General features: G+C 65.6%; 112 protein-coding genes and 2 pseudogenes (2 of these 114 only partly in view). 66 read left to right on the forward strand and 48 right to left on the reverse strand.

What is annotated here, in order from left to right:
* The 3 genes from smc to AC0QDI_RS08205 all read left to right on the forward strand — a co-directional run.
* On the forward strand, positions 1-2,827 hold the 3' portion of the coding sequence (gene smc, locus AC0QDI_RS08195) for a chromosome segregation protein SMC (RefSeq protein ID WP_474667019.1). 764 nt of this gene lie to the left of the window's left edge; the window shows 2,827 of its 3,591 coding nt (coding positions 765-3,591); its start codon lies off the left edge, out of view; it ends in the stop codon at positions 2,825-2,827.
* Positions 2,820-3,851, forward strand: coding sequence for a segregation/condensation protein A (locus AC0QDI_RS08200; protein WP_474667021.1), 1,032 nt, complete (start codon positions 2,820-2,822; stop codon positions 3,849-3,851). The genes smc and AC0QDI_RS08200 overlap by 8 nt, the downstream gene beginning before the upstream one ends.
* A 96-nt stretch (positions 3,852-3,947) precedes the next feature.
* On the forward strand, positions 3,948-4,601 hold the full coding sequence (locus AC0QDI_RS08205) for a DUF8108 domain-containing protein (RefSeq protein WP_474667023.1): 654 nt from the start codon (positions 3,948-3,950) through the stop codon (positions 4,599-4,601).
* An 83-nt stretch (positions 4,602-4,684) separates the two neighbouring features.
* Here the strand turns inward: AC0QDI_RS08205 and mtnP are convergent, their stop codons facing one another.
* Positions 4,685-5,545, reverse strand: coding sequence for an S-methyl-5'-thioadenosine phosphorylase (gene mtnP / locus AC0QDI_RS08210; RefSeq protein ID WP_474667025.1), 861 nt, complete (start codon positions 5,543-5,545; stop codon positions 4,685-4,687).
* 147 nt (positions 5,546-5,692) lie between these two features.
* Here mtnP and AC0QDI_RS08215 point away from each other — a divergent pair, with 147 nt between their 5' ends.
* Positions 5,693-7,135 (forward strand): MATE family efflux transporter, encoded by a 1,443-nt coding sequence (locus AC0QDI_RS08215; RefSeq protein WP_474667027.1) that lies wholly within the window; start codon positions 5,693-5,695, stop codon positions 7,133-7,135.
* A 60-nt stretch (positions 7,136-7,195) separates the two neighbouring features.
* Here the strand turns inward: AC0QDI_RS08215 and AC0QDI_RS08220 are convergent, their stop codons facing one another.
* The gene (locus tag AC0QDI_RS08220; protein ID WP_474667029.1) at positions 7,196-7,405 is read right to left on the reverse strand and encodes a hypothetical protein; all 210 of its coding nucleotides are present in this window, start codon (positions 7,403-7,405) and stop codon (positions 7,196-7,198) included.
* Between the two features lie 144 nt (positions 7,406-7,549).
* On the opposite strand from AC0QDI_RS08220, the gene AC0QDI_RS08225 reads away from it, so the two are divergent.
* A complete protein-coding gene (locus AC0QDI_RS08225; RefSeq protein WP_474667031.1) occupies positions 7,550-8,221 on the forward strand; it encodes a class I SAM-dependent methyltransferase in 672 nt (223 codons plus the stop codon).
* 18 nt (positions 8,222-8,239) lie between these two features.
* On the opposite strand, the gene AC0QDI_RS08230 is transcribed toward AC0QDI_RS08225, so the two are convergent.
* Positions 8,240-8,938, reverse strand: a complete 699-nt coding sequence (locus AC0QDI_RS08230) for a phosphoribosyltransferase (RefSeq protein WP_474667033.1) — start codon at positions 8,936-8,938, stop codon at positions 8,240-8,242.
* Between the two features lie 165 nt (positions 8,939-9,103).
* Between AC0QDI_RS08230 and thiC the strand changes: the two genes are divergently transcribed.
* The 4 genes from thiC to ppsA all read left to right on the forward strand — a co-directional run bounded on the left by thiC (position 9,104) and on the right by ppsA (position 15,682).
* Positions 9,104-10,549, forward strand: a complete 1,446-nt coding sequence (thiC, locus tag AC0QDI_RS08235) for a phosphomethylpyrimidine synthase ThiC (RefSeq protein ID WP_474667035.1) — start codon at positions 9,104-9,106, stop codon at positions 10,547-10,549.
* A gap of 107 nt (positions 10,550-10,656) precedes the next feature.
* Positions 10,657-11,997, forward strand: coding sequence for an alpha/beta hydrolase family protein (locus AC0QDI_RS08240; RefSeq protein ID WP_474667037.1), 1,341 nt, complete (start codon positions 10,657-10,659; stop codon positions 11,995-11,997).
* Between the two features lie 73 nt (positions 11,998-12,070).
* Positions 12,071-12,970: a PhzF family phenazine biosynthesis protein gene (locus AC0QDI_RS08245; RefSeq protein ID WP_474667039.1), complete on the forward strand. Its 900-nt coding sequence runs from the start codon at positions 12,071-12,073 to the stop codon at positions 12,968-12,970.
* A gap of 372 nt (positions 12,971-13,342) precedes the next feature.
* On the forward strand, positions 13,343-15,682 hold the full coding sequence (ppsA, locus tag AC0QDI_RS08250; protein ID WP_474667041.1) for a phosphoenolpyruvate synthase: 2,340 nt from the start codon (positions 13,343-13,345) through the stop codon (positions 15,680-15,682).
* A gap of 86 nt (positions 15,683-15,768) precedes the next feature.
* Here the strand turns inward: ppsA and AC0QDI_RS08255 are convergent, their stop codons facing one another.
* Positions 15,769-15,978, reverse strand: coding sequence for a hypothetical protein (locus AC0QDI_RS08255; protein ID WP_474667043.1), 210 nt, complete (start codon positions 15,976-15,978; stop codon positions 15,769-15,771).
* An 82-nt stretch (positions 15,979-16,060) separates the two neighbouring features.
* Between AC0QDI_RS08255 and AC0QDI_RS08260 the strand changes: the two genes are divergently transcribed.
* Complete coding sequence (locus tag AC0QDI_RS08260; protein WP_474667045.1) at positions 16,061-16,696, forward strand: DUF456 domain-containing protein; 636 nt, start codon at positions 16,061-16,063, stop codon at positions 16,694-16,696.
* Between the two features lies 1 nt (position 16,697).
* Here AC0QDI_RS08260 and AC0QDI_RS08265 read toward each other — a convergent pair whose 3' ends face one another.
* On the reverse strand, positions 16,698-17,357 hold the full coding sequence (locus tag AC0QDI_RS08265) for an ArsR/SmtB family transcription factor (protein WP_474667047.1): 660 nt from the start codon (positions 17,355-17,357) through the stop codon (positions 16,698-16,700).
* Between the two features lie 139 nt (positions 17,358-17,496).
* Positions 17,497-18,294: a hypothetical protein gene (locus AC0QDI_RS08270; RefSeq protein WP_474667049.1), complete on the reverse strand. Its 798-nt coding sequence runs from the start codon at positions 18,292-18,294 to the stop codon at positions 17,497-17,499.
* Between the two features lie 468 nt (positions 18,295-18,762).
* On the opposite strand from AC0QDI_RS08270, the gene AC0QDI_RS08275 reads away from it, so the two are divergent.
* A complete protein-coding gene (locus AC0QDI_RS08275; RefSeq protein ID WP_474667051.1) occupies positions 18,763-19,155 on the forward strand; it encodes a DUF5802 family protein in 393 nt (130 codons plus the stop codon).
* Positions 19,156-19,184: 29 nt separating this feature from the next.
* Positions 19,185-20,114: a Vms1/Ankzf1 family peptidyl-tRNA hydrolase gene (locus tag AC0QDI_RS08280; protein WP_474667053.1), complete on the forward strand. Its 930-nt coding sequence runs from the start codon at positions 19,185-19,187 to the stop codon at positions 20,112-20,114.
* Positions 20,115-20,220: 106 nt separating this feature from the next.
* On the opposite strand, the gene AC0QDI_RS08285 is transcribed toward AC0QDI_RS08280, so the two are convergent.
* On the reverse strand, positions 20,221-20,415 hold the full coding sequence (locus AC0QDI_RS08285) for a hypothetical protein (RefSeq protein ID WP_474667055.1): 195 nt from the start codon (positions 20,413-20,415) through the stop codon (positions 20,221-20,223).
* A 319-nt stretch (positions 20,416-20,734) separates the two neighbouring features.
* On the reverse strand, positions 20,735-22,111 hold the full coding sequence (locus AC0QDI_RS08290) for an MFS transporter (RefSeq protein ID WP_474667057.1): 1,377 nt from the start codon (positions 22,109-22,111) through the stop codon (positions 20,735-20,737).
* 136 nt (positions 22,112-22,247) lie between these two features.
* Here AC0QDI_RS08290 and AC0QDI_RS08295 point away from each other — a divergent pair, with 136 nt between their 5' ends.
* From AC0QDI_RS08295 to AC0QDI_RS08305, 3 genes are all read left to right on the forward strand, one after another.
* Complete coding sequence (locus AC0QDI_RS08295; protein ID WP_474667059.1) at positions 22,248-23,267, forward strand: N-acetyltransferase DgcN family protein; 1,020 nt, start codon at positions 22,248-22,250, stop codon at positions 23,265-23,267.
* Between the two features lies 1 nt (position 23,268).
* Positions 23,269-24,324, forward strand: a complete 1,056-nt coding sequence (locus tag AC0QDI_RS08300; protein WP_474667061.1) for a dipeptide epimerase — start codon at positions 23,269-23,271, stop codon at positions 24,322-24,324.
* Between the two features lie 113 nt (positions 24,325-24,437).
* Complete coding sequence (locus AC0QDI_RS08305) at positions 24,438-25,319, forward strand: hypothetical protein (protein WP_474667063.1); 882 nt, start codon at positions 24,438-24,440, stop codon at positions 25,317-25,319.
* 80 nt (positions 25,320-25,399) lie between these two features.
* Here the strand turns inward: AC0QDI_RS08305 and AC0QDI_RS08310 are convergent, their stop codons facing one another.
* The 4 genes from AC0QDI_RS08310 to AC0QDI_RS08325 all read right to left on the reverse strand — a co-directional run bounded on the left by AC0QDI_RS08310 (position 25,400) and on the right by AC0QDI_RS08325 (position 28,289).
* Entirely contained in the window at positions 25,400-25,846 is a 447-nt protein-coding gene (locus tag AC0QDI_RS08310; RefSeq protein ID WP_474667065.1) for an ATP-binding protein, read from the reverse strand.
* Positions 25,847-25,912: 66 nt separating this feature from the next.
* Entirely contained in the window at positions 25,913-26,047 is a 135-nt protein-coding gene (locus AC0QDI_RS08315) for a DUF7577 domain-containing protein (protein WP_474667067.1), read from the reverse strand.
* A gap of 76 nt (positions 26,048-26,123) precedes the next feature.
* The gene (locus AC0QDI_RS08320; protein WP_474667069.1) at positions 26,124-27,167 is read right to left on the reverse strand and encodes a DUF7972 family membrane protein; all 1,044 of its coding nucleotides are present in this window, start codon (positions 27,165-27,167) and stop codon (positions 26,124-26,126) included.
* Positions 27,168-27,236: 69 nt separating this feature from the next.
* A complete protein-coding gene (locus tag AC0QDI_RS08325; RefSeq protein WP_474667071.1) occupies positions 27,237-28,289 on the reverse strand; it encodes a DUF7972 family membrane protein in 1,053 nt (350 codons plus the stop codon).
* A 231-nt stretch (positions 28,290-28,520) separates the two neighbouring features.
* On the opposite strand from AC0QDI_RS08325, the gene AC0QDI_RS08330 reads away from it, so the two are divergent.
* Positions 28,521-29,033 carry an FxLYD domain-containing protein gene (locus AC0QDI_RS08330; RefSeq protein ID WP_474667073.1) on the forward strand — a complete coding sequence of 171 codons (513 nt, stop codon included), beginning with the start codon at positions 28,521-28,523 and terminating at the stop codon, positions 29,031-29,033.
* Between the two features lie 78 nt (positions 29,034-29,111).
* On the opposite strand, the gene AC0QDI_RS08335 is transcribed toward AC0QDI_RS08330, so the two are convergent.
* Together AC0QDI_RS08335 and AC0QDI_RS08340 are read right to left on the reverse strand one after the other, a co-directional pair.
* The gene (locus AC0QDI_RS08335) at positions 29,112-29,459 is read right to left on the reverse strand and encodes a hypothetical protein (RefSeq protein ID WP_474667075.1); all 348 of its coding nucleotides are present in this window, start codon (positions 29,457-29,459) and stop codon (positions 29,112-29,114) included.
* Positions 29,460-29,611: 152 nt separating this feature from the next.
* The gene (locus AC0QDI_RS08340) at positions 29,612-30,472 is read right to left on the reverse strand and encodes a PspA/IM30 family protein (protein WP_474667077.1); all 861 of its coding nucleotides are present in this window, start codon (positions 30,470-30,472) and stop codon (positions 29,612-29,614) included.
* 113 nt (positions 30,473-30,585) lie between these two features.
* On the opposite strand from AC0QDI_RS08340, the gene AC0QDI_RS08345 reads away from it, so the two are divergent.
* On the forward strand, positions 30,586-31,200 hold the full coding sequence (locus AC0QDI_RS08345; RefSeq protein ID WP_474667079.1) for an alpha/beta hydrolase: 615 nt from the start codon (positions 30,586-30,588) through the stop codon (positions 31,198-31,200).
* A gap of 154 nt (positions 31,201-31,354) precedes the next feature.
* Entirely contained in the window at positions 31,355-32,275 is a 921-nt protein-coding gene (locus AC0QDI_RS08350) for an FRG domain-containing protein (RefSeq protein WP_474667081.1), read from the forward strand.
* A gap of 15 nt (positions 32,276-32,290) precedes the next feature.
* Here the strand turns inward: AC0QDI_RS08350 and AC0QDI_RS08355 are convergent, their stop codons facing one another.
* The 4 genes from AC0QDI_RS08355 to AC0QDI_RS08370 all read right to left on the reverse strand — a co-directional run bounded on the left by AC0QDI_RS08355 (position 32,291) and on the right by AC0QDI_RS08370 (position 36,448).
* A complete protein-coding gene (locus AC0QDI_RS08355; RefSeq protein ID WP_474667083.1) occupies positions 32,291-32,713 on the reverse strand; it encodes a DUF6069 family protein in 423 nt (140 codons plus the stop codon).
* Positions 32,714-32,931: 218 nt separating this feature from the next.
* The gene (locus AC0QDI_RS08360; RefSeq protein ID WP_474667085.1) at positions 32,932-34,833 is read right to left on the reverse strand and encodes an ATP-binding protein; all 1,902 of its coding nucleotides are present in this window, start codon (positions 34,831-34,833) and stop codon (positions 32,932-32,934) included.
* Positions 34,834-34,889: 56 nt separating this feature from the next.
* Positions 34,890-35,684: a cohesin domain-containing protein gene (locus AC0QDI_RS08365; protein WP_474667087.1), complete on the reverse strand. Its 795-nt coding sequence runs from the start codon at positions 35,682-35,684 to the stop codon at positions 34,890-34,892.
* 134 nt (positions 35,685-35,818) lie between these two features.
* Complete coding sequence (locus AC0QDI_RS08370) at positions 35,819-36,448, reverse strand: DUF7344 domain-containing protein (protein WP_474667089.1); 630 nt, start codon at positions 36,446-36,448, stop codon at positions 35,819-35,821.
* 254 nt (positions 36,449-36,702) lie between these two features.
* On the opposite strand from AC0QDI_RS08370, the gene AC0QDI_RS08375 reads away from it, so the two are divergent.
* The 4 genes from AC0QDI_RS08375 to AC0QDI_RS08390 all read left to right on the forward strand — a co-directional run bounded on the left by AC0QDI_RS08375 (position 36,703) and on the right by AC0QDI_RS08390 (position 38,863).
* Positions 36,703-37,035 carry a DUF7113 family protein gene (locus tag AC0QDI_RS08375; protein WP_474667091.1) on the forward strand — a complete coding sequence of 111 codons (333 nt, stop codon included), beginning with the start codon at positions 36,703-36,705 and terminating at the stop codon, positions 37,033-37,035.
* A 129-nt stretch (positions 37,036-37,164) separates the two neighbouring features.
* The gene (locus tag AC0QDI_RS08380) at positions 37,165-37,974 is read left to right on the forward strand and encodes a helix-turn-helix transcriptional regulator (RefSeq protein ID WP_474667093.1); all 810 of its coding nucleotides are present in this window, start codon (positions 37,165-37,167) and stop codon (positions 37,972-37,974) included.
* A 117-nt stretch (positions 37,975-38,091) separates the two neighbouring features.
* A complete protein-coding gene (locus AC0QDI_RS08385) occupies positions 38,092-38,349 on the forward strand; it encodes a DUF1059 domain-containing protein (RefSeq protein WP_474667095.1) in 258 nt (85 codons plus the stop codon).
* Positions 38,324-38,863, forward strand: coding sequence for a hypothetical protein (locus tag AC0QDI_RS08390; RefSeq protein ID WP_474667097.1), 540 nt, complete (start codon positions 38,324-38,326; stop codon positions 38,861-38,863). Before AC0QDI_RS08385 ends, AC0QDI_RS08390 begins: the two co-directional genes overlap by 26 nt.
* 70 nt (positions 38,864-38,933) lie before the next feature.
* Here the strand turns inward: AC0QDI_RS08390 and AC0QDI_RS08395 are convergent, their stop codons facing one another.
* A complete protein-coding gene (locus AC0QDI_RS08395) occupies positions 38,934-40,211 on the reverse strand; it encodes a DNA double-strand break repair nuclease NurA (protein WP_474667099.1) in 1,278 nt (425 codons plus the stop codon).
* A 126-nt stretch (positions 40,212-40,337) separates the two neighbouring features.
* Between AC0QDI_RS08395 and AC0QDI_RS08400 the strand changes: the two genes are divergently transcribed.
* From AC0QDI_RS08400 to AC0QDI_RS08440, 9 genes are all read left to right on the forward strand, one after another.
* Positions 40,338-40,616: a hypothetical protein gene (locus tag AC0QDI_RS08400; protein WP_474667101.1), complete on the forward strand. Its 279-nt coding sequence runs from the start codon at positions 40,338-40,340 to the stop codon at positions 40,614-40,616.
* A gap of 138 nt (positions 40,617-40,754) precedes the next feature.
* A complete protein-coding gene (locus AC0QDI_RS08405) occupies positions 40,755-42,314 on the forward strand; it encodes an HTTM domain-containing protein (RefSeq protein ID WP_474667103.1) in 1,560 nt (519 codons plus the stop codon).
* Between the two features lie 56 nt (positions 42,315-42,370).
* Positions 42,371-43,891, forward strand: a complete 1,521-nt coding sequence (gene gpmI / locus AC0QDI_RS08410) for a 2,3-bisphosphoglycerate-independent phosphoglycerate mutase (protein WP_474667105.1) — start codon at positions 42,371-42,373, stop codon at positions 43,889-43,891.
* 105 nt (positions 43,892-43,996) lie between these two features.
* A complete protein-coding gene (locus AC0QDI_RS08415) occupies positions 43,997-45,733 on the forward strand; it encodes a histidine kinase N-terminal 7TM domain-containing protein (protein WP_474667107.1) in 1,737 nt (578 codons plus the stop codon).
* A 167-nt stretch (positions 45,734-45,900) separates the two neighbouring features.
* Entirely contained in the window at positions 45,901-46,320 is a 420-nt protein-coding gene (locus AC0QDI_RS08420) for a hypothetical protein (protein ID WP_474667109.1), read from the forward strand.
* Between the two features lie 282 nt (positions 46,321-46,602).
* Entirely contained in the window at positions 46,603-49,230 is a 2,628-nt protein-coding gene (locus tag AC0QDI_RS08425; RefSeq protein WP_474667111.1) for an alkaline phosphatase PhoX, read from the forward strand.
* A gap of 5 nt (positions 49,231-49,235) precedes the next feature.
* Positions 49,236-50,036, forward strand: a complete 801-nt coding sequence (locus tag AC0QDI_RS08430; RefSeq protein WP_474667113.1) for a hypothetical protein — start codon at positions 49,236-49,238, stop codon at positions 50,034-50,036.
* Positions 50,037-50,159: 123 nt separating this feature from the next.
* Complete coding sequence (locus AC0QDI_RS08435; RefSeq protein ID WP_474667115.1) at positions 50,160-51,452, forward strand: O-acetylhomoserine aminocarboxypropyltransferase/cysteine synthase family protein; 1,293 nt, start codon at positions 50,160-50,162, stop codon at positions 51,450-51,452.
* A 91-nt stretch (positions 51,453-51,543) separates the two neighbouring features.
* The gene (locus AC0QDI_RS08440; RefSeq protein ID WP_474667117.1) at positions 51,544-51,933 is read left to right on the forward strand and encodes a DUF7522 family protein; all 390 of its coding nucleotides are present in this window, start codon (positions 51,544-51,546) and stop codon (positions 51,931-51,933) included.
* On the opposite strand, the gene AC0QDI_RS08445 is transcribed toward AC0QDI_RS08440, so the two are convergent.
* Positions 51,911-52,096, reverse strand: a complete 186-nt coding sequence (locus AC0QDI_RS08445; RefSeq protein WP_474667119.1) for a hypothetical protein — start codon at positions 52,094-52,096, stop codon at positions 51,911-51,913. The genes AC0QDI_RS08440 and AC0QDI_RS08445 overlap by 23 nt on opposite strands.
* 206 nt (positions 52,097-52,302) lie before the next feature.
* Here AC0QDI_RS08445 and AC0QDI_RS08450 point away from each other — a divergent pair, with 206 nt between their 5' ends.
* Positions 52,303-52,833, forward strand: coding sequence for a DUF5813 family protein (locus AC0QDI_RS08450; RefSeq protein ID WP_474667121.1), 531 nt, complete (start codon positions 52,303-52,305; stop codon positions 52,831-52,833).
* A gap of 61 nt (positions 52,834-52,894) precedes the next feature.
* On the opposite strand, the gene AC0QDI_RS08455 is transcribed toward AC0QDI_RS08450, so the two are convergent.
* The 5 genes from AC0QDI_RS08455 to tmk all read right to left on the reverse strand — a co-directional run bounded on the left by AC0QDI_RS08455 (position 52,895) and on the right by tmk (position 55,517).
* Positions 52,895-53,068: a hypothetical protein gene (locus AC0QDI_RS08455; protein WP_474667123.1), complete on the reverse strand. Its 174-nt coding sequence runs from the start codon at positions 53,066-53,068 to the stop codon at positions 52,895-52,897.
* Positions 53,069-53,374: 306 nt separating this feature from the next.
* Positions 53,375-53,605 carry an Lrp/AsnC family transcriptional regulator gene (locus AC0QDI_RS08460; RefSeq protein ID WP_474667124.1) on the reverse strand — a complete coding sequence of 77 codons (231 nt, stop codon included), beginning with the start codon at positions 53,603-53,605 and terminating at the stop codon, positions 53,375-53,377.
* Positions 53,605-54,357 (reverse strand): potassium channel family protein, encoded by a 753-nt coding sequence (locus AC0QDI_RS08465; RefSeq protein ID WP_474667126.1) that lies wholly within the window; start codon positions 54,355-54,357, stop codon positions 53,605-53,607. Before AC0QDI_RS08465 ends, AC0QDI_RS08460 begins: the two co-directional genes overlap by 1 nt.
* Before the next feature lie 222 nt (positions 54,358-54,579).
* Positions 54,580-54,810 (reverse strand): Lrp/AsnC ligand binding domain-containing protein, encoded by a 231-nt coding sequence (locus AC0QDI_RS08470; protein WP_474667128.1) that lies wholly within the window; start codon positions 54,808-54,810, stop codon positions 54,580-54,582.
* Between the two features lie 101 nt (positions 54,811-54,911).
* A complete protein-coding gene (tmk, locus tag AC0QDI_RS08475; RefSeq protein WP_474667130.1) occupies positions 54,912-55,517 on the reverse strand; it encodes a dTMP kinase in 606 nt (201 codons plus the stop codon).
* A 104-nt stretch (positions 55,518-55,621) separates the two neighbouring features.
* Between tmk and AC0QDI_RS08480 the strand changes: the two genes are divergently transcribed.
* The 4 genes from AC0QDI_RS08480 (at position 55,622) to cofG (ending at position 60,128) form a co-directional block, all read left to right on the forward strand.
* On the forward strand, positions 55,622-56,596 hold the full coding sequence (locus AC0QDI_RS08480; protein WP_474667132.1) for a complex I NDUFA9 subunit family protein: 975 nt from the start codon (positions 55,622-55,624) through the stop codon (positions 56,594-56,596).
* 247 nt (positions 56,597-56,843) lie between these two features.
* A complete protein-coding gene (locus AC0QDI_RS08485; RefSeq protein WP_474667133.1) occupies positions 56,844-58,022 on the forward strand; it encodes a tubulin/FtsZ family protein in 1,179 nt (392 codons plus the stop codon).
* Between the two features lie 177 nt (positions 58,023-58,199).
* A complete protein-coding gene (gene cofC, locus AC0QDI_RS08490; RefSeq protein ID WP_474667134.1) occupies positions 58,200-58,892 on the forward strand; it encodes a 2-phospho-L-lactate guanylyltransferase in 693 nt (230 codons plus the stop codon).
* Between the two features lie 72 nt (positions 58,893-58,964).
* The gene (gene cofG / locus AC0QDI_RS08495; RefSeq protein ID WP_474667135.1) at positions 58,965-60,128 is read left to right on the forward strand and encodes a 7,8-didemethyl-8-hydroxy-5-deazariboflavin synthase subunit CofG; all 1,164 of its coding nucleotides are present in this window, start codon (positions 58,965-58,967) and stop codon (positions 60,126-60,128) included.
* Positions 60,129-60,156: 28 nt separating this feature from the next.
* Here cofG and AC0QDI_RS08500 read toward each other — a convergent pair whose 3' ends face one another.
* Together AC0QDI_RS08500 and AC0QDI_RS08505 are read right to left on the reverse strand one after the other, a co-directional pair.
* Positions 60,157-60,615, reverse strand: a complete 459-nt coding sequence (locus AC0QDI_RS08500) for a nucleoside deaminase (RefSeq protein ID WP_474667137.1) — start codon at positions 60,613-60,615, stop codon at positions 60,157-60,159.
* A 142-nt stretch (positions 60,616-60,757) separates the two neighbouring features.
* Positions 60,758-61,516: an SDR family NAD(P)-dependent oxidoreductase gene (locus AC0QDI_RS08505; RefSeq protein WP_474667139.1), complete on the reverse strand. Its 759-nt coding sequence runs from the start codon at positions 61,514-61,516 to the stop codon at positions 60,758-60,760.
* 140 nt (positions 61,517-61,656) lie between these two features.
* Here AC0QDI_RS08505 and AC0QDI_RS08510 point away from each other — a divergent pair, with 140 nt between their 5' ends.
* Positions 61,657-62,301, forward strand: a complete 645-nt coding sequence (locus tag AC0QDI_RS08510; RefSeq protein ID WP_474667141.1) for a cyclase family protein — start codon at positions 61,657-61,659, stop codon at positions 62,299-62,301.
* A 46-nt stretch (positions 62,302-62,347) separates the two neighbouring features.
* Here AC0QDI_RS08510 and AC0QDI_RS08515 read toward each other — a convergent pair whose 3' ends face one another.
* Together AC0QDI_RS08515 and cofH are read right to left on the reverse strand one after the other, a co-directional pair.
* The gene (locus AC0QDI_RS08515) at positions 62,348-62,776 is read right to left on the reverse strand and encodes a hypothetical protein (RefSeq protein ID WP_474667143.1); all 429 of its coding nucleotides are present in this window, start codon (positions 62,774-62,776) and stop codon (positions 62,348-62,350) included.
* Between the two features lie 180 nt (positions 62,777-62,956).
* Positions 62,957-64,336, reverse strand: a complete 1,380-nt coding sequence (cofH, locus tag AC0QDI_RS08520; RefSeq protein WP_474667145.1) for a 7,8-didemethyl-8-hydroxy-5-deazariboflavin synthase subunit CofH — start codon at positions 64,334-64,336, stop codon at positions 62,957-62,959.
* A gap of 199 nt (positions 64,337-64,535) precedes the next feature.
* On the opposite strand from cofH, the gene AC0QDI_RS08525 reads away from it, so the two are divergent.
* From AC0QDI_RS08525 to AC0QDI_RS08535, 3 genes are all read left to right on the forward strand, one after another.
* Complete coding sequence (locus tag AC0QDI_RS08525) at positions 64,536-64,826, forward strand: hypothetical protein (protein ID WP_474667146.1); 291 nt, start codon at positions 64,536-64,538, stop codon at positions 64,824-64,826.
* 141 nt (positions 64,827-64,967) lie between these two features.
* Positions 64,968-65,987 carry a phosphoribosylaminoimidazolesuccinocarboxamide synthase gene (locus AC0QDI_RS08530; protein ID WP_474667148.1) on the forward strand — a complete coding sequence of 340 codons (1,020 nt, stop codon included), beginning with the start codon at positions 64,968-64,970 and terminating at the stop codon, positions 65,985-65,987.
* A 162-nt stretch (positions 65,988-66,149) separates the two neighbouring features.
* Positions 66,150-66,809: a hypothetical protein gene (locus tag AC0QDI_RS08535; RefSeq protein ID WP_474667149.1), complete on the forward strand. Its 660-nt coding sequence runs from the start codon at positions 66,150-66,152 to the stop codon at positions 66,807-66,809.
* A 124-nt stretch (positions 66,810-66,933) separates the two neighbouring features.
* Here the strand turns inward: AC0QDI_RS08535 and AC0QDI_RS08540 are convergent.
* Positions 66,934-67,032 (reverse strand): annotated as a pseudogene (locus AC0QDI_RS08540) (YkgJ family cysteine cluster protein); the annotation flags it as partial.
* A 179-nt stretch (positions 67,033-67,211) separates the two neighbouring features.
* On the opposite strand from AC0QDI_RS08540, the gene AC0QDI_RS08545 reads away from it, so the two are divergent.
* From AC0QDI_RS08545 to AC0QDI_RS08555, 3 genes are all read left to right on the forward strand, one after another.
* Positions 67,212-67,382: a DUF7576 family protein gene (locus AC0QDI_RS08545; RefSeq protein ID WP_474667151.1), complete on the forward strand. Its 171-nt coding sequence runs from the start codon at positions 67,212-67,214 to the stop codon at positions 67,380-67,382.
* A 134-nt stretch (positions 67,383-67,516) separates the two neighbouring features.
* Complete coding sequence (locus tag AC0QDI_RS08550; RefSeq protein WP_474667153.1) at positions 67,517-68,176, forward strand: helix-turn-helix domain-containing protein; 660 nt, start codon at positions 67,517-67,519, stop codon at positions 68,174-68,176.
* Positions 68,177-68,241: 65 nt separating this feature from the next.
* Positions 68,242-69,495 carry a sensor histidine kinase gene (locus AC0QDI_RS08555; protein WP_474667154.1) on the forward strand — a complete coding sequence of 418 codons (1,254 nt, stop codon included), beginning with the start codon at positions 68,242-68,244 and terminating at the stop codon, positions 69,493-69,495.
* A 186-nt stretch (positions 69,496-69,681) separates the two neighbouring features.
* Here the strand turns inward: AC0QDI_RS08555 and AC0QDI_RS08560 are convergent, their stop codons facing one another.
* Positions 69,682-70,641: a formyltetrahydrofolate deformylase gene (locus AC0QDI_RS08560; protein WP_474667156.1), complete on the reverse strand. Its 960-nt coding sequence runs from the start codon at positions 70,639-70,641 to the stop codon at positions 69,682-69,684.
* Positions 70,642-71,247: 606 nt separating this feature from the next.
* On the opposite strand from AC0QDI_RS08560, the gene AC0QDI_RS08565 reads away from it, so the two are divergent.
* The 4 genes from AC0QDI_RS08565 to AC0QDI_RS08580 all read left to right on the forward strand — a co-directional run bounded on the left by AC0QDI_RS08565 (position 71,248) and on the right by AC0QDI_RS08580 (position 75,575).
* Positions 71,248-71,562, forward strand: a complete 315-nt coding sequence (locus tag AC0QDI_RS08565; protein WP_474667158.1) for a HalOD1 output domain-containing protein — start codon at positions 71,248-71,250, stop codon at positions 71,560-71,562.
* A gap of 154 nt (positions 71,563-71,716) precedes the next feature.
* Entirely contained in the window at positions 71,717-71,968 is a 252-nt protein-coding gene (gene purS / locus AC0QDI_RS08570) for a phosphoribosylformylglycinamidine synthase subunit PurS (protein ID WP_474667160.1), read from the forward strand.
* On the forward strand, positions 71,969-72,649 hold the full coding sequence (gene purQ / locus AC0QDI_RS08575) for a phosphoribosylformylglycinamidine synthase I (protein WP_474667162.1): 681 nt from the start codon (positions 71,969-71,971) through the stop codon (positions 72,647-72,649).
* 130 nt (positions 72,650-72,779) lie between these two features.
* On the forward strand, positions 72,780-75,575 hold the full coding sequence (locus AC0QDI_RS08580; RefSeq protein WP_474667164.1) for a PAS domain S-box protein: 2,796 nt from the start codon (positions 72,780-72,782) through the stop codon (positions 75,573-75,575).
* Positions 75,576-75,578: 3 nt separating this feature from the next.
* Here the strand turns inward: AC0QDI_RS08580 and AC0QDI_RS08585 are convergent, their stop codons facing one another.
* A complete protein-coding gene (locus tag AC0QDI_RS08585; RefSeq protein WP_226040602.1) occupies positions 75,579-75,743 on the reverse strand; it encodes a hypothetical protein in 165 nt (54 codons plus the stop codon).
* Positions 75,744-75,830: 87 nt separating this feature from the next.
* Positions 75,831-76,931 (reverse strand): archaeosine biosynthesis radical SAM protein RaSEA, encoded by a 1,101-nt coding sequence (locus AC0QDI_RS08590; RefSeq protein ID WP_474667166.1) that lies wholly within the window; start codon positions 76,929-76,931, stop codon positions 75,831-75,833.
* A 102-nt stretch (positions 76,932-77,033) separates the two neighbouring features.
* Between AC0QDI_RS08590 and tgtA the strand changes: the two genes are divergently transcribed.
* Complete coding sequence (tgtA, locus tag AC0QDI_RS08595) at positions 77,034-78,518, forward strand: tRNA guanosine(15) transglycosylase TgtA (RefSeq protein WP_474667168.1); 1,485 nt, start codon at positions 77,034-77,036, stop codon at positions 78,516-78,518.
* Between the two features lie 79 nt (positions 78,519-78,597).
* On the opposite strand, the gene AC0QDI_RS08600 is transcribed toward tgtA, so the two are convergent.
* Positions 78,598-78,921, reverse strand: coding sequence for a HalOD1 output domain-containing protein (locus tag AC0QDI_RS08600; protein WP_474667170.1), 324 nt, complete (start codon positions 78,919-78,921; stop codon positions 78,598-78,600).
* 175 nt (positions 78,922-79,096) lie between these two features.
* Between AC0QDI_RS08600 and AC0QDI_RS08605 the strand changes: the two genes are divergently transcribed.
* The gene (locus tag AC0QDI_RS08605) at positions 79,097-79,453 is read left to right on the forward strand and encodes a TRAM domain-containing protein (RefSeq protein ID WP_474667172.1); all 357 of its coding nucleotides are present in this window, start codon (positions 79,097-79,099) and stop codon (positions 79,451-79,453) included.
* Positions 79,454-79,558: 105 nt separating this feature from the next.
* Here AC0QDI_RS08605 and AC0QDI_RS08610 read toward each other — a convergent pair whose 3' ends face one another.
* On the reverse strand, positions 79,559-81,571 hold the full coding sequence (locus tag AC0QDI_RS08610) for a hypothetical protein (protein WP_474667174.1): 2,013 nt from the start codon (positions 81,569-81,571) through the stop codon (positions 79,559-79,561).
* 257 nt (positions 81,572-81,828) lie between these two features.
* Here AC0QDI_RS08610 and arcS point away from each other — a divergent pair, with 257 nt between their 5' ends.
* The 4 genes from arcS to AC0QDI_RS08630 all read left to right on the forward strand — a co-directional run bounded on the left by arcS (position 81,829) and on the right by AC0QDI_RS08630 (position 86,739).
* Positions 81,829-83,580 carry an archaeosine synthase subunit alpha gene (arcS, locus tag AC0QDI_RS08615; protein WP_474667176.1) on the forward strand — a complete coding sequence of 584 codons (1,752 nt, stop codon included), beginning with the start codon at positions 81,829-81,831 and terminating at the stop codon, positions 83,578-83,580.
* 471 nt (positions 83,581-84,051) lie between these two features.
* A complete protein-coding gene (locus AC0QDI_RS08620) occupies positions 84,052-84,723 on the forward strand; it encodes an SdpI family protein (RefSeq protein WP_474667178.1) in 672 nt (223 codons plus the stop codon).
* 393 nt (positions 84,724-85,116) lie between these two features.
* Entirely contained in the window at positions 85,117-85,719 is a 603-nt protein-coding gene (locus tag AC0QDI_RS08625) for an HdeD family acid-resistance protein (RefSeq protein ID WP_474667180.1), read from the forward strand.
* A gap of 198 nt (positions 85,720-85,917) precedes the next feature.
* On the forward strand, positions 85,918-86,739 hold the full coding sequence (locus tag AC0QDI_RS08630; RefSeq protein WP_474667182.1) for a DUF7344 domain-containing protein: 822 nt from the start codon (positions 85,918-85,920) through the stop codon (positions 86,737-86,739).
* A 278-nt stretch (positions 86,740-87,017) separates the two neighbouring features.
* Here AC0QDI_RS08630 and AC0QDI_RS08635 read toward each other — a convergent pair whose 3' ends face one another.
* The 8 genes from AC0QDI_RS08635 to AC0QDI_RS08670 form a co-directional block, all read right to left on the reverse strand.
* A complete protein-coding gene (locus AC0QDI_RS08635) occupies positions 87,018-88,709 on the reverse strand; it encodes a bacterio-opsin activator domain-containing protein (RefSeq protein ID WP_474667183.1) in 1,692 nt (563 codons plus the stop codon).
* Entirely contained in the window at positions 88,709-89,170 is a 462-nt protein-coding gene (locus AC0QDI_RS08640; RefSeq protein WP_474667185.1) for a response regulator, read from the reverse strand. The genes AC0QDI_RS08635 and AC0QDI_RS08640 overlap by 1 nt, the downstream gene beginning before the upstream one ends.
* A gap of 3 nt (positions 89,171-89,173) precedes the next feature.
* A complete protein-coding gene (locus AC0QDI_RS08645; protein ID WP_474667187.1) occupies positions 89,174-92,074 on the reverse strand; it encodes a PAS domain-containing protein in 2,901 nt (966 codons plus the stop codon).
* Positions 92,075-92,240: 166 nt separating this feature from the next.
* Entirely contained in the window at positions 92,241-94,499 is a 2,259-nt protein-coding gene (locus tag AC0QDI_RS08650) for a DNA polymerase domain-containing protein (RefSeq protein ID WP_474667189.1), read from the reverse strand.
* Positions 94,496-94,810 carry a DUF8156 family protein gene (locus tag AC0QDI_RS08655; RefSeq protein WP_474667191.1) on the reverse strand — a complete coding sequence of 105 codons (315 nt, stop codon included), beginning with the start codon at positions 94,808-94,810 and terminating at the stop codon, positions 94,496-94,498. The genes AC0QDI_RS08650 and AC0QDI_RS08655 overlap by 4 nt, the downstream gene beginning before the upstream one ends.
* Complete coding sequence (locus AC0QDI_RS08660; protein WP_474667193.1) at positions 94,810-95,517, reverse strand: P-loop NTPase family protein; 708 nt, start codon at positions 95,515-95,517, stop codon at positions 94,810-94,812. Before AC0QDI_RS08660 ends, AC0QDI_RS08655 begins: the two co-directional genes overlap by 1 nt.
* Positions 95,518-95,778: 261 nt before the next feature.
* On the reverse strand, positions 95,779-96,810 hold the full coding sequence (locus AC0QDI_RS08665) for a Cdc6/Cdc18 family protein (RefSeq protein WP_474667195.1): 1,032 nt from the start codon (positions 96,808-96,810) through the stop codon (positions 95,779-95,781).
* A gap of 242 nt (positions 96,811-97,052) precedes the next feature.
* Positions 97,053-97,406, reverse strand: a complete 354-nt coding sequence (locus tag AC0QDI_RS08670) for a hypothetical protein (protein WP_474667197.1) — start codon at positions 97,404-97,406, stop codon at positions 97,053-97,055.
* Between the two features lie 625 nt (positions 97,407-98,031).
* Here AC0QDI_RS08670 and AC0QDI_RS08675 point away from each other — a divergent pair.
* A pseudogene (locus tag AC0QDI_RS08675) lies at positions 98,032-98,238 on the forward strand (transposase); the annotation flags it as partial.
* A 1,647-nt stretch (positions 98,239-99,885) separates the two neighbouring features.
* Here AC0QDI_RS08675 and AC0QDI_RS08680 read toward each other — a convergent pair.
* Positions 99,886-100,845 (reverse strand): shikimate kinase, encoded by a 960-nt coding sequence (locus AC0QDI_RS08680; RefSeq protein ID WP_474667199.1) that lies wholly within the window; start codon positions 100,843-100,845, stop codon positions 99,886-99,888.
* Positions 100,846-101,342: 497 nt separating this feature from the next.
* Here AC0QDI_RS08680 and AC0QDI_RS08685 point away from each other — a divergent pair, with 497 nt between their 5' ends.
* The 11 genes from AC0QDI_RS08685 (at position 101,343) to AC0QDI_RS08735 (ending at position 107,439) form a co-directional block, all read left to right on the forward strand.
* The gene (locus AC0QDI_RS08685; protein ID WP_474667201.1) at positions 101,343-102,257 is read left to right on the forward strand and encodes an N-acetyltransferase family protein; all 915 of its coding nucleotides are present in this window, start codon (positions 101,343-101,345) and stop codon (positions 102,255-102,257) included.
* 495 nt (positions 102,258-102,752) lie between these two features.
* On the forward strand, positions 102,753-103,139 hold the full coding sequence (locus AC0QDI_RS08690) for a DUF7971 family protein (RefSeq protein WP_474667203.1): 387 nt from the start codon (positions 102,753-102,755) through the stop codon (positions 103,137-103,139).
* A 178-nt stretch (positions 103,140-103,317) separates the two neighbouring features.
* Complete coding sequence (locus tag AC0QDI_RS08695) at positions 103,318-103,800, forward strand: hypothetical protein (RefSeq protein ID WP_474667205.1); 483 nt, start codon at positions 103,318-103,320, stop codon at positions 103,798-103,800.
* 159 nt (positions 103,801-103,959) lie between these two features.
* The gene (locus AC0QDI_RS08700; RefSeq protein ID WP_474667207.1) at positions 103,960-104,310 is read left to right on the forward strand and encodes a hypothetical protein; all 351 of its coding nucleotides are present in this window, start codon (positions 103,960-103,962) and stop codon (positions 104,308-104,310) included.
* Positions 104,311-104,357: 47 nt separating this feature from the next.
* Positions 104,358-104,636, forward strand: a complete 279-nt coding sequence (locus AC0QDI_RS08705) for a ubiquitin-like small modifier protein 1 (protein WP_474667209.1) — start codon at positions 104,358-104,360, stop codon at positions 104,634-104,636.
* A 72-nt stretch (positions 104,637-104,708) separates the two neighbouring features.
* Positions 104,709-104,918: a hypothetical protein gene (locus AC0QDI_RS08710; RefSeq protein ID WP_474667211.1), complete on the forward strand. Its 210-nt coding sequence runs from the start codon at positions 104,709-104,711 to the stop codon at positions 104,916-104,918.
* 93 nt (positions 104,919-105,011) lie between these two features.
* The gene (locus AC0QDI_RS08715; RefSeq protein ID WP_474667213.1) at positions 105,012-105,818 is read left to right on the forward strand and encodes an AzlC family ABC transporter permease; all 807 of its coding nucleotides are present in this window, start codon (positions 105,012-105,014) and stop codon (positions 105,816-105,818) included.
* Positions 105,808-106,128, forward strand: coding sequence for an AzlD family protein (locus AC0QDI_RS08720; RefSeq protein WP_474667214.1), 321 nt, complete (start codon positions 105,808-105,810; stop codon positions 106,126-106,128). The genes AC0QDI_RS08715 and AC0QDI_RS08720 overlap by 11 nt, the downstream gene beginning before the upstream one ends.
* A gap of 55 nt (positions 106,129-106,183) precedes the next feature.
* Positions 106,184-106,444 carry a MoaD-like domain-containing protein gene (locus AC0QDI_RS08725; protein WP_474667216.1) on the forward strand — a complete coding sequence of 87 codons (261 nt, stop codon included), beginning with the start codon at positions 106,184-106,186 and terminating at the stop codon, positions 106,442-106,444.
* A complete protein-coding gene (locus tag AC0QDI_RS08730; RefSeq protein WP_474667218.1) occupies positions 106,445-106,879 on the forward strand; it encodes a DUF8048 family protein in 435 nt (144 codons plus the stop codon). It begins immediately after the preceding gene.
* Positions 106,880-106,986: 107 nt separating this feature from the next.
* A complete protein-coding gene (locus AC0QDI_RS08735) occupies positions 106,987-107,439 on the forward strand; it encodes a pyridoxamine 5'-phosphate oxidase family protein (RefSeq protein ID WP_474667220.1) in 453 nt (150 codons plus the stop codon).
* A gap of 43 nt (positions 107,440-107,482) precedes the next feature.
* Here AC0QDI_RS08735 and AC0QDI_RS08740 read toward each other — a convergent pair whose 3' ends face one another.
* Together AC0QDI_RS08740 and AC0QDI_RS08745 are read right to left on the reverse strand one after the other, a co-directional pair.
* The gene (locus tag AC0QDI_RS08740) at positions 107,483-107,632 is read right to left on the reverse strand and encodes a DUF7560 family zinc ribbon protein (RefSeq protein ID WP_474667222.1); all 150 of its coding nucleotides are present in this window, start codon (positions 107,630-107,632) and stop codon (positions 107,483-107,485) included.
* Positions 107,633-107,811: 179 nt separating this feature from the next.
* Entirely contained in the window at positions 107,812-108,471 is a 660-nt protein-coding gene (locus AC0QDI_RS08745) for a helix-turn-helix domain-containing protein (protein WP_474667224.1), read from the reverse strand.
* Positions 108,472-108,713: 242 nt separating this feature from the next.
* Here AC0QDI_RS08745 and AC0QDI_RS08750 point away from each other — a divergent pair, with 242 nt between their 5' ends.
* Entirely contained in the window at positions 108,714-109,100 is a 387-nt protein-coding gene (locus AC0QDI_RS08750) for a helix-turn-helix domain-containing protein (RefSeq protein WP_474667226.1), read from the forward strand.
* 61 nt (positions 109,101-109,161) lie between these two features.
* On the opposite strand, the gene AC0QDI_RS08755 is transcribed toward AC0QDI_RS08750, so the two are convergent.
* Both AC0QDI_RS08755 and AC0QDI_RS08760 read right to left on the reverse strand, forming a co-directional pair.
* Positions 109,162-109,755 (reverse strand): YIP1 family protein, encoded by a 594-nt coding sequence (locus tag AC0QDI_RS08755; RefSeq protein WP_474667228.1) that lies wholly within the window; start codon positions 109,753-109,755, stop codon positions 109,162-109,164.
* Between the two features lie 146 nt (positions 109,756-109,901).
* Positions 109,902-111,646 carry the 3' portion of an aldehyde ferredoxin oxidoreductase family protein gene (locus AC0QDI_RS08760; RefSeq protein WP_474667230.1) on the reverse strand. It continues 178 nt past the right edge of the window, so the window shows 1,745 of its 1,923 coding nt (coding positions 179-1,923); the start codon falls outside the window, past its right edge; its stop codon occupies positions 109,902-109,904.

Consider the following 111,646-nt stretch of genomic DNA (forward strand, 5'->3'; position numbering starts at 1 on the left):
GGAGAAACGGGCCGAACTCGAGTCCGTCGAAACCGAAGTCGACGACCTCGCAGACGAACTCCGGGAGCTCGAGCGCGAACTCGACGAACGGGAGGGCAAAGTCGTCCGCCTGCAGGAAGACCTCGAGGACTTAAACGCCGAAATCGAGCGCAAAGGCGAGGACGAACAGCTCCGGATCAAAAGCGAGATCGAGGAGATCAAAGGCGACATCTCGCGGCTCGAGGACAAGATCGAGGCCAGCGAGGAAGCGATCGAGGAGGCCGAATCCAAGCGCCGCGAGGCGTTCGTCCAGATCGATCGCAAGCAGGAGACGATCGACGACCTCACGGACGAGATGCGCGAGCACAAACTCGAGAAGGCCTCTATCAAGAGCGAGATCCAGGAACGCGAGGCCGAACGCGACGAACTCGAGGCCGAAATAGAGGCCGTCGACACCGAGTTCGACGAACTCAAGACCGATCTGGCCGAGCGCAAAGAGCAGCTAGAAGAGGCGAAGACGGAGCGCAACGACCTCCAGCGCGAACAGGATCGCCTGCTCGACGAGGCTCGCCGGCGCTCGAACGCGATCAGCGAGAAAGAGCAGACGATCGAGGAGCGACGCGAGGAGCTCCCCGAACTCGAGAGCCAGCGCGGCGACCTCGAGCGGGAACTCGAGAAGGCGGAGCGGAACCGCGCGAACATCGCGGAGGTCGTCGACGATCTGAAAGGCGAGAAGCGTCGGCTCCAGTCCGATATCGACGATCTCGACGACGAGATTCAGACCAAACAACAGGAGTACGCCGAACTCGAGGCCAACGCGGGCGAGAGCGGCGACTCCTCGTTCGGTCGCGCGGTGACGACGATCCTCAACTCGGGGATCGACGGCGTTCACGGCGCGGTCGCCCAGCTGGGGACCGTCCCCGGCGAGTACGCGGTCGCCTGCGAGACCGCCGCCGGCGGTCGGCTGGCGAACGTGATCGTCGACGACGACGTCATCGGTCAGCAGTGTATCGAGCACCTCAAGTCCCGAAACGCGGGGAGAGCGACTTTCCTACCGCTGACGGACATGAGCCAGCGTCGGCTCCCCAACGCGCCGAGCGATCCGGGAATCGTCGACTTCGCGTACAACCTCGTCGACTTCGATAGCGAGTACGCCGGGGTCTTCTCCTACGTCCTCGGTGACACGCTGGTCGTCGAGGACATCGAGACCGCCCGCTCGTACATGGGCGACTATCGGATGGTCACGCTCGACGGCGACTTGGTCGAGAAGAGCGGCGCGATGACCGGCGGCTCCGGCGGCGGCTCGCGGTACTCCTTTACCGGCGGCGGCGAGGGCCAGCTCGAGCGCGTCGCGAAACAGATCACGGAGCTGCAGGAAGAACGGACGTCGCTCCGCGAGGACGCTCGCGGCGTCGAGGAGCGACTCGACGACGCCCGCGACCGCAAGAGCGACGCGGCCGACGAAGTTCGGTCGATCGAGTCCGAACTCGAGGGCCTCGACGAGAAACGGGAGGAGATCGAGGCCGAGATCGAATCCCTCGAGTCGGACCTCGCGGAGCTCCGCGAGGAGCGCGAGTCGGTCGACGAGCGGATGAACGAGATATCCGACGAGATCGACGCGAAGACGGCGACGGTCGAGGAGCTCGAGGCGGACATCGACGATCTCGAGCGCGAGCTCGCGGACTCGAAGATCCCCGAACTGACCGACCAGATCGAGGCGCTCGAGGCCGAGATCGACGAGCGCGAGGACCGCATTCAGGAACTCGATAACGAACTCAACGAGCTGAGCCTCGAGAAGGAGTACGCCGAGGACGCCATCGAGGACCTCCACGACGACATCGAGGCCGCGCAGAATCGGACGGCCGAGCACGAAGACCGGATCGACGACTACGAGGCGGAAATCGACGGGAAGCGCGAGACGCTCGAGGAGAAACACGAGGCCGTCGCGGAGCTCGAAGAAGAGCTCACGGAACTGAAAGCCGAGCGCAGCGACCTCAAGGAGGAGCTGTCCGAGGCTCGGACGGACCGCGACAAACAGCAGGATCGGGTCAACGCCGTCGAGAGCAAACTCGAGGACGCCGGCGAGCGCGCGAGCAGCCTCGAGTGGGAGATCGAGTCCCTCGAATCGGAGGTCGGCGACTACGACCCCGAGGACGTGCCGGATCACGACACCGTCCTCGAGATGATCGACCACCTGCAGGCGGATATGGAGGCGATGGAGCCGGTGAACATGCTCGCGATCGACGAGTACGACGAGGTCCGGAGCGATCTCGAGACGCTCGAGGAGGGCAGGGAAACGCTGGTCGAGGAGGCCGACGGCATCCGCGAGCGGATCGAGCAGTACGAGACCCAGAAGAAGCAGACGTTCATGGACGCCTACGACGCGATCGCCGCGCACTTCACCGAGATCTTCGAGAAGCTCTCGGAGGGGACGGGGACGCTGCACCTCGAGAACGAGGACGATCCGTTCGACGGCGGGCTGACGATGAAGGCACAGCCGGGCGACAAGCCGATCCAGCGCCTGGACGCGATGTCCGGCGGCGAGAAGTCGCTGACCGCGCTCGCCTTCATCTTCGCGATCCAGCGGCACAACCCGGCCCCGTTCTACGCGCTCGACGAGGTCGACGCCTTCCTCGACGCCGTCAACGCCGATCGGATCGGCGAGATGGTCGACGAACTCTCCGACAAGGCCCAGTTCGTCGTCGTCTCCCACCGGTCGGCGATGCTCGATCGCTCCGAGCGGGCGATCGGCGTGACGATGCAACGGGATAACGTGAGCGCGGTGACCGGGATCGATCTGAGCGACGGCGGCGACGGGAGCGGAGAAGAGGTGCCGGTCAGTGACTGATCACGACGAGTTTTATACCGATGGGGGAGACGAGATCCCCCTCGACATCGCGGGCCACGAGGACCGCGAGCGCCCGGGAGATGCGGACTCGAGCGCGGGCGACGATTCCGACGACGAAAGCCCGTCGGACGGATCCACCGAATCGGTCCTCGAGTTCGCGGACGTCGAAACGGCCGCGGAAACGTCCGGAGACGACGACGACGGAGACGAAGAGACGGTCGAGCCCGTCGAATTGCTCGTCCAACTCGCGAAGGACGGCGAAATCGATCCGTGGGACATCGACATCGTCGCGGTCACCGACAAGTTCCTCGAGGCGATCGACGAGGTCGACCTGCGAACCTCCGGGCGGGCGCTGTTCTACGCGAGCGTCCTCCTGCGGATGAAGAGCGACGAACTGTTCGCCACCGACGACCCCGACGAGGAGGAGCTCCCGCCGTGGGAAGCGCCCTTCGCCGACGAGGGAGCGATGGACCCGGCGGGCGACGACGGTCGGGAGTACCCGCCGGGGTTCGACCCCGTCGAGAACCTCGAGGAGGAGATGGAACGCCGCCTCGAGCGCAAGCACGCCCGCGGGAAGCCGGAGACGCTGGACGAACTGGTCCGCGAGCTTCGGACGGCCGAGCGAGATACCTGGTGGAAGGAGTCGCGAAGTTACGACACGAGCGATTCGCCGAAGGGGTACGACCGCGGCGTGCAGGAGCTGAACTACCACTCGGGCGACGACTTCCGGGTCGACGACGAACCGACCAGCGACGACGTGACCCACACGACCCACGAAGAGGACATCGAGGCGGTCATCGACGACGTCGAGACGGAACTCGAGGACCGCTACGAGCGAGGCCGCGACGAGGTGCTGTACGCCGAGATCGACGAGGTCGGCGGCACGCGCGTGATGACCTACCTCGCGCTGCTCTTTCTGGCCCATCGAGGAACGGTGACGCTCGAGCAGGACGAACTGTTCGGCGACCTCTGGGTGAAAGAGGCGGCAGTAGAGGCCGAGGCGACCGAAGCGATCGCCGACTGAATTCTCGTGTCGGCTCGGAAGTGACTCCCCAGACCGGCTCGAGAACGGATCGAGCGCCCACAAGCGTTTAGCCCACACCGGCGAAACCTCGAGTCGATGACGAGGCCGGACGATGCCCTCTTTCGCATTCGCGTCGAGACGTTCACTCTGGTTCGGAAGCTACTGCCGATCGTCCTCCTCGCCGGGGCCCTGGTCGGGCCGCTGTACCGGTTCGAGCCGACGGCCGCGATGTGGGTCTCGGCCGTCTGTTTCCTGTTGGTCCTCGTCGGCCTCCTCCTCGTGAGTCGCCTCCCGCTGTATCCGGCCCACACGTTCGGCCTCGAGTACCGGTTCGAGGAGGAGCCGTTCGAAACCGGTCGGCGACGGTGCGTCCGGTGTGGCGTGCTGGCCGAGTCCGGCACGCACCGCCGCTACGCCCGACAGATCGTCGTCCTCGGCGTGCCGATTCACACCCTCGAGTGGGGGAGCAACGACTTCTGTGGCGACTGCGTCGCGCTCGGAGACGCCGTCGACTCGCCTCCCACTGCCGAGCGAGTCGTGGACCCGGATCCGACGCCGACCCGGTCGCCGGCGCGAGAAACGGACGAAAGTCGGAAGGTGGAACAGGAATCGGGACGGGGACGTGCAACGGGATCGCCGTCAGACGACGGAATGCAGTCGGGTGGCGAACCGCCACGACTCGAGCGGGCCCGGCGCATCGACCGAAACGACGAGACGACCGCGCTGGAGCTCAGACGGGCCTTCGACTGACTCAGACGGTTTGCTGTACCGACGTACCGACGCGACCGCAGGCCGGTTGCGGTCGCGCCAGATATGACTGCCAGCGGACCGTCTCAATCGAGGTAATCGCCGGCGAGCAGATCGACGCGCTCGAGCGTCTCCTCCGGAATCGCCTCCTGTGGCGTATTGATCGTCCCCTCGAGGGCGCTCCAGGCCTCGCTCTCGAAGTCCTCCGGCATCGTTCGAATGGCGCGTTCGACGACCGCGTTGATCGCGTCCTGATTGGCCGCGGCGTTCTCGAGGACCTCCTCGAGGGTGACCTCGCTGTCTCGCTTCCAGACGTCGTAATCGGTGACGCCGGCGACGGTGGCGTAGCTCAGCTCGGCCTCGCGGGCGAGTTTCGCCTCCGGGATGGCGGTCATGCCGACGACGTCCCAGCCCTGATCGCGGTAGAACTCGCTCTCGGCTCGGGTGGAGTACTGCGGGCCTTCGATGCAGACGTACGTGCCGTCTTCCTGGGTTTTCGTTCCGTCGTCGGTCGCTTCCCGCGCCGATTCCGCGAGGTGGGAGACCAGTTCGGGACAGTACGGATCGGCGAAGCCCATGTGGACGACCATGCCGTCGCCGAAGAAGGTGGGCGTGCGGTGTTTGGTCCGGTCGAAGATCTGGTCGGGAACGACGAGCGTTCGCGGCGGCAGCTCCTCGCGAAGGCTGCCGACCGCGTTCGTGGCGATGACCCGGTCGACGCCGACCGATTTGAGCGCGTAGATGTTCGCCCGATAGGCTGCGTCAGTCGGCGGATGCTGATGGTTCTCGCCGTGACGCGGAAGGAACGCGACGTCTCGCCCGGCGAGTTCGCCGCGGGTGACTTTCTCGCTCGGCTCGCCGTACGGGGTCGAAATTTCCGCTTTGCGCGTGTTCTCGAGTGGCAGTGCGTCGTAGATACCGCTGCCGCCGATAACGCCGATCGTCATGGCGAGAGATGGGCCGAGCAGGACCGTAAACGGACTGGTTCCCGTCCCGGGCTCGTCGCGAAGCGGTGATCTGCGCCGACAGTCGAGACCGATGGCCGCTACCACGACTCACGAGAACCCAAGTAGCGCCGCCGTCACGTTTCGGCTATGGGTGCGGAATCGTCCGACGGAACGCTCACCGACGGTCCCCTCGTTCGACCGATGATCCGGCTCGCGTGGCCGCTCGTGGTCATCCAGCTGTTGCAGGTCGCCTACAACGTCGGCGACACCTTCTGGCTGGGGGCGCTCTCGCCCGACGCGGTCGGGGCCGTGAGCCTCGCGTTTCCGATCCTCTTCTTGCTGATCGCGATCGGCGGCGGCTTCACGACGGCCGGCGCGATCCTGATCGCCCAGCACACCGGCGCGAAGAGCGGCGACGCCGGACTGATCGCCGGGCAAACGCTGTCGTTCGTCTCGCTGGTCGCCGTCGCACTGAGTACGCTGGGCTTTTTCGCGACCGGGCCGCTGCTCGCCGCCCTGCCCGCCGACGCCGCGACGCAGGCCGAGATCATCCCGCTCGCTGCCGGCTATCTCCGGATCTTCTTCCTCGGGCTTCCCTTCCTCTTCGGCTTTTTCGTCTTCGTCGCGCTCATGCGCGGCTACGGCACCACTCGCGCCCCGATGCGCGTGATGCTCGTCAGCGTCGTCATCAATCTCGCGCTCGATCCGCTGTTCATCTTCGGCGTCGGTCCGTTCCCCCGCCTCGAGGTCGAGGGGGCCGCCGTCGCGACCCTCATCTCACGGGGGCTCGCGACGGCGATCGGCTTTTATCTGCTGTACTACACCGACGTGGGGCCGGACATCCAGCCGAGCCACCTCCGGCCACGCCGGGAGTACGTCGCGAAGATCACCCGGCTGGGGGTGCCGACGGCGCTCGAGCAGTCGATGACCGCCCTCGCCCTCGTCGCGATGACGGCGATCGTCGTGACCTTCCCGCCGGCGGTCGTCGCGGCCTACGGCCTGGGCAATCGGCTGATCTCGCTGGCCTTCCTCCCGGCGCTGGGGTTGGGGCAGGCGACGGACTCGATCGTCGGCCAGAACCTGGGCGCGGGCAATCCCGATCGGGCGGCGAGAGCGGTCAGAATCGCCGCGAGCGTGATCGGCGCGGTCATGTTGGCGGCCAGTATATTCGCGTTTCTCTTCCCGGAGCCGTTCGTCTCGGTGTTCGTCACCGCCGACGCGGCCGGGAAAGCGGCGACGATCGACTACGGCGTGACCTACCTCCGCTTCGCCGCGGTCGGCTTCGCCTTCATGGGCGTCTTGCAGGTTGTCCAGGGCGCGTTCCGCGGGGCCGGCAACACGAAGACGGCGCTCGCGTTCGCCGTGCTCGGGCTCTGGATCGTACGCGTCCCCGTCACCGCCTATCTGGTCTTCGTCGCCGACTGGGGACCGACCGGTATCTGGACGGGCGTCGTGATCGGCGATATCGTCGGTGCGATCGCCGCCGTCGCGTGGTTTTCGCGTGGTACGTGGAAGGGCGCGCTGGTCGATGGGGACGGCGCCGAAGCGGAACAGACGGGCTCGAGTGAAACCGAATCGGTCGCGGAGTGACGGCGATCGATGCCGAGGACGAGCTACACATTCGCGGGTGAAGAAGCGCTAGAAACGGTGTTATTCGTCCGCGAGCGCGTCGTAAACGTCACGGTGTTCGTCACGTCCCTTTTTCGCTAACGATCGAAGGATGTCCCGGCGAGCGTCGCGCATAAATTCCGCTGGCGGTTCTTTGCCGTGTTCCTCAACGTACCGTTCGCGGACGTCTTCCAGCAGCGTCTCGAGCAGGTTGCTCCGCGTACCGCCGGAAGCGGTCTCATCAGCTGCCATTCTCTGTGATTCTTTCGTCGCCGTCGTTGTAACGATTTCGTCGTATATTGTGGTTAAGCCCCATTCCTCGCGCATAGCAGTGGAACCACAGCTGACAGAAATCGGAACGAAGATTGAACAGCGAGGGCTCGGTATCGTTCAGCGATGGTCGACAAGGATGTCGTTCGTCGGGGATACGACGCCGTGGCAGAAACGTACGCTGCGGAACGATCCGAGGGCGGTATCGGGATGGACGCCCTCGAGGCGGTACTCGAGTCGCTTTCCGACTCGCCGACCGTTCTCGACGTCGGTTGCGGCCAAGGAGTGCCAGTTCTGCGGCGGGTGAGCAACGCTGGGAACGCGGTCGGCACGGATTTCTCGCGCGAACAGTTGGCGCTGGCGGCGGCGAACGCCCCGGCAGCGGCCCTCGTTCATGGGGATATGGTGACGCTGCCGTTCTCCGATGGGGTCTTCGACGCCGTGATCACCTTCCACTCGCTGATTCACGTCCCTCTCGATGACCACCGGGCAGTCCTCGACGAGTTCGCTCGGGTCCTGCGGCCCGGCGGCTGGGTGCTGCTCTCCGAGGCCCCGGTGGAGTGGACCGGTGAGAACCCGAACTGGCTCGAGACCGGCGTCGAAATGCAGTGGGACATGGCTGGCGCGGCGGCCACGCGAACCCAACTGCGCGAGGCCGGATTCGCCGTCGTCGACGAGCGTGAGAGTACCGAGACGCTTACCGAGGACGAACACTGGCTGTATCTCGCCGGTCGACTCGAGGCACCGGTGGAAACGGAGACCGAGTCGTCGTCTCGCAACGAATGCGAGCGTGAGTAGACGTGAGCGACCGTCCGCTTATTCAGCGGCGAGTCTCCACTGGTCCGAATCGGCCGACTCGAGCACCTCGCGGCGTTTCATCTCGCTCAGGACTTCCGACAGCCGGTCGGGCTGGGCGATTTCCATCTCGATGCGCTCGATGCCGTGGTGTTCGGTGAGGAAGTGACGGATCTCGTCGTTCGTGAAGCTCTCCTGGTCGGCCTTTTCCATCGCACTGGTGATCAGGTCCACCATGTCCTCGATGAAGTTCCACGGGTAGACGACCCAGGTCCACTCCTCGAGGCGTTCGCCGACGTAGTCGGGCTGGAACTCGCTGGTGCCGAGCAACTGCAGCGTCGCGGTTCGGACCTCGCCGGCGTCGCGGTCGTCGACGTACTCGTATGCGCGCTCGATCGAGCCGCCGGTGTCGGCGATGTCGTCGATGATGAGCACGTCCTTGCCCTCGACGCTTCCCTCGGGCATCGGGTAGCGGACGGTCGGCTCGCCGGACTTCTCGGCGGCGCCGACGTAGTGTTCCATCTTCAGGCTCGTCAGGTCGTTCAGTCCGAGGAAGTCACAGAGACACCGCCCCGCGAACCAGCCGCCCCGGGCCAGCGCGACGACGACGTCCGGCTCGAACGCGTCGTCACGCACGTCGTCGGCGACGTCCCGACACAGGCCGTAAATATACTCCCAGTTGGTTATCGTGCAGTCGAAATCGTCCGGTAGGTCGGACATCTGATGGCCACCTACCCGGTCTCTCGAGCGCGGCCCCCTTAAGTCGGCTGAAACGATCCGCTCGTCTCGAGCGAGGGCAGCGAGACCTCGGCCAGCGAACTCGCGATCACCGACGGGGGGCCGGCATCCGACAATTTATAATCGGGTAGTACAACCTAGTTATCGATGCCGCAGACACAGATTCAGGCCGCCCGCGAGGGGACGGTGACGCCCGAGATGGAACGCGTCGCCGAACGGGAGAACCGCGATCCGGCGTTCGTCCGCGAGCGGGTCGCCGAGGGACAGGCCGTGATTCCAGCGAACGTCAACCACGACGCGCTCGATCCGATGATCATCGGCCGCGAGTTCGCGACGAAAGTCAACGCCAACATCGGCAACAGCGAGACGACCAGCGACCTCGAGACGGAACTCGAGAAGCTCCACACCGCGGTCCACTACGGCGCGGACACGGTGATGGATCTGGGCACCGGGAGCGACCTCGACGAGATCCGAGAAGCCCACGTCGAGCACTCGCCGGTCCCGCTCGGGACGGTGCCGCTGTACGAGGCGGTCAAGCGGGCGGGCAGTCCCGAGGACGTTACGAAAGCGTCGCTGCTCGAGATCATCGAGAAACAGGCCGAGCAGGGCGTCGACTACATGACGATCCACGCGGGGATCCTCGCCGAACACCTGCCGCTGACCGACGGCCGGAAGACGGGAATCGTCTCGCGGGGCGGCTCGATCATGGCCAAGTGGATGGAGGAAAACGGCGAGCAGAACCCCCTCTATCAGGTATTCGACGAGATCTGTGAGATCTTCGCCGAACACGACGTTACGTTCAGCCTCGGGGACAGCCTGCGGCCGGGCTGTCTGGCCGACGCCTGCGACGAGGCCCAGTACGCCGAACTCGACACGTTAGGCGAACTCACTCGCATCGGCTGGGAGCACGGCGTGCAGGTGATGGTCGAAGGGCCGGGCCACGTTCCGATGCACAAAGTCGCGGAGAACGTCGAGCGCCAGCAGGAGGTCTGCGACGGCGCGCCCTTCTACGTCCTCGGCCCGCTGGTGACCGACATCGCGCCGGGCTACGACCACATTACGAGCGCGATCGGTGCCGCGATGGCCGCCCGGGCCGGTGCCGCGATGTTGTGTTACGTCACCCCGAAGGAACACCTCGGCCTCCCCGAGGAGAAAGACGTCCGAGACGGTCTCGCAGCCTATCGGATCGCCGCCCACGCCGGCGACGTGGGAAACGAACGACCCGGCGCACGCGACTGGGACGACGCGCTCTCGGAGGCCCGCTACGAGTTCGACTGGCGCGAGCAGTTCGACCTTGCGCTCGACCCCGACCGCGCCCGGTCGTTCCACGATCAGACCCTACCCGGCGACAACTACAAGGAAGCCCGATTCTGCTCGATGTGCGGGGCTGAGTTCTGCTCGATGCGGATCGACCAGGATGCGCGCGAGGACGGCGAGATGGAAGCGATCGAAGGCGAGGAACGGACCGACCTCGAGTCCTCGCCCGCCGCGGACGTAAATCGGCCGCCCGTGGGAACGCACGAGTCGGGGGATCTGCCGCCGATGGCGAACCACGAGCACGGCGATCCGCTCGAGGAAACGGGCGACGATTGATCCGCGACTCCCCGTGAGTCGCGGACACCTTCGAATATCAATGTCGAGTACAGTCACAGAGAATCGACCTCGTCTTTATCTGACAAACCGTGGTCGGTTCGGTATCGATGGCACCCCGACGACGGACCGTCATGGCGGCGGTATCGACGGCGACAGCGTCGGCAGTAGCCGGTTGTGCCGGCCTGCTCGGCGAGGAGACGGACGACGAAAACGGCCCGGAGAACGAGGAAGACGTCGCGACGGCGTTCGTCGACGACCTCGCGAACGAGCGATTCGAGCGGGCGAGCGAGCGATTCGTCGAGCGAGAACGGGACAAACGCGGCGATCCCGCCCGACTCGAGCGCCTCTGGATGGGGTACAGTGCGGTGAGCGGCGCGTACGCGGAGCTCGCCGACACGGCGGTATCGACGAAGAACGACCTCTCCGCGGTCGACCTAACGCTGTCGTTCGACCGCGGTGACCACGTCTGTCGAACTATCGTCGACGGAGAGTCGCGCCTCGTCGACTGCGGCGTCGTCGACGAGTACGAGCGACCGTCGTACGTCGATTCGAGCGCGGTCACCGAGCAGGACGTGACGCTCGCGGTCGAAGACTGTTCGCTCCCCGGAATCGTGACGACGCCCGCTGCCGAAGACGAGGCCGTCCCCGGCGTCGTTCTCGTTCACGGTGCCGGCGCGGGAACGAAGAACAACGACCGAGGCGGCTCTGCGCCGTTTCGGGATCTGGCCGAGGGCCTCGCCACGCGGGGCATCGCTACCCTTCGATACGACAAACGGCTTCCCATCTGCAAAGTCGAACCCAGTTCCCACACCCTCGATCGCGTCACCGTCGACGACGCGCTCGTCGCGATCGAGCGACTCCGGACCGTCGACGGCGTCGACGCTGACCGAATCGTCGCGGTCGGGCACGGTCTCGGCGGGACGGCAACACCGCGGATCGCCGCTCGAGACGGCGATCTCGCTGGCGTCGTCGGACTGGCCGCGCCGGCGCGTCCGTACCACGAACTGACGCTCGCGCAACTCGAGTACAAGGTGTCGGTCGGCGACCACGAGTGGGACGGGCTGGTGCGCATCTACGAGCGCTGGAGCGACGAGATCGAACGGGTACGGGCGGGGGAGTACGAGTCGGGCGACGAACTGCTCGGGAACCCCGGTGCCTTCTGGGACAGTCTCGCGGCGTACGATCACCTGGGGGCCGCGGCGGACGTCGACGTTCCGCTGTACCTGCTGCAGGGCGGACGTGACTTTCAGGTCACCGCGGCCGACGACCTCGAGCGGTGGCGGTCCGAACTCGACGGAGAGTCGACCGTGACGTTCGAGACCTACGACGGGCTCGACCACCTGTTCATGCCGGGCGACGGCCCGTCGGTGGAGTTCGCGTACGCCGTTCGGAACAACGTCGCCGAGGGCGTTATCACCGATCTCGCGGACTGGATCACCGACCTGTGATCGGTGCGTCGACACGCGCTTTCGCCCACCCGACGACCGAGGATTCATACGCCGGTCGCACCACGCACGTCGTATGGAGACGATTCGGATCGTGCAGGTCGATGCCTTCACCGACGAACCGCTCACCGGGAACCCGGCGGGCGTCGTTCCGGACGCGGACGGCCTCTCGGACGACCAGATGCGAGCGATCGCCGCCGAAATGGCCGTCAGCGAGACGGCGTTCCTCCGCTCGAGCGAGGACGCTGACCGCCGCGTTCGGTACTTTACGCCCACGCAAGAGGTCGACCTCTGCGGTCACGCGACGATCGGTAGCTTCGCCCACCTTCACGACGAGGGCCTCGAGCCCGGATCGACGACCCTCGAGACGAACGTCGGCGTCCTCGAGATCGAGATTGCCGAGGACGGCACGGTCTGGATGACGCAGGACGAGCCGTCGATCCGCGAAGTCGACGTGGGCTACGACCGCGTCGCGGACGCGCTGGGCGTCGATGCGGCCGCGCTCGAGGGCGCGAGCGCCGACATCCCGCTCGCGGTGTCCTCGACCGGTCTGCCGTTCCTGATCGCCCCGATCACGTACCTCTCGGACGTCGGGAACGCAGAACCGGATATGGCGGCGATCGAGGCGCTCACCGACGCAGTCGACGCTGCGGGTATCTACCTCTTTACCTTCGACGCGCTCGAGCCCGGGTCGACGCTCCACGGTCGCATGTTCGCGCCGGGGGCCGGCGTCCCGGAGGATCCGGTCACCGGCACCGCGAGCGGGGCCGTCTGCGCGTACCTCGATCGCTTCGGCGCGTTCGACGACGACCTGCCCGAGGAGCTCCGGCTCGAGCAGGGCCACTACGTCGACCGGCCGGGCCTGGTCCGCGTTCGGATCGACGACGCGGTACGGGTCGGCGGCCGGGGCGTCACCGTCCTCGACGGTTCGATCGTCGTCCCCGAAGACGACGAGGACGAGATTCTCGAGGCCTAATAGCGACCGCCTCGAGCGTACGGACAGAGATACGGAGAGACAGCTATCGGAGACTGTGTCCGAGATCGTGTACTCACCGCGAGAAACAGGTCGGTCGGCGGTGCCGAGGCGAAACGCCCGACTATCGAGTCGCGGCGCTGCTATCGTAGCCGTTGAACCGAATCGTACACTGATCGCAACGCCGTCGTCCGATGTGTGGACCGACTGTCAGCGGCTACTCTCTCACGAAACCCGACGGTGCTCGAACGGCTGATTCCGATCCGAACGAGCCGTCTTCGCCAGAAATTTGGAACGTTCATTCGATTTCGAGTTGGGATTGAGAGCGACCGTTCGCAACCTTCTTTATTCGTTCCAGTGACCACCTCACTAGAGATGGCTGTACTCTGGCTGGACGAGATCAGTGCCGGCGACCTCGAGACGGTCGGCGGTAAAGGTGCCTCCCTGGGCGAGCTCACGAGCGCTGGGCTGCCCGTTCCACCGGGATTCGTCGTCACCGCTGGGACCTATCGATCGTTTATCGAAGAAGCCGAAATCGACGAGGAGCTGTTCGCGGCCGTCGATGTCGACGTCGACGACTCGGCCGCGCTGGCCGACGCGGCCGACCGCGCACAGGAGCTCATCCTCGAGACGCCGTTCCCCGACGAGTTGCAGACGGAGATCCTCGAGAGCTACCACGAGGTCGGCAACGGCGAGGCGTTCGTCGCCGTTCGGTCGTCGGCGACGGCCGAGGACCTGCCGGACGCCTCCTTCGCGGGCCAACAGGAGACGTTCCTCAATGTGACCGAGGAAGCCCTGCTGGACCGCGTTCGGGAGTGTTGGGCCTCGCTATTCACCCAGCGAGCGATCTACTACCGGCAAGAGCAGGGGTTCGATCACTCCGCGGTGAACATCGCGGTCGTCGTCCAGCAGATGGTCGACGCCGAGAAGTCGGGCGTGATGTTCACGAGCCACCCCTCGACGGGCGACGCGACGATGATCATCGAGGCCGCATGGGGACTGGGCGAAGCCGTCGTCTCCGGTGCCGTCTCGCCGGATAACTACGTCATCGACCGCGAGGACCGGTCGATGGACGTCACCATCGCCGAGAAGAAGGTGATGCACGAAAAAGACGAGGCGACCGGCGAGACCGTCGAGCGCGAGGTGCCCGAGGATAAGCGCACTCAGCGAGTCGTCTCCGACGACGAGATCGACGCGCTCATGGACCTCGGCGAACGCGTCGAGGACCACTACGGCGAGCCCCAGGACGTCGAGTGGGCGATCGTCGACGGTGACGTGTACATGCTCCAGTCGCGCCCGATCACGACGATCGACGAGGACGGGAGCGACGCCGCGGATCCGACCGGGAGCGTCGACGCCGCGAAGGGACTGACCGACGGCAGCGGGAGCATGCAGGCCGCCGAGGGCGGCGGTACTGGCGGGACCGACTCGAGCGGCTCCGGCGAGATCCTCGTCGACGGCCTGGGCTCGAGTCCGGGGACGGTCAGCGGCCCGGCGCGGATCGTCCTCAAGCTCGACGACCTCGACAAGGTCAGCGAGGGCGACATCATCGTCACCGAGATGACGATGCCCGACATGGTGCCCGCGATGAAGCGGGCCTCAGGCATCATCACCGACGAGGGCGGCATGACCAGCCACGCCGCCATCGTCTCGCGCGAACTCGGCGTCCCCGCCATCGTCGGGACGACCAACGCCACGACCACTCTCGAGGACGGCCAGGTCGTCACGCTCGACGGCGAGAAGGGCGCGGTGCTCGAGGGATCCGAAGTCGAACCCGACGAGGAGACCGAGCCGGTCGAGGAGGTTCGCCCGCAGTCGCCGGTCAAACCGATGACCGCGACGGAGGTCAAGGTCAACGTCTCCATCCCGGAAGCCGCCGAACGAGCGGCCGCGACGGGTGCCGACGGCGTCGGCCTGCTCCGCATGGAGCACATGATCCTCTCGCTGAACCAGACGCCCGCGAAATTCATCGCGGAGAACGGCGAGGACGCCTACATCACGGAGCTCGTCGAGGGGATTCGCGGCGTCGCCGACGAGTTCTATCCGCGGCCCGTCCGCGTCCGCACGCTCGACGCGCCGACGGACGAGTTCCGCCAACTCGAGGGCGGCGAAGACGAGCCCGACGAGCACAATCCGATGCTCGGCTACCGGGGCATCAGGCGCTCGCTCGACCGTCCTGACGTCTTCGCGCACGAACTCGAGGCGTTCCGTCGCCTCTACGAGCTGGGATACGACAACGTCGAGATCATGCTTCCGCTGGTCAACGACGCCGAGGACATCTACCAGACCAAGGAGCTGATGAAGAAGGCGGGGATCGATCCCGAGAGACGCCGCTGGGGTGCCATGATCGAGACGCCCGCCGCCGCGCTCTCAGTCGAGGGGATGGCCGAAGCGGGCATCGACTTCGCCTCCTTCGGGACGAACGACCTGACCCAGTACACGCTCGCGGTCGACCGCAACAACGAGCACGTCGCCGACCGCTTCGACGAACTCCACCCTGCCATCCTGCGGCTCATCGGGGACGTCATCGAGACGTGTCGCGAACACGACGTCGACACGAGCATCTGCGGACAGGCCGGCTCCAAACCCGAGATGGCCCGGTTCCTCGTCAACGAGGGGATCAGCTCGATCTCGGCGAACATCGACGCCGTCCGCGACGTCCAACACGAGGTCAAGCGAGTCGAGCAGAAGCTCCTGCTCGACTCCGTTCGCTAACGGTCGCGTTCACTGATTTTTCGGACGAGGTGCGCTCGACGCCGTCGCCGCGTGTACGGAGACTGCCGATACATGTGACAAGACGGTCACCACGTGTATGCGTAGCCGGCGGCGACGAGAAAGACCAGACCGATCCCGAGTGCTGCGACCGCGATCGCGAGACCGAGAAATCGAAGCAGGTCCGTCATGAGCGCCGGATACTCGGGCTGGGGCTCGAGGTTCGCCACGAGCACGTAGATGAACGCGCCGGCCCCGATGGAACACAGGCCGAGCGTCGCCGTCGCAGCCCAGGTCATGGGTTCGATGGGGTGGCTGCCCTCGTATAGCCTGCGGCCGGGCGGGGAAAGGTCCAAGATGTCGGCCGGCCACCGTTCGAGTATGAGCGATCGTTCGGACGAGGTGACCGAGAGTCGGGAGCCGGACGCACCCGCGACCGACGACCTCCTCGAGGAGACGGATCGCCTGCTCTCGGGGTCGGGAGCCGCCGTCGACGACGGGCAGTCCGAAACCGCGGGGAGCACGGCGGGCGGGGACACCGGCGTGGATCCTCTCACCGGGCTCGATCCCGCGCGAGACGCCGACCTCGACGGCGACAGTACGGCCGACGCCGAATCCGACACCGGCTCGTCGCGATCGTGGCTCTCACCGATCACGTCGCGACTCTCGCTCGGGCGATACTTCTCCCCGAAGGAGTATCTCGCGCTCGTCGGCCTGCTCAGCGCCGGCGTCCTGGCCGGGGCGACCGTCCTGCCGTTCGCCGGCCGCATGATCGGCATGTTCGCCGTCGCCTTCGTAATCGGGCTCGTCGCGTCGAAGCGGCGCTATCTCGAGATGAGCGCCGCCGGCGTCTCGGTCGGCGGCGTCGCGGCGGTCATCAGCAACACCGTCCTCATCGCAGTCGGCTCCGGACGGCCGCTCATCGCCGTCGGCGCGACCGTCGGACTCCTCGCCGCCGTCGTGGGCTACTACTTCGGTCGCGACCTCCGCGACGGGCTTTCGACGGATATCGACTGAGTCAGCCGTTCGTCGTCAGTTCCCAGCCGCGTTCCGTCCGGCGAACGACCCCGTTGTCGGCCATCACCTCGAGCAAGTCGGCGACGACTTCGCGGGGGGCGTCGATGTCTTCGCTGAGTTCGCCGACCGATTTCGGTTCCGAACGGACGCTGGCGAGCAGATCGGCGTAGATCCGACTCTCCGGGCCGGCACCGACGGTCTCGGAGATGTTCTCGAGCACGTCGTAGAGCCGCCCCTGCACCCATCGCTGGGCCAGCGACAGCTCGTTTTCGAGCCGTTCCAGATCTTCCAGCACGGCGAGTAGCTCGTCGAGATCCCCGGTTTCGTCCCACGAGATATCGAGGGAGAGGTGTCGACAGGTCGTGATATCGAAGCTACTGTTGGCCGGATAGGCGCTCTTGCTCGCGAAACCGTACGGCGAGACGTTGACCTCGAGTCGGACGTTCCGGGCGATGTGGAAGTACTTCCGCCGCTGGTCGTCGACGCGGCTCTCGATTAGCCCCGCCTCCTCGAGTTTTCGCAGGTGCTCGATGACCGCCTTGGGACTCACGCCGAGGTATTCAGAAATTTCAGTGACGTAACACGGCTTCCGGGCGAGCAACTGGAGAATTCGCCTCCGGTTTTCGTTCCCGAGTAAATCCAACAGCGCGGCGGAATCCATCGAGACAGCGTTAGTGATCGGCGCTGAAAAGCGTGTCTGCTCGCAGTACGCGACGGATCGATGCGATTCGAGCCCGGGTGATGGCGGATCAGCCGTCGGCGTCGGCCCCGCTGGGCGTCTCTGATACGGTTTGCCGCAACTATTTTCCGTCCGGTTTGCCGGGATCGGCCGGCGTCTCGCCGGACGACTGCTCATCGGGGTCGTTTCCCGACGGTCGTTCGTCGGTTCCGCTCCCCGGCGTCTGTCCATTAGAGCCGTTTCCCGTCGCCGTCTCACCGGGTGTGGATCCCGGCGCGCCGGTATCGGGACCGGTTCCCGGCGACTCGTCGTCGGTGGGGCCGCCGCCATCGGCCGGCGGTCCTGCGTCACCGGCGGGGGGTCCGTCGCCGGCCACTCCCCGGGCGACCGCCGCGACGACCGGTCCGGCCTGCTCCGACGCGGCCTGACGGATCGCGGTCGCGTTCCCTCGTAAGTTCGCGAGCCGATCCCTGCCGATGCCGGCCTCGTCGGCGCGGGACTCCGTTCGTTCGATCGTTCGCTCGAGGCTGGCGATCTGAACCGTCAGCCGGGCCATCTGCGATCGGTAGGCCCCCGTTGAAAGCTCCTCGCGTCGAGACTCGAGGGTAGCGCGTTCGGTCTCGAGTGCAGTTACTTTCGCCTCGAGGTGGTCGGTCCGCTCGGTGACGACCGCCGCCCGGGTTTCGTTGTCGGCGCGCTCGTAGGCCGCATCGAACATTCCCGACTCGACACCGTTTTCCGTATCAGCTGCGCTCGCCTGCATGACCGTCCCGACGGACGCGTTCGTCGAGTCGGACTGGGCACCGCCGGCATCGGTGGCCGCGAACGTGTTCGCGACGGCACCGGTCGCGAGCAGCGCGACAGCCAGACCGACGACGGTGAGAATCACCAGGAGAGCGACCGGTCGCGTGCGTCTCATTGTCTTTCTTCTCCGCGTGAATGTAGTAAAAAGACGGAGCTTCGTTCGAATCGTTTAATCGCCCCGGTAGAGCGCTGAAATCCGTTCTGAGCGTTCAAGGCGGCTGGAGTAGCCGTCAACGAACTCGATCAGCCGACGGTTTTCGGGCCCGGTTCATCGGCGTTTAGCGGATGGTTCAAATCGTTCCACTCGGAGAGCGGGGCGTCAATCACTCGCTACTTCAGTCGAAGTTGCGTCACGATCGCTCGCTGCTGTGACCGGCGGAACGTCACGATCACCTCTCTCGCGGCCGGGGCTCGGTCGGGGAGGGACGGACCGGATACTGTCCGCGGTCTAATAAAACGGAGTTTCGACCGAGACGACCGGACATCGCACGAGCGGTCGTCGAACGGAGAACGCACCGATAGCGCGTCGGCTTAAACCTACCTGCCAACAGTTATATCACCTCGACCCATGTTATCTAGTACCATGTTCGAGGTGTTCTCGCGAAGCTATTATCTCGGACGTCTCTACGTGACCCCGACCGACGGGAATCACGCACTCATGCACAGCGACCAGCACGAACGCATCAACGAGGAAGTGTACGCCACCGGTGACGGCCTCGAGCGACTCGACGCGCCGCTGGTGATGAAATTCGAGACCAGTCACTTCCCGGTTCACGGAGCGGACGCCGTCCCGACGAACACGCTCGCCTTGCCGGAATCGATGCTCGAAGGGACCGACGTCCGGAACCCGCCGTCGCTCCGGGAGGTGTTTCTGGCCCGGCGCGAGCGCGCCCGTCAGCTGCTCTCGTTCGCCGGCGGCTTGCGAGCCGGCGAGGCGGGGCCGACCGGTGACGAGCCGCCGAACGCCGGAACCTAGAAGTAGCCTCGCTTCCCGATTTCGGCCGGATGCTCGATAGGTTGCTCGGCCGCGCCTCGCTCAACGCGCGCATCGACGAACTCGAGGAGGAAAACGAGCGGTTGCGAAAGCGCTACGAGGCCGAATCCGAGCGCCGAGCCGACGCCGCGACGGCACGACAGGACGCCGAAGAGCGGGTCAACCGGCTCGAGGATCGGATCGCCCAACTCGAGGGCGAACTCGAGCGAGTGAACGCGGATGAAAGCTCGCTGACGGTTCGCCGCCGCGACCAGCTTCGCGGCCGCCGGCTCGAGGCGGTTCTGGACCGGCTGGCGTCCCTCCGAACGGGAGCCGAGGGTGCGCTGACCGCCGGCGTGGACGACGCGGTGCCCGAATCGGTCCGTGCGGATCTGGACGACGTGCTCGGCGAGCGGCTCGCGCTCGTCGACGAGGCCGCGCCGTGTCTGTGTTGCGTCGACGACGCCGGATTGCTCGCTGTGACGCTCGAGCCGCCGATCACTCCCGACGTCGACGCGGCCTGGCGCGACCGGTTCGCCCTCGAGCGCGAGTGGTTCCTGCCGACCGGCCGACACGCGGTCGCGCTGGTCCGGACCGATCTGTTCGCCGTCGGGGTCTACGAGGACGACGAGCGCGTCGAGTACCGCGGCTTCGAGAGCGACGTCAAGGGGAGCCACTCGAAGGGCGGCTTCTCGCAGGCCCGCTTCGAACGGATTCGCGACGGACAGATCGACGACCACCTCGAGCGCTGTCGCGACGCGCTGACGGCGTACGAACCGGGGGGCGAGCGAGCCGACACGCCGCTCTTCCTCGTCGGCCAGCGCGGCACCGTCGACGCGCTCGTCGACGAATCGAGGCTCGAGCCGACCGCGACGGCCGCCGTCGACGCGACCGGCGAACCGAAGGCGGCGCTCGCGGACGCCGTCCGGTCGTTCTGGACGACGGAGCTCCGGGTGCTGTGATACGGTTTGCTGTACCGATTTACCGGTGGGACCGCAGGGCGGTCGCGGTCCCACCGGCAATGACTTACAGTAGACCGTATGAGTCAGCGCTTCAGACGATACGGGGTCAGTAGCTGCCGCCGTCGTCGAAACAGCGACCGCATCTGTTCGCGTCCGCGTCACTGACCGCCCGCTCGACGGGGACCAGTCGGAGGTTGTCGTGAGCGACGTGGGAGGTCGCCCCGCAACTCGTCTGGAAGTCCGAACGGCCGGATTCGTGTTGGTGGATCTTGTTCGTCGTCTCGTTCAGGACACCGTTCATGGTATGAGTTAACACGAGTCGGCCACATAAGCGCACCGACCGTTGATTGCCGCATACCGAGTCGATGGGCTCCCGGTAGTCGTTGCTGGCAGTGAAACAGTACCGCCAACAGATGGCGAGGGCGAAACGGTCGGTCGAGAGCGGCCCGCTGAACCGCAATTACGACGCGTTCGCGGCATACTCGACGCCGACCGGCCCAGCGTGGTTTCCGTCGTCCCGCCCGTTCCCTCAAGGCGAACTGACCGACGAACGCCAATCTTTTTCCGCCGGTCGTCGCGCGAGAACGGTACTCGGCGGTCGCAGCGCCGATATCGGCCCGCTACTCGTCGCGGTTTGCTGCCCGCGTCTGGATCTCCTGGCCGACCGTCTCGACCCCGCCTTCGGGTTCCGGCGACGCTGTCACGGCGCGACCGCCGCCCGAAAGCGCCTCGAGGGAGACGACCAAGGCCGCACCGAGGAGGACGAGTCCGCCGGCGACGCCGAAGGCCACGGCGTAGCCGAGGGTGGCGGTCCACCCGCCGAGGACGCCGCCGAGCGCACCGCCCAGCGCCCCCAGTGCGACGTAGGCCCCGAGTACCTCTCCCCGGAGGCCCGGCGGCGCGAGCCGAGTGACGATCGCCGTCCCGATGACGGCGATGCCCGCCCACGTCACCCCGAGGAGTGCGAGAACGAGCCCGGCAGCGCCGAAGGCGACGGTCGCAGCCAGCCCCGCCACGGCGACGGTCACCGGGAACAGCACCCCCCTCGCGGCGAGGACGCCCGTCTGCAGGAGCCGAACGTCGTATCGCCCCGAGAGCCGTCCGGCGGCCTCGTAACAGACCGCGGAGCCGAGGCTCGAGGCCAGATAGAGCGCGAACACCTGCCCCGAATCGAAGCCGGCGTCGGTCAGAAACAGCGGGAGCGGTGCCCAGAAGGCGGCCGAACCGGTGAAGAAGAACGCTCCGGCGACGAAGTACGTGGCCATCGCCGGCTCGAGGCGGGTCGCGAGCCGTCGGGGATCGATCCCGCGCGTCGACCAGTAGAGTCGGGTCGGCGAGAACGAAACCGTGGCCCCTCTGACGCCGCGGCTGGAGCTCGCGAGGAGCCGGCCGATCCGACGAGCGGCGCGCTCGTCCGTGACGTGAGCCGACGGCTCGGGCCGCGGGAGCGTTCGCGCCGCGAGGATCGCACTCGCGCCGGCACACCCCGCGAGCACCCAGCACAGCGTCCGCGTGACCTCGTCGGCCGCGAGCAGTCGACGTCCGACGGCCGGCCAGACCGTCCCGAGGACGAGGCCGCCGGCCCAGCCGTAGCCCTGATACTTGTTCACGAGCCCGATCCGCTCGCTCCACCGGGATTCCGGGGCGTCGTCGACGACGAGCATCGTCAGGACCGGACCGATCGACGAGGCGAACAGCCAGAGGACCGCGTTCGCGGCGATGACCGCCGAAATCGAGGTGAGAAACGGGATCGCGGCCAGCGAGACCGCGACGCAGATCAGGGTCACGAGCACCAGCAGTCGGCGGTGAGCGACCCGGTTCGCGAGCCGGCCGAACGCGATCGCGCCCGGTGCGGCGACGCCGGCGGCCGTCGCCGCCAGCACTCCCAGTTGAACCGGTGATGCACCGAGTTCCACGATGTAGAGCGGTACCAGGAGGGAGGCGCCGCCGAACGCGACCGAGCCGAGTCCCCACGCGCCGAGCCAGCGATCCGTCATCGTCCGTCCCTGGAACGCGAACGGGTAAGTAGTGGCGATCGTCGGGCCGTCGTGACGGGCGTTCGCCCGTCGAGACGACTCGTCGCCACCGACGGCCCGACCGGGAGTTCAAGTACACCCTCGTCAATTTCCGAGTATGCGCGTTGCGATCCTCGCTCACGAGAAGTTTCCCGACCGAGCCAAGACCGCCCTCGGCGTCCTCCGATACGCAGACCACGACGTCGTCGCCGTCCTCGACCGAGACAGTGCCGGTCACCGGGTCGGCGATTTCGTCCCCGACGTCCAGGACGCGCCGATCGTCGCCGACATGGCCGCCCTCGAGTCCGACGCCGTCGACGCCTTGTTGATCGGCATCGCCCCGATCGGCGGCGGCTTCGACGAGAGCTGGCGCGAGGACGTCCGGACGACCCTCGAGGAGGGCTGTGACGTCATTTCCGGGCTGCACGCCTTCCTCGCCGAGGACGAGGAGTTCGCCCGGTTGGCGGCCGACAACGACTGCGAGATCCGAGACGTTCGGAAGCCGCCGGCGGATCTCGCGGTCAGCCAGGGCGTCGCGAGCGAGGTCGACGCCGAGGTGATCCTCACCGTCGGCACCGACTGCTCGGTCGGCAAGATGACGACGACGATGGAACTGGCCCGCGACGCCCGCGCGGCCGGCCACGACGCAGCCGTGATCCCGACCGGCCAGACGGGGATCATGATCGAGGGGTGGGGCACCCCGATCGACCGGGTCGTCAGCGACTTCACCGCGGGCGCGGTCGAGGAGATGATCACGGCGGTGGGCAACGACCACGACTACCTCTTCGTCGAGGGGCAGGGCAGCATCGTCCATCCGGCGTACTCGCCGGTCACGCTGGGAATCCTCCACGGCTCGATGGCGGATTCGCTCGTGCTCTGTCACGAGGCCGGCCGGGAGGCGATCCACGGCTACGAATCGTTCTCGCTGCCGTCGATCCCCGCCTACGTCGATCTCTACGAGAGCGTCGCCGAACCGGTCGCGGCGAGTCGAGTCGTCGCCGGTGCGCTCAACACGTCCCGTCTCGAGGACGACGCGGACGCCCGCGAGGCGGTCGCAGCGTACGCCGACGCGCTCGACGCGCCCGCGGCCGACGTGATCCGCTTCGGGACCGACGAGCTACTCGAGGCGTTACTCTGAGATGGCCCTCGATACCTCGTTCGAACGGCGCTCGCTTCCCCTCGAGTACCCCTTCGGGATCGCCCGCGGGACGACGACCGAAACCGAGGTCGTCTTCGTTCGGATCAGCGACGCCGACGACGGACCGACCGGCATCGGCGCGGCCGCGCCGTCCGCTCACTACGGCGAGACCGCCGCGACGGTCGAAGCCGTCCTCCCCGACCTGCTGGCGGTCGTCGAGGATGTCGGCGATGCCCACCAGCTCGAGCGGATCGAACGGGAGCTGCGCGAGACCGTTCGGGGGAATCCGTCGGCCCGCGCCGCGGTGAGCGTCGCGCTTTACGACCTCGTCGCGAAACGGCTCGAGGAGCCGCTGTATCGATACTGGGGACTCGATCCGGCGGAGACGCTCGAGACGTCGTACACCATCGGCCTCGACGACCTCGAGGCGATGCGCGAGAAAACCGAGACGGCGCTCGAGCGCGGGTACGACACGTTGAAGATCAAACTCGGCACCGACCGCGATCTCGAGATCGTCCGGACGATTCGATCGGTCGCGCCGGACGTCAGGCTGTTCGTCGACGCGAACGAGGCCTGGACGCCCCGCGAGGCGGTCGCGAAGATCGACAGACTCGCCGAGTTCGACCTCGCGTTCGTCGAACAGCCGGTTCCCGCCGAGGACCCCGAGGGACTGCAGTTCGTCTACGACTGCTCGAGCTTGCCGATCGCCGCCGACGAGTCCTGCGTGACGCTCGCGGATATTCCTCGGATCGCAGACCGGTGCGACATCGCGAACCTGAAGCTGATGAAATGTGGCGGGCTGGGGGAAGCAAAGCGGATGATCCACGCCGCCCGCGCTCACGGCCTCGAGGTCATGTGCGGCTGTATGACCGAATCGAACGCCTCGATCGCGGCGGCCTGTCACCTCGCCCCGCTGCTGGACTACGCCGACCTCGACGGCTCGCTGTTGCTGGCCGACGACCCCGCCGACGGCGTCCCGATGCCCGACGGCCGGATCGATCTCGCCGGCCTCGAGCGGCCGGGGACGGGTGCCGTCCTCGAGTCCGAATTCGACTGAGTTCTGGAGTCCGAGAATCCACGTTCGAAACCGTTCGAGGAGTCACTGCCGACGACTGTCAGCGCGACCACCAACGGGGTTTCATAGCGGTCGTCGGTGTGGAACGTGCTGGTATGGACGACAGTAACGGCGATCGACCCGTGTCCCGTCGGGCGCTATTGCGAGCGTCGGCCGGGACGGTCGCGCTTTCGGTGGTCGACAGCGCCCGAGCCGATGGGAACGGTGGCGGCGGACCGGCGCTCGCGCCGCGGTTCGATCGCGGCTGTCCGGACGCGACCCTCGAGCCCGGAATGACCCACTGCGAGGGGACGAGTACGGAGGGGTGTGCGGACGACCATCCGGCGACGACCGAACTCCGATCGGGCGTCGCCGAGAGTCTCGAGACCCGGTTTCCCGACGTGAACGCGCTGATCGACGCGGGGTTCAAGCCGTACTTCGACACGCTCGAGACGGGGGACGACAGCTGGTCGCACTGGCTCAGTCCGGAGTTCATCGGCGACGACGACGTTCTGAACCCGGAGCGACCGGAATCGGTCCTCGTCGACAACGAATCGTGGCGGTCGATGGGCGTCATGTTCATCGCGACGCGCGGCGGGGAACCGGTCGAGCCGCCGGCAGTGTACGGCGAGGACGAGTCCACGGACCGGTGTTCGCCGTGGCACGCCCACACCGGCCTCCCGGGGCGATTCGGCTGGTGGTACTACCAGCAGGCCTACGAACGCGAGTTCGAGGACGGGAATCTCGACGTAGCCTGTCGAACGCCCTGTATGCTCCACGTCTGGACCGTCGACCACTCCGAGAGCGTCTACGCACACGACGCGCCCCCGCAGGAGGATCGCGAGCTGTCGCCGGCCGCCGATCCCGAATTCGAGACCGACGCCGTCCCCGGGGAGGACGAACTCGGCTGGGACGTGCTTCCGAACGGACTCGTCCCCGAGCGAACCCCCGACGAGTTCGCCCCGCCCGGCCCCTTCGGTATCGATCTCGGACTGTGACCTCGGTCGAGAACCGCAGCGACGCAGCGAACCGTCGAACGGGGATCCCGGACAGCGGCGCTCTCGGCTACGAGGAGCCGTCAGTGAAGCCACGACTCGAGCGCGGCCACGACCCGATCGGTCGCCTCGTCGGGCCCGCACCGATCGGTATCGATCTCGAGGTCGGCGTCCGGCGCTTCGAACTCCCGAAAAACGACGTGAACGCCCCGTTCGTCGATCGCATCCGCTCGCTCTCGATTGCGCTCGAGGCAGGTCTCGAGGCTCGCGGTCACGAGGACGAACCGAACGTCGCCGAGCGTCCGAAACCCCGTCTGCCACTCCCGGCGGTAAAACGTCCCGTCGACGAGCGTGATCGCGTCCGCGGGAGCCTCGTCGACCCGCTCGGCCAGTTGCTCGTAGGTCCGACTCGAGAAGTCGTCGGAGTGGAACAGCCGAACCGGGCGGTCCCGCTCCTCGAGTCGGCGGCGAACGCGGGTCGCGACGGTGGTCTTTCCGGCACCCGGCGGCCCGCAGATGACGACGATCACGCACGCCGATAGCGGCCGGTGCTATATCCGTCGTGGGATTCGCGGCGGAGAGCCAGCCCAGGACCCTCAGACGGTCGACGAAGCCGTGGTCTTGGCCTCGAGGTCCGCGAGACACTGTCGGCAGTACGAGTAGAAGGTATCGTTTTCGGTCCCACAGACCGAACACCGCTGTCGCTTCGCCCGTTCGGATGCGGTCGCCATACCCGTCGGTCGGGGCCGGAGAAAAATAGCCGCTGGGCCACCGTGTGCAAGCGGGTTCGACGACGGCCGTCTGGCCTCACCCGAGGTCGTCATCGCGCGCGGACTCCCGGAGGATGAACGGCCCCATCGCAAGCGTCCGCTTGGCGACGGTCGCGATCCGGAGGATGTAGACGATGAAGATGACGAAGGGTGCGATGCCGACGACGAAGCCCGCGCTGGTCAGCCAGACGAGGTTGTCGACCCCCAGCGTCGTCCCCGGGAGCGCGTTGGCGTCGACGTACATCAGCATGACCCCCATCACCGTCAGCGCCGGCACCGCCACGTACAGCAGCGCTCGCGAGAGGTTGATCAGCTCCCACTGGAAGTACAGCGTCTTGAAGTGCTCGCGCGCCGGGCCGAAGAGCTGGAGCACGGTGATCATCTCGTCGATCTCCTCGTCGGCTTCGTCCGAGAGCTCCTCCCCGTGATCGGACCGGATCTTGCGGGCGTCGTAAATCTTTCGGGAGTAGTTAAACGCGAGCGCGTTCCAGATCACTTCGAAGGTGCCGAACTGCGCATCCTCGAGGTTTTCCTTGACCGTCTGAGCGTTACCGGTTACGTCGTCGGCGTAGTCGCGGATCCGTTCCTGGAGGTCGTCGCCGAGGTCGGTGTCGCCCGCCACCGCCGACTCGAAGTCGGCCGCTTCGTCCTCGATTCCGTCGACGAGTTCGTAGAGGAACCCAGCGGGTTCCGGCGGCGTCACGTCTTCCTCGAGCTTGTCCTCGGTGTCCCGACGGAATTTCATCGCCTCCTGCATGCGCTCGCGCTGGTCACCGACCGCGCCGAGTTCCTGGGAGAGCACCAGCTGGTTGATCGTGACGACGATCGACGTGCCGGTGATGATCGCACCGATGAACGCCGAGAAGATCCAGAAGGTGCCGTTGCTGGACGCGGCGATCACGCGCAGCGGCGTGAGGCCGACCTGACTGAGTCCGACGAGGACGCCGTAGACGATCGCGAGTACGATCCCCGTGAACAGCCAGCGGTTCAGGCGCAACAGGAGATAGAGGCGCGGACCGTTCAACTGATCGTGTTCGCCCGATCCGCCGCTCTCACCGACGTTCGAATCCGAAGTATCCATCCGGCGATCGGAATCGACCACAACGGCGGACAAAAGCGTGTCGCACGAGCGACGACGGGCCGAAAGCGGCTACCGCTGGTCGCCGTGGCTCACGTCGAACGGACCCTCGTCGGGATCCTTCTGGGGGACCATCGGGCCGACCGACGCGGTCCGGCGCGTGATGGTCGCGGTCCGGAGGATGTAGGAGACGAGCAAGGCGAGCGGCGAGAGCACGATGAGAATCAGCGCGCTCACGACGTAGGGGAGCACGACGGCGCTGACGCTCGGCCCGGTTACATCGGCGTAGAGGAAGCCGACGAGGATCGCCGACAGGATCGACGGCACGCCGCAGTACACCGTGAGCTGCGAGAACCGGGTGAGCTCCTGTTGCAGGTAGGTCGTCTTGAACTGCTCTCGAGCCACGTGGAACAGCTCCAGGGACTCGATCAGGTCGTCGAGTTGCGCCATCGCGGCCGGCGACAGCGAGTCCGCGTACTCGCCGCGCAGGTGGGTGCCGACGTACAGATGCCAGGACTCGTCGTACGTGATCGCCGCCGAAACGGCCGAGAACGTGTCGAATTTGGATCTCTCTATTCGGTCCTCGATCCGATCCGTCCGCTCCTGAACGCCGTTCGTGTACCGAACGACCGTTTCGCGCAACTCATCGTCGTCGTGCGTCGCGACGGCGTCGGCGAGCCCGTCGGCGTCGTGATGGATCGATTCGACGATCAACTCGAGCACCCGCGTGGGCGACGCCGGGGTCGCGGGAACGGCCGCATCGTCCGCGACGGCCTGTCGGAACTCGATGACCGCGTCGAGTCGCTCGCGGGCCTTGCCCGCCGCGCTGAACTCCTGGGAGAGGATGAGCTGGTTGACCGAGACGACCAGCGTCACGAGCGAGAACGTGCCCGCGATCATCCCGCTGGCGACGCGCGTCACGGAGTTCGGGTTGACGAAGGTGATAACGCCGAGTTCGTACAGCCCGACGAGGAGAACGAAGATACCGATCAGCACCGTCGCCGCGACAGCTAACCGGTTGCCTTTGACCAGGAACCACTCGCGAAACCGCGTCAACAACCCCGCTTGCCCCCCGATGTCGGCACCGTAGGACTCGAGCGTTTCGTCGGTCTCGGAAGACCCCATAGCGACACGTTCAACCGACCCGACAATAAGGGCCGTCGTTGCAGACACCGCCAGCGGTATGCGCTTCGTCGGCTCGACGCGAGAATCGCAGTGCCGTGAACGGCCGGCCCGGTATCGACGGATGGAGACGCAAGGACCGGCGCTTCAAGGCCTACACTGAAATGCGTCCGCGGTGTCGAACCGATATATGCACGGTGACGGAACGAACTCGCGGACGAGCGCCCGGCGGCGATGACCGGGGCGGAACCGACGAGCAGGCGGCGAGTACTCGCGACGCTGGGATCAGGTATCGCGGCCGCTGCCGCCGGCTGTCTCGGCGGTGACGGCGGTCTCGGCGGCCAACCGACCTACGAGGACGGGACCGTTAGCGGGATCAACGAGAGCAACGTCTCCAACCGGTCGGCGAGCGAGATGTCCACGGCAGCGTCGCTCGCCCAACAGCAGCCCAGCAGCGCGGTGACGCCGCTCGACCCGATCTCGCTGCGCGGACACGAGTTCGTCGTCGAGAGCGGCTATCTCGGCTCGACGATTCAGGGAACCGTCGAAAACACGGGAACCGATCGGATCCAGACCGTCGAAGTTCGAACGCGCGTCTACGACGACGGCGGAGCCATGCTCGGCCGCTATCTCGCCAGCACCGGCGACCTCAACGGCGGCTCGACGTGGGAGTTTCAGGTGATCGTCCTCGAGGCGCCGTCGGACGTCGCCAGCTACGATATCACCGTTCTGGGAACGCCCTCCTGACGGCCCCGAACCGGGCCTCGAGTCGCCCACAGCGGGACGGCCTCGAGCGAGCCCGAATACGGTGGTACCGAATCGGAATCAGTCGGACGACCCGTTCAGTAGTTCGTCGGCGACCTCCTCGTAGACCGCTTCGGCGCTGACGGCGAGCGTGTACGCCGGCCGCCCCTTCCCCGTCGGCGACGTTTCCGCCGCGTTGACTTCGTCGACGAGCCCCTCGTCCTCGAGTCGGTACAGCGATCGGATCACGTCCGCTTCGGTAATCGTCCCGACGACCTTCGTGTCGACCTCGGGGAGGTGCCGCTGGCAGTGTTGTCGCAGTTCGTGCGTCTGGACCGGCGTCTCGTCCTCGCTGGCGAGTTCGGTGACCGCGAGCAGGATCACTTGGTTGGTCAGCGAGATGGATTCGAACGGCGACTCGTTGCTCATAGGACACACTTGATCATGAACGATGGTAACCGTTTCTCTCCCTCCCGGAGAGACAGAATCGCAATTTGACATCGGGAACGCAAGAAACGCTCGGCTGTCCGGCGGATCGACATCCCGGCCCTTCTACGCCCGACATCGTCAACGGGACCCGTTCAGGCGTTCTCTTCGTCCTGTAACTCCGCGAGTTCGGCCTCGACTTCTTCCTGATCCTCGCCCTCGAGTTCCGTGAGTTCAGCCTCGTCGGCCTCGCTTTCGGCATCGGACTCGGCCTCGGATTCGACCGCCGCGTCGGTCTCGCCGGCGGCGTCGGATTCGCCCGACCCGACCTCGGATTTGAGCGTCTCGAGTTCGGCCTCGACGCCGCTGTCGGTCTCCAGTTGCTCGAGTTCGCGGTCGATAGTGTCCTTGTCGGAGAGGACGTCCTCGAACGCGCCGGACTCGTGGAGTTCGTCCATCGCGGCGGCGCGAGCTTCCATGTCCTCGGTCTGCTCCTCGGCGCGCTCGATGGCGCGGCCGACGTCCTCGAACTCCTCGCCGGTGGCCGTCATCGCCTCCGAGACCTGGGAACTCGCCTTGGCGGCTTCGTGGCGGGCCTTCATGGTCTCCTTTTTGGTCCGGAACTCCTCGATGCGGCTCTGGAGTTCGTCTTTCTGATCGATCAGCCGATCCTGCTGGTTCTGCAGGTCCGAAATCTGGCGCTCCAGATCCTCGATCTGGTTCATCTTCGTCTTCTTCTTCTCGAGGGCCTGTCGCGCCAGGTCCTCTCGGCCCTGCTGGACCGCCGTTCGGGCCTGCCCGTTGTGTTTCTCGACGTTTTCCTCGAGGCGGCGTTTTTGCATCTCGAGGCGCTTTTTCTGCGTGGTCAGATCGGCGATGCCCCGTTTGACCTGCTGGAGCTGGTCGCGCATCTGCTCGTAGGAGTAGTCGAGCGTTTCGGTCGGATCCTCCGCCCGGTTGAGCACCGAGTTGAGTTTCGACCGGATGACGTAGGAAGTCCGAGAGAGGATGCCCATATTCGCTACGTATTGCTCCCTGGCCTTAAAAATGTCACTTCAGAAATACCCACTATCGAATCCGGCCGTCGCGACGCGGGGGTTTGAATACCGAGCGCTCCGAGCCGTGACGTATGACCGCTGTCTTGCTCCCCGGCGGCCGGGACGCTCGGGGGACCCTCTCGGAACCGACCGACGAGCCGCGGGCGATCGTCGTCGCCTGTCCGCCACATCCACAGCAGGGCGGTTCGCGCAGCGATCCGCGGCTGGTCGCGGTCAGCGACGCGCTGGCCGATGCCGGAATCGCCTGCCTGCGTTTCGATTACGGCGCGTGGGACGAGGGGCGCGGCGAGCGAGCGGACGTTCGCAACGCCGTCCGCTGGGCCCGCGAGTGGGCCGACGACGAGACGCTCCCGATCGGCGTCTTCGGCTACAGCTTCGGCGCAACGCTCGCCCTGCTCGCGTCGGCCGACGCCGATCCCGACGCCGTCGCCGTCCTCGCACCGACGGTGCAACTGGGTGCGGACCTCGACGCGCTCGCGGCGCTTTCCGCCCTCGAGGTGCCCGTTCACGTGCTCTACGGCGAGCGGGACGCGACCGTCGACTGGGAACCGATCGTCGAGCGGGCTCGGGATCGCGGTGACGAGACTACTGCGCTGGGGTCCGATCACTTCTTTCTCGGCAAGGCTGACGAGATCGCGAGCAGCGTCAGCGAGTTCTTCGAGCGGGTGCTGCTCGAGTCGGCGTGATGGCGCGACGGCGCGACGACCGGGTTGAAATGGAGAAATTCTCGACGGTCAGTCAGTCACCGTCGAACCCGAGTAATCGTTTTCCCCGCGCCGCGAGTAGGCCGCTCACTGTGGAATCGATGCTCGACCGCGGCCGACACAGCCGCGTGCAGTGATGACCGCAGACCGTTCCGACCCGGTCCAGCGGGCCGATACGTGGACTGAGCTCCAGGAACTGATCACCCGGGAGATGTGGACGGCCGACATCGGTCGGCACCGTTCTCCCTACGTCTTTCGGGGCGTCCCGGACGAGTCGTTCAGCCTCGAGACCTCGATCACCCGGTTCGTCGGGGACTCCGGGAAGTGGCCCCTCGAGCCGTTGTTGCTCCGCAACTTCGCCCAGTACGCGGCGAGCGAGATGGAAGAGCCCCGATCCGTCTGGCACCTGCTGGCGATCGCCCAGCACTACGGACTGCCGACCCGGCTGCTCGACTGGTCGTTCTCGCCGCTCGTCGCGGCGTACTTCGCGACCCGCACCGGCGACACCGACCACGACGGCGCGATCTGGGCCGTCGACTACCGGAAGCTCCACGCAGACCTGCCCGACTACTACCAGTCCGTCCTCGAGATGACGGAGACGAACATGCTCGACACGCACCTCCTCTCGAACGCGATCCGCGAGTACGAGACGCGCGAGGACCGTGCCGATGGCGACGGACCCGCGCCGGCACGCGATCTCGACGACGTCTCTCGGATACACGAACTGTGGCAGGAGCTGTGGGCACCCGACGCCGGCGAACCCGACGGGGAGTACGTCGTGTTCTTCCGACCGCCCGCGATCGACGACCGCATCGTCGACCAGTCGGCCGTCTTCTCCTTCCAGTCGGATCCGCGGCTCGTCCTCGATCGGTGGCTCGAGGATCGCCCCGACTGCTATCGGAAGATCGTCATCCCGGGCGATCGGAAACTCGAGTTCCGGGACAAGCTCGATCAGTTGAACGTCAACCACCGGACGCTGTTCCCCGGTCTCGAGGGGCTGGCGACCTGGCTCAAGCAATACTATCAGCCGCAGTCGGGGAGTGACTCGAGCGAGTGACCGGCGAGCGTCGCGTCAGCTCCGGAGGTCGGTCAACGCTCCCACGCAAACGACTGCCGTCGCGACGTGCATCGCGCCGAGGATCGCACCGGCGACGAGGCTGCCGCCGGGCTCGTTGGGGATGACAGTAAAATCAGGAATCAACGAGAGGAGGAGGACGATCGCCGCGACGGCTGCGAACAGTCGATCGGGGTCGGCGGCGATTCGCGTGAGGACACCGTAGGTCACGGTCGCACCGACGACGCCGAGGGTAGTGAACAGCGAGACGGGGCCGTAATTCAGCGCCATCAGCTCCGGGGCAACGTCGCCGGTGTTCGCCCCGAACACGATGAGCCAGTTGATGAGCAGCGACAGGACGAGCGCTATCACCCCAGATAGCGCGATATCCCTGTAGGAGGTCGTTCTGGACGCTGACGAGACGTTCGTTTCCGTATCCATACCCGCGTATACAATTCAGCTGACGAAAAGCATTCTGACAGTGTTCATATATTGACCGACCAGTGAAACGGAAGGGGCCACGAGAGACACACGATATACTCGCGACTCCGAGGACACGTCTCGTATCGGGCAGAAACCGGGTTGTCAACGAATAGTCGTTGTGAACAGCTGTTTGGAAAGCGTTCGTCCGGAAAACCACCTCGACAGCCTCGAGAATATCAGTCTCGGCCGTGCCGGGTCAGACACTTCGGCAGCCCGATCAGTTCGACCGGTTCCGAATTATCGGGCGAGTAGACGACCATCTGGCCCTTCTCCATGTAGGGGACTTTGGACTCGAGGTTGCTGGGAATGTTCACGCTCTTGATCGCCTCCTTGTCGCCGAGATTCAACACGACGGTGGTGTTGATCTGTTTGAACACGGCGTCGTGGATGTCCTGCGGGTCCTGCGTGATGAGAAAGAGGCCGAGGCGCTCTTTCCGGCCCTGTTTGGCGGCCTCGGTGAACTTGTTGATGACCTTCCCCGCCTGCACGGAGTCGGCGTCGGTCAGGAAGTTGTGGGCCTCGTCCATCCCGAGGACGAGCGGCGTCTCCTTGATCCGGTCGTAGTCCGGGTCGTTCGAGAGCTTCTGGTCGATGATGAGCGAGGAGACCGCGAGGACGATGGCCTCCGTCGCTCGAGTGTCGTTGATGTGGTAGGTCGGGACCACGGTGAGTCCGCCGGGGCGGACGAACTCGTGGACGAGGTCGGTGATCGGCCGGGCGTCCTGATCGAAGACGTGGCCGAAGCCGAGCACGCGCCGCCGGACCGCGTCGAAGGTCGCTTCGTGGACCCGGCCGGACTCGTCGAGCTCCTCGCGTAGCGCGGGGTCGTCGAGGAACGTCGTAAACTCCTCGTACGTGCCACCGTTGCCGTACTGTTTCCGGAATCGCGGCAGGAGCACGCTGACCAGCGCGCCGTACTGGTTGTCGTTCAGTCCGCTGCCCGCGACCAGCCACGGGTTGTCGTGGACCATCGCGAACGGAATCGTGAACTCGACCTGCTGGGCGCGGTGGTGGCCCGCGGCGTACGACGCCGAGCCGACCTTCGGAACGAAGGCGGTCGTGTCGTCGTGGCCGCCGTAGGCGATGTCCTCGCGCTCGAGGCGGCGCGCGAACTCGTCGTCCAGTTCCGGGTTGTCGTCGTGCATCTGGGCGTACTCGTCTTGCGGATCGAACTGGACGACGGCGGGGCTGACCTCGCGGCCGTCGTCCATCGGATAGGTCCGGTCGTCGTCGAGGTACTGGCGGAGAATGTTCTTCGCGCCGTGGGTCTTCCCCGATCCCGTCCCGCCGGCGATCAGCGAGTGCCGGAAGACGAGCGGATCGCCCGCGTCGTAGTCGTCTTTCAGCCGATAATCGATGGTCGGCGGGGTGGCCGCGGTCCGCACCTTCTCGCCGCCGACCGAGAGGTGGCCCAGGAAGACGCCGTCGTCGGGCATCTTCAGCCCGGTCTTGATCTCCTCGGTGTCGTCGGCCTGCCGGATCACCGTCTGGGGTTTCGGGACGCGGTCGGTCATCCGACGTTTGAGCTCCCCGTCATCGTCGTAGAGGATGGCGACGGGCTCGAGGCTCGCGACGAACTTGTAATCCGATTCGTCGATTTCGTCGGTCCGCATCGCCCGTCGGGCGTGGATCTCCGTCGCGTCGTCGGCGTGGTACTGCTGGGCGTACTCCAGCCCCGTAACGCGACAGAACAGCGTCTCGCCGTTCGCGTGCCCGCTGGCACGCTCCTGACCGGCGGCGGCAGCCGCCCCGCCCGGGTACGGTGCGAGGAGGTAGCTTCCGATCCGAATCGACGAGCGGTTGCCGCGGGTAACGTAGGCCCGTAACGTCGTCTCCTCGCCGTCCTCGTCGATACGTAGTCCCTGGGAGACGCAGATCGCCCCGATGCCGACGTCGTCGCCGCTCGGTTCGACGGTCGTCGGTTCGAACTCGGCGCTCGTTCCGTCAGCCGTCGGCCCCGAGGGTGCCGGTTCCTCCTCACCCGAGGACGACGGCGACGAGCCGCCCGCGTCGGCCGAGACGCCGTCTTCGGTATCGGCGTCGGAAGTAAAATCGCCGAAATCTCCCAGATCGCTCATACCAACCCCATCCGGCCCATCCCTAAAACGCGTTTCCCTCCAGCTGGACGGAGTGTTTATCTGGGCGGACCGTCACGAGCGGCAGTCAACCGGAACGCCGCGAGCACAACTGCCACCACCGTGATTCCGATCGTAAAGCCGGGAACCGGCAGGTCGCCCCCGCTATCGGCCGCCCCTCCGTTAGCGTCGCTCGAGTCGTTCCCGCTCCGCTCCCCCTCGGATTCGAGATTCAGTTCGTCGGGATCGGGGTGGTCGAACGTCCCGAGCGGTTCGTCGCCGCCGTCGATCGCGACGGTCACAGATTCGTCGACGACGGCGAGCGGCCAGTCGCCGGTGACAGTCACGTCGGTCCCGTCGAAGGATATCGGCGTCTCGCCGGCGGGTGCGTCGTCGGCGACCCGGATGGTCAGGGTCGCGATCGTCCCCGCTCCGGTCGTCCCGCCCGCGGCCGGTTCGCGGCGCTGCTCGAGGACCGCCGTCCCCCGCTCGGGAGCGATCCGTTCCGTCGTCCGGATTTCGGTCCCGTCGCCCTCGAGCCACGGGCCCCGTTCGACGTCGGTGAGCTCGACGTAGTCGGGATGGTACTGAGCGACCAGCGCCACTCCCGAAACGCCCTCGCCACCGTGGCCGCCCTGACTCCGGAGGATGACGTCGATCTCGGTCGTCTCGCCGGGTGCGGCCTCGACCGTCCGGTGCTCGGGCGAGAGGATCGCAACCTGATCGATCGCGGCGACCGTTCCCGCGGCGCCCGTCATCGAGAGACCGAGCAGGACGGCGAGACCGATACTGACGGCGATTCGAGCGACGCTCGTCGGGCGATCGCGGTCACCGTCTTCGCGTTCGGGAGGCATTTCGCATCGGTCTTACGCGGGGGAACGGGAACACTGTACCGTTCTGGCGACCGAACCCCGAGCGGCGTACAGACTGGCGGTTCGAGGCAAAGAGGGAGAAGATCGGACGGTCGAGATTCCCGAACGGTCGACGGCTACTGAACGATCGAGACGACGTCGTCGGACCGCGTGACCAGCTTCGACTCGTACTCGTAGGTGACGACGCCGACGTCCGACAGCGCGGGGAGGTGAGAGTGGTGCAACGCGACCGCCGCCCGATCGGAATCGGAAAACGGCCCCCCGTCGTGCGCGCTGAGACGAGCCGCGAGCTGCTCGAGCGAGAGCGGGCGGTCGTCGTCTTCGAGGACGGCCAGCAGACGCATTCGGACCGGGTGGACGATCGTTTCGAGCAGTCTCTCGGCGCGGTCCGCCTCGCACAGCTCGAGGAGGACGGAGAGGTCCGCGGGGTGAACCGGCGAGTCGTCCACGAGCGCGACGCCGTCGTCGTCCCAGTCGACGATCCCGTAGTCCGCGAGTCGCGGCAGGTGATTGTGGACGAGGCTGATGCGAACGTCGTGTCGCGCCCGTCCGTTCGAACGAGGGGGTTCCGTTCGGTCGATCAGTTCCGTCGTCAGTTCCGGCAGGGAAAGCCGCGCTCTCCGGGTCCCGAGGGCCTCGAGGATGCGGAGTCGGCGGGGGTGACGAAGAATCTCGTAACATTCCGTCGGAACGTCGGAGAGTGGACCGGGCATATCGTCGCCGCCGAGGTGTACGTCCGAACTCATTATCCATACATCCTCTGCAACGGGGATAAGGACATTTCCAAAACGATTTGGGCCGTGAAATCGGTTGTTACTCGCTTAACAACTGGGTAACCCGGTGAACTGGCCGTCAACGGCAGATAGAGCAATTTCCGTTGGTTACGGAAACGTGATTCCATGATGGGCGTTTCGTTCAGGAATGAAGATACGGTCCGAATAATTCTCATCGTGCGGTGGATAGCACGGTGTTTTTGCATCCGCGAGGCGTACGATATCGTATGCTTCTGGTACGCGGTCGTGCCGGCGGGACGGGGCTCACTGGCACGCTGTACGAACGAGGCGAACGAGCTCCCTCGTTCCGCGGCGCACCCGACGAAGACGCCGCTTACGTCTGGGTCTGTGACGAGTTCTACGAGGTCGACAGCGGAGGGTCGACCCAGCTGGTCGACGGCCGAGAGGTGAATCTCGCCTTCGAGTCACCCATGCCCCGCGGCTTCGACACCCGCGAACGCGCCGTCGAAGGTGCCAAGGAACACGTCCGAACGCAGTTCGCCCGGATCGGAATCGACCCCGACGACGTCACCCTCGAGGTCGAGAAAAACGACGGCTAATACGGCCCGTGGAGTCCGGTTTTCGTCTTCTGGAGCGGTGACATCGAGCGATTCCTGGCGTTTCAGCGCGATGTCATCCGTCGCCGTATCGAGGCCCATAGCTATGCCACTCGCGTGCGTACGAATACCATGATTAGCAGAGGCGAACCCTCGCCGCTCGACGATATCGAGTTCCTCGCGCGCTCGGACCACCGCGTCGCCGCACTCGACGCACTGGCCACGCGTCCGCAGAGCCGGACCGACCTCCGGGAGCTGACCGGGGTCTCGCGGTCCACGATCGGGCGAACGCTACGCGAGTTCGAAGACCGACGCTGGATCAAGAGAGAGGAACACCAGTACGAGGCGACGCAGCTCGGCGAGTTCGTCGCGTCGGGAATGCGGGAACTGATCGACCGGCTCGAGACCGAGCGGAAGCTCCGCGACGTCTGGCAGTGGCTGCCGGTCGAGGCGAGCGGGTTCTCGATCGAGATGGGATCCGATGCGGTCGTGACGGCCGCCCGGACCGACGATCCGTACCGCCCGGTGAATCGATTCGTGTCGCTGCTCCGGGAGACGGACCGGTTTCGGTTCGTCGGGTTCGACCTGGGTTTGCTCGAGCCGTGTAAGGACGAACTCGCTCGGCGAATCGTCGACGGGATGGAAACGGAGATCATCGATCCGCCGCGCGCCGCCAGGCACATCCTCTCGACCTACCCGGAGCACTGCTCCGGGCCCCGCGAGAGCGGGAATCTCTCGGTCCGACTCCACGACGACGTGCCGCCGTACGGAATCGCTCTCTTCGATCACCGAATCGGGATCAGCGGCCACAGTCCCGACAGCGGGACGGTTCGAGCGTTGATCGATACCGACGCACCGGAAACCCGCGAATGGGCGGAATCGACGTACGAGTCCTACCGGCGCGACTCTCGGCCGCTCGTTCCCGAACCGACCGCGGAGTGACCGGTCGGTGACCGCCGGGCAGCGTCCGCGCGGCAGTCACCGGCTGCGCAAAACCCATCGGATGCCTACACGACCCTCCGCGTCGTAGTCTCTCTCGCCGGGAGGCGAAACGAGACTATGGCAAACGATCTGCAAACGGAAGACGAGACGACAGCACTAGAAGTAGCGTGTGACACGGCGGTTTCGGGCTGTGTCTTCCGCATGCGTACCGAGGCGGACGACAGGGAACGCTTGCTCGAAATCACGCGAGAGCACGTGAAAGAACAGCACGGGAAAACGTACTCGCTCGAGGAGATCGACGACCGACACGTGAACGAGGTCGCGATCGGACTCGAGACGGGGGACACGAATGAGTCTGAAACGAACAACGACTGAGCGACACGGGACCGACTACGTGCCCGGACGAGGGCTACGGATCGGGTCCCTCATGATGGCGCTCGCGGGCGTCGCGTTCGTCGGGTACGGGGTCGTCTTCCTCGCCAGGACGTTCTTCGGCACCGGGTTCGAACTCGGCGTCGCGACGTTAAACGGCGTTACGCCGGCGGAGCTCGACGCGATCGATCCCGCGATCATGCACTACATCAACCACCTTCACGTCGCGACCGCGGCGTTTATCATCGCCACCGGGATCGCCATCGCGGCGCTCGCGTGGTACGGCGTCCGAAGCGGGCAACTGTGGGCGTGGGCGACGGCGATCGTCGCCGCCGTGATCGGGCTGGCCCTCGCGCTCCCGATGCACTACGCCGATCTCTTCGCTCACGACTGGGTGACGCACCTCGGGCCGATCTACCTCGCGACGATCGTGTTCGTGGCGGGAGCCGCACTCGCCTTCCGGGGAGTCCGATCCGGGCCCCGGACGGCGGAAACCGACGGGAATGCCGAGGTCTAGTGGCCCGTCCGCTTTTTCGGTACTCGATCGGTCGAGTCGAACTGAACGCCGATAGCAGAACCCGCGTCGTTCAGTAGGGCTGTTCGTCCCACCGATGGTCGTCGTAGGTCCGGTCCTGCGCCGCGTCGAAGCGCTCCTCGAGCGTCTCGCGGAGCGACGCCTTCTCCGCGTTGCTGATTCGGGCGAGTTCGTCGGCTTTCGCGACGATCGTCGGCGGCCCGTGGGCGACGGCGACGTTCTGTAACAGCTGCATCGTCAGCCGCTCGCGCGTCTCCGGATCCCTCGTGAACGCGTAGGGTGCCTCGATCCGATAGCAGAGATCGTCGCGCGGATCGTAGACGACGAAGAAGGTGACCTCGTAGGCCTCGCGCTCGAGGCGCCGCTCGACGCCGAGCGCGTCGCCCTCGGCCGAGAGGGGGAAATCGACGCCGCCGCGCGACCGGAACCAGTTCGTGTAGGTGAGCGCCGAGGTGTCCCGCTCCCAGCGATCCCCCTCGACGTCGTCGACGTACTCGCCGCGCTCGAGCAGGCGAGTGAACAGCGCCGAGTCGTCGCTCCACGGGACGCTGAGATCGACGTCGCGTTTTGACTTCAGGGTCCGCGTGAGAACGCGCGTCGCGGGGTTCTTGACGAAGCCGACGAGCGGAACACCCCTGTCGACGAACGTCTCGACCAGCCGGACGTAGTTCTCGAGGACCGTCGTCGGTCGCGGATCGTCGAGCAGAAAATCGGCGAGGTCGGGGTGCTGATCGGCCCAGCGCAGCAGGCCCCGCGGGTACAGCGGGCCGTCGAGGACGAGCAGGTCCGTGACCGTTTCGGCGTGATCGAGAGCGTGGGTGCTCTCGGCGAGGTACAGCGCCAGCGCGTGGACGACTCCTTCGGCGAACCGGGGGAGTGGCGGGATCTTCACCGCGCGACTCCGGCTGTAACCCTCGTCGAATTTCCCCCACGCCTCGTCGACTCTCATCGTCTCGTCGTTCGAGTGGACCGTCATCACGGTCGTTCGCGACCGGTGGAGGTCGAGGTCGCTCGGGGTCGTACTCATCGCCGCCTGCGCGATGTCGATGACGAGCCCGTTCTTGAACGTCGTCGGGTTGATCGTTCCGGCGTCGAGGCCGTGTTCGGTCGGGAACTCGCGGTCGCGCAGTGCGACCGCCTCGCAGTCGACGACCCGTCGCGCCCGCTCGTCGACCGGCTCGAGGACCGTCCGTCCGTCGTACACGAGCGGGTCGAGGAACTCCGCCCAGACGGTCTCGGCGAAGGCGCGGCGGTCGCGCTCGTCGGTCCCGTGATCGATCCGCCCTGCGAGCCGCGCGATGCCGTCGAAGTGGACCGGATCGAGCGTCATGACAGGGGGCTCCCACCCGACCCGCAAAAAGCCAGTGGTCGCAACTCGAGCGAACGGGAACTCGAGACCGAGTAAATTACTATCAGAAAGCGTATGTATGGGCGCGTCGAGTCCGGTACTATCTCGATGTCCGAGCGAGAACCGGCAGCCCTCACCTGCGACGATCGCGCGACCAACTGGCGACAGGACAGTTCCGGCGTCACCCTCTACGAGGAGGGAAATCGCGACGCCTGGATCCGCGCCGACTTCGAAGCCGGCGTCGCGCCGGAACACCGCCTGTTCATGATCTGTGACGAGTGCGGCGGCGTGTTCGCACAGCGAGTAAAGCCCGGAAACGGAACGACCTGTGGCGACTGCGGTGCGACGTTCGAACACGACGAGGACGCGACCCGGTCGTCGCACTGACGGAACACGACGGCCGGACTGTTTTCGGTCTCCGATCGACGGCGGCGAGCGTAACGGCCGCGAGAATAGAACTTTCAGTTTACAACAAACTTATGCCGGTCGATACGAGACCCGAGAGCGAACGGTTCGAAGTCGACGATGTCTCAGGCTCCCTCCACGAACGCGCGGAATCGGGCGACGAATGCGCTGGATCGAGTCGCGGGAGCGATCGAACGGCGGTTCGAGGTCGATCTCCGAGCGCTGGCAGCGTTCCGTATCGCCGTCGGCGCGCTGCTGATCGCCGATCTGTTGTTGCGCTCGCGGAGCCTCACGGCGTTTTATACCGACGACGGCGTCCTTCCTCGAGAGGCGCTGTTCTCCGATTACTCGTCGGTCTACTCGCTTCACGCGATCTCCGGCGAGGCGTGGGCACAGATCCTCCTGTTTTTGATCGCGGGCGCGTTCGCGCTCGCCGTGCTCGTCGGCTATCGGACCAGGCTCGCGACGATTGTCTCGTGGCTCCTGTTGATCTCGCTGCACGTCCGGAATCCGATGATCCTCAACGGCGGCGACATCATGCTGCGAATGCTTCTCCTCTGGGGGATTTTCCTGCCGCTCGGAGAACGGTGGTCGATCGACGCCCGCCGGATCGAACGGGACCGAGTGACGGTGTCGTCCGTCGGAACGATGGCCGTCCTCACGCAGGTGTTGCTCATGTACGTGACCAACGCCATCCACAAGAGCAGAAGCGACGCGTGGACGTCGGGAAACGCGGTCGTCGAAATCTTTCAGGCCGATCAGTTCACGATCTTGCTCGGCAACGCCATCGCGGATCAGGCGCCGCTGTTGCGGGCGTTCACCCACCTCTGGATGGTGCTCATCGTGCTCTCGCCCTTGCTCATCGTCCTGCTCGGCTACCGGCGGGCGGTGTTCGCCACGCTCTTCGTCGGGATGCACCTCGGCATGTTCGTCACGATCCAGGTCGGTCTCTTCCCCCTGATCTCCGTCGCCGGACTCCTCCTGTTCTATCCGTCCGCCGTCTGGGACGACCTGACCGCGCTCGCGACTCGAATCGGGATCGCGCCGCGACTCCACGGCGGCCTGATCCGGCTCCAGCGGGATGTTCCGCAGTTCTCGCTCCCGCTGCTCCCGTCGGTTCGAAAGGCCGTACCCTCCCCCTCACCCGGGGCGATCACGTCTCGCGGTCGGGTCCTGTTCTCGACGGTCGTGCCGTGGTTCTTCCTCGTCCTCGTCGTCCTCGCCAACGCGCAGGCGGTCGACTATACCGAGGTCCCTGACCCCGCCGAACAGGTCCTCGAGACGACCCACGCCGAGCAGAGCTGGCGGATGTTCGCCCCGAACCCGATCTCCAACGCCCGGTGGCTCGTCGTGCCGGGCGAACTCGAGGACGGGACGGAAACCGACGTCCTCCACGGATCGGCCGTCGACTGGGACAGACCGCCGTCGGTCGACGAGACCTACGAGACCTCGCGGTGGCGCAAGTATATCGCGACGATGCGCTACACCAGCAACGAGAACCACCGCTCGTACTTCGCCAACCACCTGTGCGGGCGCTGGAACGCCACCCACGAGACCGGCGTCGAACGGCTGACCGTCTACGGCATGACCGACCGAGCCGGCCCGTCCGAAGAGCCGGACATCGCGAAGTACGAACTGCTCGAGTACGACTGTTCGGGCGAGTTTATCCAGCGCGACTAACCCCCATTTCGGCCGACAACGACAGCTAGTTAGGCCGCGCCGGAATCCGAACAGCCATGGAAGCTGCGCTGATCGTCCTCGACGGCTGGGGGCTCGGTACCGGCGGCAGAGACGCGGTCGCCGCGGCCGAGACGCCGGTCTTCGATCGACTGTCGGAATCGGGCGCGTCCGGCCGGCTCGAGGTCGCGGGCCGACGCGTCGGCCTGCCCGAGGGCCAGATGGGCAACAGCGAAGTCGGCCACCTCAACATCGGTGCCGGACGCGTCGTCTATCAGGAGTACACTCGCATTTCGGATTCGATCGCCGACGGCTCCTTCCGGGAGAACGACGCGATCAACGGGGCGTTCGATCGGGCCCGCGAGAACGACGGGCGCGTCCACTTCGTCGGACTCGTCAGCGACGGCGGCGTCCACTCCGATCAGGAACACCTCCACGCGCTGATCGAACTGGCGGCCGACCGCGACGTCGAGGCCGTTACCCACGCAATCACCGACGGCCGGGACACCTCGCCGACCGGCGGTCGCGAGCACCTCGAGACGCTCGAGAACGTCGTTGCGGAACACGGCACCGGTGACGTCGCGACGGTCTCGGGCCGGTACTACGCGATGGATCGCGACCAGAACTGGGAGCGGACGAAGCGAGCCTGCGACGCCATCGTGTCTCGCGAGGCCGAGTGGACCGCCGAGTCGGCCGTCGACGCCGTCGAGGAATCGTACGATCGCGGCCAGACCGACGAGTTCGTCGAGCCGACGGTAGTGGACGGACAGCCCGCGCTCGAGGACGGCGATTCGGTCGTCTGGTTCAACTTTCGCTCCGATCGGGCACGACAGTTGACGCGGATGCTGGCCGACATTCGACCCGGAGACTGGACCGACGAACTCGAGACGAATCCGCCGGACGCGGAAGTCGTCATGCTAACCCAGTACGACGAGACCTTCGACCTCCCCGTGGCCTACCCGCCGAACCGGCCCGAACAGGTGCTGGGCGAAGTGCTGGCCGACGCGGGCCGAACCCAGCTTCGGATCGCCGAATCCGAGAAGTACGCCCACGTCACCTACTTCCTCAACGGCGGCCGCGAGGTCGAGTTCGACGGCGAAATCCGGAAGATCGTCGAGAGTCCCGACGTGCCGACCTACGACCTGCAGCCGGAGATGAGCGCGCCCGAGGTGACGGACACCGCCGTTGAGACTATCGAGTCGGACGACCCCGACGTGCTCGTCCTCAACTACGCCAATCCGGACATGGTCGGCCACACCGGCGACTACGAGGCCGCGATCGAGGCCGTCGAAGCCGTCGACGCGCAACTGGGTCGCCTGGTGGAGGCGCTCGAGGAGAGCGGCGCACACGTCCTCATCACCGCCGATCACGGCAACGCCGACGATATGGGGACCGAGGAGGATCCCCACACCGCACACACGTACAACCTCGTTCCGTTCGTTTACGTCGCACCTGACGGCACTGCAGGGGGACGGACGGTCCGCGAGGGTGGCACCCTCGCCGACGTCGCGCCGACGATGCTCGAGGTGATCGACCTCGACCAGCCCCCCGAGATGACCGGCGAGTCGCTACTCGAGTGAGGGGAGCGGTCGCATCGATCGCTTTCGGTTCGACGCGAACCGACCAGGGCTCGCGGAACCGACTGGCCGAAACACCGAAGGCGCTGTACCCGTATTCTCGAGTAGATGTGGACGGTTCCGTGGCCGGCAGCCGGCTCTCTCCTGTCGGGAATCGGAACCCTACTGTTGCTCTGGTATCTCCGCGAACACCGCGGGAAACCCGGGGCGAACTGGTTTCTGCTGGCGCTCGTCGCGCAGGCGCTGTGGTGTTTCGCCTACGGGATCGGACTGTTCGTCTTCGACCCAACGCTCCGCTGGGTCTTCGAGGTCCTGACGTGGATCGGGATCGTCTGGACCGGCGTGCCGTTTCTGGCCTTCGGCCTCGAGTACACCGGTCGCGGGAGCCTCGTCAGAAGCCGGTGGTTCGGCCTGCTGGTGCTCGTCCCGGCGCTGACGACGGGGCTGGTCGTCACGAACCCGCTGCACGAACTCGTCTGGAGCGGGTTTCGGATCGATCCGGTCTTCGGTGCGGCGACGGTCACGTACGAACCCAACGCGTGGGCGTTCTTCGCGATTATGGTCGGGACGGTCTTCGCGGCGTCGGGGACCATGCTCCTGTTCGATACGGTCGTCAGCTACGGCCCGCTCTACCGACGCGAGGCCCTCGCCGTCGGTCTCAGCACGCTGCCGCCGGGCGTTGCCTTGCTCATCTGGCTCTTCGAACTCGGCCCCGTTCCCCAGCTCAACCTTTCCGCCGTCTTGTTCCTCCCGCACGTGCTCCTCGACGCCTACGCGTTCGTCGGCGGCAGCATGTTTACGTACAGCCCGTCGGTCCGGCGCACGGCGGACCAGTCGGCCGTCGAAGACCTCGAGAACCCGTTTCTCGTCGTCGATCCGGACGAGCGGATCGTCGACTGTAACCCGGCGGCCGAGGCCCTGTTCGACGTGGCGGAACCCGCCGTCCTCGGCGAGGCGCTCGAGTCCGCGACCGGCTTGACGGTCGACGAGGAGACGACCGTCCGCACGCACGCCGATCGCGGCGACCGACGGGAGCTCGCGGTCTCGACGTCCCCGCTCCGAGACGAGTCGGAACGGGTCGTGGGCCACTCCGTCATCCTGCAGGATATCACCGACCAGCGGCGGCGCGAACAGCGTCTCGAGATTCTGACCCGCGTGTTGCGTCACAACCTCCGAAACGACCTGACGGCCGTCCGGGGCTACGTCGGCATCGTCGCCGACCGGACCGACGACGACGAACTCGCGGCCATGCTCGAAACGGCTCGAACCACCGTCGACGGCGTGATCGAAACGAGCGAGAAGGCCCGCAGCTTCGAACGGGCGATCGAGACGACGGGCCACTCGCCACCGTCGCTGTCAGTCCGCGACCTACTCGAATCGATCGCGACCGACCTCGAGGGTGAGCGAGAGGGACGCGTCGAGATCGACGTCCCCGATGACCTCGCGATACGGGCGAACGAGGACCTGTTCGTCCTCGCGTTCGCGAACCTCATCGAGAACGGACTCGATCACAGCGACGCGACGGACCCCCGCGTTCGGGTCGCGTTCGACGAGGTCGGGCCGGATCGAACGGCCGTTTTCACCGTTAGCGACAATGGACCTGGAATCCCCGACCACGAACTCGCCGTCCTCGAGCGGGGCGAAGAGACGTCGCTGGAACACGGTAGCGGGCTCGGACTGTGGATCGTCTCCTGGACCACCACTGCCCTTGGCGGGGAGCTCACCTTCGAGACGGACGAAGACGGGACGACCGTCGTCGTCGGCCTCCCGGGGGCCACGGAAAGAAAGTCGGCGGAAGCGGCCGATCGATCCGAGGCGGTAGTGTCGGACGACCCATCCATCTGATCCGGCGGTGCGGCGTCGGGTTCGTACTCGATCCGCCTGACCCGCCCACGGTCGTCGCTGGCCGAGCGTGGAGATCGGTACCGGACCGGACGGGTCTCGAGAGATATATACTACACATACGAAAGTTCACTATTCGGAGCGGAGTTGTTCCCTCCGAACCGCTTCAGATGTCCCGGAGTACTTCCACCACCGACGCGGACGAGTCAGTCGTCGACGCGTACGTTCTCGGCGTTCGAATCGTCGAGTCCGAGACGGCCGACGGCGGGCCGCGGTACCGATTCGAGGCGCCCGAACACACCGAAGTCGCGTTCGACGACCTCGAGACGGCCCGCCTCTACGCCGACGTCTACTTCGACGTCAACGGCTTCGTCGAGGAGAACACGGGTACCCGCGGCGTCCCGCCGGAAGTCGTCCAGGCCGGTAAAGACACGCTCGCCGCGTATCTCGTCACGTGCCCCTGGTCGGACGTCAACTGGGTCGCCTCGTTTTACGGTGCCACGCCGACCGAGATCGAGCGCTACCTCTCGTGGGTCCGCGAGCGCGCAGCCGAGATTCGGTCCGAGGCTGCCGAACGAGGCCTCGAGTAGACCCGCGACGGTCCGTCGTCACGAACGACTCCTTTTTCGTTCCACTATCGCACTCGAGCCGATCGAGTCACCGATCGATCGGTCGTTGGAGCGAGCCACCACCGGTGCGGACGCTCTCGGAAGCGCCGTCCGAACGACGGCTTCCCCGTTACTATATATCGAACGGTAGTCATTAGAGCGATCGGACGGCTATAGTCTCAGCAGTATACCGGCATATTCTATACCGTCCTACGTGCTTATATTATAAAATCTCATTACTTACTCAGGGGTTGCTCCGCTTGCATGGTCGAATTTACCAGGCGGAACCTGATGGCATCGTCAGTCGCGGCGGCCATCAGCACCGGAGCGGTCGGCGTCGCCGGCGCACAGGACGGACCCACCGAGCACGAGACGCTGGACGCACCGTACGTCGAGGGGACGATCGAGCGGTTCTCGACGACGGCTCGAGGCGCGGAGGTCACGGGCCCGTTCGTCTTCGAGACGGGCGAACTCCTCTACAGCGTTCAGCATCCGAGTCGTGACAACCCGGAACCGTTCGATCGGGCCGGAGTCGGCGTCTTCGAGGGGTTCCAGTTCACCTTCAACGGGAGTAACGACGACTTCGCAGAACTCGAGCCGCCGCGCACCGAGAGCGAACAGGGGCAGGTGCTCTCGGCGGGCGGCGAGTACGCGTACCTCGTCCAGGAGGGAGACCCGATCAACGGCGGCACCGAGAAGTGGGGTCATCCCGAGACGCCCGACGGAACGGATATCGCCGACGTCGTCGGCGAGAGCTACGAGGGGGTCGGTCACAACCCCGACATGAACTTCTTCGTCTCGACGACCGAGGACGGCACCGAGGGCTACCTCTACACGAACAACGAAACCACGCCCGGTGCCATCACGCGAACGCCGATCAGCCGGACGGACGGCAGCTGGGACGCCGACCTCGAGAACGCGGCCGAGATCGAGAACCAGGCGGCGTTCCGCGACATCGGCGGCACGAAGATCAACTGCTACGGCGATCTGAGTCCGTGGGAGACGCCACTCTCCGCGGAAGAGGACTACGGCCATCCGCGCGTCAACGGGCTCGCGACGGTCAGCGACATCGTCGAGCAGGGCAACGGCGTCGGCCTGCGCGGGGGCAGCGAGTTCTACAACCGTCCCAACATCTCCGAGGTCGGGGACGCCCTCGAGGACATCTTCGGCGGCGACGCCTGGTCGCCAATGGGCCTCTGGGCGAACAGCGGCGTCGAGAAGCTCGCCTACTATCTCGGCGCCGAGCCCGTCGACCGGACGGAAGGGGAAAACACGCGAACGCCCATCGACGACGAGTTCCCCAACCGCTATCGCTACGGCAAGATCGTCGAGATCGCCGACCCGACCGCCGAGGAGCCGACGCCGGTCAAACACCACGTCTTCGGTCGGGCAGCCTGGGAGTGTCCCGAGGTCTTAGCCGACGAGCGGACCGTCTACCTCGCCTCCGACGGCGGCGCGAAGGGAATCTACAAGTTCGTCGCGGACGAGCCGATCCCCGAGTACGACAGCCGGATGGACGTCCGCGGCACGCTGTACGCCATGAAGGCGAGCGAGATCGGCGAGGGACCGGTCGCCGAGACGGATCTCGAGGTCGAGTGGCTCGAACTCGGCACCGCGAGCAACGCCGAGGTCGAGTCCTGGATCGCCGACTACGACGATATCACGCAGGCCGATTACCTCGAGACCCACGCCGAAACCGACTGGGAAGACGATCTCGAGACCGCACTCGCGGAAGCCGACGAAGCAGTCGCGATCAACGGCAACCGGGACTACATCACCGACGAGGAGATCGTCGAGTGGGCCGCCCAGTACGAGGAACGCGGTCCCGACGGCGTCGACGACGACCTTCGCCGCGTCCCCTTCCTCGAGACCCGCGCGGCCGCCAAGGAGATCGGCGCGAGCATCGAGTTCAACAAGGCCGAAGGGATCGACTCCCACGACGAGGCCGAGCCCGGCGACTTCATCTACTTCGGGATTTCCTCGCTCGGCGGCTACATGACCGACGAGCAGGGTGAACTCCGGTTCGACGAGGTCGAGAGCGGCGTCCTCTATCGCGCCGAGCTCGAGGCGGGATACGACGTCTCCCGGCTCGAGCCCGTCGTCGTCGGTCCGAACGGTAGCGACCCCGAATCCCTGAAAGACGTCTCGCTCATCAACGTCGACAACGTCATGGTGATGGACGACGGCCGCGTCCTCCTCTGTGAGGACAAGGGGAGCTTCGGCCGCTCGTACCCCAACGACGCGCTGTGGGTCTACGAGCCGCCGACGTCGCTGCACGTCGACTCCGTCGCCGTCGGTCAGGGGGAGACGGGAACCGTCGATCTGACGCTCTCGTCGGTTCCGGACGGCCTCGCCGGCGGTCGCGTCACCGTCTCCCTCGAGCACATCGACGTCGCCGAAATCACGGGTGCAACGTACCACGACGCGCTCGAACTCACCGCCGGCCCGACGATCGGCGACGACGGGTCGACGGTCGCGTTCAAGTTCGCCGATCTCGACGGCGAGATCGAGCCCGGCGCGATGGACGTGACGCTGGCGAGCGTCGAACTCGAGGGCGTCGGGACCGGGACGACGGATATCTCGGTCGACGTGCAAGCGCTGGACGACGACGACGGCACCGCTATCGAGCCCCAGCGCCGCCCGGGCGTGGTAGTTACCGGGCCGCCACCGATCGGCGGCCCGGGTGGCTCCGGCAGGGCACCGAGCGATCCGGACGGCGACGGCCGATTCGAGGACGTCAACGGCAACGGTCGACTCGACTACAACGACGTCGTCTCGCTGTTCGGTCACATCGAGGACGACTCGGTGACGCTCAACGCCGACGCCTACGACTTCAACGAGAACGGCCGCATCGACTACGACGACATCGACGAACTGTACGACGAGCTGTGAGGCGGATGGAACGACCGGACGACGATTCGGCCACGATCGCACGGCGGGACCGAACTGACGAGTCGGCTTCGGTCGAGTGGTCGAAATGGCGGCAACGGACAGTAGCGCCCCTCTTCATCGGGGTCGTTGTCTGTCTGACGATCCTTCCGGCTCCGATCGCGGCCGCGAGCGAGGGTTCGCCGTCCGTCTCGAATGTGGATACCACAGCGACGGCGGCGGCCGAGAGCACGCTCGTCGTCACCGATTCAGCCGTCGAGCCCGGGACCACCGCGACGCACCGGATCGCGCTTACCGACGCGCCCGACGGCCTCGCCGGCTTCGAGGTCACGCTCGAGCTGTCCGGCGACGCCGCGACGGTCTCGAACGCCAGCTATCCCGACGCGTACGGGCTGACGACGGAGCCGATCACGAGCGCCGACGGCCGATCGGTGACCGTCGAGGCCGCGGACCTCACCGACGACGTGACGCCGGGCGCGACCGACGTCACCCTCGCGACCGTCGAGGTGAACGCCACCGAGACTGCGACCGGTTCGACGACGCTGCGAGTGACCGAGTCTCAGGTCGACGCCGACGACGGCGATCGCATCGAGCCGGCGCTCGAGTCGGGGGCGCTCACCGTCGGCGAGGACGGACCGACCGCCGCGTCGTCGCAGGAGGAGGGGAACGAATCGGCGAACGAGACTGCATCCGATGGCTCCGGCTCCGATAGCTCGGATTCGTCGGAACCCGTTCCCGGCTTCGCCGCCGGATCGGCGATCGGTGCGATGGCCGTCCTCGCGGCCGCCCTGATCGCGCGGTCTCGCTGACGCCCCTGCCCCGCTCGCGCGGTCTCGTTGCTCTCCCTCGTTCGGTTCGCTCGCTGGACGACGTTCGGGACGCCGAACGAGTTCGTCCAGTAACTTTACCGTATACCGGTTTCAATACCCGGTATGAGCGACGATTCCGACTCGGACACGCACCGCTTCGCAACGAACAGCGTCCACGCCGGCCAGGAACCGGACTCGGCCACGGGTGCCCGCGCACCGCCGATCTACCAGACCACGTCCTACGTCTTCGACGACACGGACCACGCCGCCGCGCTGTTCGGCCTCGAGGAGATGGGCAACATCTACTCGCGGATCATGAACCCGACGAACGCGATGCTCGAAGAGCGCATCGCGACGCTCGAGGGCGGCGTCGGCGCGCTCGCCACCTCGTCGGGGATGGCCGCGTTCGACCTCGCGACCTTCATCCTCGCGGAGGTCGGCGACAACATCGTCTCCTCGTCGGCGCTGTACGGCGGGACCTACACCTACCTCACCCACACCGTCGCGAAGCGCGGGATCGAGACGAAGTTCGTCGACACGCTCGACTACGACGCCTACGCGGAGGCCATCGACGACGACACCGCGTTCGTCCACCTCGAGACGATCGGCAACCCCGCGCTCGTCACGCCGGATATCGAGCGCATCGCCGATATCGCCCACGAGCACGACGTGCCGCTGTTCGTCGACAACACGTTCGCGACGCCGTATCTCTGCCGGCCGCTCGAGCACGGCGCGGACCTGGTCTGGAACTCGACGACCAAGTGGATCCACGGCGCGGGTTCGACCGTCGGCGGGATCCTCGTCGACGGCGGCTCGTTCCCCTGGGAGGACGGAGATTATCCGGAAATTACCGAGCCGAACCCGGCCTACCACGGCGTCAACTTCCGCGAGACGTTCGGCGACATGGCCTTCTCGGTCGTCGCCCGCACCCGCGGACTGCGCGATCTGGGGAACCAGCAGTCGCCCTTCGACGCCTGGACGACCCTACAGAAACTCGAGTCGCTGCCCCTGCGGATGGAAAAGCACTGCGACAACGCGATGGCCGTCGCGGAGTACCTCGAGGAACACTCGGCGGTCGACTGGGTCAACTACCCCGGCCTCGAGAGCCACGAGACCCACGAGGAAGCCAGCGAGTACCTCGAGGGCGGCTACGGCGGCATGATCACGTTCGGACTCGAGGGCGGCTACGACGCCGCGGAAACGGTCTGCAACGAGGTCGAACTCACGAGCATGCTGGCGAACGTGGGCGACGCGAAATCGCTGATCATCCACCCCGCGAGCACGACCCATCAGCAACTCACCGAGGAGGAGAAGCTCGCCGGCGGCGTCACCGACGACCTCGTGCGCCTCTCGGTCGGGATCGAGGACGTCGACGACGTGATCGCGGACCTCGATCGGGCGATCGAACAGGTGTAGAACGGAGCCGGCTCCGGCCGTCGCCGCCGGCGGTTTCACCTCGTCGTGACTATCCCTCGTCGTTAAGGTCGCGGGGATAGACTGGTCAGCTATGCCGACCGGAATACTCACGTCAGAGGCGTCGGAGCAGATCGTCGCGACCTGTCGAACGGCCATCGGCGACAGCCTCCGTTCGGTCACCTACTTCACGCGCGACGACTACGAGCAGGTTTACCTCCGCGAGGACCTCGAGCGCGACGCCGACCTCTCGACGTTCATCGGCCACGAGTGGCGCGGCTTCAAGACCGCCCAGACCGCCTACGAAAACTCGGAACTCGGTGCGTACGACTACACGATCCGCGTGTTCGAGAACGGCTTTCTGATCCGCGTGACGAACGACAGCGAGGGCGTCTTCGTCACCACCGACGGACTGACGGTCAAGGACTTCGAAGAGGTCGCGACGGCGCTCGATTCCTTCCTCAACGAGCGCGAGATTTCGTAACTGCGTCGTCGCTCGAGCGTTCGAGATCGCGGTCGTCATCGTCGTCCGCCTCGGGTTCGTCGGGGTCTGGACCGCCGATCGGTAGGCCGGAGCCGTAGTCGTCGTTCGTTCCGAGGAGGTGAGCGAAGCGACGACGTTCTGCCGCGTATTCGTCCAAACTCATACCCCGGATAGTATCTGGTTTCCCCTGTAGTAATGCAGTTCATTTTCGATAACAACGGATTACTTCCCCGTGAAACGGTTTCGGGGACTCCCCCCGGAGCCGCCGACGCCGGGCGCTACCACGGTGACTTCTCGTTCGGCCGGCGTCCCGCCCAGGGCGGTCACCACAACGTAACATCCTTTTCCGTCACGCCCGTGTGATGGACAATGACTGCTCTTCCGACCCCCGTCGAACGGGAACTCGAGTCCCACGACGCCTTCGCCCGAACCGACGACGGCTACGACCTCACGACGACCGTCTTCGAAACGACTGTTACCGCCGACGACGCCGAAGGAGAGCGCGACGGCCGCTTTCTGGTTACCGTCGTCCTCCCCACGCTCGACGCCGCCGTCGCCGACGAGGTCGTCGCGAATCCCGTCGAAAACGGCTGGTTTGAGACCCTCGAGCGCCGCCTCGAGGACGTCTTCACGGTCGCCCGCACGAGCACGCACGAGGAACCCGTCGTCGAACGCGACGCCGACGAGGTTCGGGTTCACCTCGAGTACACCGCGTGGGACGCCGGCGAGGGCGCCGACGACGCCAAGGCCCTGATCGAGTTCGTCGAAGGCACTTTCGCCCAGGGGATCATCCCCGGCTACGACTATCGCGGCGAGGCGGCGACGCTGCTCGAGAACGCCCAGAGCAGGGGCCAGCAGGCCGCGGACGGAGACGGGAACAGTGGCGGCATGCCACTGTAATTGCGGTACCGTCCGCTTCACTGGAGATGGGATCGTATCCGCCCGATCGGCCGTTCTGCAATCACTGATCTGGGGTATAGACCTCGGCCCAGAGATACCCGATTCCGAGACAGGAGTAGAGAAGTCCGAAGATCGCGAATACCAAGTCGCTTTGCACGGCGTAGGAGCTCGCCTGAACGAGTCCCAGGAGGACCATCGCGATCCCGATGATCGCCTTGTATTTCTTCGCTACCATATTGATTCGATACCCTGCTTGGGTGATAAGCCCCTTTGCTGTGCTGCCGCCACACACGGGAATGGACAAGCGATTGCGGTGGCCGGGAGCGCGGCTCGAGCAAATGCGAGAGCCGCGCGACCCGGGGGAGGGCAGGCTGTTACACGAACGACCGCGAGCGAGTGAAACGAGCGGGCCGACGACTGACCCGTAACGAAGTGAAGGGGAAGGAGGAGTGCTTTTGGTCCAGCTTTTACCGAGGGACGCCGCACTGTACGGCAGCTATGCTGCCGTCAGTGCGGCAGACCGCAGCGTAAAAGCTGGGCTCTAGTCCATCGCGATGTACGTCTGCGTGTCTTCGACTCCCGCGATGGCCTGAATGCGGGTCGCCGCGATCTCCTTGACCGCGGCCGGCGATTCGACCTCCGCTTTCGCGATGAGGTCGACGTCGCCGGCGACGATGTGGACCGATCGAACGCCGTCGATCGATTCGATGCTGTCTTTGAGCCGATCCGCCTCGCCCGTGTTCGCTTTGATCATGACGAACGCTGTAACCATCAGTTGACACCTCCCGAATCCGGATCCGTGCCGCGCTGCAGTTTCGTCGCCGCCGAACTCGAGCCCCCGCCGGCGTTGGCGGCCGCCCGGTTCGGCGTCTCGCCGACCAGAAGCTGGCGGACCTCGCTCAGGACGTCGAAGTCCGCGAGGACGACGAGTCGGTCGCCGTCCTCGAGCGAGAGATCCTCGTCGGGGATCCCGAGAGCCCGGTCGCGCTTGCCGAAGGCGAGGACGGTCGCGTCCGCGGGCAGTTGCAGTTCGCTGATCGTGTAGCCGTTGACGGGGGCCGCGTCGGTGATCGTGAGTTCGACGACCTGCAGGTGGGGCGCGATGTCGGCGATGGCGCGGATCGTCCCGCCGAGCAGGGCGTTTTTCGCGCCGATCGCGCCCAGCCCTTCGGGGTAGATGACCTCGTCGACCTGATCGGCGTACTTGCGGTAGATCCCCTCGCGGTAGGCCTCGTCGATCCGCATGACGGTTCGACAGTCGTAGTGGTTCGCGATCATGCAGGCGGTGAAGTTGACGTTGAGGTCGCCGGTCAGCGCGCCGACGGCGTCGGCCGCCGCGATACCGGCCTCCTCGAGGACGTCCTCGCGAGAGCCGTCGCCCTCGACGGTGGGAAACCCTTGATCGCGGGCGCGCCTGAGCGTCGGCTCGTCGCGTTCGACCACCGTTACCTCGTGGTCCTCGTCGCGCAGGACGCGCGCCGTCCGCAGCCCGACTCGTCCGGCCCCGATAATGACGAACCGCATGGACGGGGGTACGCTCGCCCCGGTGAATAAGTTTGCCCCCGACTAGCACGGTGTTCGTTCGACCGGGAGCGACCGACGCGCGAGATCGGCGATGACTCGAGGGTGAAGGCAGAGAGAAACGTTCCCACGACGGTCGGCCGGCGGCCCCACCGGCCCGCGAGGACGCGCGAAACGACGGCGGCCACGGAGGTCGCGGGAGAACGCGCGACTGATCCGGTAGCGCTAGCCCATCGCGATGTACGTCTTCGTCTCGGTGACGCCGTCCAGTCCCTGCATGTTCGAGGAGACGGCCTGAAGCACGTCGTAGACTTCGGACGCGTCGACCTCCGCGATGATGTCGTAGTTGCCCGCGACGATGTGGGCGTCGGTGACCGACTCCAGATCGCCGATCTCCGCGAGCAGGCCCTCGGATTTTCCGGCGGCGGTCTTCACCATGATGTACGCGTGGACCATCGGCGGTGTGGTACACTCTGGCACGACTAAAGCCTTTGCCCGAAGCCGCCGTCTCCGACGGGAATGCCGCAGTGAAACGGTGAACGGATCGATGATCGAGGTCAGCGCGATTCGTCGACCGCTTCCGCCAGCGCGTCCGCCGCCGCCTCGAGCACCGCCTCGGGCGATTGCGTCGCGTCGACGCGGACGAACCGATCGGGGTCGCGCTCGAGCAGTCGCTCGTAGTTGTCCCGAACCGACGCGAGGTACTCGGCGCGTTCGAACTTGTTCGTCGTCCCCGCGCGAGCCGCGGCGGTTTCGGGGTCGAGATCGAGATAGATCGTCAGATCCGGTTCGATCGAGAACGGCCGGTGAACGTCGACGACGTACTCGAGCGGATCCGCGAGGTCGTAGCCCTCGGCCGCCGCGAGCGTCGCGCCCTGATAGGCGAAGCGCGAGTCGGAGTAGCGATCGGAGACCACGAGGCCGCCGCGCTCGAGGGCGGGTTCGATCACCCGCGAGAGGTGATCGGCGTGATCGGCGGTGTAGAGGAACAGTTCCGCCAGCGGATCGGCGTCGTCGTCCTCGATCGAGCGGTAGACGGCCTCGCCGTACCAGGAATCGTCCGTGGGTTCGCGCGTGAACGTGGCCTCGGGGTGGCGCTCGCGCAAGGCCTCCCAGACCGTCGTCTTGCCGCTGCCGTCCAGTCCCTCGAGCGTGACGAGCATGGTCGACCCTCCTCGTGACGGATACTACAATCTGTCGAGAGCGTCGAACGGGCCACGCAGTGTCGCCGCCCATCTATTTATCGCTACGAACTCACGTGTCGGCCATGAAGATCCTCGTCGCCGGCGGCACCGGCTTCATCGGCACGAACCTGTGTTCGGAACTGGCCGAACGCGGCCACGAGGTGACGGCGCTCTCCCGGTCACCGGTCGACGACGACCGGCTCCCCGACGGCGTCGAGTCGGCGCTGGGCGACGTCGGGGCCTACGACTCGATCGTCGACACCGTCGCGGGTCACGACGCGGTCGTCAACCTCGTCTCGCTCTCGCCGCTGTTCGAACCGCCCCGGGGGACGAGCCACAGGGAGGTCCATCTCGGGGGAACGAAGAACCTCGTTCGCGCCGCCGAGGCCGGCGGCGTCGACCGATTCCTACAGATGAGCGGGCTCGGCGCCGACCCGAACGGCGCGACCGCGTTCATTCGCGCCAAAGGCGAGGCGGAGGCGGTGGTCCGCGACGCCGCGCTCGAGTGGACGATCGTTCGTCCGTCGGTCGTCTTCGGCGACGGCGACGAGTTCGTCGACTTTACGAAAACGCTGACGACGCCGTACCTGACGGCGTTGCCGGGCGGCGGAAAGACGCGGTTTCAACCCATCTGGGTCGGTGATCTCGTTCCCATGCTGGCCGACGCGCTCGAGGGTAGCGAGGCGCAAAGCGCGTCGGAGGCGAGCGGGCGTGGCCCGCGAGCAGACGACGCCCACGTCGGCGAAACCTACGAACTCGCCGGCCCGCAGGTCGTCACGCTCGCGGACGTGACGGAGCTCGCGTACGGCGCCGAGGGAAAGGACGTCAGGATCGTTCCGATCCCGATAGGACTAGCCAAACTCGGGCTCTCGGTGATCGGTCCGCTGCCGTTCGTTCCGTTCGGCCCGGACCAGGCCCGGTCGCTCGAGTTCGATAACACCGTCGACGACAACGACGTGACCGTCTTCGGCCGGGATCCGGCGTCGATGACGACGCTCAGCGCATATCTCGGCCAGAACGGGACGGACCGTCAGGAACGATCGGCGAAACCGATCTGATCTCCCGATCGGTGGAGTCGTCACTCACGGCAACCGCTCACGTCGCGATCGAGGTCGGGGAAACGGCTGACTTAAAAAATAGGACGGGACGGAGCACACGGCGATTTCGAGTTCAAAGAATCGGCGCAAATGCCACTTCAGTCACCCGATACGGCGGAATAGTACAGAAGACGTGAAATTCAGTTCAGCAAAAGACTTATATCCTCCATTGCACTGGTACCAATGCAACGGAGCCCCCAAACAAACAATGAAGCTGGCGATGATCGGATTCGGACAGGCCGGTGGCAAAATCGTCGATCGATTCCTCGATTACGACGATCGGACGGGTAGCGGAATCGTCCGCGCGGCGATTGCCGTCAACTCCGCGAAGGCGGATCTCATCGGTCTCGATAATATACCACAGGAGAATCGCGTACTCATCGGCCAGGCCCGCGTCAAGGGCCACGGCGTGGGTGCTGACAACGAACTCGGCGCGGAAGTCGCCGAGGAGGACATCGACGAGGTACAGAACGCCATCGACTCGATCCCGACCCACGAGGTCGACGCCTTTCTGATCGTCGCCGGCATGGGCGGCGGCACCGGTTCCGGCGGCGCGCCCGTCCTCGCCAAACACCTCAAGCGGATCTACACGATCCCGGTCTACGGCCTCGGCGTCCTGCCGGGGACGGACGAAGGCGGGATTTACACGCTCAACGCGGCCAGATCGTTCCAGACGTTCGTCCGCGAGGTCGACAACCTGCTCGTCTTCGACAACGACTCGTGGCGACAGACCGGCGAGTCCATGGAAGGCGGCTACGACCAGATCAACGAGGAGATCGTCCGCCGCTTCGGCATCCTCTTCGGCGCCGGCGAGGTCGGAGAGGGCCAGGAGGTCGCCGAGAGCGTCGTCGACTCCTCCGAGATCATCAACACGCTCTCCGGCGGTGGTGTCTCCACCGTCGGCTTCGCCTCGGAGGACGTCGAGGTAGACTCGGGCGGCGGTCTGCTCTCCCGGTTTACCGGCGACGGCGGCGGCGACGACAGTCTCGACGCCGCGAACACCACGAACCGCATCACGAGCCTCGTCCGCAAGGCCGCCCTCGGCCGACTCACGCTCCCGTGTGAGATCGAAGGCACCGAGCGCGCCCTGCTCGTGCTCTCCGGACCCTCGGAGTATCTGAACCGGAAAGGCATCGAGCGCGGGCGGAAGTGGCTCGAGGAGGAAACGGGAAGCATGGAAGTTCGCGGCGGCGACTTCCCGCGCGGGGAGCCCGAAGTGGCTGCGGCGATCTTGCTCTCCGGCGTGACGAACGTCCCGCGGATCAAGCGACTGCAGCAGGTCGCGATCGAGGCCCAGGACAACATCGACGACATCCAGCAGGACAGCAGCGAGAACCTCGAGGAACTCGTCGAGGACGACGAGGACGAACTCGAGCCGCTGTTCTAGGCCGTCGGTCGGTCGGCAAGTGGCGAGCGCCCGGACTCGTGTCGGGGGGCACGAGGCCGGGCGCACACTCGCGCACCCGACGCGTATTCGTTTGCTCGCGGCGCGTGTTTCGCCACGGCGAACGGGCGCATTCCGACGTGTTTTTGAGCGCCCCCGAACTACCGCAACCAGATTCAGATGCGCGTCATCGTCCCGTTCGCCGCCGAGACGCCGAAGACTCGCCTCGAGTCCGTGCTCACGCCGGCCGAGCGCGAGGCGCTTTCCCGAGCCATGCTGGCAGACGTCCTCTGTGCGATCGTCGGCGCGGGACACGAGCCGAGGATCGTCTCGACCGCGCCGCTCGATCTCGAGGAGCTCGATCTCCCGGGCGAGGTCGCCGCGTCGGCATCGGGGACGGTCGACGATCGGCCGCTGACGGACGCGGTCAACGCGCGACTCCCGGGACGCGAGCGTTGCGACCGTGCGGGCGACGTTCCCGACGCCGTCGCCGTCGTCATGGCCGACCTCGCGCTGGCGACCCCGGACGCGCTCGAGACGCTCCTCTCTCTCGAGGCCGATATCGCGATCGCGCCGGGACGCGGCGGCGGGACGAACGCGCTCGTCGTTCGACATCCCGAGTTCCGCGTGGACTACCACGGAGCCTCCTATCTCGACCACCGCGAGATCGCTCTCGACGTCGGTGCCGGCCTCGAGACGGTCGACTCGTTCCGACTGGCGACCGACATCGACGAACCGGCGGATCTCGTCGAGGTGCTCGTCCACGGGCTCGAGACGAACCGCGCTCCCGCCCGTCTCCGGGCGTTCGGGTTCGAACTCGAGGATCGGGACGGGCGCGTCGACATCGTTCGCGACGGGAGCGGCGCGAAGTAACGCGGTGGCTACCCGTCAGCCAGCCGCGCAGGAAGGCAGCCCTTATGTGCCGAGGGACGACATCCAGAGGTAATGTTTCCCGGGGCGAGCGAGTACGGCGTCGATATCGCGGTCGAGGACGGGGCCGTCGAGGAGCTCCTGCAGATCAGCCCGACCGACGTCGAGGCACCGCCGTCGTTGACGTTTTCCCGAAACGTGTTCGTCCCGCTCACCACGGCCTGTCGCTACACCTGTACGTATTGCACCTACTTCGACCCGCCGGGGCAGGCCTCCCTGCTCTCGCTCGAGGAGGTCCGCGAGATCTGCCGGCGCGGGGCCGACGCGGGCTGCACGGAAGCGCTCTTTACGTTCGGCGACGATCCCGACGATCGCTACACCGAGATTCACGCGCAACTCGAGGAGTGGGGCCACGACTCGATCCATACCTATCTGCGCGAGGCCTGCGAGGTGGCACTCGAGGAGGGGCTGCTCCCGCACGCCAATCCGGGCGATCAGACCCGCGAGCAGCTGGCGACCGTCGCGGACGTCAACGCCAGCATGGGCGTGATGCTCGAGACGACTGCCGAGGTCGGGGCCCACGCCGGCCCGCGGCGCAAGGTTCCGGGCCAGCGGCTGCGTACGCTCAAAAACGCGGGCGAACTCGACGTGGCCTTTACCACCGGAATCCTCGTCGGGATCGGCGAGGACTGGCGCGACCGCGCCGAGAGCCTGCTGGCCATTCGGGAACTCCACGAGCGCTACGACCACATTCAGGAGGTGATCGTCCAGCCCGTCGTCGAGAACGAGCGCTGGTCGGGCGGCTCGCCCGACCTCGCGACGATGCGGCAGGTGACGGCGATGGCGCGGGCCGCCCTGCCCGAGGAAGTCTCGGTCCAGGTGCCGCCGAACCTCGCCCCCGCCAAGGAGCTGATCGATTGCGGCGTCGACGATCTGGGCGGCGTCTCGCCGGTGACCGACGACCACATCAACCCCGACTACAAGTGGCCCGCGCTGCGCGAACTCGAGGAGATCGCCGACCACGCGGGCGTGCCGCTGGGCGAGCGACTTCCGGTCTACGAGCGGTTCCTACCCGCCGAGCTACGGACCGACGGGTTCGACGGCGTCCTCGCCGACGGCGCGGACGGCGACCGGGAGTGGATCTCCGCAGCGATTCGGGCTGCGCTCGCGGACGACGGGGCGGCCGGACGGCGGTATCGGTCGGTACTCGAGGACGAGACGGCGGCGACCGCGGACTAGCCTCGATCCGCGTCCGACCGGCCTCTTCTCATTCCGAAGCGTAGTCCTCGTGGAGCGCCAGCCCCTCGTCCGCGAGGACCGGTCCCTCGACGCTCGTGTCGGCGTCGGCTCGCTCGACGACTTCGGCGCAGGGGATCTCGATCACGCCGTCGTCCCGGATCGCGGCGAGCGAGTCGACGGACACGCTGTAGACGACCCGGCCCAGCCCCGCGTAGGCGATCGCGCTCGCACACATCGGACAGGGCTCGGTACTCGTGTACATCGTACAGGCCGCCCGTTCGGCCGGCTCGAGCTCGCGTGCGGCCCACCGGGCCAGTTTGAACTCGGGGTGGGCCGCGACGTCGTCGTCGGTCAGCGTAGTGTTTTCCGCGGTCCGGACGACCGCGTCGTCGACGACGAGCAGGGAGCCAAAGGGGGTGTTGCCGTGGTCGACCGCCGCTTCCGCGAGGTCGATTGCCTGCCGCACGTACGATTCGTCGGTGGCCATAGCGGCCGTTCGATCGCCGGTTCCGAAACGCTTCCCCCTCGAGCGGCACTCGAGTGATACGGTCCGCTGTACCGATGTACCGGTGCGACCGCGAGACGGTCTTCGGTCGCACCGGAACTGACTGACGGCAGTCCGTATGAAGCTATGTACAGGAGAAGCCGCCGTCGACGACCAGCGCCTGGCCGGTGATCCAGTCGGCTTCGTCGCTCGCTAAGAAGAGCATCGCGTTCGCGATATCTTCGGGTTCGCCGAGGCGCTTGAGCGGATAGAACTTCGACATCTCCTCTTTGGTCGCCTCCCACTCCGCTTCGGTGCGGTTCTTTCGGGGCATCGCGGTATCCGTGACGCCCGGACAGACCGCGTTCGCCCGGACGCCGGCCGGGCCGACCTCCGCCGCGACGGTCCGCGTGAAGTTGACGACCGCGCCCTTCGACAGCGAGTAGGCGCCCAGTTGCGGCGCGCCGATGACGCCCGCCAGCGACGCCGTGTTGACGATGGCTCCGGACTCCTGCTCTTTGAAGTGGGGAATCGCGGCCTGACAGCCGTTCCAGACGCCCTTGACGTTGATATCGATCACTCGATCGCGCTCGCCCTCGTCGATATCCTCGACGTTCGAGCGCTCGTGGCTCACGCCCGCGTTGTTCACCATGATATCGAGGCCGAACTCCGAGACGGCCTCGTCGACGGCCGCGTGGACCGCGTCCGCGTCGCGAACGTCCAGCTCGAGTGCGATCCCCTCCCGTCCCGCGCTCTCGACCCGATCGATCGTCTCCTCGGCGCTCTCGAGGTCGATATCGGCCGCGACGATCGTCGCGCCCTCCTCGGCGAATAACTGCGCTGCTTCCCGGCCGAGGCCGGACCCTGCACCCGTGATAAATGCCGTCTTGTCCTTGAGTCGCATGCCCATACCTTGTCGAGCGGTGGTATAAATCATGATATATGATTCGGTGCCCCGCGTTCGGCCGTCCGGGGTACCGAACGGTCACCGTTCCGCGAACGCGTTCGCACAGCGTTATGTCCGTCGGGCGATGGCGATCCCGTATGGACGTCGATCTCACTCAGCCGATCGAGACGGGGATGCAGACCTATCCCGGCGACCCCGAGGTCGCCGTCCGCTCCCACGCGACCGACGAAGAGGACGAGGCTCGCGTCTCGGCCCTCGAGTGCGGGAGTCACACCGGAACCCACGTCGACGCACCCGCACACACCGAACCCGACGGGAAGACCCTCGAGGCGTATCCGATCGAGCGGTTCGTCGTCGACGCCGTCCGGATCGATTGTCGCGACCTCGAGGCCCGCGAGCCGATACCCGCGGCGCGTGTGCCCGACGGCGACGCCGGTCTCGTGGCGTTCTGGACCGGCTGGGACGCCCACTGGGGGACCGACCGGTACCTCGAGCACCCCTATCTCTCGCCGGCGGCGGCCGAGGTGTGCGTCGAGCGGGGATTCGACGTCGCTGTGGACGCGTTGAATCCGGATCCGACGCCGACGGAAAACGCGAGTGCGGACGAGCCGGAGGGGGTTCAGGCCCACCACGCGCTGCTGGGTGACGATCTGCTGATCCTCGAGAACCTGACGAACCTCGGAGCAGTCGGGGATCGGTTCGAGCTCCGGGCGTATCCGCTGGCGCTCGCGGGCGACGGCGCGCCGGTGCGAGCCGTCGGCGTCGTCGACCGAGACTCGTAACTCCTCCCCGACCGTCTCAGCAGTGCGCGCCGAGCCGCTAAGTCCCCTACTCTCGCTCGATCGTTATCGTGACGGCGTCGACGACCGCATCGGTGTCCGTTCGGACGACCTCGAGTCTGTACGTCCGCTCGTCACCGGGGTCCCACGGCGGTGCGAGGTCGTTCTTGTACGTCGGTTCGCGCCCCGTCAGAGCGGACGTATCGAGGAGTTCGTCCGTCCCGTTCGTCCGCTCGTAGGTCTCGAGGGAGTAATTGATCGCGTCGCTGTCCTCGAGGCGGTAGTCGAGTTCGTACCGCGCACCGTCCAGCTCGTTTACATCGTACACGGAGACGTTCCGTATGACCGTCCCGTTGGTCGGTTCGCCGATCGAGGTCGAATAGTCGTCCCGCGTCACACACCCGGCGAGCGCGATCGTACTCACGACGAGAACGAGTCCCAGTAGCAGTCGACCGTTTCGGTGAAACGAGACCGACATTATCGGGGCAAAACGCCGATGCCGGACGTTCGTTCAGTAGGTTTTTCAGCTGACATACTCGTCGGTGGGACCCGGCTACAGTTAGATATTCGTCTAACTGAAAAATGCGCTGTAGTATCCGAGAGCGACGTTCAGTCAGCGCCGAGGGGCGGGACGACGGAACGAGACGGCCGGGAGCGATCAGTCGTCGGCCGGAACCGTCCGCTCCTCGCGCTCCGCTCGAGTCAACAGCGGAGTCCCGTCTGCCTTCGGTCCGAGTTGGGGCCCGAAGGGCGGATCGTCGGGGTCGATGACGCGGCGTTTCTCGTAGTCGGTCGAGCGCTCGACTGGAGTTCGACCGATCGAAGAGATCATCTCGACGTAGTCCGCGAAGGAGCGGAATTCGCCGTGCTCGCCGCCGGCGCGGGTCGTAATCTCCTCGGAGAGGATCGTTCCCATGTAGTCGTCGGCACCACATGAGAGCAGCTTCAGCCCCTGTTCGTCGCCGTACTTGACCCACGAGGACTGGATGTGGTCGATGTTATCGAGGAACAGCCTCGAGACGGCGACCATCAGTTCGTCCTCGTCGATGCTCGCGCCGCCCGAGACGACGTCGTGTTCGAACAGCGGCGTGTTCTGGTGGATGAAGGAAAGCGGGACGAACTCGGTGATGTTTCCGGTCCGATCCTGCAGGTCCCGGATCCGCTCTAGGTGCATCGCGCGGTGGGCCTCGTTCTCGACGTGGCCGTACATGATCGTCGCCGTCATCGCGAGGCCGACGTTCGCGGCGGCCTCCATGGCCTCGAGCCAACCGTCCGTACTGATCTTGCCGGGGCAGATCACCTCGCGGACCTCCTCGACGAGGATCTCCGCTGCGGTTCCGGGAACGGTATCGAGCCCCGCATCTCGCAGTCGGCGGTAGACCTCCTCGTAGGACCAGTCGGTGCCCCGCCGGGCGTGGTAGGCCTCCTCGGGCGTCATCGAGTGAACGTGCACCCCGTCGACGCTCATCGCCGAAATCTGGTCCGCGTAGGTGCCGGGGCTGGTGTCGTAGACCGCGGGCGGCTTGTAGTTGACCGCCTTCGGGTTCGGGTGGTCGTCGAGGATTTCGCGGTGTTCCTCGTCGAGCGCGAACGCGGGGTGGAGGCCGGAGACCGACGTGACCTCGTAGATCCCCCGATCGACGGCGTCGGCGACGATCTCGCGGGATTCCGCGGGCGTCTTCGTGAACCCGGCCGTCTCGATTTCCGTCTCGCGCTCGAAGGTGTGAGCGGCGTCCTTGAAGTTACAGAACAGACAGCCCACGTTACAGGCCGTCGTGACGTTGTTGTTCAGGTTCGCGATGAAGGTGACCTCCTCGCCGACCTGCTCGGCGCGGCGTCGGTCGGCCGCCTCGAGCACGCGTTCCTTGCGTTTCCGGTCGATCCCCTCGCTCTGGGTTCCCGTCGTGAGTAACTCGATCGCGTCGTCGACCGTGAGCCGGTCGCCGTCGCGTGCCTTTGCTAGCGCGTTCTCGAATGATTGGTCGGTCTCGGGAACGTGATCAAACGTGAGGTCGGCCTCGGTCACCGGTCGCTCCATCGATGTAACGGTGTCCGTACACTGAGAAAAGCATGGTGAATGCGGAATCGGCCGCCGCGAGACGATGCCATCCCGTCGCACCGCGCTCGCTCGAGCGGGACCACAGCGCTCGAGCGGTGACTGTCCGCGAGCCACCAGCTGACGGACATCGTCGAACGCAGGTCTCGGAACTATCCGCGGCGACCACGAACAGTGGCCCATGAGTTCACGGACGCCGGATGAATGCGTCGAGCTCGCCCTCGACGAGGGAGCCGCCGAGGAAAAGCGGGTGGGCGCGATTCGGGAACTGAGAACCGCCAACGAGTGCGACGAACTCGAGGCGCTCGTCCGAACGGAGCGCATCGACGACCGGTATCGTCGCCAGGCCCTCGAGGAGTTAGCGACGCCCCAGTGCGACTCGACGCTTCGGGAACTCGTCGACGACGACCCGCTCGAGGGGCCGTTGCACCAGGAGGCCGAAGAACTGCTCGCGACCGTCGAAGACGACTGAGAGCGTGCGAAAACGGAGCTTCAAACGAGAGAGCGCGTCATCGGTTCGGCTCCACCGACCCGATACTGAAACCTTCTTACGGTCCGGACACGGCAACTGGAATATGAGCGACGGCGGCGAACACGTCCCGAGGTGTCTCGCGTGACGAGCGTCAAAGAGTTCCGCATCGAAGAAGACGCGACCGACGAGGAACTCGGCCGCGGGTCGTTCGTCTTCACCGACGACTACTCGGTGTTCGACTGGGGGAAGATGCCCGACCAGATCCCCCGGAAGGGTGCGAGCCTCTGTACGATGGGCGCGTTCAACTTCGAATTGCTCGAGCGCGAAGGCGTTCCAACCCATTATCGCGGCGTCGTCGAGAACGGCGAGGTCGTCGACCTCGCGGACGCGACCCACCCGCCCTGGGAGATGGCCATCGACCTCACGCAGGTGCCCGATCTCCCGAACGAGGGCCGGGAGTACGACTACGATAGCTATCACGACGCGGCCGGCGAGAACTACCTGATCCCCCTCGAAATCGTCTTCCGAAACCGAGTGCCGGTCGGCTCGAGCCTGCGGAGCCGAACCGAGCCCGCCGATCACGGACTCTCGTTCGATAGCTGGCCCGACGAGGCCGTCGACCTCGACGAGCCGATCGTCGAGTTCACCACGAAGTACGAAGAAGGCGACCGCCACCTCGAGCGCGCGGAAGCCGATTCGATCGCCGGAGCGGCGTCGATCGAGGACCTCGAATCGCTCGCCCGCGAGGTTAACCGAATCGTCACCGAGCAGGCCGACTCGGCCGGGCTGGTCCACGAGGACGGCAAGATCGAATGCCTATACTACGGCGGCGAGATCCGCGTCGCCGACGTCGTCGGCACCTTCGACGAGAACCGCTTCAGCTACGAGGGCACCCAGCTCTCGAAGGAAGTGCTGCGCCAGTACCACAAGCGCACCCAGCCCGAGTGGGTCCAGGCCGTCGACGCCGCCAAGGCCCGGGCGAAGCGAGACGACGTCGCCGACTGGAAGTCCCTCTGCGACGAGGATCCCACGCCGCTCGAGGACGACGTCCTCGAGACCGCCAGCAACCTCTACTGCGCCGGGGCCAACGCCTACACCGGTCGGGAGTTCTTCGACGCGCCGCCGCTCTCGAGCGCGATCGGTGCGGTCCGGCGGCTGTAACCCGACGCGATCGCGCCGGTCCTCGCACCGTCGCCTCGGGCGCTGGCGTCGGCTCGGCCGTCGTCGCCCATCGCAGAATGCGGTAGATGCTATCGTGTGGCGCGCTCGAAACAGATAAGTAACCCTCATATTGGGGGACGAAACACATGCGACCGAGCGTCAATGAGTTTCACCGCCAGCGCAATCGTAGCGAGTATCGTCGCGTTCAGCCTCACCAGCGGGATCGCGGCCGTCGCGAGCGGGATGCTGACGCTGTTTATCCTCGTCATCCTCGGACTCACCGTCCTCTCGCAGGGGTCGGACGACTGGGGGCCCGCACAGCCTGCGCGGTCCTCGTCCGCCGACTCCTCGAGACGACAGAAAACGGAGCAATCGAACGACGAGCAAAATCGGATGGGGCTCCTCGATCGGACGGGTGTACTGAGCGTGACCAACGGCGACGGCACGCTAGTACTAGCAGAACGGGCAGCGGGACTCGCAGCGGCCATCAGCGCATTCGTCATGGCTTCGACGGCCGTGTTCACCGTCACCCAGTGGATGGGGATCCACAACGTTCTACTGGGGGCGACGATGGCCGTACTCGCGTCGGTCCACGCGCTTCGGATCAGTCAGGACAAGCCGATCGTCGCCCTCGCCGGCGCGTTGGCGCTGCTCGGCGCGTGGACGATCGCGGCGCCGTTCGTCCTCGGGGTCAGTCGGACCCTCGTGATACAGATCAACGCCGCGGCCGGCATCCTTATTATGAGCCTGTCTCTCGTCAGCGCGTACGGGATTGTGCAGACGTCACGATCGGGCCAGACCTCGGGCGCGACGGGCGCGTAACCGCTGCGTAGCCGAATCCCCCGCGTTTTTTCGTCGTCGCGACGATCGCGGTTCGCGTTTCGAACTCGAGCAGGGCGCCGACCGTCAGTGACGCGTTCCACGACTTCGCGTCCGTTTTCGGCTCGTCCTCGAGGGGCGTCCCGTCGATTCGCTTCGGGTCCTCCAAGTCGTGGACGACGACCTTGCCGGGGTCGGGATCGGCGGAGGCGTACTCGTCTGCTACTCGGTGCAACACTCCGGACAGCGGTGGTCGACGAACGGATCGTCGCCGAAGGCCCCCTCGACGCGGATCGGTCGGGACACCCCGTGGCCGCCGCGCCCTACGCCGGCAAATTTGACCGCCCGTGGCCGATACGGCCGAAATGGATTCGTTAAAGTGTGTCACGTCCCACCTGTCAACCGATGACTGACTCGACGGACGAGGACACACCCGAATGTCGACACTGCGGCGATTCCGTTGGATCGTCCGCCGAACAGCGCGTGATAACGACGGTCGAAGACGGGACGACCGTCTACAGACACTTCTGTAGCGACGACTGCCGGGATATCTGGGAAACGTCGTCCGACGTCTGATCCTCGGAGGCAGTCCAGTGCCCTCGTCGCGGCCGACATCTCGACGATGTGACCGCGCCGCGGCGTGGTTCGCCGACCGCCTCGAGTGACGGGGCTCGAACAGGGCTTTACCGCTGGGACGGAATAAGTGAGCAATGGCCACCGAAGCGACGTTTACGGTGCCGTCCGACGAATTCCCGCTCGGGAGCGTATTCGAACGGCTGCCGGACGTGACGGTCGAACTCGAGCGGATTATCCCGGCACGAGACGTGGTCGTTCCCTACTTCTGGATTCGAGGGACTGCGATCGACGACATCGAGAACGTATTCCCCGATCATCCAGGTGTGCAACGCATCGAACTCGTCGATTCCGTCGAGGACGAGTATCTGTTGCGCGTCGAGTGGACGCTGGAGTACGACGGCGTGTTGAGCACGCTGACGGAGACGGAGATTCCGCTCATCAAAGCCGTCGGCACGAACCGGCAGTGGACGTTCGACGTTCGCGGGGACGACCGAAGCGACATCGCGGCCTTTCAGAAGCGCTGTCAAGAGCTGGAGATCCCGATCACGCTGACGAAGCTTCACGCGCTTACTCCGATCAAGACGGAAACCCATGAAGCGTTGACGGATCCACAGCGAGAGGCGCTGGTACTCGCCTACGTCCGCGGGTACTTCAACTCGCCGCGCGAGGTGACGATGGAAGAACTCGGGGCCGAACTCGGTATCACGCAGCAGGCCGTCGCATCCCGCCTCCGGCGCGGGATCGACCAAATTCTCGGGGGAACGCTACCCGGACTCGCGGACCCGTCGCGGTAGCTTATTTAAAGAGGTTGTATAGTAAAAAGTGATGCTGAACAGCCTCGCCGTTCGTATGGAAGACAGTGGTTGGGAAGTCCGGCGAGTTCGACGCGATCTGGGAATCGTACCTGCAGAAGCTGAACCGCTGGCACCGCGTCGTTCCCGCGCTGGGTTTCCTGATTCTGCTCGGTGCAGTCGGGAGAGCGATCCACACGTTGAACAGTAGCGGCATCCTCCTGGAAGCGATACTCGATTTCGTTCTGATCGGCTCGCTCGGATTCGTCCTACTGTACATCTGGATCTGGTTACCTGGCAGTGATATTCCGCCCACGTTCTACCCCCGTATCGTGTCACGGGTCGCCGGTGGTATTGCCGTCATGGCAATCGTGTTCGGCCTGCGCATGCTTCACCCCGGCGTTACCGTCGACTTTTCGTTCGGGACCCAGGCCGTGTTGCTCACGATCGGCACGATCGCGGGACTGGGGATCGGGGTCTACGAAGCCCAGACCCTCATGCAGGCCGAACTGCTCGAGGGGAAAAACGACGAGTTGAAACGAGCCGAAGAGCGCCTCGAGGAGTCGGTCACCGAGCTGGAAGCGTCGAACGATCGGTTAGAACAGTTCGCGTACGCCGCCTCCCACGACTTGCAGGAGCCGCTCCGCATGGTGACGAGCTACCTCCAGTTGCTCGAGGACCGGTACGGCGACGAACTCGACGAGGACGGCGAGGAGTTCATCGCGTTCGCCGTCGACGGTGCCGACCGGATGAAAGGGATGATCGACGGCCTGCTCGAGTACTCCCGGGTCGAGACGCAGGGTGACCCGTTCGAGGCCGTTGATCTGGACGTCGTGCTCGACGACGTGCTCACGGACCTGCAGTTCAAGATCGACGAGACCGATACCGAAATCACGCGAGAGGAGCTGCCAACCGTCAACGGGGACGAACGGCAGTTACAGCAGCTCTTCCAGAACCTGCTGAGCAACGCGATCGAGTACAGCGGCGACGAACCGCCGCGAATACACGTGTCGGCAGCACGCGAGGGGCCCGAGTGGACGATTTCGGTTCGCGACGAGGGCGTCGGTATCGACGCCGACGATACCGACCGGATTTTCGAGCTGTTCCAGCGCGGTCACTCGACCGAAGAGCAAGCCGGTTCGGGAATCGGACTGGCGCTGTGTAAACGGATCGTCGAGCGCCACGACGGGGAGATCGGGGTCGACTCGGAGTCCGGAACGGGATCGACGTTCTTCTTCACGCTTCCGAACGCCGTCGATCCGACGAACACCTCGGGTGTCGTCGCGCAATCGGAGAAAGCGAACGCGCGGGCCGAGCGATAACGATCCGGCGGAGCGGTCGATCGGATCGGCGCGTCCAGCACACCGAGCGTTCCAGCCCTCTCCACGCGTACTTGAGTAATCGGCTATCGATGCGCTCCGAGACGGTCACGGTCTCCTCGTCGAAGTCGCCGAGAACTGGAGAGCAATTCGGGACACCGCCGGCCGTCCGCCGGTATACCCGCTCAGCTACTGATCCTTCGCGACCACGCTCCCGATCCCGTCGACCGGCCGGTCGGGCGTGAACTCCTCGATCTCCTCGGGGAGTCCGAGCTGGTAGTCGGTGCCGTTCTCTCGAACCGACGTTCGGCCCCGGTGGACCGAGACGTCGCCGTTCAGGTGAAGCTGGACCGCCTCGAGCAGGGCGTCGGCCTCCAGCGGCTGCCCGCGGCGTTTCATCTCGTCGAGGTCGGCGTCGTCGGGGACGTCGAACGCGCGCTGGGTGATGATCGGCCCCTGATCGAGGTCGGTCGTCACGTAGTGGCCGGTGACGCCCGCGACCCGGACGCCCTCCTCGACGGCCTGCCGGTAGGCTTCCGCGCCGGGGAACGCCGGCAGCAGCGACGGGTGGACGTTGATGATTCGGTCCTCGTAGCGGAAGACGACGTTCGGACTGAGGATCCGCATGTACCGCGCGAGGACGATCAGGTCGACGTCGTACTCCGCGAGGAGTTCGAGCAACTGGTCTTCGTTTTGCTGACCGCCCTCGTCGCCGATGTCGTGGAACGGCACGTCGTAGTGCTCGGCCAGCGGCTGGAGGTCGTCGTGGTTGCCGATGACGACGCCGATATCCGCGCCGAGTTCGTCGTTGGCCCACGCCTCGAACAGCGCCTCGAGACAGTGGCTCTCTTTCGTGACGAGGACGGCGATCTGCTGGTTCTCGCGGTCGGCGGGGAATCGAACCTGGACGTCGAGTCCGAGGTCGTCGCCGAGGTCGCGGAGGTCGTCCCGAAGCGTCTCCTCCGTACAGACCATCTCGCTCGTGTCGACGGCGAGATACATCCGGAAGACGTCGTCGCGAACCGCCTGATCGAGGTCCTCGATGTTGATCCCGCGCTCGAACAGGAGGCTGGTCACCCGGGCGATGAGTCCGGTGTCGTCGTCTCCGATCACCGTGATCTCCGTTACGTCGGTCGTCACCGCTGCCACCTCCGCTCGAGCGAGTGTCGCGTCATCACGACGAAACTCAGTCCACGAGCGGCTAAAAGTCCTGCTTTCCGTGGAGGCGCGTGAGAATCGCCCGCGACGCGGGCTTTGCACGACACAATCGCTCCTGAACTGCCGCGGAGGGGCCACGAATCGGTCGGTTGGTTCGATCGCGGACAGTGTGGTATCGCAGTCACTGACCGTCACTGCACACCTGATCGGACGGCGCTGTGCGATCAGCGTGTCACTCGTTTCAGTGGCTACTGTGGCGAGGTGTCGACGACGGGCCCCGAGCGTCGTGTCGTCAGCACGTCGACGACCGATTCCGGCCGCTCGAGCGGTAAAACGGTCGTTCGACGCGGACCAGCGGCCGATTATCGCACCGATTCATCCGCGGACGACTCGCCGTGGGACGCGGTTCTCGGTCACGATACCGCGTTCGTCAGACGTATGACGGACGGTCGCTGTCAGTTCCCCTACCCGTCCCCTGAATTCGTTTATTTTGTCGTACAACGCGCTGTAACATGTCTGACAGGGTTTTATGCCGGTTACTGTGGAACGATTTTCCAGTCACTCACAGTGACAGTCGCCAGCCGAAAGGTGAACACAATGACGGTAACACCACACGATCACGGCCGATCACGTATCGATCGCGACCGGGAGACGGCGTTCGTCTCACACGACTGGACGGGAACGGACTCGCTTACCAACACGATCGTCTCGACGGTCGCGGAGCTCTCGGAAATCGACCCGACGGAGGTCGAACGGCTCTACGACCGGATCAACCCAGAGAGCCTCGAGACGCTCTTCCAGCCGACGAACGGAACCGCGGGCCGCAACACCGGACAGGTGTCGTTCCAGTTGGACGCGTACACGGTCACCGTCCACGCGACGGGAGACATCGTCGTCGCGCGAATAACGTAATCGGCCGTCGGGCGACTACCATCGGCCGTCGGGCGACTGCCGGCCGGAAACCGGTGACGCGGCCTCCGCCGTCTGCGGCTCACCGGTATCCACGAACGTGCATTTCGGGACCAAGGCGAAAGCGTTTTTGAGCACGGTTACGGGGTATCAGATAATGACCGCCTACACCGCGACGGTGACGGTTCGACTCAAACGGGGCGTTCTCGATCCCGAGGCCGAGACCACGAAGCGAGCCCTCGAGCGGCTGGGCTTCGAACTCGAGGGGCTGCGGGCGGCCGACCGGTTCGAAGTCGACCTCGAGGCCGACTCGGCGGACGGCGCGCGCGAGCGAGCGGACGAGATGGCCGAACGGCTGCTCGCGAACCCGACGATCCACGAGTACGACGTGGAGGTCGACGAGCGGTAGATGACCGTCGCAATACTTCGTTTCGGCGGCTCGAACTGCGACCGCGACGCCGAGCGCGCCCTCGAACACCTCGAGATCGACGCCGAGATCGTCTGGCACGAGGACGGGCTCCCCGAGGAGACGACGGGGATCGTCCTTCCCGGCGGGTTCTCCTACGGCGACTACCTCCGCGCGGGGGCGATGGCGGCCCGCTCGCCGATCATGGCCGAGGTCCGCGAGGCCGCGGCCGAGGGGGTTCCCGTGCTCGGCGTCTGCAACGGCGCACAGATCGGCTGCGAGTCCGGCCTGACCGAGGGCGCGTTCACGACCAATGAGAGCGCTCGCTTCCAGTGCGAACACGTCTACCTGCGCGTCGAGCGCGACGACACGCCCTGGACCGCCGCCTACGACGAGGGCGAGGTCATCGAGGTTCCCATCGCCCACGGCGAGGGACGCTACGAGATCGACGACGACCGTCTGGCCGAACTCGAGGACGAGGGACGGATCCTCTTTCGGTACTGCGACGAGAGCGGCGAAACGGGCCCCGACGTGAACCCGAACGGTTCCAAGCACAACGTCGCCGGCATCCTCGGCGAGCGCGAGTCCGTCGCCGTGTTGATGCCCCACCCCGAGCGCGCGACCCTTCCCGACGTCGGCCCGACCGACGGGCAAGGGGTCCTCCGGGGTTTCGAATCACCCTAACACGGCAGAGAACCTCCGAGAAACCCGTTTTCGAGGCCGACGCGGTGGCGAGCGGACGACGACTCAGAATCTGAGTCGAATCGAACAGTAATAGTGTCGGCGTTCGTTGGAGTCGATTGGAATACAGGGAATGGGAACGGATACCCGACCGAGCGCCCGCATTATCGGCGCTACTGCCGATGCGGGAGCCGCCGTCGAACGCGCCCTCGAGGAGCGCGGCGTCGCGACCGAAACGGTTCGGTCGACTGACGCGCGTCTGGCGCGCCTCGAGAGCGTCGACTGCGTCGTGATCGCTGGATCGGCCCGCGACGCCGACCCCGTCGAGTGCTGTCGGGCGGTTCGGGAGCGCTCCGACGTTCCGATCGTCGTTTTTCCCGCCGACGGCAGCGAAGCGCTCGCGGGCGCGGTCGTCGCCGCGGGGGCCGACGGCTACGTTCCTCGCGACCAGGGCGTCGACACGCTCGTGTCGCGGCTGGAAGCGGTACTCGACGACCGGTCAGCCGGGTCGCGATCGACCACCGACGCCGACGATATCCGGCCACCGGAGCCGACGGAAGACCCCTCGAGCCGCCTCGAACTGCTCGTCGAGCAGTCGCCGCTCGCGATCATCGAGTGGAACCTCGCGTTCGAAGTCCGCAACTGGAACCCCGCGGCGACCGAACTGTTCGGCTATACCGCCGACGAGGCCAGGGGCGAATCGGCACTGGATCTGCTGGTTCGGGACGACGAGCGTCGAGAGGTACTCGAGTACTGGGAGGACCTCACCGGCGGCGACACCGACGGCCTGCAGTCCCGACGAGTGAGTCGCAACGTCGACAGGGACGGGACGCCGATAACCTGCGAGTGGGTCAACGCGCCGCTCGTCGAAGGGGGGGAAATCGTCGGCGTCCTCTCGTTCGGACAGGACGTTACCGCGGATCGCAAGCGCGCGAACGCCCTCGAGGCGCTCCAGGAGACCACGCACGCCCTGATCCGTGCCGAGTCGACGGACGAAATCGCCGACATCGTCATAGCGGCGACCGAGGCCGTAATCGATCGGCCGCTCGCCGCGATCAGGTTCCACGACGAGGAGACGGAGACGCTCGAACTCGCCGGGGCGTCGCCGGCGCTCGACCAGCACACCGGCGACATCACGTCGATCGGACCGTCGGATTCCAGAATCTGGGAAACCTACGTCAGCGGAGAGCCGACTATTCTCGAGAACGCCTCGGCGGATCGCATCCCCTACGAGATCGGGACCGAGGTCAGGAACTCGGTCCTCCAGCCGCTCGGGGACCACGGCATGTTAGCGGTGGCGTCATCGGGCGAGGACGGGCTCGACGACGCCGATAGACACCTCATCCGCGTCCTCGCCACGACCGCCGAAGCGGCGCTCGACCGGGCGGCTCGCGAGCGTGAAATCGAGAGTCTCCACGACATCGCATCCCGACTCGATGACTGTTCGAGCCGCGCGCAGATATACGACCTGACCGTCGAAGCGGCCGAAGACGTCCTCGATTTCGACGCCTGCTGCGTCGCGCTGGCTCGAGGGGAGTCACTCGTTCCGGAGGCGGTTTCGTCGACGCTCGAGATCGACCTCGACGCGACGGTACCGATCGACGACGACGACCTCGCAGGGCGATGTTATCGGGCACAACAGCCCGTCCGGGTCGACGATATCGACGCGGGGTACGATTCGGTCCGTTCCGACAGCGACGACTGTAAATCGGCCCTGAGCGTTCCGATCGCCGACCGTGGCGTGTTCCTGGCCGCCTCGACGGAGCCGGACGCGTTCACGCCGGCCGACGAGGAACTGGCGGAACTGTTGCTCTCTCACGTCATCGACTCGCTCGACCGGATCGCGTTCGAGGGACGTCTCCGGGCGGAGCGCGACCGGTTCGCGGCGCTGTTCGAAAACGTTCCCGACGCCGTCGTCAGCGTCACGCACCTCGAGGACGACCCGGTGGTCGAGGAGGTCAACCCGGCGTTCGAACGGACCTTCGGCTACGACGAGGATGACCTCGTCGGGAACCCGCTCGATCAGTACGTCGTTCCGACCGATCGAACGGCCGACGCCGACACGCTCAATCGCCGCGGAAGCCGGGGCGAGATCGGCGACGCCGAGGTCAAACGGCGAACGGCGAACGGGTTGCGCGACTTCCGGCTTCGCGTCGTTCCGATGGAGATGGACGGCTCGTCGGATCGCGCCTTCGGGCTCTACACCGATATTACCGCCCAGAAACAGCGCCAAAAGCGCCTCGAGATCCTCAATCGCGTTCTCCGTCACGACCTGCGCAACGGAATGAACATCATCAACGGCTGCGCCGAGATGCTCACCGACAGCATCGACGGCGCGGACCACCAGTACGTCGAGACCATCCGAAATCGTGCGGGCGAACTCACCGGCCTCGCGGAGAAGACTCGCGCCGTCGAACGGGTGCTCGACCGCGAGGAGGTCCCGACCGGACCGATCGATCTCTCCGCGGCCGTCGACCGAGCGGCCGACAGACTCGAGCGCGCCCACGAGGTGACCATCGACTGCTCGCTGCCGGACCGAACGTTCGCCCGGGCCGACGAGTACCTCCAGACGGCCGTCTTCCAGATCCTGGAAAACGCCGTCGAGCACAGCGATCGGGGGCGACCGACGATCGACGTGACGCTCCGGGATCGACCGGACGACGGGATCGTCACCGTGTCTATCGCCGACGACGGCCCCGGCATGCCAAGCGAAGAGCGAGAGCTGCTCGAGGGCGACCGGGAGATTACGCAACTTCGCCACGGGAGCGGCCTCGGGCTCTGGCTGGTCAACTGGATCGTCAGGCAGGCGGGCGGAACGCTCTCCTTCGCGGACAACGACCCTCGCGGCACCGTCGTCACGCTCGAGGTGCCACGCGCCGACACGGAGGCCGTCCGGGCGGCAGTGGACGAGACGGCGACCGGCGACTAGGGACTACCGGCCCCATTCGTAGAACCACCAGCTGACACCGAGTAGCATGAGCCCCGCGCCCAGCGCGGAGGTCGCGGGCTCGGGAAAGACGAACAGGAGGAATCCGACGAGGATCAACAGCGCGGGCTCGAGTTCGTTCCAGTAGTCCGAGAACGACGGGAGTGCCATGCGCAACGGTAGCGGGACTGCAGTCAAATAAGTGCGGCCGGCTTCCACAACCAGAAGCCATCGGATCGGCGACTATCGGGGGTTTCGCTAGCGGGTTAGCGGCTGATTGAAGCTCCGTTCGCGCTCGAGGACGGTCTCCCACGTCAGTTCGCACTCGCAGGAGACCTGCTCGAAGACCGAGGGATCCTGCCGCAGGTCGAAGTCCTTGATCGCCTTCTGGACGCGGTCGTCGCACTCCTGGCAGTTGTGCGGGCCGCGATCGGAGCCGTGGCCGACCGGATCCGAGACGACGATGGCGTCGACGTCCGCCGTTTCCTCGAGCACGTGGGCCACCGACCAGAGCCACGGCGGTCGATACCCATCGTTGAAGTAGAGGTCGTCGACCATCGTGTAGCGCTGGACGTTACACGGGTTCATTGAGACGGTGTGACAGCCGTCGACGTCGGCACAGCGCTCGACCGACGAGATCATGTCCGCGACGGCTTCGGACTCGGTGAGGAAGGGCGGTTTCATCAGGAGGTAGGCCTTGATACCGGCCTCGACGCCCTCAGCCGCCTCCTCGTCGGCGGTGGCGGCCTCCGCGCAGGCGTCCTCGAAGTCCGCGAAGTCGAAGTACTTGTTCACGCAGTCGTGTCGCACGCGGTCGGTGGCCGTCTCGAGGCCGATCGCGATGTCCGTGTTGATGCCGTACTGGGTGAAATCGCCGATTTTCTCGCGATCGACGAAGTCGGGCAGGGACTCGAGGACGATGCGTTCCCTGTCGGCGAAGGTGTCGGCGATCGCTCGTCGGCTCTCCGCGCCGACCTCCCGCTCGTCGAGGAACGATCCGGAGGTGTAGATTTTGATGAGGTCGGCCGTCTCGTCGGCGTTGTCTTCCTCGTGTTCCAGACAGATATCGATCTGGTCCATCAAGGCGTCGTGGCTCACGGAGCCGCCGTCGACGCTCTCGGCGACGTAGCCACACATCGTACAGCCGCCGGCGCGGGCCCACCGACAGCCGCCGGTGTTGAGAATGATCGTCAGGCTCGTCCTGACGCCGTCGGGGGTGTTGTCCTCGTCGAGCCAGACGCGGGTCGGTTCGTGGGGATCGTAGCTGGCCTCCTTGCGCGAGCGAATCTCCCGCATCGCCTGATTGTGGGCGTCCATGCCCTTGCCCTGCTCGTAGACCTCGGGGCTCGGTTTACTCATTAGGAGACGCAAGCGGTCCGGGGCGTAAAGCGCCTTCGTCTGTGCCGTTCCGGCCGGCCGAAAACCGTCACGACTTACGTCCGACGGGCTAACTGACGACTAATGCGCGAGTCCTTCGAGATCCGGGACACCGACGCCGGCGGCCGCATCGGGGAGCTGACCGTTCCCCGCGCCGGGACGACCGTCGAGACCCCGGCGCTGTTGCCGGTCATCAATCCGAATCTGGATACGATCAGCCCTCGCCGGCTCGCCGACGAGTTCGGCGCTGAGATCCTCATCACCAACTCCTACATCATCCACGGCGACGACGACCTCCACGAGCGGGCCCTCGAAGCGGGGCTCCACGACCTGCTGGATTTCCCCGGCGCGATCATGACCGACTCCGGCTCCTTCCAACTCTCGGAATACGGCGAGATCGACGTCACCACCGAGGAGATCCTCGGCTTCCAGCGCGAGATCGGCTCCGACATCGCCACGCCGGTCGACATCCCGACCCCGCCGGACGTCTCGCACGAGCGGGCCGCGAGCGACCTCGAGACGACGCAGGAGCGACTCGAGATCGCCGAGGCGGCCGACACGGGCGAGATGCTCGTCAGCGCGCCGGTCCAGGGGTCGACCTATCCGGACCTCCGCGAGCGCGCCGGTCGACACGCCGACGGGACCGATCTCGACGTCTTCCCGGTCGGCGCGGTCGTCCCCCTGATGAACGACTACCGCTACGACGACATGATCGACGTCGTCGCCGCCGCTAAACGCGGGCTCGGTGCCGACGCGCCGGTCCACCTCTTCGGTGCCGGCCACCCCATGATGTTCGCCCTCGCCGTCGCCGCGGGCTGTGACCTGTTCGACTCGGCGGCCTACGCGCTCTACGCCCGCGACGACCGCTACCTGACGGTGCGGGGCACCAGACACCTCGCGGACCTCGAGTATCTCCCCTGTTCCTGTGCCGTCTGTACCGAGTATTCGCCCGACGAACTCCGCGCGCTCCCCGACGGCGAACGCGAGTCGGAACTGGCCGCCCACAACCTCCACGTCACCTTCGCCGAGATCCGCCGGATCAAGGAAGCGATCCGCGCCGGCAACCTGCTCGAGCTCGTCGAGCAGCGCGCCCGCGCCCACCCGACGATGCTCGACGGCTACCGTACCCTGCTCGATCACGCCGCCCAACTCGAGCGCTCGGACCCCGTCTCGAAGGGCTCGTTTTTCTACACCTCACACGAGAGCGCGCGCCGCCCGGAAGTCGTCCGCCACCGCGAACGCCTTGAGCGGCTGTCCGTCCCCGACTCCCTGTTGCTCACGGAGGGGGATTCCCCGCGAAGCGACGAGTTCGACGATTCCTGGCGCGTCGAGCCGCCGTTCGGGCCGTTCCCCCGCGCGCTCTCGAGGAGCTACCCGCTCACCGCGGAAGTCCCCGAGCGGACCGATCGGGCGGCGCTCGAGGCCGCGGCCGACGGCGTCGCTCGGCTCGTCGACGTGAATCCGGACGCAGCGATCACGCTCGCGCATCGAGGGTGGCCCGCGGCCGTCCTCGAGCGCGTTCCGGACTCGGTCGATTTCGTCGATCTCCGGAGTGACGACGGCCGGTGACGACGACGGTCGAGCGGATTCCGGTGCGAAGTGAAAAATCGTCGTCCGCCAATCAGACGTGGAGGAATCGTCGCTCGAGTTACGCGCCGGTGGGGGTACCGCGGTCGGCTCCGGCCGTGATCGACTCGACGGCCGGCGAGCCGTCGACCGAGATCGCGACGCCGTCGGCGCAGTCCACGGCGATCGCGTGGCCGTCGTAGGTGAACTCGAGACGGCCGCGTCGGGGTCCGCCGCGTCGGGTCGGCTCGAAGAGGGCGTCCAGCGAATCGGGGTCGATCCACTCGTAGAGGGGCGGCAACTCGATCGGGTCCACGTCCCGGTGCGCTGCAACCGCGTGAATGACGGCGATGTGTAGCGGCTCGCCGATGTCGTCGCCGGCCGATCCGCTGAATGAGGGAGTCACGACGTAGTCGAACGGACGGGGAAATATAAGGGCAGCGGCGATTCGAGAGTCGTCCTCGGCCGTCGCCCCGTCGGCGGAACGCGTTTTCGGCCCGTTCAGGCACTGCAATTAACCGAGTCACCGACGCGCCGTCGGAATCGGAACACCGAAGCCCCACGCGCCAACCGGTTCCAGTATGCTCGATCTAGCCGTGCTCGGTATCGGCCTGCTCGTCGCCCTCGTGATCGGCTCGTGGCTGTTCAAACGGGTCCGCGGCGGCTCTGCGGACGAGCGACAGTCCCGAGAACGCCACAGGGAGGCCCAGGAACGCGATCCACCGGTCGACATCGGTGACGTCGTGGAGGTCGCGATCCGCGAGTTCACCGACCACCACTCCGGCGAGCGGCGGGCGGTCGGCAAGGTAGAGGGGTTCGTCGTCTTCATCGAGAACGTTCCCGACCGTTGTGAACCGACCGACGTACTCCGAGTCAAGATCCTCTCGTTCAACCGCGGCCATACGTCGGCAACCGCGACAGCTCTCGAGACCGTCTAACTGTCGCGTCTCGCTCCGACCGATCGTCCGATCTCTCAGGCGGCGCTGGTGGCTGGTGCTGGTACCACCGTGATCAAAAGAACGGACGCACCGATCGCCGATGCGTTACTCTCGCCGTCGGAGCACGAGCGCCGTCAACAGTCCGGCGATCGACGCGAGTCCGATCCCGACTCCGAAGCCTGGAATGCTATCGGAACCATCGTCTTCGTCCTCATCACCGTTTTCGGACGCATCGTCGTCGTCCTGCGTCTCGAGGAACTCGCTCATCTCGTCGGTCTCGATCGCGGGGAGGTCGTCCTCGTCCCACTCGCCTGCTCGGTGAACGGTGGTCTCGGAGTCGACCACGTCGAACCGCTCGAGATCGGATTTCGTCGCCGACGCGGTGTCGACCTCGCCCACGTCGTCGACGTAGACGTACATCGACGCGGTGTCTCCGTCCTGTTCGGTCGCGATCCCGCTGATAGCCATGCTTTCGCTGACCGTCTCGGTGAGCGTGCTCATGTCGTCGAACCGCGCCCCCCCTTCGACGCGCACCGTCCCGTCGTCGAGACCCGCGTCGACGCGGGCGACCTCGAGCTCGGATTCTGCCAGCGCCGAAACGAACTGGTCGACTTCCGGAGACGTCGGCGACGTCGGTCCGGTCTGGGCCGACTGCGCCCAGTTTTTGACCGCCCGACTGGCCAGATCCTCGGCTCCGAGTTCGAACTCGCCGTCGATCGCGAGCTGGTCGCCGTCGGTCTCGGCCGACAGGTCGAACGTGACGTCGTTCGGACGGTCGACGCCTCGAGACTCGAGCTCGTCGATGTAGGCACCCCAGTTTTCGGTGTCGCTCGACAGTGAGGCGTCGAGCGTCATCTCGTCGGACGACGTTTGCTCGATTTCCCCGTCCCAGGTGAGTTTCGTCTCGAGATTCGCCGCCTGCTGGGCTTCGATAGCCGTTCGCGCGTTCTCGAGTTGGTCCTCCGGTAGCTGGTCGTCGGAGGCGGTCGCTTCCGCGAGGTCGAACATCGCGACCGTGAGTTCGTTGTAGTTTTCGAGTGCGACATCCCAGTCGACGGTCATCGAATTACCGCTCGCGTCCATCGTGAACGAGACGGTCTCGATATCGACGTCGGTGACGCTCGTCGCGATCGTCTGCGCCTCCGACCTGCTCAGATCCATCGTCGGATCGTTCGCCAACTGATCCGTGAGTTGCTCTTCGATGCCGCCGTCGACGCCAGTGTACTCGACGGTGAATTCGATGTCGAGCCGGTGTTCGCCGTTCGATTTCGCCTCGAAATCGTGTTTCGTGACATCGATCTCGCTGGACCCGCCCAGCAACGCGGCATAGACGCCGTATTTCCGCCAGAGCGTCCGTTCGGCCTGTTCCTGTGTCGACCACTGCTCGGCCGACGTAGCGTCGACGGTCATCTCCTGTGTGACATCGACCTCGTAGCCGTCGCTCGTCTCCCGCAGCGAGACGTCGAGATACTCGTCCGCCCCGTCGGCACCCGACGCTTCGGACGAGTCGACGGAGACGCTCCCGCTCGTCTCGAGTCGGTCTGCGGTTGCGGTGACGTGACCGTTCGTACTGACCGCTCCGGTCGTCGTTGCCTCGCTGTCGAACGTGCCGGACGCGGAGCCCTCGAACTCGTTCGTCTCTTCGGAGACTTCGCCGGAGACGTCGAGTTCGAAGTTCTCGAGGTCGTCGGGTTGCTGCACGACCATCGAACCGCTCCCGGAGAGCCCCTGCTTATCGAGGATCGTCGAGAAATTCGCCGACTCGAGCTCGTCGTCGGGGTTCTCGATGTCGTCGATCACCAGCATGTGGACCAGTCCTTCGCTGACGTCCATGCCCACCTCGAGCGTGTCGACGTCCGTTTCATCGTCGTAGCGAAGGACGGCGCTGTCGTTCTCCCCGAGGTAGATCTCGTCGGCCGAACCGAGTTGCGATTCGGCTTGCGAGATCGAGTCGTACGATTCGAACTCGGGCTCCGGCTCGGTCGCTTCGACGGTCGTCGCCGTTCCCCCGAAGACGATCGGCAGTCCGATCGTCGCGACTCCAACGACTGCGACCAGGAACACGGTCAGAAACGCTCTGAAGCCGTCCGTCGATCGCAGTTTTGTTTCAGATGACATATAGGGAGACCTCCAACCGAAAGAGCATAAAGGTTAATTTTCCCGACTGTCGTATGATGTATTCAGTTATAGTAGTCAGTAATCCACGTCGAAACATTCACGACAAACGACGAGTGTTCGGCTCCTGAATCGCCCGTAGAAATTTCACCCGATTCGCTGCCTCGAGACGGTCACCGGCGTCTCGATCGCGCTCGGAGCCCGGTCGCGGGACCGCTCGCTATCGACAACCTCTTTCGCTCGCCGCGGTCATATCGAGTATGACCGATTATTTCGAAGTACACGAGCGCGACGGGGCCGCGCGCGTGGGCGAACTCCGCCTCTCTTCGCCGGTGACGACGCCCGCACTCGTCGACGACGTCCTCGAGGACGCGGGCTCGCTCTGGAGCGAGGATCGCGAGATTCCCGCGGGCGACGAGTCGCGGCTCACGGTGCTCCCCCACCGGGCGTTCCCCGGCGGCACCGCCGAGGAAGTGCAGGAGTCCTTCGCCGTCGACTCCCCCGACGTCGAGTATCCCAGCGTCGCGGTCGTCTCGAGCGAGCAGGTCGACTCCCAGGGAACGGACGCCTACGCCCTCTCGAACGTCCAGTCGGTGATGGGCCACGGCGCTGCGCTGGTCGAGGCCGTCGTGGCCGTCCGGGAGGCGATCCCCGCCGACACCGCCCTGCTGTTCTCCGGCGTCGCGACGCCGCGGAACGTCGCCCTGCTGGCCTACGCCGGCGTCGATCTGTTCGACGAGACCGCCGCCGTCGTGAAGGGGACCGAGGGCCGTTATCTGACGACCGACGAGGCGTACTTCCTCGAGGACCTCGAGGAACTCCCCTGCTCGTGTTCGGCGTGCCGACAGCCTCGCGAGGAGTTTACTCGGAAGGACTGTGCGGAACACAACGTCAACGCCCTCGAGGCCGAACTGGCGATCGTCCGCCGTCGGATCCGGGACGGCCGCCTCCGAGATTACGTCGAGGGACAGGCCCGCCACGACCAGTGGCTCACCGCGGCCATGCGCGAATTCGACTCGCAGTGGGGCTACCTCGAGGAGCGCACGCCCATCCTCCGCGATGCGGAAATCGACGCCGCGTCCGCGGACACCCTTCGCCGGGTGGAGATCCAGCGCTTCGCCGACCGGGTGACGACGCGGTACCGCAACCGGTTCAAAAACCCGCTGGTGCTCGTTCCGTGTTCGGCCGCCAAACCCTACAGCGAGTCCCAGAGCCACCGCCAGTTCCACGACGCCATCCAGTGGCGCGCCCGCCTCGTCTCGATGACCAGCCCCATCGGTGTCGTCCCGCAGGAACTCGAGACGACCTACCCCGCCCAGCACTACGACACCGTCGTGACCGGCCGCTGGTCCGAAGACGAAAAGCAGTTCGTCAGCACGGTTCTGCAGCGCTACCTCGAGCGCAACGACTATCCGTCCATCATCGCTCACGTCCCCGAGGACGGCTACCGCGACATCGTCGAACGCGTCGAGGACCGACTCGACCTCGATATTACCTATACGGTCGCCGAGCATCCGACCGACGACGAGTCGCTCGCGAACCTCTCGCAAGCGCTGTCGGGCGAACTGAAGTACCCGAAACGCGAGCGCGAGCACAACACCGTCCGTGCCATCGCGGACTACCTGCTGGGCGACGGTGCCGGCGACGACCTCTTCGAGGATATTCAGACCACGGGTCGGTACCCCAAGATCCAGGTCCGCGATAGCGAAGAGACCCAGCTCGCGACGATGGTTCCCCAGTACGGCACTCTCTCCTTTACCCTCGCGGGGGCGAGACGGTGGCTCGAGAGCGACGCGCCGACGAAGCGCGTGGAAATCGACGGCTTCGTCCCGCACGGCAGCGTGCTCGCGCCGGGCGTCGTCGACGCCGACGAGGACATCCGCGTCGGCGACGAGGTGGTCGTCGAGGGACCGAAGGCGTTCGCCGTCGGTCGCGCCGAGATGTTCGGTCGCGAGATGGCCGAGAGCACGCGCGGCGTCGCCTGCGAGATCCGCCACGTCGAGGAGGAGTGAAAGGGGGGGTCGTCGTCACTCGGGCGGTTTCGTGAGTCTCGACTCGGTCGCGTCTCCGATCTTCCCGCCGAGTCGGCGGCCGGGTTACGGAAGCCCGAGGAGGAAACCTCGCCGTTCACGGCGGAGAGGATGTCAACGGGTCGTCGCGTCGGAGTCCGTCGTGTCGGAGTTCGTCGCGTCGGACCCGCAGTCACAGCGCTCGGAGACGTTCTCTCGACAGGACGGACACCGATAGCCGTTCACGAACCGGTTGACGGAACGGCCACACTCCGGACAGTCCCAGATGCGTGAGTTCGACGTTCCCGTCACTGTCAGGCTCTGATTCCGACGAGACTCAAAGGTGTTTCCCACCGTCTCAGCTCGGGAGAATCGATCCGACGCCGAAGTCGTCGGTAGCGACGGACGGTCCCGCCGACCCCATTCCGTCGCTCGGCCCGTTCATTGATACGTGACAGCGTCGTAGTATCCGGTATGAAGACGACGCACCGACTGACGCTCGCGGGCGTATTCGTCGTCCTCGCCGGCGTCGCCAGTCTTCTCGCGGCACCGGAACTGTCCGACCCGCTCGTGACCCACTGGAACGCCGCCGGCGAGCCGGACGGGACGATGTCGAAGACGCTCGGTCTCGCGTTCGTTCCCGTCCTCTCGGCGGCGCTGGTGGCGCTCCTCGCGGTGGTCCCTCGCATCAACCCGCTCGGTGAGAACGTCGACGCGTTCCGCGCCGCGTACGACTGGTTCGTCGTCGCCTTCGCGGGGTTCATGTTCGTCCTCCACGCCGGCATCCTCGCGTTCAATCTCGGCTACGAGTTCGATTTCACGCTCCTCGTTCTCGGTTCGGTCGCCGTCCTCTTCTACGGCGTCGGCGCGTTGCTCACGCGCGCGGAGCCCAACTGGTTCGTCGGTATCCGCACGCCGTGGACGCTCAGTAACGAGGCGGTCTGGGAGCGCACGCACGAACTCGGCGGCCGGCTGTTCAAGCTCACCGCGATAGTTTCGCTGATCGGTCTCTTCTTCGGGGACTACGCCGTCTACTTCCTCGTCGTCCCCGCGCTCCTGACGGCCGCGATCACTACCGCGTACTCCTACTACCTCTACGCGCGTCTCGAGCGCGGCACGGAGTCGTCCTCGAACGCCGGCGTCTGAGATCGCCCCCTCGGAAACGCCGCCATCGGACGCCTTCGACCCGGAACAGTTCCGGAAAGCCGAGTCGCTCGAGGCGGCTTACTCCCTGGAACGGCCGGGACACGACTTGAGCAGGTGCTCGTGATAGACGGCCGCCGGGACTCGTTCCCCGCAGAGTTCACACTCGCGATCGCCACCGTCGCGATCGTCGGTCACGATTCGACGTGTCATCCCCATCGTGATAACGGTCGTGCGTCGTCGGTACGCTTCGGCACGGCGAATTCGACCGCACACCCGTGCGAGGCCGTTACCGGGGTTCGTCCCGGTTTCGGACCGGTCCGTTTCCGCGACCGACTGTCAAATCGCATATTTGTATTATATACCTACACGACGTACGTAGTACTGGTGACGTAAATGAACAGTATCACAGCAACCACCGGAGACGACGAGGGCTACGCCCTCGAGAACGACTGGCGCCCCCTCGCGATCGCGGGCGGGATCGTCGGACTGATCGGGATCCTCGCGATGGCCGCCCCGGCCGTCACCGGGCTCTCGGTATCGATCGCGCTCGGAGCGCTCCTCGTCGTCGGCGGGATCGTCCACGGCGTCCACGCGTTCACGGCGCGCGGCTGGCGAGGATCGATCTGGCAGACGACGCTCGCGGCCGTCTCGGTGCTCGCCGGACTGGCCGTCCTCGCGGCCCCCGCGGTCGCGCTCGTCACGCTGACGCTCGCGCTCGTGGCGTACCTGGCGATCGACGGGATCGCTGAACTGGCGACGGCCGCGCGGATGCCCGGCTCTCGCGGTCGAACGTCGATCGCCGTCAGCGGCGTCATCGCGCTCGTCCTCGCCGGGTTCCTCTGGATCGGGTTCCCGGCCACCGCAGCGTGGGCCGTCGGCCTGCTCGTGGGCGCGAACCTCCTCGTGACCGGGCTCTCGATGGTGGCCGTCGCGATGGCCGCTCGGCGTCCGACGGACGACGTGACCCCGCCCGCGACCGAACCTCGCGGCGCGTGATCCGTTTTACCCGTTCGAACGGACGAGTGTACACGGACTGTCATTTCGCTCGAGTTTCAACGGATCGCTCGAGATGCCCGTGCGCGTAGTGAACGTAGGGAAAACTGTCTTCAACAGAGGGAAACGGATTACAATTCGGGAACCGTGTGTATGAATTGATACCTTCTACTTATTACTCCACGAGGGTATTCATCGGTAATGGATTTGCAGGAGGAGAGACTCGTTCGGCTGCTTACGGATACCACCAATCGAGCGATTCTAACCGTTCTCAATACCGCATCTCACGAGCTCTCTGTGACCGAACTTTCCGAACGTCTCGTTTCGGAGGACGAGGGGGAACTCGACCAGACGGTCATCTCGCTCCATCACAACTACCTTCCCCGACTCGACGAAGCGGGACTGATCGAGTACGATCGCGACGAAAACGTCGTCACCGAGGGGAGCTACTCGGCGGCCGATGCCGAATGGATGAACGTCGACGTGCTCGACGAACTGCTCTCGCAGTGTCGAACGGGACGCAAAGCAGACGAGAGCACCGTTGGACGACTCGAGGGTCGCGAGGCCGTGTACGACTACTGTCGGGAACTGGCCGATAGAGCGACGGACGAACTGTTTCTGATCTATGCCTCCGACGAGTTACTCGACGAGGAGTGCCTCCCACACGCAGAGAACGCCATCGATCGAGGAGTCGCGTTACACGCCGGAACGAAAAGTCGAGAGGCCCGAGAGTTCTTTCGGGATCGGCTTCCCGACGCGACGATATGGGAGCCACAGATGGACTGGCTGTACGAACAGTCGAGCCACCCCCGGGTGAGTCGACTGATCGTCGCCGATCGAGAGACGATCGTCGTCGGTCTCTGGGACGAAGACGCGGACGGGACGAAAACGGAGATCGCGATGACCGGTGACGGAACGACCAATCCCCTGGTGGTCCTCGTCCGTGAACTGCTCGGCCCTCGACTGGATCACCTCGATTACCAGAGCGACGATTTCCTGGGGGCCCTTCCGTTTGAAACGTGACCGGAAGTAGCCGCGAGGAGGTGCGGATTCGATACCGGTTCCGCCCGTACCGAGCGAGACAACGGGACACGCGACGAAATTACTGCTTCCCGTAAGAGCCGCTCGATCGAATGCGTCCGCGACTCTCCTCTCGAGCGCCGAAACCGCCTGTGGACTCGGTCTCTGCTGCTGGTTCGATGGATTACTCCGATCGGACCTCGCCGAGCACGCGTTCGATTTCGGGGAGTCCGGCGACGATGGTCGACCGCGAAGCGACCGGTTCGACCCGCGGACGACGCCTACTCGCCGAACATCGAGTTGAAGAACTTCCGTTCCGCCGTTCGGAGGTGCTGGTTGAAGGTGGCGGGCGCGATGCCGAGGCGCTCGGCGATCTCCTCGCCGGTGCTGCCCCGCGGCCAGTCGAAGTAGCCCGCGAAGTAGGCCGTCTCGAGGGCCGCCCGCTGTTTCTCGGTCAGTTCGTCCTCGAGGACGGACGACGAGCCGCTGTCGCTGCGCTCGCTGCGTTCGGTGGTTCGCTGTGCGAGGTAGGTGACGTCGTCGCGCTGGGTCCTGATGAGTTCGATCATCTGACGGGTGTCCCGGCCGCGCGGGAGTTCGACGACGAAGCGGAACTCCCCGTCGGCGATCGTCGCCGAGGCGACGCGACCGCCGTGGGTCGCGATCGTTTCGAACAGGCTGACGGCGGCGGGTGCGACGAGTTCGAACTCGAACTCGTCGTGTCGGGCCGTGAGCAACCGAACGTCAGTGATGCCGTCGGTTCGGTCGACGGTCTCGGTGAACGTCTCCTGTGAGACGCCGCGTGCCGAGCCGTAGGCCAGGAGCGTCTCGTCGCTGCCGACCAGTTGCTCGAACTCGATCGTACATGACTCCGTCGCCGAGAGTTCGACCAGTTCCTCGGCCATCGCCTCGACGCGGAACTCGAGTTCGACGATGGCGTCGCTGACGAGTGCGTCCCGGCGCTCGATCGCGGTGATCGCGTGGGCGACGACGTCGCCGATCCGACCGAGAACGTCGGTCGCGGGTCCCTCGAACGATCGCGGTGACGACGAGTAAACGTTCAACACGCCGTAGACGAGGTCCTCGTGAGTGATCGGAATCGCGGCCGACGACCGGTAGTCGCGGGCGTGTGCCGCCTCCCGCCACGGCTCGAACTCGGGGTCTACGCCGGCGTCGTTCATCACTTGGACCTGCCCGGTACGGATCGCCGTGCCCGCCGGCCCCCGTCCGCTCTCGTCGTTCTCGTCGACGGTGACGTCGATCTCCTCGAGGTATCCGTCCTCGACGCCGGCCGCCGCCTTCGGGACGACGCGGTCGCTGCCGGGGTTGACGCTACCGATCCACGCGAACCGGTAGGCGTCGGACTCGGCGAGTCGGTCGCAGACCTCCTGTTCGAGTTCCGCGCGCGTCTCGGTCGTGATCACCGCGTGAGTGATGTCGTGGCCGATCCGGTTGAGCCGGTTGAGTGTCTCGAGTTGCTCGCGCTGCTGGCGGCGTTCGCGCTGCTGACGGGCGCGCTCGATCGCGTGGTGGATCGTCCGCACCAGGAGTTCGCTGGTCACCTCGTCTTTGACGAGGAAGTCCTGAGCGCCGCGCTGGATCGCCTCGACGCCGACCTGCTGGTCGCGGACGCCGGTCAGGACGACGATCGGCGTCTCTCCCGCCGCTTCGTGGACCGTCTCGAGGGTGTCGAGTCCCTCGCTATCGGGGAGGTTCAGGTCGAGCAAGACGATATCGGTGGACGACGATTCCATCGCCTCGAGGCCCTCCTCGAGGCGGGTTTCGCGGGTGATCTCGGGCGTCTGCCCCGCCGTCTCGGAGGGGCTGACCCGCTGGGCGAGTTCCTCGGTTCCCCGAAGCATCTCCTGTATGAGACGGGCGTCACCGGGGTTGTCCTCGATCAGGAGGATGCGAAGCGCGTCCTCGGGTTCCGCGCTCTCCGCAGCGGCGGTTCGAGTGTTCGTCTCGCTCATCAGTTATCGGCCTCCGGCGGCAGTCGGACGACCGAGAACCAGAACTTCTCGAAGGCGCGGACCGTCTCGATGAACTCGTCCGGATCGACCGGTTTCGTGAGGTAGGCGTTCGCGTGGAGTTCGTAGGACTTGACGACGTCTTCCTCCGCGCGCGAACTCGTCAACACGATCACCGGGATCGATCGCAGCGCCGAATCGTCCTTGAGTTCCTCCAGAACCTCTTCGCCGTCCTTGCCGGGCAGATTGAGATCCAGCAGGATGAGGTCCGGCCGCGGTACGTCGGCGTACTCGCCCTGCTGGGAGAGAAACGCCAGCGCCTCGATGCCGTCGGAGACGACGTGGAGGTCGTTCTCGATCCGGCCCTGTTTGAACGCTTCCTTGGTCAGGCGGACGTCGCCGGGATTGTCCTCGACCAACAGGATCTGTGCCGGCTCGGACGGGAGTCGTTCTGGCTTACTCATCGGTCACTGGTTCCGTCGTCGATCGGTCTCGGCGTCGGCCTCGCCGGCCGGCGCGCGTTCCATCGCGTCGTCCGCGTCGGGCACCGTCGGCAGCTCGATCGTAAACGTCGACCCCTCGCCGGGCTGAGAGTCGACGCTGATTTCGCCGCCGTGGCGCTCGGCGATTCGTTGACAGAGCGCGAGTCCGATACCGGTGCCGTCGTACTCTTCGTGACTGTGGAGCCGATCGAACACCTGAAAGATTCGATCCGTGTCGCTCGAGTCGATCCCGATCCCCCGATCGCGAACTGAGACCGTCCATGTTACCCCATTGTTCTCGGCGAATACGGATATACGTGGGGTTCCGTCCCCCGAATATGTGATCGCGTTATCGAACAGATTCTGGAACAGCTGGCGGAGCTGTCCGGGATCGCCGTAGACCCGCGGCAGCGAGCCGACGCTGATCTCGGCGTCGGTCTCGTCGATCCGCACCTCGAGGTCTGCCAGCACGTCGTCGATGACGTCCTCGCAGTCGACGGGGCAAAACGGGTCCCCCTGCGTGTCGACTCGAGAGTACTGGAGCAGTCCGTCGATCATCTGCTGCATGCGCTGAGCGCCGTCGACCGCGAACTCGATGAACTCCTCGCCGTCGTCGTCGAGTTCGTCGGCGTACCGTTGTTCGACGAGCGTAAGGTAACTCGAAATCATCCGTAACGGTTCCTGTAAGTCGTGGGATGCCGCGTAGGCGAACTGCTCGAGGCGCTCGTTGGACTCCTCGAGGTCGGCGACCACCCCCTCGAGTTGTTGCTGGTACTCCCGCCGGTCGGTCACGTCGCGCCCGATCCCGGTCACGACCGGCTCGCCGTCGGGATTCTCGAGTTTGGAGGCGACGAACTCGTAGGGAATTTCGGTGCCGTCTTTCGTCCGTACCGTCGCTTCGACGCGCGTGTGTCCGGTCTCGAAAGCGTCCGCGATCGCGGTCGAGATATCGGTCGCGTCGTCACCGTCGAAGAGTTCGAGCGTGTGCATCGACTCGACCTCGGCGTCCGTATAGCCCGCCACGTCCGTGAGCGTCTCGTTCCACCGCGTGAGGTCCCCCGTCTCGTCGAGGACGTAGAACACGTCGTCGATCGCGTCGAGCACGTCGTCGGTGTACGCGCGGAACCGCTCGAGGCGAGTTTCCCGCTCGCGCAACTGGTGCTCTTTCGCCTTCGCCTCGGTAACGTCTTGGACCATGAGCATCCCGGCGAACACCTCGCCCCGATCGTCTTCGATCGGCACCGCGTGGGCCGACCACTCGCGGTTGTGGAGTTCGAACTCGAAAAAGCGGTGTTCGCCCGCGAGGGCGGCGTCGAAGTTCGCCTCGAAGATCTCGCGCGTTTCGCCCTCGTAGCGCTGTCGAACCGTCTGTCCGACGAACTCCTGGACGGTCGCGTCGATCTCCTCGAGGATCCGTCCGCCGACGAGCGTGTACTCCATGTCCTCGTCGAACAGCGCGACGAGCCCGTTCGGGAACTGTTCGACGAGGGTCCGGTAGCGCCGTTCGCTCTCCACGAGGTCGCGCTGGTGGGCTCGCTGCTCGAGTTCGTAACTGACCCACTGGGTCGCGAGTTCGACGAAAGACCGCTCCGCTGGAGTGAACGGTTCCGAACGCGCCGACTCGTCCTCGAAACAGAGGGTTCCGTACGGTTCGCCGTCGACGATCACCTGCCCGCCGAGGTACGCCTCGAGTTCCCACTCGTCGTAGGCGTCCTCGTCGATGCCGTGCTCGAGCGGCGAGTCGGTAAACGCGAGCAGATCGTCGGATTCGATGGTCCGCTTGCAGTAGGCGGTCGATAGCGGCATGACCGAACCCGGGCGAAGCCGCTCGTTGGAGCCGCTCGCGTGGGTCACCTCGAAGCGGTCGTCGGCCTCGTCGATACGGGCCAGAAAGGCGCCCTCGAGGCCGAGACGCTCGCGGCCGAGCGCCAGCAGGTCGTCGACTTTCTCGTCGAAACGCAGCTCTCGATCGGCGGTGATCGCGTAGAGTCGCTGTAAGGTGTGGTTCGTCTCCGCCAGCTCCCGTTCGGTCCCCTTGCTGTCCGTGACGTCCCGAAAGTAGACCGAGAGCCCCGTCTCCGAGGGGGACGCGTGGACCTCGTACCACGCCTCGAGCGAGGGAACGTATTCTTCGAAACTGGTCGGCTCCCGAGCCGCCATGGCCCGGCGATACTCCGCTTCGGACGACGAATCGACCGCAGACGGGAACACGTCCCAGAGACTCTCGCCGAGCAATCCCTCGTCCTCGGGATCGATCAGCTCCCGCGCTCGCTCGTTGACGTATGCGATGGTCCAGTCGGTGTCGAGCTCGAAAAACGCGTCCGTCACGCGATCGACGGTCGTCTCGAGTTCGCTCTCGAGACGACCGCGCTCGGTGATACTCTCGACGGCCGTTGCGAGGAGGTCGGCGACGCTCGCGACGAAGTCGATCTCGCGGTCGCTGAACGCGCGATCCGCCGGGGCGTGGACGCAGAGAACGCCCCAGGGCTCCTCTCTCGAGCCGATCGCGACACCGATTTCGACGGTGTCGTCCCAGCCGGCGACTCGGTCGGAAGCGGACGTGTCGTCGCGCTCGGCGTTCGCGACGACCGGCTCCGCGGATCGGATCGCAGCGCCCGCCCACGAGTCGGGATCGGTCGGTACCGTCACGGAGCCGACGGCGTCACCGCCCCCGCCCGCTCGCAACACCGCCGCGTCGCCGTCGGAGCGCAGTTCGAGGACCGAGCAGGCGTCGGCCGCGAGCGCGTCCCGGGCGACGGCGGCCCCGTCTGCCAGCAGCCCGTCGAGATCGGTCGACTCGAGGGCCCGCTGACCGAGTTCCGCGAGGGCCTCCTGACGGCGGACGCGGGAACGGAGAACACCTGCCGTGGAATCGGAAGCAGCCATGTACGATCAACACACGGGCTGGCGGTGTAAATCTAGCGTTGGACCTCCTCTCGAGCCAATTATTCGCGTATTAGTGAAAGTCAGCACGGCTGATCGGTAGCCGTCGGTCTCCGCAGTCGACGATCGCCGGATCCCGCGATCAGTTGACGGGCGCCGGGTCCCGCGGTCAGTCGACGAACGACGACAGCCGGACCGTCCGGCCGTCGCGCAACGACCGCCGGATCCGGGCGCGGTCCCAACCCAGCGGCGAGACGACGCTCTCGCAGGCCCGCACGAGCAGCGTCGCGTAGTAGTCGGCGTCGTACGCCGAGGGGTCCTCGAGCGCGAGTCGGACGCGCTCGGAGCCGCGCGAATCGTCGTCCGTGACGACGTACTCGACGGACTGACCGGGATGGCGGTCGATCCCGCGACGGTCGTAGCGCTCGAGCGCGGCCACGGTGTGGGTCCGCCGGCCGTAGTCGGCGAGGGACTTCGAAACGCGTTTCGTGATCGCGAGCGCGGCCGGGTCGACGCGTCCCTCCCGAAGTTCGTTCAATCGTCGGCCCAGAACGTCACAGACCGCCTCGGGGTCGCGCTCGCGGTCGAGCGCCTCGACGAACGCGCGCTGCCCGTCCGCGACGAACGCCGGCGTGCTCCGCTGGCGCAGTTCGATCCCGCGGAATTTGTACTCGCCGCTCGTTCGCTTGCCGAAGTATTTCGTCAACGCGCCCGCGGACGCCCCGCTCGCCGAGTCGGGGCCGGCCCCCTCGCCGGAGCCGACACCCCCGATCGAGTCGCGCAACGGCACGAAACACACCCACTCGTAACTGCCGTCGTGCTCGAGGGGGATCCCGACGGTTTCGGAAATCGAACCGATCACGGACTCGAGCGGCTCCGGCTCGGCGACCCGCGGCGTCACCCAGAGGCTGTCGACGATGCCGTGGACGATCCGCCAGCCCGCGTCCTCGAGCCGCCGTTTGGCGGTCAGGGCGATCTCCCGGGCGTAGGCGTTGATCGCTTCGTGGCACTCGATCCGACCGAACTTCGCGTTTCGGTACCCCTGATAGCCGAAACAGGCGACGAGGACCCACTTGATCGCGCCCGACTCGGCGCGGAGTCGCGCCGCCTCGTCCTCAGGAGGGGCGGCCTCGAGTCGCCGTTTTCTGTCGGCCCGGTCGGAAATCAGGGGCTCGAGGACGGCGGGGAGAAACCCGTCGGTCTCGCAGATCTCGTACTCGAGTTCGGGGACGCGATGCGTTCCGGCGTCGGCGGCGTGATCGGCGGTCGCAGCCGTCCCGTCGGCGACGGGCTCCTCGGTCGCGGCCGCCCCGTCGCCGGCTCCGCAGTCACAGCCGACCGTCTCCGGGCTGACGTTGTGCTCGCAGATGATCCGCGGGTACAGCGACGCGAAGTCGATCTCGTGGACGTCCTCGTGGAAGCCGACCTCGGGGGCGAACGTGAAGCCGCCGCGGTCGGCCGCGTGCAGCGTCTCGACGTCGGTGAAGCGCTCGGGTTCCCACTTGTTCCACGGCGCGAGCACGTCCCGTTTTTCGCGGGCCAGCCGGATCTGTCTCGAGGTCAACAACGTGCCGATGCTTCCCCACGCGGCTTCCTGCAGCGGGCGACCAGTCCGCTCGACCATGTAGCGGATCCCCGCCAGCCCCGACTGGTGCCAGCAGAAGCTGTTCGACGTATCGACGATCGCCCGCCCCGGCACCCGATACCGCGCGGGCGAGTGCCCGACTCGTCCGTAGCTGGCATACGTGTTCTCTCCCGCGAGCGCTGTCCACCCCGGCAGCCGTCCGAGGTGAACGTCCGCGAGCCCCAGCGCCTCGGCGCGGCGCTCGAGCAGCGGGATCAACGCGGCGTGGCTCACGACGAGGACGTCGGGGTCCGCCCGCTCGAGGCGGCGCTGGCACGCCCGAAGCGCGCGCGTCGCGTCGCCGCCGACGGACTCGCCCCCGATTTCCAGCGCCGACACGTCGTCGTCGGCCAGCGCGGCCTCGTCGAGGGCGAGCCGGAGCGTCCGCAGGTCGCGCGTCGGCGTCGGATCGAGCCCGCGGTCGAGGCAGTAGCGGAATCCCGGCGCGAGGTCCACGTTGAACAGCCGAACCGCTCCGGGGGCGTGGGCCTCGCGTGCGTGGACGCCCCGAATTTCGCGGGCCAGCGTCCGGACCTCGCCGACGCGCTCGAGGTCGACACGCAGCACTCGGCTCCGCTCGCCCGCGTGGGCCTCGTGGAGGGTCGTCGGCCGCCGCTCGAAACGGGTCGCGACGACTTTCGGATCCGCCTCGAGGCGCTCTCGCAGGTCCGCGAGCGCGTCGTTCGGGGCGGAGACGAACACCGACGGGGTGTAGTCCTCGACGACCGCGGGCTCGGCACCCGACTCGGTCAGCGTCCACTCCCGAACGGCGCCGTTCGCGAACTCGAACGTGTACGGACTCATTCGTCGGATTCCGCAGTGTCATCGCGACTCCGCGATTCGCGAGGGTCGCGATCCAGTTCGTCCTCGAGCGCCGCGACGTCCTCGCGCAACCGACGCAGCTCGGCCTCGTGGGCGAGCAACAGCGACAGGACGAACGCCCGCTCGGGCTCGGGCGGGTTGGCGTGCCCCGCCGCGTCTGCGAATGTCCGGGCCCGGTCGAACAGCCGCTCGAAGTCCCCCTGGTGCTCCCGTCGCAGCGCGCGGCCCATCGGCTCCCACTCCGACTTGAGTCCTCGGAGGGCGTCCCGGTAGGTCGGATTCGTTCGGCCCATCAAGGACGCACCTCGAACAGTCCCCGGTCGTGGGCGGCGACGACGGGGTCGACCGCGTCGACGGCACCGCACAGTTCGACCCAGTAGGGGATCGTCGTCTGCCAGACGTCGCCGTGCCAGTAGCCCGCCGTCGCGCTCGTCGCGTTCGAGTCGTCATCCGCGGCCTCGAGTCGAAGCCCTTCGCGCGTTCGCGTACACTCGAGTTCCGTCTCGGCGTAGTCGGCGACCGTCTCCGAGGCGGCGGCAGCGTCGGAGTTGCTCCCACCGTCGGCGCTCGTCAGGAGTACCGGGCAGTCGAGAACGGCCCCCAGTTCGGAGAGGATCTCGAGACTCGCGGCCAGCAGGTCCTCGCGCTCCCACGCCGCGAGGTCGTCGTCCCGGTAGAGGGCGGCGACGTTCGGCGCGACCAGCAACTCGGTCGTCGGCTCCGCCCGCCGCGCGACGGCCCGCACCAGCGAGTGGTGCTGGTAAGCGGTAAACGCCCGCGCGATCCGTACCCCCTCGAGGACGCGCGGGCTCGACGCGGCGTCGTACAGCGCGTGCGTCGAGGCCGCGTTCCGCGCGTCGATCCAGTACGCCTGCCCGGGACGGCCGCTGCCAGTCGCGCCGTCGGCCAGCCGATCGCAGACCAGTCGGTGAACGATCCCCGACCGCGGCGACGGGACGTGCAACAGCGTTACGCCGGGCTCGAGTTCGAGTCGGTGCATACGTACGGACTCGAGCGAGCGCCTCATAAGCGGCGGAACACCGTTTCCGATAGTTCCGATACTCCGCCGACCGCCCCGAACGGCAGCGTTCGGGCCCCTCGATGAAAGATTCGGTTTCCGTTACGAATTCCGAAATCGGTCAGAGGCCTCGTTCGGGGGCAGTTCCAGTGGCGCTTTGGACTGCTGACACCGGATCGGCCGCTTTCGACTTGCGATCAGTCGTTCACCCGTCGTTCGTCCGCTGCCGTCTACCCGTCCCCGTCACTCGCCGTTCTCGTCGTCCGCATCATCCGCATCGACGAGCCGATAGGTCCGGCCCCGGCGCTTGCCGACGGCCTCGATCAGATCGTAGTGGACCATCTTCGTCAGGTAGTTCCGCAGGGTGCGGTTCGTCTTCGGCTCGTCGACCCGACGCTCGTACTCCTCGTAGAGGTCGCCGGGTTCGATCTCGCCCGCGTCGTCGATCACGTCGTAGAGCACCCGCTGGTGTTCGATCAGCCCCTCGACGGTTTTCCGACGGATCGCCGTCCGCGCGTCCGGGATCGCCGCCTCGAGCGCGTCGTCGGTGATCGACGCCAGTCCCTGTCGCTCCGCGCGGCGGGCGGCCGATCGCAACACGCCGATCCCGACGCGGGCGTCGCCCGAGGCGGCGTCGGCGACCGTCCGTAGCTGGGAGTCGGTCACCGCGCCCGGGTCGAGGGCCTTTTCGGCTCGTTCGGCGAGGATCGCCGCGAGTTCGTCGGTACCGTATCGGTCGAAGCGGACCCGCGTACCGGCGTGAAACCGCGATCGCACCCGATCGTCGAAGCTCGCGAACAGCTCCTCCTCGCGGTTGGCGATCAGCACGGGCGAGACGTGGCCCAATCGGTGGAGGTCGTACAACGCGGCCGTCTCCTCTAACTGGTCGACCTCGTCCAGAATAACGACGATCGGCTCGTCGTCGGCCCGAGAGAGCCGCTCGAACAGTTCGTCTTTCGGCGTCGAGCGGTGGACGTCGACGGCTCGGTCGACCCCCTCAAGGATCCGGTAGAGGACCCGAAACCGCGTGTACTCCTGCCAGCAGTTGACGTAAGCGACCCGCACCGCCGGCTCCTGTTCGCGCAACTGGGCCAGCGTGTAGCGAGCGATGCAGGTCTTGCCGACGCCCGTCGGCCCGAAGAGGAAGGCCGGATCCGGTCGGCCGTCGGACAGCAGCGGCTCGAGGGTCTCCGAGAGGAGGTTCACCTCGTCGTGGCGGTGGACCACCTCGCTCGGCACGAAATCCTCGCGCAGGACGCGGCCGTCGACGATCACATCGAATCGGTTGGGTCTCGAGGATATTAAACGACGCCGGGCCGGTTCCGAAACTTCCGATAGTGTCCGACAGAAGGCAGGCATGTCTCGAATAATCGGTTGGATTGCCCAGTGTGAGTGTACCGCGCTTATTTAATTTTATAGGGCTCCTTATGGATAAAAATCTATTAAAATACATTAGAATTGTAGTATTGGATTCGAGACAAAGAGAGCAAATAGTGCATGTGTTAATTCTATATAATTTACATATCTCCCCGATTATTCTCCATACGTATTTTTATCACATTAGACTCTGAGATATAAATAAACGCGTTCCCACAATCAACCACCTCTTCTGTGACTAACGTATTACTTTCCGAAAAACTTGCTTCAAATGTGTATTTATCACCGTGGTGGATTTTTGTATCGATTTTAACACCGTCAAACGAGTCTTTATGTGGTTCTAATTCAAGAGTGTCTGAAAATAAAACGGTACCATCATTATCTGTAATTCTCACTGATAAATCTTTCATTTGTTCAGATAGATTGGATATTATAACACCCCATTCATCCGGACATTCGTTTTCTTCGGAGTTTTCTTTTGGTTCTTTATTCATACACCCTGCTGCAGATACAACGGAAAGGGAATAGGACGCGGCGAGAAATGTACGACGGTTCATGTGTTAAATATGGAAGAGATGCATTAGCAAATTTCTTTCGGAACCCAGACACGTAACAAACCGCCATATGTATCGATTTAAAATTTTTCGCGTTTGTACTGTATAAAGTGAAGAAATTAGTTGATTTGCTGGTGAATGTGGAGCTTGGAGGAGGGGTTACGGAATTCCCACGCTAGCGACCCGACCCCCAGAAAGGAGGCGTCTTGTCTATGCGGTTCGTTGGTTTGATGCTAGCCGTATTTGAGTTCGTAACGATGTTTGCGTATTGAACTATTGATGCTCGTTCTGTACAGTCACCCGTACCAGTCAATTCAAATAAATGTTTTTTAGATGGCATTTTTCGTCTTATCGAGTAGTGTCGGTAACTCAACCTACTCAATCCCCGTTCGATCACGATAGGTACTTCACATTTACCGTCAACGAGGAGACTTACAACGGAAGCATCCACTTCCAGACCCACTACGCCGAGAAACCTGATTTTGTCGAAGTTCTACGAAATTCCTTCTTCCGCAACGGAACTCTCAATGATACTCGTACTGACTGGCATCGGAACACTAGAACGTTCCGTGTCCGCACAACGAGCAAACGCCACACGTATCGGTTCTTCAATTTCGTGTTCGCGTGCGTGCTGTACAACGTCTGGCGACTCGTGGACTTGCTTGTGAAACTATCTATTGAGAGCGAAAACCCGACATATGAGCCGTGCGTAGACGCAAATCAGTTTCTCACCGTAGCGAAGGAATTCTATGGCCTTGACCCGCCCGACTAACCAGAACCGTCCCGCGACTGCCGACCCCTGAGCGGCGGCGCTGTTCTGTACCCCAGTTTTTGACGGATTCACTCCGATTCCTGTAGTGGCCACCTCATTCTGTTCTACTATCCCTTTCGTACAGGCAGATTAAATCGAGAACACCCTCGCCCAACCGATTATCTGGCTATATGCCTGCCTTCTGGTCCGTAATTCGATATTGCGACATGCAGTTTATCACGAGTGCGCGAAGCATCGTTCGGCGTAGCTGGTTCCGGCAGTATGCATCGCTCTGCAGCCACTTTTCAGCGGTTTCCGGGCCCCAAAGACCGAATCGACTGGCGATACCGGCGTGACCGCTCGAGCTGGAGGTTTACTCGACAGTATCATCCACCACGACGTGGGTTCGGTGTTGGCCAGCGAAAGCCCCACACGCTCGCCGGAGGAGCGGTCACGAATATCGAAACCGGCGGTTTCGCGCTCGTCGATCGCTCGGCAGAGGTGGGGGGTCGAGTGCTACTGCTGACCGACCGTGGTGCTGCCGAGCGAGTGATCGACGACTAAAACGGAGTACACACTGATCGCACACTCCGCGGTTCTCGCTCGCGGTACTCGCTCACGGCTCGCATCGCTCGACGTCTGCTCACGGGCACTCCGCGCCCGTTCGCACGGTTCGCGGAATCTTCGATCCCGCGCTATTCGCATTCCCGCGGTTCTCGCTCACGTTGTTCGCCCCGAACCGCGCATCGCTCCGAACCGGCTCCTGTCGTGCGGCCGAGTGTGCAGTGACTGTCGTAGCTACTACCCACCGATTATACCAGACGGGTCGCGAGGGACTGCATTCCGAGTGCAGCAATCCAGTCGGGACGCTGTCGCTCGACTACGACGGCAGCCATTCGAGAGTAGCGCGACTCACCGTGTGGAGTCGGCTCGAGCCGAGATAGAACTCGAACGGGAGAACGACTGCCCGACACCCGAACGCGAACGGGCCGATCGACCGCTTGCACCCCGGGTTCACGGCCGCGAAAGCCGGTTGTCTCGTCTGTGACAGAGCCGTTACACGCGCGACAATGATAGCCGACCGCGCAAACTGTCCGTCTCGCCCCCCGAACGGACACGACTCGAATTGACGCGTCGGAACTGACCGTCCGATGGCGGTGGTCGGAACCCGCCTCGCGAACCCGCGAATGGTGGATCGACGGGGCCGGGGACCGATGCGTGGCGCTTCCGTTCCGACTGGAATCGAATCACCGGCCCGCTGGTCACGAGCGAACGCCTCGACGCGCGGGGCGCGACCGATTCGACTCGAGACGAACGGTCGACGGCTCTGTTTCGGCCTGTTCCGACCCGTTCGGATCGTGTTCCCAACCGATACGGTCGCGCGCAGCGCAAATCCGACCGACCCCCGCGGTGCCGGCCATCGCTACTGACTCGAGTGGGCGGTGTCGACAATCCAGTTACCGGGCTGTAAATCCTATAGAGCTATATCAAAATGGTGTTGCGCTCGAAAATCCTTTCAGTGGGTAAGCCCGTCGCGTCTGTTCCCGGCGTTCGCTCGCCAGTCACCACAGAATGCGCCGAGAGAAGCACGTGAGCGAACGCTCATCGCGACTAGTTACGAAGAAACGCCGCTCAGTTGGCCGATTCACCTCAAAAACGACTGGTAGCTTATGCGCTATCGAGAATGCGCGCCCCGTTGGCGACAGTTTCCGTAAACCAGACTGCGCCGTCTCGGGCCGCCCACTGTTCTTTCACTTCTTCGAGCGCGCTCCGTTCGCCGACGGCGACGAAGCTCGGTCCCGATCCGGACAGTGAAACGCCCTTCGTCGCGGGGAGTGCTTCGAGAATTGGATCGCAACTGAAGCGAAGTGCCGAACAGAATCCGAATCCGTTAATCATCATCGCCGTCTGGTATTTTCCTCTCGAGATGAGATCGAGAACTTCGTCTGCGAGCGGCGCGAGTCGCTTACAGCGGTCGTGATCCACGTCAGCACTGAACGCTTGCTCGGGCGGCGTCCAGACGAGTACGTCCCAATCGACGGTATCTCTCGTCATGAGCTCGTCGTTCGAATTGTCCGTCACTGTCACACCGCCGAGCATCGATGCCGTCGCATCGTCGAACGCCCCCGTCGTCGTCACGTTCGTGTCGCGGGCTGCTTCCACGCCGATGCGAGTCGCGTCCAGTAGCGTGATCGCGCGTTCGTCTCGATCGGGATCCACAGCGGTGCCGTCCTGTCCGGAAACGAGTCGACGGCTGCCATCGCTCTGCTCGAGATCGTGACCAGTCGTGTCGACGACAGCGACGTCGAGCGCATCTAACGTCGCTAACACCGTCGCATTTGCGACGGCACTCGACGATTTGAGGCCGGCAGCCATCGGAATATCGCTCTCGGTCCGAACGACACCGCCTTCGTTATCTCCGAACCGTTCAACGCACCGCTCAACGCATCGCTCGATGAGACGCGTATCAGTGTCCGGGTTGTCCGCTACCTCCCCCGAAACCGTGCCGGAATCGTCGAGTGTCACGGTTGCAGTAGCGTCTTTGTCGATACCGAACGCAGCCCCGTATCCCGTCGCAAACGCACAGAGAATTGTTCCCGCAGCGGGAGCAGCAGCGTGACCCTTCATTGGCGACGAGTATGAAAAGCAAACACAAAGCGGTAGCGGTTCCTGAGTAACACCCCCACACGATGGCATCCGGTACCGGCGGGACACCGCATCCGGTTTCCAGCGGAGAAAGACGATACTAGTGCCTCGCGAAACGGTGATTCTCGTTATGGATAGGAGAAGAGAGATCGCAATACACATTCTCACAGCTACACAGTATAGCTGCGGAAATAGTGTACAACGCTCTCGAGCGATAGACCCGTTTCTGGCACGACCGACACCGGGGAGTGTGGAATCCAGCGAACCAGCGTGTCGCTCGCTCCAATCGAGGCGCTGGCGGGCCTGGAACAGCGGGCGTAATTCGCTCGAATAACAGGAGATTGCCCGGACGCGACGCGGGTGAGCGACCGTCGTAACGGCCAGCGTTCACGGGCAATGTGCCGCTTCGCGGCGCGCGTTCGCGGGCAGCGATCGATACGCGTCGCATACTAATGGCCTCGGTCGGCGGGGTCGTCCGTATGAGCATGTATCCGTCGGGATCCTTCGAGAACGACGTACAGCGGCGCATCTACGAGTACGTCGAGCGTAACGGTGCCGTCACCCCGGCCGAACTGGCGCGCGCGATCGAGATCGACGACGGTCGATCTCACTCGAAACCCGCTCGGTCGGGGAGCTACACCGAAACGACACCGCCCGCACCGGACGAGCTTCGGTCGTCCCTCGAGGCGCTGCGAGCAGACGGCTATCTGACCGAAACCGATGGGAAGCTTCGGGTCGCGCTCTCGGCCACGACCACGAGTCTGGAGTGCGAGGACGGCGTCGTCGCGATCCGGCCGGCGCGCGAGGAGGACCGTGCGGGCGTCGTCGAGACGATGCGGGCGGTCGCCGACGACGGGACGTACGTCGTCGCCGAAAACGTCGCGACGGAACTCGAGCGCGAACGGGCGCTCGTCCGGGCCAACGAGGAGCGCTCTCGGATCGTCTTCGTCGCGGTCCGCAGGCGGGAGCCGGCCGGGGACGAAACCGAAGCGGCCGAAAGCTCTGAACCGGACGAGGATACCCGAACGGACGATTCCGGGGCAGCGGAGGGAACCGAGCCGAACGAGGGCGCACCGATGGGAGACCGCGAGGTCGTCGGCTGGCTCCATCTCGACGCCCCCGAACTCCAGTCGCTTCGGCACACGGCCGAAGTGACCGTCGGAGTCGATCCCCGATATCGGCGCCAGGGGATCGGATCGTCGCTGCTCGAGTACGGTCTCGAGTGGGCGTCCGACGCCGGCTACCGGAAGCTCTACCAGAACCTGCCGGCGACCAACGAGGCCGCGATCGAGTTCCTCGAGGAGAACGGCTGGCGGCGCGAGGGCGAACACGAGGGGCAATACCGTCTCGAGGGCGAGTTCGTCGACGAGATCATGCTGGCGACGTGGCCCTAGCGGCGTGACTTCCGTCGATGGCGTCACGTCTCGTATCGTTCAGTTGGAAACAGCTATCTGATTACGACCAATTCGGCTGGGAGCGGAACGGTGAGTTCTGATGGGGATCGGGCGAGACGAAGCGTCCTGCTACCGCGACAATAGGGAACGACCACGACCTCCCCAGCCGATTTCTCTTCACGGGGCGAAGCCCCGTTCGGATGGTTCGCGGAACCTCCGGTTCCGCGCTAACACTCGCTCCCTGCCGTCGCTCGCTCATCCACTGGAAGACGCAAGCGACTTCCAAGCAGTCGCTCGTCCTCGTTATCACTCGGACGACCGACAGCGCGCGCCACCGCACGTCGGTTGATCGATCGGGGAGATACATTGATTTCCCGATGGGTCGGTCTGCTATTCGTCGGACGACCGCACCACGTGTGAACTGGCGAACGTATCCGGGTCAGTGCCATCGAATCGGGGACCACGTTCTTGCCAGTCGACTTCGTACAACGTCGCATGGACGAAATATCCCTCGGCGTTCCGGAACCGATCCTCGAGCGACTGCCGGCTGAGGACGAGAGCGCGGCCGCGGACATGCAAAAGGCCGTTGCGGGCTGGGAAGAGCAACTCAATCGGGTCATCGAGGAGGCCGACGACGAGCGCGAGGCCGCCGGAAAGATACTCGAGGCGATCGACCGCTTCGAGGAGCGTTACGAGACCTACGACGCCTTCGTCCCCGAACTGCGGGCGTGGGGGCAGTCGCCGATCTACGCGATCGCGTGGCGGACGCTGTACGCCGACGTGATCGCGCAACTCCACGCGCACGACGGACTCAGCGACCACCTCGATCGGGAGCGAAACGCGCGGTTGGTGGCGGACGGCATTCGGTTGCAGGATCTGTGACGACGACGAGGCCGCCGGTCGATCCGCCAACAGCGGAACTTATCAATCCTATACATAGTTGTATATAGGCCTATTATCGAGAATTATTGCCCACAGGCCCTATTCTCCGGACATCATTTGAAGAGATGAAATAATTATGGTAGTAACAATTTTGTAGCTGGATTCGAGAGTGAAACGTGTGGCAACGATCGACCGGACGACGCCGGACGGGACGGACGCGATCGACCTGACGACCCGCGTGCGCCGTCGGCTCCTGCCAGCGCTCCACCGGATCAAGGAACCCTTCGGCGGCTACGCCATCTGCAGACAATACCCCGAGGAGTACGTCGGCACCGTCAAACGCGGGCTAGACGAGGCCCGTTCGATCCTCGAGGAACTGGCGTTCGAACGGGAGCCGATCGCCTCCCTGAAGGTCCACGACGACGGGCGGCGCTCGGCGGGCAGTTGGGTCCGGAGAGAGTCGTCCTTTGCATCGTGGCAACTGCACGTCACGCTGTTTCGAACCGGCGAGGGAACCGTCGACGTGTTCGCCCATCGCGAGTACTCGTGGCTACGCCACCCGTACAAACACTATACGCAAGCGGGATGGGACAGTCGCGGCGGCGTCGAACGGATGCGGGCGATACTCTCGACCCACGGCGTCCCGTTCCGGATCGAGTAGTGGATGGAGTAGGGGGACGACGGACAGGGAATCAGCAGACAAACTCGACGACGGGACGGATCGGACGGCGTCGCTCACCCCCGTAGCCCGCGTCCCCACAGCGACGACCGGCCCACACCCATCCCAAGCGTTGAAATTCCGGGCCTGGTTAAAGAGCGTATGAAGTTCGCTGTCTCCCGATCGGGGACGACGCTCGTGACGCTACACGGCGGCTCCGATACGACCGCCTGCGACGAGGCAACGTCGACGCTCGCCGAAACCCTCGAGTCCCTCGCGGCCGCGGGGACGATCACGGACTGGGAAATCGCCGACGCTGACGTCTACGAGCATCCGACCGCCCCGTTCGACCCGTACACGATCACCCTCGAGTTTTCGGTGACGGTTACCGTCGAGGCCGACGACGCCGACGCGGCGAGCGAACGCGGCGCGAGCGCCATCGACGACGCGCTCGCGAACGCCGATATCGAGTCGGTCTCGTACACGTCGTCGCCGGCGGCATCGACCGCCTGATCCGGTCCACCGCCCGCACTTATGCCGTCCGAACACGAGTATGGGGTATGGACATCGATCTCCGGTTTTTCGCCACCTTTCGGGAAGCCGTCGGAGCGAAAGAGCGAACGCGAACCGTCGACGACGACGCGACCGTCGGCGACGTGCTCACCGCCCTCGAGGCCGAGTACGACGGCCTCGAGGGGCAGTTACTCGAGGACGGAGCGATCCGGCCGCAGCTGAGCGTGCTGAAAAACGGCCGCAACGTGGTTCACATGTCCGGCGTCGAGACGACGCTGGAAGCGGGCGACGTGGTGTCGGTGTTTCCGCCGGTCGCCGGCGGGTAACGGCGTGGAAGCCGTCGCGGGACGCCGAGAGCATCCGTACACTTTTTTGTCAGTGCGGCAATGGTATCGCGTATGCTCGATGCAGTCGCCGAACTGATACTCGATCTGGGGTTCGACCGGCTCGTCGGCCGCGACAGCGACCAGACGATGGTCCAGCAGTGCTGTCTCTTCGTCGGCGTCGTGGTCGTCCTGCTCGCGATCGCCCTCGCGGTCGCCGGCGGCCCGTGGTACGGACTCGCCACAGCGCTCGTCGGCGTCGCACTGATCGTCTATGGACGGTAAGTCGCCGGTCCCCCGTGCAAAGCGCTGTCAAGAATCACGGCGTCCGCGTGCGATTTCGAGAACGCTTTACGCGTCGTTCGACTCGAGACGACCGTGACGGAAACCGACGGCAACGCCCCGGATTCAGGTCCCGTCCCCGGCCCCGACGAGTCCGCCGGCCGGCCGTCTGACGAGCGAACCGAGGAGACTCGGATCACGGCAGACGACGAGCGCGAGCCCGTGACGTTCGATCGGGAGGGGATCCGCGCCGGCTTTCTCACCTGTCTGCCGGTCGCGATCGGCGTCGGCGGCTACGGAATCGCGTTCGGGATGCTCGCCCGGCGGGCCGGACTGAGCGTCGCGGAGGCGACGCTCATGAGCGCGACCGTGCTCGCCGGTGCCGCCCAGATCGTCGCCGTCGAACTCTGGGCGGAGCCGCTCCCGGCCGCGACGATCGTCCTCGCGACGCTCGCGATCAATCTCCGCTACTCCCTGATGGGCGCGGCGCTGGGGCCGTGGCTCGAGCGGCTCTCTTCGCTCCGGGGCTACGGGAGCCTCCTGCTCATGGCCGACGAGAACTGGGCGCTGACGATGCGCGAACTCAAGTCCGGCGGCGGTCGCGGCGCGTTCCTCCTGGGGACCGGCATCGCGATCTGGTCGTGCTGGGTCGGGGCGACGATCGTCGGCGCGACCGCCGGGGGTGCGATCGGCGATCCGTCACGGTACGGGATCGACTTCGTCCTCGCGGCGGTCTTCGTCGCGCTCGCGGCCGACCTCTGGGAGGGGCGCTCGACGCTCGTCCCGTGGCTCGTCGCGCTCGCGACCGCCGTCCTCGCCGCGGAACTCGTTCCGGGACAGTGGTACATCCTGCTCGGCGGCTTCGCGGCCGCCGCGGTGGAGGTGGTCCGCGATGATCGGTGATGGGGCGTTCGCGCTCGACCCCCTCGTCGTCGGGACCATCCTCGCGATGGCGCTCGTGACCGCCGTCACGAAGGTCGGCGGCTTCTGGCTCCTCCGACGGATCGACGTGAGTGAGCGACTCGAGGCCGGGCTCTCGGTCCTGCCGGGGGCGATCGTGATCGCGATCCTCGGGCCGGAGCTGGCCGCCGGCGGGCCGGCGGAGTGGGGCGCGGCCGGCGTCGTCCTGCTGGTCATGTGGCGAACGGAGAGCATCCTGCTGTCGCTGTGTGGCGGCGTCGGAGCCGTCGTGGTGTTTCGCACACTCGTCTGACGGAGCGCGTTACCGCCGAGCGCGATTTTATCCGTCCGGCGGTCGAATCACGGGTATGGTAACGCGTGTCGAGCGCTCCTTCCGCGGCATCTCCGAGCGGCTCGTGATCCGGTATCTGACGAATCTCGGCGGCGAGCAGGTCGCCGAGGACTCGGTCGCGGGCGACGACTGGACGGCGACGTTCTCGTCGGAGAAAGTCGACATCGGCCCCTCGTTACAACTGACCGAGGTGACGGTCGTCTTCGAGGGCGACGACGACACCCTCGAGCCGCTCGTCGAGCGGTTCGCACAGAAGGCGATGCGCGCGGGTGGGTGAATGGCGGGCGAACCGATCGAGGGACAGGTGCTCGTGCTCACCGCCGCCAAGGCGAGCGTTCCGGGGACCCGACTCCCCGACCTGATCGAACGCGCGCAGGTCGCGCTGGGGCCGAGGCTCGAGCGCTACCGCCGGGAGTACGAACGGCTGTACGCGGGCGACGACCTCGAGATCTTTCTCGTCGACTGGGGCCACTGGGCGGAGATCGGCGACGAGATCGACGCGACCGACCGCGAACTGTCCGCCATCCGCCGGGCACACGAGGAGCAGTTGCTGCGGATCGGCCGGCGAACGGACCGCGAGGACGAGTTCGAGACGGCCCTCGAGATCCGGGAGCCGGTCGTTATCGGGACGGACGAGGGTGAAACCACCGGCGACGCCAACGGGGAACGCACCGACGACACCGACGGCGAACACGAGTCGCCGAGTCGATAGGACGCGACGCCGGGCAGCGATCACCGCCGCCGACGCATCGGCGACGCCCCTCGCGGTCGATGGCAACTATAAAGATCACGTTGCACCTTTGGCAAACCACCCAGACGATGGCCATCGACCAGGAGACCGAGATGACGGACGCGGAGATCGACGACTTCCTCAGTCGCCGCGAAACCGGGGTGTTGTCGCTCGCACGGACGGACGAACCCTACGCGATCCCCATCTCGTACGGCTACGACGACGGCGAGCGGGAGTTTTACATGCGGATGGTGTCGACGCCCGACAGCGAGAAGCGCCAGTTCCTCGAGTCCGCGCCGGAAGCGCGACTCGTCGTCTACGACGACGCGGATTCGACCTACCGGAGCGTCATCGCCACGGGGACCCTCGAGAGCATCGAGCCGTCGGAGCTGACGCCGGAGGAAATCGCCCAGTACGGGAACGCAAAGCGGCCGCTGTTCGAGATATGGGCCGAAGGGAAGGACGCCCTGAATATCGAACTCTACCGGCTCACGCCGACGTCGCTCGACGGGCGGCGGACGGAAGTCGATCGCGAGGAGTGAGAACGGAATCGAGTCGACGCCATCGATGGCGCTGGGGGAGAGTTCAGTTCGTCTGCTGTTCTGCGACGAAATCCGCGGCCGTGACCGACGCCGCACAGACCGGACAGCCGTGCGTGAGCGTGGCCTCGCGCATCGATTCGTTGACTTCGATCTCCTGCCCGCACTCCGGGCACGTGAACTCGTATCTACTCATGGCGGGGGGTAAGTCGGTGAAACGTCGATTGTCTATCGTCTAGCAGTGTATCCAGTATATATAGGGTTGCGGTTCGATGCCATCGACCCGTAGGTCCCGATACGTTCATGGGGTTCGAGTCGACGGCGGCCGCCACAGACCGCCCGCCCTCGCTCACGGGCTCTCCGGATCGCGGTCGGTCACTCATGGTCCAGAATCGCGTCCAGAAGCTTCGTCTGGGCCGCCGCGAGGTGTTCGGTGAACGTCGTCCCGGTGATCCCGAGCGCCGCGGCGACCTCGCCGGCGTTGGCCCGTTTGGGGTGTTCGAAGTAGCCCATCCGGTGGGCCGTCTCCAGCACCTCGGTCTGGCGATCGGTCAGCGCGCTCCGGTCGACGAAGACGAGGTTTCGTTCGTCGTGGTCCTGCTGGGACTGCAACAGTCGCTGGACGTCGAGATTCGCGTAGCGCTCGCGCAACTCGCCGATGACGGCCTGCAGTCCGTGCATATCCGGCGCGTGAAAGGTCAGATACAGCGACGCACCCCGCGTCCGAACGTCGACGACCGGACAGTCGTGTCGTTCGATACACTCGCGGGGGCAGCCGTCGCCGAGCGCGCGCTCGAAACGGTAGACCGTGCTCGAGCCGTACGAAAAGATCGGCGAGAGCTCCGCGTCGACGTCGAACTCGTCGGGGTAGGACTCCGCCTCGAGCATGAACTCCTCGGTCACGCGCTCGGGTGCGTCGGGGTTGGTGCTCCGCGAGACGGAGTGGACTCGACCGCCCGTCTCGGCGGAGGCCTGCGCGACGACGCAGTCGGGCGGGTCGTCGATCTTCACCTCTGCGCGTATCCCCGAGGCCATCAGTCACTGCTGGGGATGCCGGCCCCCTAAACCCTCCGCCCACGGCCCGCGAGGTGCGCCGAGCGCGGTGCTCGAGGCGCGCGATGCGAGTCGATTTCGAGTGTGGGCTCGGTCCGTGTGCCATCGCGAAACGACGCTCGATACCGACTCGAACCGGTGGTTTTCGCGACCCCTTATAAAGAGCCCTGTATTTAGTGGGACTCACTTGGAGGGGTCGGAGTCGCTACTGTGAGGTATAACAGATGTCCGCGACGAACTCCACTAGCCGAACCCGAGACTGGCAGAACGACGACGCCGTCGACCCGCAGACCGTCCTCGCCGCGCTGGACGACGACGACTGTCGAGCCATCCTCGAGGCGACGGCCGAGGAATCCCTGACGGCGACGGAACTCTCCGAGCGGTGTGACATTCCGATGTCGACGGCCTACCGCAAGGTCGAGATGCTGACCGAGGCCGATCTGGTCGACGAACGGGTCCGAATCAACACCTCCGGCAAGCACGCGACCGAGTACTGCAAGGGCTTCGACAACGTGCTCGTCTCCGTCGCCGGCGAGGGGATCGAGATCGAGATGACGAAACCGGACGGCACGACCGACTCGAGCGCCACGTACGCCGTCGCCGACGACTGAGACGGGCTGCTGTTTTCTCTCGCGCTTCTCCTCCATTCCGACCGGCGACGGTCAGCGGCGGTCAGACGGCGGCCCCGAGCAAGAGCATCGCCGGCTGCGTCTCGGGCGGGGAACCGAGATCGAGGACGAAGGCGGCGATCACGGCGGCGAGGACGACGATAGACGCGATATACAACAGCAACGGGAACAGCGCAGCCACGAAGGCTTTCCCGGTCGAGAGACCGTGAAACGCGGCCAGTCCCCTGATTTGAAGGTACCAACCGTATAGTCCGGGAATCCAGCCGACGACCGGGAACCACCACAGGCTGCTCCGGATGAGCGTCGGGAAGGCGTACGCCTCGAGCGTCACGGCCACGCCGCTGCCACCGAACAGGGAGGCCACGACGTGGACGAGCAGCGCTTCGATAATTCCGAACACCCAGGTGACGACGGCGAAAAACAGCACGACGACGACGCCGATCGCCGCGTCTTCGGGCGATGTGATATTGAAAACGACCACGAGCGCCGCCAGCGGCACCATCGTGGCGAGAAACGAGAGGAACATGAAGGCCAGCGGATAGCCGGCTCCGTGCGTTTCGTCGTACTCCGAGAAGAACGTCCCCGGACTCTTGATCAGATACCCGTTCACCCCTTTCCACTGCTTCAGGAGGCTCATACAAGCAGATACGAATAAGATTATAATAATATAACGAAAGTTGTGAGTTCTCGATCAGCGCAGTTTCGAGACCCGATCGGCAGTGAATCGACGACACCGATAGCGGCAGAAAACGGGCGACAGAACCGACGGACGCGGGAACGGGATCAGTCGTCGCTCGAGACCGCCGCACCGGTGTCGCCGCTGACGCCGGTGCCCGGTCCGAGATCGATCCCGAGCTCGTCGAGTTTCTCGTCCGTGACGACGCCGTCGACCCAGCCGCGGTAGTCGTAGTACTCTTCTTTCATCTCGTCGAGTTCGCAGTACTCGCCTTCGCTCGCGCCCTGTCCGCGGATGCCGTCCTCGAGGAAGCGCGCGGGCAGGGAGTCGTCCGCGCCGTCGAAGCCGTTGAGGTTGTTGTAGTACCGTTCGAGGGTGTAGATGCGTTCGCCGGCCTCGAGCAGTTCGTCTTCGGTGACGTCGCGGCCGGTCATCCCGTTGTACTGCAGGACGTACTCCTCGATGCCTTCGGCGAAGGCGTTGAACTTGCAGATGTCGAAGGAGTCGCTGATGGCGTGGAGGTCCTGGAACTGAGCGGTGAGTTCCCCCTTCCCCTCGTACGCGTAGGGGTCGACCTTCTCGGGGACGCCCAGAATTTCGGCTGCGGGGGTGTACCCGCGCAGGTGGCAGGCCCCGCGGTTCGACGTGGCGTAGCCGATCCCCATCCCCTTCAGACAGCGCGGGTCGTAGGCGGCGATGGTCTGGCCCTTGACGGCGAGCGAGTTCTCCTCGGCGTCTTTCGCGTCGGCGACCCGCCGTGGCCCCTCGGCCAGCAGATCCGCGAGGTCGTCCTCGCGGTGGGCGATCCGCTCGATCATGTCGATCATCGTCTCGTAGTCGCCCCACTCGAGTTCGCCCTCCTCGAGTTTGCCCTGTTCGGACATCTCCATGGCCATCGCCATCATGTTGCCCGCGTCGATGGTGTCGACGCCCATGTCGTTACAGCGGTCGATCATGAGCGCGACGGCGTCGCGGTCGGTGTGGCCGGAGTTCGGCCCGAGCGCGTAGGCCGATTCGTACTCGTAGGACTCGGTTCGAACGTTCATCTCCTCGCCCTTGTGCATCTTCGTCACCTCGACTTCCTTCTTGCAGGCGACCGGACAGGAGTGGCAGGTCGGCTCGTCGACGAGGATGTTCTCGCGGACGTTCTCGCCGGAGACGCGTTCGGCGTCGATGTCGACGCCCTCGGCGTCGCGCATGGCTTTGGTCGAGGTGTACTGCCCGTTTTTCGTCGGGAGGCCGTCCATCTCCTCGCCGATATTCATCAGGACGTTCGTTCCGTACATCGAGAGGCCGCCCTCGTTCGGTGCGGTGACCTCCGATTCCTGAATCGCCTGCATCGCCTGCTGGTGGCCTTCCTTGAACGTCTCCGAATCGGCCGGCTTGGGCATCTTCGTCGTGGACTTGACGACGACGGCTTTGAGGTTCTTCGACCCCATCACGCAGCCCGTGCCGCCCCGACCCGAGGCCCGGTCGTCCTCGTTCATGATGGAGGCGTACTTGACGCCGTTCTCGCCGCCGGGACCGATCCCCATGATGCTGAGGTTCTTCCCGTAGGAACCCTCTACTTCCTCCTCGATCGCGTCGCGCGTGTCGTGGAACCCCTCCCCCCAGAGGTGGGAGGCGTCCCGGAGTTCGACCTCGCCGTCCTCGACGACGGCGTAGACGGGATCATCGGCCTCGCCCTCGAAGAGGAGGCCGTCGAAACCGGCCCACTTGAGCCGAGCGCCGGACCAGCCGCCGTGGTGGCTGTCGGTGACGGTGCCGGTCAGGGGCGACTTCGTACAGACGGCGATCCGGCCGCTCATCGTGACCTGCGTGCCCGACAGCGGCCCGTTCATGAACGCGAGCA

This window comes from Natrinema sp. LJW11 (assembly GCF_056135975.1).

Bases quoted from the DNA above. Each gene is read 5' to 3' on its own strand.
- AC0QDI_RS08205 (WP_474667023.1), top strand. From the start codon at position 3,948: ATGACGAGGCCGGACGATGCCCTCTTTCGCATTCGCGTCGAGACGTTC.
- mtnP (WP_474667025.1), bottom strand. From the start codon at position 5,545: ATGACGATCGGCGTTATCGGCGGCAGCGGTATCTACGACGCACTGCCA.
- AC0QDI_RS08215 (WP_474667027.1), top strand. From the start codon at position 5,693: ATGGGTGCGGAATCGTCCGACGGAACGCTCACCGACGGTCCCCTCGTT.
- AC0QDI_RS08220 (WP_474667029.1), bottom strand. From the start codon at position 7,405: ATGGCAGCTGATGAGACCGCTTCCGGCGGTACGCGGAGCAACCTGCTC.
- AC0QDI_RS08225 (WP_474667031.1), top strand. From the start codon at position 7,550: ATGGTCGACAAGGATGTCGTTCGTCGGGGATACGACGCCGTGGCAGAA.
- AC0QDI_RS08230 (WP_474667033.1), bottom strand. From the start codon at position 8,938: ATGTCCGACCTACCGGACGATTTCGACTGCACGATAACCAACTGGGAG.
- thiC (WP_474667035.1), top strand. From the start codon at position 9,104: ATGCCGCAGACACAGATTCAGGCCGCCCGCGAGGGGACGGTGACGCCC.
- AC0QDI_RS08240 (WP_474667037.1), top strand. From the start codon at position 10,657: ATGGCACCCCGACGACGGACCGTCATGGCGGCGGTATCGACGGCGACA.
- AC0QDI_RS08245 (WP_474667039.1), top strand. From the start codon at position 12,071: ATGGAGACGATTCGGATCGTGCAGGTCGATGCCTTCACCGACGAACCG.
- ppsA (WP_474667041.1), top strand. From the start codon at position 13,343: ATGGCTGTACTCTGGCTGGACGAGATCAGTGCCGGCGACCTCGAGACG.
- AC0QDI_RS08255 (WP_474667043.1), bottom strand. From the start codon at position 15,978: ATGACCTGGGCTGCGACGGCGACGCTCGGCCTGTGTTCCATCGGGGCC.
- AC0QDI_RS08260 (WP_474667045.1), top strand. From the start codon at position 16,061: ATGAGCGATCGTTCGGACGAGGTGACCGAGAGTCGGGAGCCGGACGCA.
- AC0QDI_RS08265 (WP_474667047.1), bottom strand. From the start codon at position 17,357: ATGGATTCCGCCGCGCTGTTGGATTTACTCGGGAACGAAAACCGGAGG.
- AC0QDI_RS08270 (WP_474667049.1), bottom strand. From the start codon at position 18,294: ATGAGACGCACGCGACCGGTCGCTCTCCTGGTGATTCTCACCGTCGTC.
- AC0QDI_RS08275 (WP_474667051.1), top strand. From the start codon at position 18,763: ATGTTCGAGGTGTTCTCGCGAAGCTATTATCTCGGACGTCTCTACGTG.
- AC0QDI_RS08280 (WP_474667053.1), top strand. From the start codon at position 19,185: ATGCTCGATAGGTTGCTCGGCCGCGCCTCGCTCAACGCGCGCATCGAC.
- AC0QDI_RS08285 (WP_474667055.1), bottom strand. From the start codon at position 20,415: ATGAACGGTGTCCTGAACGAGACGACGAACAAGATCCACCAACACGAA.
- AC0QDI_RS08290 (WP_474667057.1), bottom strand. From the start codon at position 22,111: ATGACGGATCGCTGGCTCGGCGCGTGGGGACTCGGCTCGGTCGCGTTC.
- AC0QDI_RS08295 (WP_474667059.1), top strand. From the start codon at position 22,248: ATGCGCGTTGCGATCCTCGCTCACGAGAAGTTTCCCGACCGAGCCAAG.
- AC0QDI_RS08300 (WP_474667061.1), top strand. From the start codon at position 23,269: ATGGCCCTCGATACCTCGTTCGAACGGCGCTCGCTTCCCCTCGAGTAC.
- AC0QDI_RS08305 (WP_474667063.1), top strand. From the start codon at position 24,438: ATGGACGACAGTAACGGCGATCGACCCGTGTCCCGTCGGGCGCTATTG.
- AC0QDI_RS08315 (WP_474667067.1), bottom strand. From the start codon at position 26,047: ATGGCGACCGCATCCGAACGGGCGAAGCGACAGCGGTGTTCGGTCTGT.
- AC0QDI_RS08320 (WP_474667069.1), bottom strand. From the start codon at position 27,167: ATGGATACTTCGGATTCGAACGTCGGTGAGAGCGGCGGATCGGGCGAA.
- AC0QDI_RS08325 (WP_474667071.1), bottom strand. From the start codon at position 28,289: ATGGGGTCTTCCGAGACCGACGAAACGCTCGAGTCCTACGGTGCCGAC.
- AC0QDI_RS08330 (WP_474667073.1), top strand. From the start codon at position 28,521: ATGACCGGGGCGGAACCGACGAGCAGGCGGCGAGTACTCGCGACGCTG.
- AC0QDI_RS08335 (WP_474667075.1), bottom strand. From the start codon at position 29,459: ATGAGCAACGAGTCGCCGTTCGAATCCATCTCGCTGACCAACCAAGTG.
- AC0QDI_RS08340 (WP_474667077.1), bottom strand. From the start codon at position 30,472: ATGGGCATCCTCTCTCGGACTTCCTACGTCATCCGGTCGAAACTCAAC.
- AC0QDI_RS08345 (WP_474667079.1), top strand. From the start codon at position 30,586: ATGACCGCTGTCTTGCTCCCCGGCGGCCGGGACGCTCGGGGGACCCTC.
- AC0QDI_RS08350 (WP_474667081.1), top strand. From the start codon at position 31,355: ATGACCGCAGACCGTTCCGACCCGGTCCAGCGGGCCGATACGTGGACT.
- AC0QDI_RS08355 (WP_474667083.1), bottom strand. From the start codon at position 32,713: ATGGATACGGAAACGAACGTCTCGTCAGCGTCCAGAACGACCTCCTAC.
- AC0QDI_RS08360 (WP_474667085.1), bottom strand. From the start codon at position 34,833: ATGAGCGATCTGGGAGATTTCGGCGATTTTACTTCCGACGCCGATACC.
- AC0QDI_RS08365 (WP_474667087.1), bottom strand. From the start codon at position 35,684: ATGCCTCCCGAACGCGAAGACGGTGACCGCGATCGCCCGACGAGCGTC.
- AC0QDI_RS08370 (WP_474667089.1), bottom strand. From the start codon at position 36,448: ATGAGTTCGGACGTACACCTCGGCGGCGACGATATGCCCGGTCCACTC.
- AC0QDI_RS08375 (WP_474667091.1), top strand. From the start codon at position 36,703: ATGCTTCTGGTACGCGGTCGTGCCGGCGGGACGGGGCTCACTGGCACG.
- AC0QDI_RS08380 (WP_474667093.1), top strand. From the start codon at position 37,165: ATGATTAGCAGAGGCGAACCCTCGCCGCTCGACGATATCGAGTTCCTC.
- AC0QDI_RS08385 (WP_474667095.1), top strand. From the start codon at position 38,092: ATGGCAAACGATCTGCAAACGGAAGACGAGACGACAGCACTAGAAGTA.
- AC0QDI_RS08390 (WP_474667097.1), top strand. From the start codon at position 38,324: ATGAGTCTGAAACGAACAACGACTGAGCGACACGGGACCGACTACGTG.
- AC0QDI_RS08395 (WP_474667099.1), bottom strand. From the start codon at position 40,211: ATGACGCTCGATCCGGTCCACTTCGACGGCATCGCGCGGCTCGCAGGG.
- AC0QDI_RS08400 (WP_474667101.1), top strand. From the start codon at position 40,338: ATGTCCGAGCGAGAACCGGCAGCCCTCACCTGCGACGATCGCGCGACC.
- AC0QDI_RS08405 (WP_474667103.1), top strand. From the start codon at position 40,755: ATGTCTCAGGCTCCCTCCACGAACGCGCGGAATCGGGCGACGAATGCG.
- gpmI (WP_474667105.1), top strand. From the start codon at position 42,371: ATGGAAGCTGCGCTGATCGTCCTCGACGGCTGGGGGCTCGGTACCGGC.
- AC0QDI_RS08415 (WP_474667107.1), top strand. From the start codon at position 43,997: ATGTGGACGGTTCCGTGGCCGGCAGCCGGCTCTCTCCTGTCGGGAATC.
- AC0QDI_RS08420 (WP_474667109.1), top strand. From the start codon at position 45,901: ATGTCCCGGAGTACTTCCACCACCGACGCGGACGAGTCAGTCGTCGAC.
- AC0QDI_RS08425 (WP_474667111.1), top strand. From the start codon at position 46,603: ATGGTCGAATTTACCAGGCGGAACCTGATGGCATCGTCAGTCGCGGCG.
- AC0QDI_RS08430 (WP_474667113.1), top strand. From the start codon at position 49,236: ATGGAACGACCGGACGACGATTCGGCCACGATCGCACGGCGGGACCGA.
- AC0QDI_RS08435 (WP_474667115.1), top strand. From the start codon at position 50,160: ATGAGCGACGATTCCGACTCGGACACGCACCGCTTCGCAACGAACAGC.
- AC0QDI_RS08440 (WP_474667117.1), top strand. From the start codon at position 51,544: ATGCCGACCGGAATACTCACGTCAGAGGCGTCGGAGCAGATCGTCGCG.
- AC0QDI_RS08445 (WP_474667119.1), bottom strand. From the start codon at position 52,096: ATGAGTTTGGACGAATACGCGGCAGAACGTCGTCGCTTCGCTCACCTC.
- AC0QDI_RS08450 (WP_474667121.1), top strand. From the start codon at position 52,303: ATGACTGCTCTTCCGACCCCCGTCGAACGGGAACTCGAGTCCCACGAC.
- AC0QDI_RS08455 (WP_474667123.1), bottom strand. From the start codon at position 53,068: ATGGTAGCGAAGAAATACAAGGCGATCATCGGGATCGCGATGGTCCTC.
- AC0QDI_RS08460 (WP_474667124.1), bottom strand. From the start codon at position 53,605: ATGGTTACAGCGTTCGTCATGATCAAAGCGAACACGGGCGAGGCGGAT.
- AC0QDI_RS08465 (WP_474667126.1), bottom strand. From the start codon at position 54,357: ATGCGGTTCGTCATTATCGGGGCCGGACGAGTCGGGCTGCGGACGGCG.
- AC0QDI_RS08470 (WP_474667128.1), bottom strand. From the start codon at position 54,810: ATGGTCCACGCGTACATCATGGTGAAGACCGCCGCCGGAAAATCCGAG.
- tmk (WP_474667130.1), bottom strand. From the start codon at position 55,517: ATGCTCGTCACGCTCGAGGGACTGGACGGCAGCGGCAAGACGACGGTC.
- AC0QDI_RS08480 (WP_474667132.1), top strand. From the start codon at position 55,622: ATGAAGATCCTCGTCGCCGGCGGCACCGGCTTCATCGGCACGAACCTG.
- AC0QDI_RS08485 (WP_474667133.1), top strand. From the start codon at position 56,844: ATGAAGCTGGCGATGATCGGATTCGGACAGGCCGGTGGCAAAATCGTC.
- cofC (WP_474667134.1), top strand. From the start codon at position 58,200: ATGCGCGTCATCGTCCCGTTCGCCGCCGAGACGCCGAAGACTCGCCTC.
- cofG (WP_474667135.1), top strand. From the start codon at position 58,965: ATGTTTCCCGGGGCGAGCGAGTACGGCGTCGATATCGCGGTCGAGGAC.
- AC0QDI_RS08500 (WP_474667137.1), bottom strand. From the start codon at position 60,615: ATGGCCACCGACGAATCGTACGTGCGGCAGGCAATCGACCTCGCGGAA.
- AC0QDI_RS08505 (WP_474667139.1), bottom strand. From the start codon at position 61,516: ATGCGACTCAAGGACAAGACGGCATTTATCACGGGTGCAGGGTCCGGC.
- AC0QDI_RS08510 (WP_474667141.1), top strand. From the start codon at position 61,657: ATGGACGTCGATCTCACTCAGCCGATCGAGACGGGGATGCAGACCTAT.
- AC0QDI_RS08515 (WP_474667143.1), bottom strand. From the start codon at position 62,776: ATGTCGGTCTCGTTTCACCGAAACGGTCGACTGCTACTGGGACTCGTT.
- cofH (WP_474667145.1), bottom strand. From the start codon at position 64,336: ATGGAGCGACCGGTGACCGAGGCCGACCTCACGTTTGATCACGTTCCC.
- AC0QDI_RS08525 (WP_474667146.1), top strand. From the start codon at position 64,536: ATGAGTTCACGGACGCCGGATGAATGCGTCGAGCTCGCCCTCGACGAG.
- AC0QDI_RS08535 (WP_474667149.1), top strand. From the start codon at position 66,150: ATGAGTTTCACCGCCAGCGCAATCGTAGCGAGTATCGTCGCGTTCAGC.
- AC0QDI_RS08545 (WP_474667151.1), top strand. From the start codon at position 67,212: ATGACTGACTCGACGGACGAGGACACACCCGAATGTCGACACTGCGGC.
- AC0QDI_RS08550 (WP_474667153.1), top strand. From the start codon at position 67,517: ATGGCCACCGAAGCGACGTTTACGGTGCCGTCCGACGAATTCCCGCTC.
- AC0QDI_RS08565 (WP_474667158.1), top strand. From the start codon at position 71,248: ATGACGGTAACACCACACGATCACGGCCGATCACGTATCGATCGCGAC.
- purS (WP_474667160.1), top strand. From the start codon at position 71,717: ATGACCGCCTACACCGCGACGGTGACGGTTCGACTCAAACGGGGCGTT.
- purQ (WP_474667162.1), top strand. From the start codon at position 71,969: ATGACCGTCGCAATACTTCGTTTCGGCGGCTCGAACTGCGACCGCGAC.
- AC0QDI_RS08580 (WP_474667164.1), top strand. From the start codon at position 72,780: ATGGGAACGGATACCCGACCGAGCGCCCGCATTATCGGCGCTACTGCC.
- AC0QDI_RS08585 (WP_226040602.1), bottom strand. From the start codon at position 75,743: ATGGCACTCCCGTCGTTCTCGGACTACTGGAACGAACTCGAGCCCGCG.
- AC0QDI_RS08590 (WP_474667166.1), bottom strand. From the start codon at position 76,931: ATGAGTAAACCGAGCCCCGAGGTCTACGAGCAGGGCAAGGGCATGGAC.
- tgtA (WP_474667168.1), top strand. From the start codon at position 77,034: ATGCGCGAGTCCTTCGAGATCCGGGACACCGACGCCGGCGGCCGCATC.
- AC0QDI_RS08605 (WP_474667172.1), top strand. From the start codon at position 79,097: ATGCTCGATCTAGCCGTGCTCGGTATCGGCCTGCTCGTCGCCCTCGTG.
- AC0QDI_RS08610 (WP_474667174.1), bottom strand. From the start codon at position 81,571: ATGTCATCTGAAACAAAACTGCGATCGACGGACGGCTTCAGAGCGTTT.
- arcS (WP_474667176.1), top strand. From the start codon at position 81,829: ATGACCGATTATTTCGAAGTACACGAGCGCGACGGGGCCGCGCGCGTG.
- AC0QDI_RS08620 (WP_474667178.1), top strand. From the start codon at position 84,052: ATGAAGACGACGCACCGACTGACGCTCGCGGGCGTATTCGTCGTCCTC.
- AC0QDI_RS08625 (WP_474667180.1), top strand. From the start codon at position 85,117: ATGAACAGTATCACAGCAACCACCGGAGACGACGAGGGCTACGCCCTC.
- AC0QDI_RS08630 (WP_474667182.1), top strand. From the start codon at position 85,918: ATGGATTTGCAGGAGGAGAGACTCGTTCGGCTGCTTACGGATACCACC.
- AC0QDI_RS08635 (WP_474667183.1), bottom strand. From the start codon at position 88,709: ATGAGCGAGACGAACACTCGAACCGCCGCTGCGGAGAGCGCGGAACCC.
- AC0QDI_RS08640 (WP_474667185.1), bottom strand. From the start codon at position 89,170: ATGAGTAAGCCAGAACGACTCCCGTCCGAGCCGGCACAGATCCTGTTG.
- AC0QDI_RS08645 (WP_474667187.1), bottom strand. From the start codon at position 92,074: ATGGCTGCTTCCGATTCCACGGCAGGTGTTCTCCGTTCCCGCGTCCGC.
- AC0QDI_RS08650 (WP_474667189.1), bottom strand. From the start codon at position 94,499: ATGAGTCCGTACACGTTCGAGTTCGCGAACGGCGCCGTTCGGGAGTGG.
- AC0QDI_RS08655 (WP_474667191.1), bottom strand. From the start codon at position 94,810: ATGGGCCGAACGAATCCGACCTACCGGGACGCCCTCCGAGGACTCAAG.
- AC0QDI_RS08660 (WP_474667193.1), bottom strand. From the start codon at position 95,517: ATGCACCGACTCGAACTCGAGCCCGGCGTAACGCTGTTGCACGTCCCG.
- AC0QDI_RS08670 (WP_474667197.1), bottom strand. From the start codon at position 97,406: ATGAATAAAGAACCAAAAGAAAACTCCGAAGAAAACGAATGTCCGGAT.
- AC0QDI_RS08680 (WP_474667199.1), bottom strand. From the start codon at position 100,845: ATGAAGGGTCACGCTGCTGCTCCCGCTGCGGGAACAATTCTCTGTGCG.
- AC0QDI_RS08685 (WP_474667201.1), top strand. From the start codon at position 101,343: ATGAGCATGTATCCGTCGGGATCCTTCGAGAACGACGTACAGCGGCGC.
- AC0QDI_RS08690 (WP_474667203.1), top strand. From the start codon at position 102,753: ATGGACGAAATATCCCTCGGCGTTCCGGAACCGATCCTCGAGCGACTG.
- AC0QDI_RS08700 (WP_474667207.1), top strand. From the start codon at position 103,960: ATGAAGTTCGCTGTCTCCCGATCGGGGACGACGCTCGTGACGCTACAC.
- AC0QDI_RS08705 (WP_474667209.1), top strand. From the start codon at position 104,358: ATGGACATCGATCTCCGGTTTTTCGCCACCTTTCGGGAAGCCGTCGGA.
- AC0QDI_RS08710 (WP_474667211.1), top strand. From the start codon at position 104,709: ATGCTCGATGCAGTCGCCGAACTGATACTCGATCTGGGGTTCGACCGG.
- AC0QDI_RS08720 (WP_474667214.1), top strand. From the start codon at position 105,808: ATGATCGGTGATGGGGCGTTCGCGCTCGACCCCCTCGTCGTCGGGACC.
- AC0QDI_RS08725 (WP_474667216.1), top strand. From the start codon at position 106,184: ATGGTAACGCGTGTCGAGCGCTCCTTCCGCGGCATCTCCGAGCGGCTC.
- AC0QDI_RS08730 (WP_474667218.1), top strand. From the start codon at position 106,445: ATGGCGGGCGAACCGATCGAGGGACAGGTGCTCGTGCTCACCGCCGCC.
- AC0QDI_RS08735 (WP_474667220.1), top strand. From the start codon at position 106,987: ATGGCCATCGACCAGGAGACCGAGATGACGGACGCGGAGATCGACGAC.
- AC0QDI_RS08740 (WP_474667222.1), bottom strand. From the start codon at position 107,632: ATGAGTAGATACGAGTTCACGTGCCCGGAGTGCGGGCAGGAGATCGAA.
- AC0QDI_RS08745 (WP_474667224.1), bottom strand. From the start codon at position 108,471: ATGGCCTCGGGGATACGCGCAGAGGTGAAGATCGACGACCCGCCCGAC.
- AC0QDI_RS08750 (WP_474667226.1), top strand. From the start codon at position 108,714: ATGTCCGCGACGAACTCCACTAGCCGAACCCGAGACTGGCAGAACGAC.
- AC0QDI_RS08755 (WP_474667228.1), bottom strand. From the start codon at position 109,755: ATGAGCCTCCTGAAGCAGTGGAAAGGGGTGAACGGGTATCTGATCAAG.